The sequence below is a fragment of the Aeromonas sp. R7-5 genome (assembly GCF_040908015.1).
GTDB classification, from domain to species: domain Bacteria; phylum Pseudomonadota; class Gammaproteobacteria; order Enterobacterales; family Aeromonadaceae; genus Aeromonas; species Aeromonas caviae.
The window spans coordinates 219,992-307,869 of sequence record NZ_JBFOCZ010000006.1; the positions used below are offsets into that span (position 1 = coordinate 219,992).

At 59.9% G+C, this 87,878-nt stretch carries 89 protein-coding genes (1 of these 89 cut by a window edge); 67 read left to right on the plus strand and 22 right to left on the minus strand.

Annotated elements, in window-relative coordinates; all coding sequences use genetic code 11:
* From AB5Y53_RS01985 to AB5Y53_RS02015, 7 genes are all read left to right on the plus strand, one after another.
* On the plus strand, positions 1 to 102 hold the 3' end of the coding sequence (locus AB5Y53_RS01985; protein ID WP_368181040.1) for a sugar diacid recognition domain-containing protein. 1,014 nt of this gene lie to the left of the window's left edge; 102 of the gene's 1,116 nt are visible here — the last part of the coding sequence; its start codon lies off the left edge, out of view; its stop codon occupies positions 100 to 102.
* 119 nt (positions 103 to 221) lie between these two features.
* Positions 222 to 1,484, plus strand: a complete 1,263-nt coding sequence (locus tag AB5Y53_RS01990) for a GntP family permease (protein WP_104455231.1) — start codon at positions 222 to 224, stop codon at positions 1,482 to 1,484.
* 9 nt (positions 1,485 to 1,493) lie between these two features.
* Positions 1,494 to 2,627 (plus strand): glycerate kinase, encoded by a 1,134-nt coding sequence (locus tag AB5Y53_RS01995; RefSeq protein ID WP_134997684.1) that lies wholly within the window; start codon positions 1,494 to 1,496, stop codon positions 2,625 to 2,627.
* Between the two features lie 260 nt (positions 2,628 to 2,887).
* Positions 2,888 to 3,451, plus strand: a complete 564-nt coding sequence (locus tag AB5Y53_RS02000) for an NnrU family protein (protein ID WP_319893715.1) — start codon at positions 2,888 to 2,890, stop codon at positions 3,449 to 3,451.
* Positions 3,452 to 3,510: 59 nt separating this feature from the next.
* Entirely contained in the window at positions 3,511 to 4,047 is a 537-nt protein-coding gene (locus tag AB5Y53_RS02005) for a glutathione peroxidase (protein ID WP_010673063.1), read from the plus strand.
* An 82-nt stretch (positions 4,048 to 4,129) separates the two neighbouring features.
* On the plus strand, positions 4,130 to 5,065 hold the full coding sequence (locus AB5Y53_RS02010; RefSeq protein WP_368181063.1) for a LysR family transcriptional regulator: 936 nt from the start codon (positions 4,130 to 4,132) through the stop codon (positions 5,063 to 5,065).
* Between the two features lie 182 nt (positions 5,066 to 5,247).
* Positions 5,248 to 6,444, plus strand: a complete 1,197-nt coding sequence (locus AB5Y53_RS02015; protein ID WP_039039970.1) for a NupC/NupG family nucleoside CNT transporter — start codon at positions 5,248 to 5,250, stop codon at positions 6,442 to 6,444.
* 606 nt (positions 6,445 to 7,050) lie between these two features.
* On the opposite strand, the gene AB5Y53_RS02020 is transcribed toward AB5Y53_RS02015, so the two are convergent.
* Entirely contained in the window at positions 7,051 to 7,545 is a 495-nt protein-coding gene (locus AB5Y53_RS02020; RefSeq protein WP_041215824.1) for a methylated-DNA--[protein]-cysteine S-methyltransferase, read from the minus strand.
* Between the two features lie 26 nt (positions 7,546 to 7,571).
* Positions 7,572 to 7,988, minus strand: coding sequence for an alternative ribosome rescue aminoacyl-tRNA hydrolase ArfB (gene arfB, locus AB5Y53_RS02025; RefSeq protein ID WP_368181041.1), 417 nt, complete (start codon positions 7,986 to 7,988; stop codon positions 7,572 to 7,574).
* A 201-nt stretch (positions 7,989 to 8,189) separates the two neighbouring features.
* On the opposite strand from arfB, the gene glnK reads away from it, so the two are divergent.
* The 5 genes from glnK to AB5Y53_RS02050 all read left to right on the plus strand — a co-directional run bounded on the left by glnK (position 8,190) and on the right by AB5Y53_RS02050 (position 13,499).
* Positions 8,190 to 8,528, plus strand: coding sequence for a P-II family nitrogen regulator (gene glnK / locus AB5Y53_RS02030; protein WP_005332325.1), 339 nt, complete (start codon positions 8,190 to 8,192; stop codon positions 8,526 to 8,528).
* 228 nt (positions 8,529 to 8,756) lie between these two features.
* Positions 8,757 to 9,764 carry a Fe(3+) ABC transporter substrate-binding protein gene (locus AB5Y53_RS02035; protein ID WP_039039971.1) on the plus strand — a complete coding sequence of 336 codons (1,008 nt, stop codon included), beginning with the start codon at positions 8,757 to 8,759 and terminating at the stop codon, positions 9,762 to 9,764.
* Between the two features lie 39 nt (positions 9,765 to 9,803).
* A complete protein-coding gene (locus tag AB5Y53_RS02040; protein ID WP_319892169.1) occupies positions 9,804 to 11,429 on the plus strand; it encodes an iron ABC transporter permease in 1,626 nt (541 codons plus the stop codon).
* Between the two features lie 40 nt (positions 11,430 to 11,469).
* Entirely contained in the window at positions 11,470 to 12,504 is a 1,035-nt protein-coding gene (locus AB5Y53_RS02045; protein WP_104451894.1) for an ABC transporter ATP-binding protein, read from the plus strand.
* 89 nt (positions 12,505 to 12,593) lie between these two features.
* The gene (locus AB5Y53_RS02050) at positions 12,594 to 13,499 is read left to right on the plus strand and encodes a Dyp-type peroxidase (protein WP_042864452.1); all 906 of its coding nucleotides are present in this window, start codon (positions 12,594 to 12,596) and stop codon (positions 13,497 to 13,499) included.
* A 79-nt stretch (positions 13,500 to 13,578) separates the two neighbouring features.
* Here the strand turns inward: AB5Y53_RS02050 and argR are convergent, their stop codons facing one another.
* On the minus strand, positions 13,579 to 14,049 hold the full coding sequence (gene argR / locus AB5Y53_RS02055; RefSeq protein ID WP_005308670.1) for a transcriptional regulator ArgR: 471 nt from the start codon (positions 14,047 to 14,049) through the stop codon (positions 13,579 to 13,581).
* Between the two features lie 200 nt (positions 14,050 to 14,249).
* Between argR and AB5Y53_RS02060 the strand changes: the two genes are divergently transcribed.
* From AB5Y53_RS02060 to AB5Y53_RS02085, 6 genes are all read left to right on the plus strand, one after another.
* On the plus strand, positions 14,250 to 14,990 hold the full coding sequence (locus tag AB5Y53_RS02060) for an ATP-binding cassette domain-containing protein (protein WP_041214472.1): 741 nt from the start codon (positions 14,250 to 14,252) through the stop codon (positions 14,988 to 14,990).
* 24 nt (positions 14,991 to 15,014) lie between these two features.
* Entirely contained in the window at positions 15,015 to 15,752 is a 738-nt protein-coding gene (locus AB5Y53_RS02065; RefSeq protein WP_010673073.1) for an arginine ABC transporter substrate-binding protein, read from the plus strand.
* Between the two features lie 3 nt (positions 15,753 to 15,755).
* A complete protein-coding gene (gene artQ / locus AB5Y53_RS02070; RefSeq protein WP_042014905.1) occupies positions 15,756 to 16,406 on the plus strand; it encodes an arginine ABC transporter permease ArtQ in 651 nt (216 codons plus the stop codon).
* Positions 16,407 to 16,408: 2 nt separating this feature from the next.
* Entirely contained in the window at positions 16,409 to 17,071 is a 663-nt protein-coding gene (artM, locus tag AB5Y53_RS02075; protein ID WP_270821821.1) for an arginine ABC transporter permease ArtM, read from the plus strand.
* A 242-nt stretch (positions 17,072 to 17,313) separates the two neighbouring features.
* Positions 17,314 to 18,249: a malate dehydrogenase gene (gene mdh / locus AB5Y53_RS02080; protein ID WP_010673076.1), complete on the plus strand. Its 936-nt coding sequence runs from the start codon at positions 17,314 to 17,316 to the stop codon at positions 18,247 to 18,249.
* Positions 18,250 to 18,645: 396 nt separating this feature from the next.
* Positions 18,646 to 19,236, plus strand: coding sequence for a tetratricopeptide repeat protein (locus tag AB5Y53_RS02085; RefSeq protein WP_368181064.1), 591 nt, complete (start codon positions 18,646 to 18,648; stop codon positions 19,234 to 19,236).
* Between the two features lie 82 nt (positions 19,237 to 19,318).
* On the opposite strand, the gene hmpA is transcribed toward AB5Y53_RS02085, so the two are convergent.
* Entirely contained in the window at positions 19,319 to 20,512 is a 1,194-nt protein-coding gene (hmpA, locus tag AB5Y53_RS02090; RefSeq protein WP_368181042.1) for an NO-inducible flavohemoprotein, read from the minus strand.
* A 111-nt stretch (positions 20,513 to 20,623) separates the two neighbouring features.
* Here hmpA and AB5Y53_RS02095 point away from each other — a divergent pair, with 111 nt between their 5' ends.
* Positions 20,624 to 21,091 (plus strand): Rrf2 family transcriptional regulator, encoded by a 468-nt coding sequence (locus AB5Y53_RS02095; protein ID WP_039039978.1) that lies wholly within the window; start codon positions 20,624 to 20,626, stop codon positions 21,089 to 21,091.
* A 30-nt stretch (positions 21,092 to 21,121) separates the two neighbouring features.
* Here the strand turns inward: AB5Y53_RS02095 and AB5Y53_RS02100 are convergent, their stop codons facing one another.
* Positions 21,122 to 22,402, minus strand: a complete 1,281-nt coding sequence (locus AB5Y53_RS02100; protein WP_010673081.1) for an HlyC/CorC family transporter — start codon at positions 22,400 to 22,402, stop codon at positions 21,122 to 21,124.
* Between the two features lie 39 nt (positions 22,403 to 22,441).
* Positions 22,442 to 23,233 carry an inner membrane protein YpjD gene (ccsA, locus tag AB5Y53_RS02105; protein WP_039040017.1) on the minus strand — a complete coding sequence of 264 codons (792 nt, stop codon included), beginning with the start codon at positions 23,231 to 23,233 and terminating at the stop codon, positions 22,442 to 22,444.
* Between the two features lie 285 nt (positions 23,234 to 23,518).
* Here ccsA and ffh point away from each other — a divergent pair, with 285 nt between their 5' ends.
* The 5 genes from ffh to rplS all read left to right on the plus strand — a co-directional run bounded on the left by ffh (position 23,519) and on the right by rplS (position 27,036).
* The gene (ffh, locus tag AB5Y53_RS02110) at positions 23,519 to 24,898 is read left to right on the plus strand and encodes a signal recognition particle protein (protein WP_010673083.1); all 1,380 of its coding nucleotides are present in this window, start codon (positions 23,519 to 23,521) and stop codon (positions 24,896 to 24,898) included.
* Between the two features lie 179 nt (positions 24,899 to 25,077).
* Entirely contained in the window at positions 25,078 to 25,326 is a 249-nt protein-coding gene (rpsP, locus tag AB5Y53_RS02115) for a 30S ribosomal protein S16 (RefSeq protein ID WP_010673084.1), read from the plus strand.
* Positions 25,327 to 25,350: 24 nt separating this feature from the next.
* Positions 25,351 to 25,872, plus strand: coding sequence for a ribosome maturation factor RimM (rimM, locus tag AB5Y53_RS02120; RefSeq protein ID WP_039039979.1), 522 nt, complete (start codon positions 25,351 to 25,353; stop codon positions 25,870 to 25,872).
* Between the two features lie 34 nt (positions 25,873 to 25,906).
* Positions 25,907 to 26,656 carry a tRNA (guanosine(37)-N1)-methyltransferase TrmD gene (gene trmD, locus AB5Y53_RS02125; protein ID WP_368181043.1) on the plus strand — a complete coding sequence of 250 codons (750 nt, stop codon included), beginning with the start codon at positions 25,907 to 25,909 and terminating at the stop codon, positions 26,654 to 26,656.
* A gap of 32 nt (positions 26,657 to 26,688) precedes the next feature.
* Positions 26,689 to 27,036 carry a 50S ribosomal protein L19 gene (gene rplS, locus AB5Y53_RS02130; protein WP_005313505.1) on the plus strand — a complete coding sequence of 116 codons (348 nt, stop codon included), beginning with the start codon at positions 26,689 to 26,691 and terminating at the stop codon, positions 27,034 to 27,036.
* Positions 27,037 to 27,138: 102 nt separating this feature from the next.
* Here rplS and AB5Y53_RS02135 read toward each other — a convergent pair whose 3' ends face one another.
* Entirely contained in the window at positions 27,139 to 27,468 is a 330-nt protein-coding gene (locus tag AB5Y53_RS02135; RefSeq protein WP_103260846.1) for an isoamylase early set domain-containing protein, read from the minus strand.
* 83 nt (positions 27,469 to 27,551) lie between these two features.
* Positions 27,552 to 28,226 (minus strand): DNA mismatch repair endonuclease MutH, encoded by a 675-nt coding sequence (gene mutH, locus AB5Y53_RS02140; protein WP_042014896.1) that lies wholly within the window; start codon positions 28,224 to 28,226, stop codon positions 27,552 to 27,554.
* A gap of 731 nt (positions 28,227 to 28,957) precedes the next feature.
* On the opposite strand from mutH, the gene rppH reads away from it, so the two are divergent.
* The 8 genes from rppH to AB5Y53_RS02180 all read left to right on the plus strand — a co-directional run bounded on the left by rppH (position 28,958) and on the right by AB5Y53_RS02180 (position 36,603).
* Complete coding sequence (gene rppH, locus AB5Y53_RS02145) at positions 28,958 to 29,485, plus strand: RNA pyrophosphohydrolase (protein WP_010673089.1); 528 nt, start codon at positions 28,958 to 28,960, stop codon at positions 29,483 to 29,485.
* A gap of 13 nt (positions 29,486 to 29,498) precedes the next feature.
* Positions 29,499 to 31,778, plus strand: coding sequence for a phosphoenolpyruvate--protein phosphotransferase (gene ptsP / locus AB5Y53_RS02150; RefSeq protein WP_041214477.1), 2,280 nt, complete (start codon positions 29,499 to 29,501; stop codon positions 31,776 to 31,778).
* 66 nt (positions 31,779 to 31,844) lie between these two features.
* On the plus strand, positions 31,845 to 32,669 hold the full coding sequence (gene lgt / locus AB5Y53_RS02155; protein WP_368181044.1) for a prolipoprotein diacylglyceryl transferase: 825 nt from the start codon (positions 31,845 to 31,847) through the stop codon (positions 32,667 to 32,669).
* A complete protein-coding gene (gene thyA, locus AB5Y53_RS02160; protein WP_042014892.1) occupies positions 32,669 to 33,463 on the plus strand; it encodes a thymidylate synthase in 795 nt (264 codons plus the stop codon). Before lgt ends, thyA begins: the two co-directional genes overlap by 1 nt.
* Positions 33,464 to 33,741: 278 nt before the next feature.
* Entirely contained in the window at positions 33,742 to 34,932 is a 1,191-nt protein-coding gene (gene nhaA / locus AB5Y53_RS02165; RefSeq protein ID WP_049636461.1) for a Na+/H+ antiporter NhaA, read from the plus strand.
* A 20-nt stretch (positions 34,933 to 34,952) separates the two neighbouring features.
* Positions 34,953 to 35,333, plus strand: coding sequence for a hypothetical protein (locus AB5Y53_RS02170; RefSeq protein ID WP_368181045.1), 381 nt, complete (start codon positions 34,953 to 34,955; stop codon positions 35,331 to 35,333).
* Positions 35,320 to 36,252, plus strand: coding sequence for a transcriptional activator NhaR (nhaR, locus tag AB5Y53_RS02175; RefSeq protein ID WP_010673095.1), 933 nt, complete (start codon positions 35,320 to 35,322; stop codon positions 36,250 to 36,252). Before AB5Y53_RS02170 ends, nhaR begins: the two co-directional genes overlap by 14 nt.
* A 48-nt stretch (positions 36,253 to 36,300) precedes the next feature.
* Entirely contained in the window at positions 36,301 to 36,603 is a 303-nt protein-coding gene (locus AB5Y53_RS02180; protein ID WP_043153141.1) for a metalloregulator ArsR/SmtB family transcription factor, read from the plus strand.
* A 48-nt stretch (positions 36,604 to 36,651) separates the two neighbouring features.
* Here the strand turns inward: AB5Y53_RS02180 and rpsT are convergent, their stop codons facing one another.
* Positions 36,652 to 36,915 carry a 30S ribosomal protein S20 gene (rpsT, locus tag AB5Y53_RS02185; protein WP_005308808.1) on the minus strand — a complete coding sequence of 88 codons (264 nt, stop codon included), beginning with the start codon at positions 36,913 to 36,915 and terminating at the stop codon, positions 36,652 to 36,654.
* 191 nt (positions 36,916 to 37,106) lie between these two features.
* Between rpsT and murJ the strand changes: the two genes are divergently transcribed.
* The 12 genes from murJ (at position 37,107) to AB5Y53_RS02245 (ending at position 50,990) form a co-directional block, all read left to right on the plus strand.
* The gene (murJ, locus tag AB5Y53_RS02190; RefSeq protein ID WP_048209144.1) at positions 37,107 to 38,669 is read left to right on the plus strand and encodes a murein biosynthesis integral membrane protein MurJ; all 1,563 of its coding nucleotides are present in this window, start codon (positions 37,107 to 37,109) and stop codon (positions 38,667 to 38,669) included.
* A gap of 207 nt (positions 38,670 to 38,876) precedes the next feature.
* Complete coding sequence (gene ribF / locus AB5Y53_RS02195; protein WP_042014890.1) at positions 38,877 to 39,851, plus strand: bifunctional riboflavin kinase/FAD synthetase; 975 nt, start codon at positions 38,877 to 38,879, stop codon at positions 39,849 to 39,851.
* Positions 39,851 to 42,712, plus strand: coding sequence for an isoleucine--tRNA ligase (ileS, locus tag AB5Y53_RS02200; RefSeq protein ID WP_368181046.1), 2,862 nt, complete (start codon positions 39,851 to 39,853; stop codon positions 42,710 to 42,712). Before ribF ends, ileS begins: the two co-directional genes overlap by 1 nt.
* Positions 42,712 to 43,215, plus strand: a complete 504-nt coding sequence (lspA, locus tag AB5Y53_RS02205; RefSeq protein ID WP_010673100.1) for a signal peptidase II — start codon at positions 42,712 to 42,714, stop codon at positions 43,213 to 43,215. The genes ileS and lspA overlap by 1 nt, the downstream gene beginning before the upstream one ends.
* Positions 43,212 to 43,664: an FKBP-type peptidyl-prolyl cis-trans isomerase gene (gene fkpB / locus AB5Y53_RS02210; protein WP_041210958.1), complete on the plus strand. Its 453-nt coding sequence runs from the start codon at positions 43,212 to 43,214 to the stop codon at positions 43,662 to 43,664. The genes lspA and fkpB overlap by 4 nt, the downstream gene beginning before the upstream one ends.
* A complete protein-coding gene (gene ispH, locus AB5Y53_RS02215) occupies positions 43,664 to 44,599 on the plus strand; it encodes a 4-hydroxy-3-methylbut-2-enyl diphosphate reductase (protein WP_039039990.1) in 936 nt (311 codons plus the stop codon). Before fkpB ends, ispH begins: the two co-directional genes overlap by 1 nt.
* Before the next feature lie 110 nt (positions 44,600 to 44,709).
* The gene (tppA, locus tag AB5Y53_RS02220) at positions 44,710 to 45,117 is read left to right on the plus strand and encodes a type IVa pilus pseudopilin TppA (protein ID WP_039039991.1); all 408 of its coding nucleotides are present in this window, start codon (positions 44,710 to 44,712) and stop codon (positions 45,115 to 45,117) included.
* Between the two features lie 3 nt (positions 45,118 to 45,120).
* Positions 45,121 to 45,684 carry a type IV pilus modification protein PilV gene (gene pilV / locus AB5Y53_RS02225; RefSeq protein ID WP_323902305.1) on the plus strand — a complete coding sequence of 188 codons (564 nt, stop codon included), beginning with the start codon at positions 45,121 to 45,123 and terminating at the stop codon, positions 45,682 to 45,684.
* A complete protein-coding gene (locus tag AB5Y53_RS02230; RefSeq protein ID WP_368181047.1) occupies positions 45,681 to 46,682 on the plus strand; it encodes a PilW family protein in 1,002 nt (333 codons plus the stop codon). Before pilV ends, AB5Y53_RS02230 begins: the two co-directional genes overlap by 4 nt.
* Positions 46,679 to 47,122, plus strand: a complete 444-nt coding sequence (gene tppD, locus AB5Y53_RS02235; protein WP_069652206.1) for a type IVa pilus pseudopilin TppD — start codon at positions 46,679 to 46,681, stop codon at positions 47,120 to 47,122. The genes AB5Y53_RS02230 and tppD overlap by 4 nt, the downstream gene beginning before the upstream one ends.
* Before the next feature lie 65 nt (positions 47,123 to 47,187).
* Positions 47,188 to 50,709 carry a pilus assembly protein gene (locus tag AB5Y53_RS02240; RefSeq protein WP_233463034.1) on the plus strand — a complete coding sequence of 1,174 codons (3,522 nt, stop codon included), beginning with the start codon at positions 47,188 to 47,190 and terminating at the stop codon, positions 50,707 to 50,709.
* A complete protein-coding gene (locus AB5Y53_RS02245; RefSeq protein WP_368181048.1) occupies positions 50,706 to 50,990 on the plus strand; it encodes a TapY2 family type IVa secretion system protein in 285 nt (94 codons plus the stop codon). Before AB5Y53_RS02240 ends, AB5Y53_RS02245 begins: the two co-directional genes overlap by 4 nt.
* A gap of 13 nt (positions 50,991 to 51,003) precedes the next feature.
* On the opposite strand, the gene AB5Y53_RS02250 is transcribed toward AB5Y53_RS02245, so the two are convergent.
* Entirely contained in the window at positions 51,004 to 51,507 is a 504-nt protein-coding gene (locus AB5Y53_RS02250; RefSeq protein ID WP_010673109.1) for a GspH/FimT family pseudopilin, read from the minus strand.
* A gap of 137 nt (positions 51,508 to 51,644) precedes the next feature.
* Here AB5Y53_RS02250 and AB5Y53_RS02255 point away from each other — a divergent pair, with 137 nt between their 5' ends.
* The 4 genes from AB5Y53_RS02255 to luxS are packed head-to-tail and all read left to right on the plus strand — an operon-like array spanning position 51,645 to position 54,792.
* Entirely contained in the window at positions 51,645 to 53,267 is a 1,623-nt protein-coding gene (locus AB5Y53_RS02255) for an NAD+ synthase (protein ID WP_368181049.1), read from the plus strand.
* Positions 53,268 to 53,276: 9 nt separating this feature from the next.
* Positions 53,277 to 53,615: a nitrogen regulatory protein P-II gene (glnB, locus tag AB5Y53_RS02260; RefSeq protein ID WP_005308848.1), complete on the plus strand. Its 339-nt coding sequence runs from the start codon at positions 53,277 to 53,279 to the stop codon at positions 53,613 to 53,615.
* Positions 53,616 to 53,661: 46 nt separating this feature from the next.
* On the plus strand, positions 53,662 to 54,264 hold the full coding sequence (locus AB5Y53_RS02265; RefSeq protein WP_041214486.1) for a transglycosylase SLT domain-containing protein: 603 nt from the start codon (positions 53,662 to 53,664) through the stop codon (positions 54,262 to 54,264).
* Positions 54,265 to 54,282: 18 nt separating this feature from the next.
* On the plus strand, positions 54,283 to 54,792 hold the full coding sequence (gene luxS / locus AB5Y53_RS02270) for an S-ribosylhomocysteine lyase (protein WP_010673112.1): 510 nt from the start codon (positions 54,283 to 54,285) through the stop codon (positions 54,790 to 54,792).
* 61 nt (positions 54,793 to 54,853) lie between these two features.
* Here the strand turns inward: luxS and AB5Y53_RS02275 are convergent, their stop codons facing one another.
* On the minus strand, positions 54,854 to 55,876 hold the full coding sequence (locus AB5Y53_RS02275; protein WP_045523267.1) for a GGDEF domain-containing protein: 1,023 nt from the start codon (positions 55,874 to 55,876) through the stop codon (positions 54,854 to 54,856).
* 133 nt (positions 55,877 to 56,009) lie between these two features.
* Between AB5Y53_RS02275 and rnr the strand changes: the two genes are divergently transcribed.
* The 4 genes from rnr to AB5Y53_RS02295 all read left to right on the plus strand — a co-directional run bounded on the left by rnr (position 56,010) and on the right by AB5Y53_RS02295 (position 60,333).
* Complete coding sequence (gene rnr / locus AB5Y53_RS02280; protein WP_010673114.1) at positions 56,010 to 58,403, plus strand: ribonuclease R; 2,394 nt, start codon at positions 56,010 to 56,012, stop codon at positions 58,401 to 58,403.
* Positions 58,400 to 59,149 carry a 23S rRNA (guanosine(2251)-2'-O)-methyltransferase RlmB gene (gene rlmB / locus AB5Y53_RS02285; RefSeq protein WP_010673115.1) on the plus strand — a complete coding sequence of 250 codons (750 nt, stop codon included), beginning with the start codon at positions 58,400 to 58,402 and terminating at the stop codon, positions 59,147 to 59,149. The genes rnr and rlmB overlap by 4 nt, the downstream gene beginning before the upstream one ends.
* A 7-nt stretch (positions 59,150 to 59,156) precedes the next feature.
* Positions 59,157 to 59,726 (plus strand): Crp/Fnr family transcriptional regulator, encoded by a 570-nt coding sequence (locus tag AB5Y53_RS02290; protein ID WP_161646835.1) that lies wholly within the window; start codon positions 59,157 to 59,159, stop codon positions 59,724 to 59,726.
* Between the two features lie 151 nt (positions 59,727 to 59,877).
* Entirely contained in the window at positions 59,878 to 60,333 is a 456-nt protein-coding gene (locus AB5Y53_RS02295) for a GNAT family N-acetyltransferase (RefSeq protein ID WP_368181050.1), read from the plus strand.
* Positions 60,334 to 60,521: 188 nt separating this feature from the next.
* On the opposite strand, the gene AB5Y53_RS02300 is transcribed toward AB5Y53_RS02295, so the two are convergent.
* Together AB5Y53_RS02300 and AB5Y53_RS02305 are read right to left on the minus strand one after the other, a co-directional pair.
* A complete protein-coding gene (locus AB5Y53_RS02300; RefSeq protein WP_368181051.1) occupies positions 60,522 to 61,370 on the minus strand; it encodes a hypothetical protein in 849 nt (282 codons plus the stop codon).
* A gap of 100 nt (positions 61,371 to 61,470) precedes the next feature.
* On the minus strand, positions 61,471 to 62,694 hold the full coding sequence (locus AB5Y53_RS02305; RefSeq protein WP_368181052.1) for an Nramp family divalent metal transporter: 1,224 nt from the start codon (positions 62,692 to 62,694) through the stop codon (positions 61,471 to 61,473).
* A 236-nt stretch (positions 62,695 to 62,930) separates the two neighbouring features.
* Between AB5Y53_RS02305 and rpsF the strand changes: the two genes are divergently transcribed.
* The 4 genes from rpsF (at position 62,931) to AB5Y53_RS02325 (ending at position 64,924) form a co-directional block, all read left to right on the plus strand.
* The gene (gene rpsF, locus AB5Y53_RS02310; protein ID WP_005331771.1) at positions 62,931 to 63,317 is read left to right on the plus strand and encodes a 30S ribosomal protein S6; all 387 of its coding nucleotides are present in this window, start codon (positions 62,931 to 62,933) and stop codon (positions 63,315 to 63,317) included.
* Positions 63,318 to 63,349: 32 nt separating this feature from the next.
* On the plus strand, positions 63,350 to 63,580 hold the full coding sequence (gene rpsR, locus AB5Y53_RS02315) for a 30S ribosomal protein S18 (RefSeq protein WP_005313392.1): 231 nt from the start codon (positions 63,350 to 63,352) through the stop codon (positions 63,578 to 63,580).
* A gap of 52 nt (positions 63,581 to 63,632) precedes the next feature.
* The gene (rplI, locus tag AB5Y53_RS02320; RefSeq protein ID WP_010673120.1) at positions 63,633 to 64,079 is read left to right on the plus strand and encodes a 50S ribosomal protein L9; all 447 of its coding nucleotides are present in this window, start codon (positions 63,633 to 63,635) and stop codon (positions 64,077 to 64,079) included.
* Positions 64,080 to 64,180: 101 nt separating this feature from the next.
* Positions 64,181 to 64,924, plus strand: a complete 744-nt coding sequence (locus AB5Y53_RS02325) for a ferredoxin--NADP reductase (RefSeq protein ID WP_041210971.1) — start codon at positions 64,181 to 64,183, stop codon at positions 64,922 to 64,924.
* A 54-nt stretch (positions 64,925 to 64,978) separates the two neighbouring features.
* Here AB5Y53_RS02325 and AB5Y53_RS02330 read toward each other — a convergent pair whose 3' ends face one another.
* Positions 64,979 to 65,323, minus strand: a complete 345-nt coding sequence (locus tag AB5Y53_RS02330; RefSeq protein ID WP_368181053.1) for a hypothetical protein — start codon at positions 65,321 to 65,323, stop codon at positions 64,979 to 64,981.
* 25 nt (positions 65,324 to 65,348) lie between these two features.
* Positions 65,349 to 65,627 (minus strand): hypothetical protein, encoded by a 279-nt coding sequence (locus AB5Y53_RS02335; RefSeq protein ID WP_174217461.1) that lies wholly within the window; start codon positions 65,625 to 65,627, stop codon positions 65,349 to 65,351.
* Positions 65,628 to 65,873: 246 nt separating this feature from the next.
* On the opposite strand from AB5Y53_RS02335, the gene AB5Y53_RS02340 reads away from it, so the two are divergent.
* Complete coding sequence (locus AB5Y53_RS02340) at positions 65,874 to 66,869, plus strand: Preprotein translocase subunit SecY (RefSeq protein ID WP_368181054.1); 996 nt, start codon at positions 65,874 to 65,876, stop codon at positions 66,867 to 66,869.
* A gap of 7 nt (positions 66,870 to 66,876) precedes the next feature.
* Here the strand turns inward: AB5Y53_RS02340 and fos are convergent, their stop codons facing one another.
* The gene (gene fos / locus AB5Y53_RS02345) at positions 66,877 to 67,278 is read right to left on the minus strand and encodes a fosfomycin resistance glutathione transferase (protein ID WP_368181055.1); all 402 of its coding nucleotides are present in this window, start codon (positions 67,276 to 67,278) and stop codon (positions 66,877 to 66,879) included.
* Between the two features lie 29 nt (positions 67,279 to 67,307).
* On the minus strand, positions 67,308 to 67,475 hold the full coding sequence (locus AB5Y53_RS02350) for a hypothetical protein (RefSeq protein ID WP_005308905.1): 168 nt from the start codon (positions 67,473 to 67,475) through the stop codon (positions 67,308 to 67,310).
* A 56-nt stretch (positions 67,476 to 67,531) separates the two neighbouring features.
* Here AB5Y53_RS02350 and AB5Y53_RS02355 point away from each other — a divergent pair, with 56 nt between their 5' ends.
* The 4 genes from AB5Y53_RS02355 to gshA are packed head-to-tail and all read left to right on the plus strand — an operon-like array spanning position 67,532 to position 73,436.
* On the plus strand, positions 67,532 to 68,506 hold the full coding sequence (locus tag AB5Y53_RS02355; protein WP_368181056.1) for an NADP-dependent oxidoreductase: 975 nt from the start codon (positions 67,532 to 67,534) through the stop codon (positions 68,504 to 68,506).
* Positions 68,503 to 68,940 carry a YqaA family protein gene (locus AB5Y53_RS02360; protein WP_029313803.1) on the plus strand — a complete coding sequence of 146 codons (438 nt, stop codon included), beginning with the start codon at positions 68,503 to 68,505 and terminating at the stop codon, positions 68,938 to 68,940. Before AB5Y53_RS02355 ends, AB5Y53_RS02360 begins: the two co-directional genes overlap by 4 nt.
* A 25-nt stretch (positions 68,941 to 68,965) precedes the next feature.
* Positions 68,966 to 71,779: a M16 family metallopeptidase gene (locus tag AB5Y53_RS02365; protein ID WP_368181057.1), complete on the plus strand. Its 2,814-nt coding sequence runs from the start codon at positions 68,966 to 68,968 to the stop codon at positions 71,777 to 71,779.
* Between the two features lie 58 nt (positions 71,780 to 71,837).
* A complete protein-coding gene (gshA, locus tag AB5Y53_RS02370) occupies positions 71,838 to 73,436 on the plus strand; it encodes a glutamate--cysteine ligase (RefSeq protein WP_368181058.1) in 1,599 nt (532 codons plus the stop codon).
* A gap of 118 nt (positions 73,437 to 73,554) precedes the next feature.
* On the opposite strand, the gene AB5Y53_RS02375 is transcribed toward gshA, so the two are convergent.
* Positions 73,555 to 74,874 carry an anaerobic C4-dicarboxylate transporter gene (locus AB5Y53_RS02375; RefSeq protein ID WP_010673132.1) on the minus strand — a complete coding sequence of 440 codons (1,320 nt, stop codon included), beginning with the start codon at positions 74,872 to 74,874 and terminating at the stop codon, positions 73,555 to 73,557.
* 130 nt (positions 74,875 to 75,004) lie between these two features.
* Positions 75,005 to 76,447, minus strand: coding sequence for an aspartate ammonia-lyase (gene aspA, locus AB5Y53_RS02380; protein ID WP_010673133.1), 1,443 nt, complete (start codon positions 76,445 to 76,447; stop codon positions 75,005 to 75,007).
* A gap of 449 nt (positions 76,448 to 76,896) precedes the next feature.
* Between aspA and AB5Y53_RS02385 the strand changes: the two genes are divergently transcribed.
* Positions 76,897 to 77,376: an FxsA family protein gene (locus tag AB5Y53_RS02385; protein WP_039040009.1), complete on the plus strand. Its 480-nt coding sequence runs from the start codon at positions 76,897 to 76,899 to the stop codon at positions 77,374 to 77,376.
* A 22-nt stretch (positions 77,377 to 77,398) separates the two neighbouring features.
* Here the strand turns inward: AB5Y53_RS02385 and AB5Y53_RS02390 are convergent, their stop codons facing one another.
* The gene (locus tag AB5Y53_RS02390; RefSeq protein ID WP_368181065.1) at positions 77,399 to 78,733 is read right to left on the minus strand and encodes an MATE family efflux transporter; all 1,335 of its coding nucleotides are present in this window, start codon (positions 78,731 to 78,733) and stop codon (positions 77,399 to 77,401) included.
* A gap of 242 nt (positions 78,734 to 78,975) precedes the next feature.
* Between AB5Y53_RS02390 and AB5Y53_RS02395 the strand changes: the two genes are divergently transcribed.
* The 5 genes from AB5Y53_RS02395 to AB5Y53_RS02415 all read left to right on the plus strand — a co-directional run bounded on the left by AB5Y53_RS02395 (position 78,976) and on the right by AB5Y53_RS02415 (position 83,743).
* Positions 78,976 to 79,269, plus strand: a complete 294-nt coding sequence (locus AB5Y53_RS02395) for a co-chaperone GroES (RefSeq protein WP_005309514.1) — start codon at positions 78,976 to 78,978, stop codon at positions 79,267 to 79,269.
* 43 nt (positions 79,270 to 79,312) lie between these two features.
* Complete coding sequence (gene groL, locus AB5Y53_RS02400) at positions 79,313 to 80,947, plus strand: chaperonin GroEL (RefSeq protein WP_042864436.1); 1,635 nt, start codon at positions 79,313 to 79,315, stop codon at positions 80,945 to 80,947.
* A gap of 94 nt (positions 80,948 to 81,041) precedes the next feature.
* Positions 81,042 to 81,539, plus strand: a complete 498-nt coding sequence (locus AB5Y53_RS02405; protein WP_162726145.1) for a molybdopterin-binding oxidoreductase — start codon at positions 81,042 to 81,044, stop codon at positions 81,537 to 81,539.
* Positions 81,540 to 81,564: 25 nt separating this feature from the next.
* Positions 81,565 to 83,496 carry a bifunctional diguanylate cyclase/phosphodiesterase gene (locus AB5Y53_RS02410; RefSeq protein WP_039040011.1) on the plus strand — a complete coding sequence of 644 codons (1,932 nt, stop codon included), beginning with the start codon at positions 81,565 to 81,567 and terminating at the stop codon, positions 83,494 to 83,496.
* A gap of 58 nt (positions 83,497 to 83,554) precedes the next feature.
* Positions 83,555 to 83,743 (plus strand): hypothetical protein, encoded by a 189-nt coding sequence (locus tag AB5Y53_RS02415; RefSeq protein WP_010673139.1) that lies wholly within the window; start codon positions 83,555 to 83,557, stop codon positions 83,741 to 83,743.
* A gap of 64 nt (positions 83,744 to 83,807) precedes the next feature.
* Here the strand turns inward: AB5Y53_RS02415 and rluA are convergent, their stop codons facing one another.
* Positions 83,808 to 84,464, minus strand: coding sequence for a bifunctional tRNA pseudouridine(32) synthase/23S rRNA pseudouridine(746) synthase RluA (gene rluA / locus AB5Y53_RS02420; protein WP_042864434.1), 657 nt, complete (start codon positions 84,462 to 84,464; stop codon positions 83,808 to 83,810).
* A gap of 112 nt (positions 84,465 to 84,576) precedes the next feature.
* Positions 84,577 to 87,444, minus strand: a complete 2,868-nt coding sequence (gene rapA, locus AB5Y53_RS02425) for an RNA polymerase-associated protein RapA (protein ID WP_368181059.1) — start codon at positions 87,442 to 87,444, stop codon at positions 84,577 to 84,579.
* Positions 87,445 to 87,878 lie beyond the last annotated feature (434 nt).

The following is an 87,878-nucleotide window of genomic DNA, read 5'->3' on the forward strand; positions in this document are numbered from 1 at the left end:
CTGCGTTATCGACTGACCCGGATAGAGCAGATAACCGGTTTGAATTTCAACAAGTTAGATGACAAGTTTCTGCTCTATCTCGGGCTCAGTCTCGATAGCTGATTTGTCTTTTCCAACAAAAATACAAGGCCGGTAAATGCTTTTTTTGGTTTTATGGCCAAAGCATTCCAGGCGGGGATCCCCATAATGGCGCCACTCATTACAACAACAAGGTGCCCGTCATGATCCCAGTCTCCGCGCTCGGCGCGCTCGCCGCGCTTTCCATCGCCATCTTCCTCATCCTGAAGAAGGTGCCGCCCGCTTACGGCATGATTGTCGGTGCCCTGGCCGGTGGCCTGATCGGTGGCGCCGACCTGACCCAGACCGTCGCCCTGATGATCGGTGGCGCCCAGGGGATCACCACGGCGGTGATGCGGATCCTGGCGGCGGGCGTGCTGGCCGGGGTGCTCATCGAATCGGGCGCCGCCACCACCATCGCCGAAACCATCGTCAAGAAACTCGGCGAAACCCGCGCCCTGCTGGCCCTGGCGCTGGCCACCCTGATCCTGACCGCGGTCGGCGTCTTCGTGGACGTGGCCGTCATCACGGTCGCCCCCATTGCGCTGGCCATCGCCCGCCGTGCCGATCTCTCCAAGGCGGCCATCCTGCTGGCGATGATAGGCGGTGGCAAGGCGGGCAACGTCATGTCTCCCAACCCCAACGCCATCGCGGCAGCCGATGCCTTCCACCTGCCTCTCACCTCGGTGATGGCGGCGGGCATCATTCCCGGCCTGTTCGGTCTGGTGATGGCCTACTGGCTGGCCAAGCGCCTCAACAACAAGGGCAGCAAGGTCGCCGCCGACGAGGTGGTGAGCTTTGACGGTGCCAAGTTGCCCGGCTTTGCCGCCGCCATCAGTGCCCCCCTGGTCGCCATCCTGCTGCTGGCCCTGCGTCCCATCGCCGGCATAGTCGTGGATCCGCTTATCGCACTGCCCCTCGGCGGCCTGGTGGGGGCCCTGATGATGGGCAAGTTCACCAAGGTGAACCAGTTTGCCGTCTCGGGCCTGGCCCGCATGGCGCCGGTGGCCATCATGCTGCTGGGGACGGGTACCCTGGCGGGCATCATCGCCAACTCCGGCCTGAAAGATGTGCTCATCAGCGGCCTGACCGCTTCCGGTCTGCCCTCCTACCTGCTGGCCCCCATCTCCGGTGCCCTGATGTCGCTGGCGACCGCCTCGACCACGGCCGGGACCGTGGTGGCCTCCAACGTGTTCAGCGCCACTCTGATTGAACTGGGGATCAGCAGCCTGGCTGGGGCCGCCATGATCCACGCCGGCGCCACCGTGTTTGACCATATGCCCCACGGCTCCTTCTTCCATGCCACCGGCGGCAGTGTCCACATGGGCGTCGGTGAGCGGCTCAAGCTCATCCCCTACGAAACCGCGGTCGGTCTGACCATCGCCGTTGTCTCCACCCTGATGTTTGGCGTGTTTGGCCTCGCCTAAGGAACTGATATGAAAATTGTGATCGCCCCCGATTCATTCAAGGAGAGCCTGAGCGCCATGGCGGTGGCCGATGCCATCGAGGCCGGTTTCAAGCAGGTGCTGCCGGATGCCACCTACGTCAAGCTGCCCATGGCCGATGGCGGCGAGGGGACGGTGCAGTCTCTGGTGGATGCCACCGGTGGTCGCATCCTGCCGGTCGAGGTGACCGCCCCCCTCGGCAACAGGGTGCAGGGCTTCGTGGGCCTGCTGGGGGATGGCAAGCGCGCCGTCATCGAGATGGCGGCGGCCTCCGGCCTCCATCTGGTGGCGCCCGAGCTGCGCAATCCGCGGCTCACCTCCAGTGTCGGCACCGGGGAGCTGATCCTGGCCGCGCTGGAGATGGGGGTGAACCACCTCATCCTCGGCATCGGCGGCAGCGCCACCAATGACGGCGGTGCTGGCATGATCCAGGCACTCGGCGGCAAGCTCCTGAAAGCAGATGGTACCCCCATCGCGCCGGGCGGTGCCGGTCTGGCCGAGCTGGCCACCATCGACCTGAGCGGGCTGGATCCCCGTCTGACCGGACTCACCATCGAGGTGGCCTGCGACGTGGACAATCCGCTGTGCGGCCCGAAAGGGGCGTCCGCCGTGTTCGGTCCGCAGAAGGGGGCAACTCCCGAGATGGTGGCCGAACTGGATGCCAATCTGGCCCGTTACGCGGACTGCATCGAGCAGGCGCTTGGCAAGCAGGTGAAGGAGATCCCGGGAACGGGAGCCGCAGGCGGCATGGGGGCAGCCCTGGTGGGGCTGCTCGGCGCCGAGCTCAAACCCGGCATCCGGATCGTCATCGAGGCGCTGAACCTGGTTGAGGCGGTGGCCGATGCGGATCTGGTCATCACCGGCGAGGGCCGCATCGACAGCCAGACCATCCATGGCAAGACGCCCATCGGGGTGGCTCGTTGTGCCAAGCAGTTCGGCAAGCCGGTGATCGGCATCGCCGGATGCCTCACCGACGACTGCGGCGTGGTGCACGAGCATGGGCTGGATGCGGTGTTCGCCGTGGTCAATCGGGCCATGTCCCTGCCGGAGGCGCTGGCCACCGCCACCACCAACCTGCAGCTCACGGCCCGCAACGTGGCGGCTCTCTACCTGCTGCGCAAATGACCCTCTCTCCTGGCCGATGCGGTGCATCGGCCTGACCCTGCCCCGTGCAGCAGAGTGAGCGGCCCGGCGTGGCACCTCTGACGCACTTGCCGATCCTTGGGTCGGCTTTTTTATTATCCTGCTGTCTTTCATATGGTTTTTGTATTCTGACAAGGGGCTTTGCGGCATAGTGATCTCCCGACAGTGAGGGAGCCACGAGAAACAAGGCCCGCCTGAGGGAGGGCTTCCCATTCCGGTGGGCAATATGCGAGGAGCGAGCCATGATCCTGCTGACCCTGGGGGTGGTGTTGTTCACCCTGATCCATCTCTACCCCTGTTTCGCGGCACAGCACCGCGCCCGTCTGCGGGATCGACTGGGGGAGAACCGCTACAAGGGGCTCTTCTCGCTGCTGGTGTTCGTCGCCATCGGCTGCATCCTCGCAGGCTGGCGCAGTGCCAGCCCCATGCCCCTCTATTTTCTGCCTGTCTGGGGGCCCACCCTGGTGATGGGGATCATGCCGATCGCCCTTGTCCTGCTGTGTGCGGGGCAGGGGGCGAACCATTTCCGCCGTTGGCTGGTGCATCCCCAGCTGCTCGGGGTGCTGCTCTGGTCGGGGGCCCATCTGGCGGTGAACAGCGAGGCGCGTTCTCTGGTGCTGTTTGGCGGGATCGGTCTCTGGGCTCTCATCAGCATCGTCTGGATTTCGATGCGGGAGTGGGGTCGTCATCCCCGTGCCGCCGCCACCTGGCAGGGGACGGGGATCAGTCTGGGGGCGGGGCTGGCCCTCACGGCTCTGCTTATCTTCTGGGGACACGGCTGGCTGACCGGGATCCCCCTGCACTGATCCCTGAACCAGATTCCGGGGTCTTGCGTATGATGGACAAAACAATGGGAGTCACGTCGATGAAATGGTTCACCCTGCTGCTGATGCTCGGCTCGGGCGCGGTCTCTGCCGCCTGCCCCGATTACTTCAACGTGGAGATGCGGGAGCTCAACAGCACCCAGCGCCACAACCTCTGCCAGTTGACCGAGGGCAAGGTGGTGCTGGTGGTCAACACCGCCTCCTACTGCGGTTACAGCGGTCAGTTCCGGGATCTGGAAGCCCTCTATCAGGGCTACAAGGAGAAGGGACTGATGGTGTTGGGTTTCCCTTCCAACGATTTCTGGCAGGAGGCGGGCAACGAAAACAAAACCGCCGAGGTGTGCCGCCGGGACTACGGGGTGACCTTCCCCATGTTCAACCGGGTGGCGGTGCGGGGTTCGGATGCAGTGCCGCTGTTCAAGGGGCTGGCCGCGGCTGCCGACGGTGATGCGCCCAACTGGAACTTCCACAAGTACCTGGTCGGGCGGGACGGCAAGCTGATTGCGAGCTATGGCGCCAACCAGAATCCGTCGGATGATCCTCTCAAACAGCAGATCATCGATGCCCTGGGGCACTGACCCTACCCCATGGCGGGCCACTCTGGAATAATGCGGCCCCGCCATCCACTCCGGTGACACCGTGCTGCAACGTCTTCCCCAAATGGTGATCTTCGATGCCCTGGTTCGTGAACAGGGCATCTCGGCGGCTGCGCGCCGCCTCGGGGTCTCCAAATCCCACATCAGCAAGCAGCTCGCCCTGCTGGAAACCGCGCTCGGCGCCCAGCTGGTACAGCGCACTACCCGCCGTTTCGGGCTCACCGAACTGGGTCTGGAGTATGCCCGCCACTGCCGCGCTCTGGTGGCGGTGGCGCTGGAGGCGGAATCCATGGTGGCGGAGCGCCGTGGCAAGGTGAGCGGCGTGCTCCATCTGGGGGTTGGCCAATCCTTCGGGCGGTTGCACGTGATCCCGCGCCTCAAGGCGTTTCAGGCACGTTATCCGGATCTGGAGCTGGAGGTGTCCCTGTTCGATCACCGCACCAATCTGGTGGATGAGGGGCTGGATCTCTGGATCACCACCTACGAGGACAAACCCGAGTCCCTGGTAGGGCAGCGACTGGCAGACATCGGTTTCGTGCTGGTGGCCTCGCCGGATTATCTGCTGAGTCACGGCACGCCACTGCACCCCAGGGATCTGGCCCATCACAATTGCATCACCTACCAGAGCCGGGAGCGGCGCTACCACGAGTGGTCATTTCGCCAGGGCAAGGAGCGCCAGACGGTGCAGGTGGCGGGCAACTATCGGGTGGATCTGGCGGAAGCGGTGCGGGACGCCGCCCTGGCCGGGCTCGGCATCGCCTATGTGGCCAACTACCTGCTGGACAAGGAGCTGCAATCTGGTCAGCTCATCCCTCTGCTGCCCCAGTGGCAACCGAACCAGAAGATGGCGGTGCACGCCGTCTATGCCAGGCGAGAGCATCTGGATCCCAAGATCCGCCTCTTCATCGACTTCCTCAAGGAGAGCTTCGGACCCGGGCCCTACTGGGCGCAGCGACTCGCACCCTGGCTCGGGGTGAAATTGTCCGGCACCGAGGAATAATCGTTTCCATACAAGAACACTGGCGTGAGTGCGGTTTCAAAGTTGTGTCAAATCAGTCAGTTGGCGCAACCGATATCGTGCAAACGTTTTTGCTAACAGGGTTGTAACCCAGCGGGGTTGCGGCAGTGAGGGGAGGAGAGCAGAATCCGCGCCCATCTTCAGCCTCACTGGATGGAATCCCCATGATTGCCCTGCTTGGTATCCTGAGCATCCTGGCCCTGGCCGCACTCTGCTCTGATAATCGTCGTCGTATCCCGTTGCGAACAGTGGGCTTTGCCCTCTGCCTGCAAGTGCTCTTCGCCGCCCTGGTGCTCTGGCTGCCCGCCGGTCAACAGGTCTTGAACGGTGTCAGCGAGAGCGTCAGCAGCGTCATCGGCTACGGCCAGGAGGGGATTGCCTTCCTGTTCGGGGATCTGGCCAAGTTCAAACTCGGTTTCATCTTCGCCTTCAACGTGCTGCCGGTGATCATCTTCTTCTCCGCGCTGATCGCCATCCTCTATCACATCGGCCTGATGCCCAAAGTGATCGCCCTGCTCGGCGGCGGCCTGCAGAAATTGCTGGGCACCGGCCGCGCCGAGAGCCTCTCTGCCACCGCCAACATCTTCGTCGGCATGGTGGAAGCGCCGCTGGTGGTCAAACCCTATCTCTCCAGGATGTCCGATTCCCAGTTCTTTGCGGTGATGAGCTGCGGGCTGGCCTCGGTAGCTGGCGGCACCCTGGTGGGCTACGCCAGCATCGGGGTCGAGCTGAAATACCTGATTGCGGCGGCCTTCATGTCCGCCCCTGCCGGGCTTGCCATGGCCAAGATCCTGGTGCCGCCCGCCGCGCAAGAGGAAGATCACCACGAAGACGTGGAGATCCCCCGCGCCACCAACGTCATTGAAGCGGCCGCCGATGGCGCCATGGCGGGTCTCAACATCGCCGTCGCCGTAGGGGCGACCCTGCTGGCCTTCGTCGGCGTGATCGCCCTGCTCAACGGCCTGCTGGGCTGGGCCGGCGACCTGGTGGGGCTGGATCTGAGCTTCCAGATCATCCTGGGCTGGCTGTTCGCCCCCGTCTCTTGGCTGATCGGTGTGCCCTGGGATCAGGCCCAGGCGGCCGGTGCCCTGATCGGCACCAAGATCGTCATCAACGAGTTCGTCGCCTTCATTGCCCTGGTGCAGGATCAGACCTTGAACGAGTCGAGCAAGGCCATCGTCACCTTCGCCCTGTGCGGTTTCGCCAATATCTCTTCCATGGCGATCCTCATCGGCGGCCTGGGGGCCATGGTGCCGGAGCGCAAGTCCTTCATCGCCCGCTACGGCATGCGCGCCATCCTGGCGGGGGTGCTGGCAAACCTGATGAGCGCCTCCCTGGCAGGCTTGTTCCTCGCCCTCTGATAGACCCTGGAAGTCAGCACCTTCCGGTCATTGCCCGCTTCGGCGGGCTTTTTTGCACCCGCTTGCAGGCAAAAAAAGCGCCTCTGGGGAGGCGCGGGGAAAAGACAGATTGGAAGCGTCACATGGGTGCCACCTGAATGAGGGATGAGCCGTCCCATCCAAGTGTGAAGCCATGATGCCTGATGCTCTCTGAAGCGCTTCTGAGGCGATTCTTCATACTGTGTTCATTTTCAAAATGCTGCGGTAATGTGATTTTTAAATGTTTGATGCTGAAACAAAATAAATAATCAGTGATTTATTTCGTTATGCGGCTCAAAGGAAAGATGAATCGGGGCGGTGGGCATGCTCCTGCCATGGGGCGGATCCGACGGAATATTATCCCGGTGCCGGCTCAACGCATCACGCAACCATGCTGCTAGATGGAAAGCAACCAGCATGTGATTGGGGTGTTGCCCGTCATGGGCAGTGCAACGCCGCCTGCGATCTGTTGTTGGGATCAGCAACTCGTATGTGATGGAGATGCCGCTCGTCAGAGGAGCCGCGCGAGTGGCCTGTGGTCTGTGGTGCCAGCACCCGCAACCCGTATTTGACAGGAGGCGCGCCCCTTCATGGGGTCAGCGCGAAGTGGTCTGCGGTCTCCTGCTCCAGTGCCAGCAACCAGCGCTTGATGGGGATGCCTCCCCCGTAGCCGGTCAGTTCACCGCTGCGCCCTATGACCCTGTGGCAGGGCACTATGATGCTGAGGGGATTGCGGCCGTTGGCGGCGCCCACCGCCCGCACGGCCCTGGGGTTGCCGATGGCCTCTGCAATCTGGAGGTAGCTGACGGTCTCGCCGTAGGGGATGTCGCACAGCGCCTGCCACACGGCCTGCTGGAATGGTGTGCCCGTGGCGGCCAGGGGGAGATCGAAGCGCCGCAGGCGGCCGGCAAAGTAGGCGGCAAACTGCTCGACGAAGGGGGCAAGGGCGGCATCATCCCGCTGCCACTCCGGTTGCGGCAGGACGGGGCGCTCCCCTTGCATGAATTCCACGTGGCGCAGCCCGGCCCCATCGATGGCGATGAGCAGGGGCCCCTTGGCGCACTCACAAAAGCTGTACTGCATTCTCTTGTCCTCGGGCTTGTGGCAGGTCACTCCAGCACGGGCTTGCCGCGGGTGGATTTGATCTCTCCCTTGCGTTTCTTGGCATCGACCCGCTTGCGTTGGGAGCTGCGGGTCGGCTTGGTGGCGTGGCGGGCCTTGGGGCGCCAGGCGGCTTTTTTCAGCAGCTCGGCCAGGCGGCTCATGGCCTCCTTGCGATTCATGTCCTGGCTGCGATGGGTCTCGACACGGATCTGGATGAAACCGTCGTGAACCCGGCTGTCGCTGAGCCGCTCCAGTCCCTCCTTGTAGATCGGCGGCAGGCTGGGGGAGTCGCGATAATCGAAGCGCAGCCAGACGGCGGAGTCGGTCTTGTTGACGTGCTGCCCGCCATTGCCCTGGGCCCGCATGGTCTGGAATTGCAGTTCATGCCAGGGGATGATCACGCTGTTGGAGATGACTAACATGGGGTGATGCTCTCATTTGGTGCATCAAGGGAGTCTGGTGCAGCTTGGTGCCTCATTATGGGGCGAGATGCGCTTCCTTGGTGATCCTGAGCCTTTCTGGCTCAGAGTGTCATATCTATCTATATGAAAATAAACGATAAAAATACTTGGCACAAGAATTGATGACCCATTCGTGACATACCATGGATTGGGAGCAACCAGATGAAGCTGATTACTGCGATTATCAAACCTTTCAAGTTGGACGACGTGCGCGAGGCCATCGCCAACCTGGGGGTGGAAGGCCTGACCGTCTCCGAAGTGAAGGGTTTTGGTCGCCAGAAGGGGCACACCGAATTATACCGGGGGGCCGAGTACCAGGTCGACTTTCTGCCGAAGGTGAAGCTGGAGATCGCCACCGCAGACGAGAACGTCGAAGGGGTGATCGAGGCCATCTGCAAGGCTGCCTATACCGGCAAAATCGGTGACGGCAAGATTTTCGTCTATGACCTGCTGCAAGCGGTGCGTATTCGTACTGGTGAGAGCGACGACGAGGCGCTCTGAGTACGCTCCTTTGCCCGGCCGGGTCGGGCAAAGGTCCGGGCAGGTTCTGCCGACAGTGTGAATGGGTGGTCGTCGAAAGACCGGATGGGATTCCATCCGGTCTTTTTGTTTGGCCGCTGATTAAATAGATCGTTCCAACCCAGCAAACCGCCTTGATCCTCTCCTCCCGATTCATGCAGAATGCAAACGAAAATGGTTATCACTCTTTACGCAGACAAGGAACGGATGATGAAAATGAAGATGTTGGCACTGGCTTTCTCCACGCTTGTCGCCCAGTCGGCGTTCGCCGCCCAGGAGGTAAACGTCTATTCGAACCGTCAGGATGAGCTGATCAAGCCCATCATCCAGCAGTTCGAGAAGGAGACCGGGATCAAGGTCAATGTGGTGTTTGCCAAAGAGGGGCTGAACGAGCGTCTGGAACGGGAAGGCAAGCTCTCTCCGGCCGATCTGATGCTGACCGTGGACATCAGCCGTCTGACCGAGCTGGTGGACAAGGACTTGGTGCAGCCGGTGGACAGCAAGACGCTGCAGGAGAACATCCCCTCCATCTATCGCGATCCGGACAACCGCTGGTTCGCCCTGACCACCCGGGTGCGTGCCATCTACTCCAGCAAGGAGCGTCTTGGCAAGCTCGACACCATCCGCTACGAAGATCTGGTCAAGCCTGAATTCAAAGGAAAAATTTGTACTCGTAGCGGCAAGCACGAGTACAATGTGGCGCTGGTTTCGTCCATGATTGCCCATCACGGCATGGCGGACACCAAGACCTGGCTGGAAGGGGTCAAGGCCAACCTGGCGCGCAAGCCCCAGGGCAACGACCGTGATCAGGTCAAGGCGATCAAGGACGGCATCTGTGATGTCTCCCTGGGCAACAGCTACTACCTGGGTGCCATGTTGAAGGACCCGGCGCAGAAGTCCTGGGCTGACGCGGTGGAAATCAACTTCCCGAACCAGGGTGATCGCGGTGCCCACGTCAACGTGAGCGGCGTGGCCATGACCAAGTATGCCAAGAACAAGGACGCAGCACAGAAGCTGATGGAGTTCCTCTCCGGGGATACCGCCCAGCACATGTATGCGGATGTGAATGCCGAGTACCCGGTCAAGGCGGGGGTCGAGCCTTCTGCCATGGTCAAGTCCTGGGGCACGTTCAAGTCTGACCCCATGCCGGTCAGCGATTATGCCAAGCACCGCAAGGACGCCTTGCAACTGCTGGATGAAGTGAAATTCGACTTGTAATCAGATGGGGCCAACGGCCCCATCAACTTCTGTGGACTCATGAAACATTTTGGATGGATTGCCGGCAGCTGGGCCACCGCCCTGCTGCTGGGTTTGCCGGTACTCGCCCTGGTCTTCTCCGCCTTCTCGGCTGATGGGGAACTGTTTGCCCACCTCGCCGATACCGTACTGCCCGACTATCTGCGAAATACGTCCGGCCTGGTGCTGGGGGTGGTCTGCCTCAGCCTGCTGTTCGGAGTGCCCACCGCCTGGCTGGTGGCCATGTGCGAGGTGCCGGGGCGCCGCGCCCTGCAATGGGCGCTGATGCTGCCCATGGCGATGCCCTCCTATATCGTGGCCTACGTCTATACCGACCTGCTCGACTACTCGGGCCCGCTGCAGGCGGGGCTGCGTGCCCTGTTTGGCTGGCAGGGACCGACCGACTACTGGTTCCCGGCCATTCGCTCCCTCGGTGGCGCCGCCTGGGTGCTGGCGCTGGTGCTCTTCCCCTATGTCTATCTGCTGGCACGGGCCTCCTTCCTGGAGCAGTCGGTCAGCCTCATTCACTCCAGCCGTCTGCTTGGCTGCACCCCCTGGCAGAGCTTTCGCCGCCTGAGCCTCCCCCTGGCCCGCCCGGCCATCATGGTGGGGGCATCTCTGGTCGCGATGGAAACGCTGGCGGACTTTGCCACCGTCCACTTCTTTGCCATCAACACCCTGACCACCGCCATCTACGACACCTGGCTCGGCTACGGCAGCCTGGCGACCGCCGCCAAGCTCTCCTGTCTGATGCTGCTGGCGGTGGTGCTGCTCATCGCGCTGGAGCGCCGCTCCCGCCAGCGCCAGCAGGTGTTCCAGAAGTCCATGGGCTTCGAGCAGCCCCTGCGTTACCCCCTCGGGGGCCTGAGGGGGGTGCTGGCCGGGCTCTGGTGCTGGGGCCTGGTGCTGGCGGGGTTCGCCCTGCCGTTCGTCATCCTGCTCGATTACGGGGTGCGTTACTTCGCGCTGTCGTGGACGCCCGAATTCGTGCGCTTTGCGGGCAACAGCCTCGCCATCTCGGCCCTGACCGCCCTGCTGGCCATGGCCATTGCCCTGCTGCTCGGCTTCTTCCGTCGCCTCGATGGGGGGACTCGCAGCCTGCTGCCCCTGCGCCTCGCCGCCATGGGCTATGCCATGCCGGGGACCGTGCTGGCCATCGGCGTGCTGGTGCCGCTCACGGCCCTGGATTTTGGCATCAATGATCTGGCCGAGTGGCTCGGGATGCCGGGCCCCGGTCTGCTCCTGACCGGCACCCTCACCGCCATCGTGTTCGGCTATCTGGTGCGCTTCGTGGCCATCGCCATCGGGTCGGTGGAGAGCAGCATGAGCAAGATCTCCCCCAGCCTCGACATGGCGGCCCGCTCTCTGGGGCAGGGGGCGGGCGGCATGCTGCGTCGCATTCACCTGCCGCTGGTACGGCGCGGCCTCTTTGCCGGCGCCATGCTGGTGTTCATCGAATCCATGAAGGAGCTGCCCGCCGCCCTGCTGCTACGGCCGTTCAACTTCGAAACCCTGGCGACCCACGTCTATCAGTTCGTCTCGGACGAGATGCTGGAGCGGGGGGCGCTCGGTGCCATCGTCATCGTGCTGGTGGGGCTGGTTCCCCTGCTGTGGATCAACCGTACCCTGGATGGTCCAGGCCATTGAGCGGCCCCGTCCGGCATCACTACGCGAGAGGAAAAGAACCTTGTCCTGCCTGAATATCGAGAAGGTCAGCTGTCACTACAATGGCCGCCCCGTGCTGGAGCAGCTCTCCCTGCAGGTGGCCGACAACGAGATCGTCTGTCTGCTGGGGGCCAGCGGCTGTGGCAAGACCACGCTGCTCAAGGCGGTGGCCGGTCTGCTGCCCCTGGCCCAGGGGGAGATCCGGCTGGGAGAGACCCTGCTCGATGCCCCCGGCGTGAGTGTGCCGCCGGAGGCCCGCCATATCGGCATGATCTTCCAGGATTACGCTCTCTTTCCTCACCTGACGGTGGCCGAGAACGTCGGCTTCGGCCTGACCGGGCAGGATCGCGGCAGCCGCCAGCAGCAGGTGGAAGAGGCGCTGGCGCTGGTCAACCTGCAGGGGTTGGGGGAGCGCTATCCCCATCAGCTCTCCGGCGGCCAGCAGCAGCGGGTGGCCATCGCCCGTGCCCTGGTGTGCAAGCCGCGCCTGATGCTGCTGGACGAGCCCTTCTCCAACATCGACACCCAGGTGCGGATGAAACTGATCCTCGAGATCCGCGCCCTGCTCAAACAGCAGGGCATTGGTGCCATCTTCGTCAGCCACAGCAAGGAAGAGGCCTTCGCCTTCGCCGACCGGCTGGCTCTGTTTCGCGCCGGTCGCATCGAACAGGTGGGGGAGCCGGAGCAGCTCTATCGCCGCCCCGGGAACCGCTTCGTGGCGGAGTTTCTCGGCGGGGTCAACTATCTGGCGGCCGAGGTGGTGGACAGCCACTGCGTGCAGACCCTCCTTGGAACCATCTGCGGTCAGGAGCCCCATGGCCGCGCGGTGGGGGAGCGGTTGCAGCTCATGCTCAGACCCCAGCAGTTGGCGCTGACGGCGGCGGATGACGGTGAGATCCGGGTGCGTGAGCAACAGTTCCTGGGCCATCACTGTCGGGTACTGGTGGAGTGTGGCGGCCAGCAACTGGAAGCCAGCATCGGTGAGCCCCTGGAAGGGGAGCGCGCGCGGGTGACCGTGGCTCCTCATGCCCTGGTGTTGTTTGACCCCTTGCCATGAGTGCGTGGTATTGTCGTGAAATCAATGAACTGGAAGCGCGCTGGTTTATAATCGCGCCACGCCCATAGCCAACGCACTTGGAGAGAGACATGAAAGCCCAAGCCGGGATCTGCGCAGAGCCGAATCTGCACGCCCTCTATCTGATGTTCAATCGCACCGGTGACGCCGCTGCCCTGACCTCCCGCCTGGCCAGCCTGCCAGCACTCTGGGAGGCGGTGAGCGCCGACTTCCCCGATGCGGCCTTCAGCGGTCTGGTCGCCGTCGGGGCCGACGCCTGGGATGATCTCTATCCTGCCGCCCGGCCGCCCCAGTTCCGCGGTTTCATGGCGCAATCCGCCAACGGTCAGGAGGCCCCCAATACCCCGTTCGATCTCTTCGTACAATTGCGTGCCGATCGGGTGGACGTGCTGCATCATGCCGGTCATCGCGTCATGGCCCTGCTGGCCGGGCTTGTTGAATTGGCCGAGGAAGTTCGCGGTTTTCGCAACCAGGATTGCCGGGATCTGACCGGTTTCGTCGACGGCACCGAGAACCCGCAGGATGAGCACCGCGCCGAGGTGGCGTTGCTGGACGGTGGCGAGTTCGCCGGTGGCTCCTACATCCACGTGCAGCGCTGGGTCCACGCCATGAGCGACTGGGAGAAGCTGGCCCTGAAGGAGCAGGAAGACATCATAGGCCGCACCAAGGTCGACAACATCGAATACGAGTCCGCCGACAAGCCGCTCACTTCCCACATCAAGCGGGTCAACCTCAAGACCCCGAAGGGGGAGTCCATGGAGATCCTGCGCCAGAGCATGCCCTGGGGCACCATGAGCGAGCAGGGGCTCTACTTCATCTCCTGCTGCCGCACGCCGCTGCACTTCAACGCCATGCTGGCCAGCATGTACAAAGGGGAAGGCAGCCACTTCGACCACCTGCTGCGCTTCACCCGGGCGGTGACCGGCGCGGCCTTCTTCGCCCCTTCCGTCGATTTTCTGGTGGCCGAGGGCAAATAAACCCGGCCTGCCGACCGTTCAAAACAAAAAATCCCGGCCAAGGCCGGGATTTTTGTGCGGATCGCCCAAGGCGACCGGATCAGGGCGTCTGCTCGAACAGCTCGAGGGCGGAGAGGTAGAGCTCCTCGATGTCGGTATCGCTGGTCGGGGTGATGAAGATGGTGTCATCACCGGCGATGGTGCCGAGGATCCCTTCGGCCTTGCCGAGGGAGTCAAGCAGGCGGGCGATCAGCTGGGCTGCGCCGGGGCTGGTGTGGATCACCACCAGAGCGCCGTTGTGGTCGACATCCAGCACCAGGTTCTTGAGGGGGCTGGAGGTGGTGGGCACGCCCAGTTCCACCGGCAGACAGTAGACCATCTCCATCTTGGCATTGCGGGTGCGAACGGCGCCGAAGCGGCTCAGCATGCGCGAGACCTTGGACTGGTTGATGTTCTCGAAGCCCATCTCTTGCAGGGCAGTCACTATCTCTGCCTGGGAGCCGAAACGCTCCTCTTTCAGCAAGGCTTTAAAGGCCTTGGCCAGTTTTTCTTGCTTGTCGTTATGTTTCATCTTGGACTCACGAATGAGGGGAGTGACCGCCTGTCACGCTCAGGCGGCAGATACGAACAGCGCTGCTATTTTGCATTCATATGCCTGTTTTGGCAAGGAAGCGGCGCTTGTTCTGCATATTGATTCAAATATAGCTTGCATCAACTTATGCTGGCGCTAGAATCAGGACGAAATTTTGAAAACTTATTCAATTGGGCTGTATGGGTATCGAATTAATCGGCATCGAAAAATCCTGGCACAAGGTGCCGGTACTGCAGCAGGTGAGCTTTCGGACTGCTCCCGGCGAGACCTTGGTATTGCTGGGCCCGAGCGGGGCAGGCAAGAGCTCTCTGCTGCGCATGATGAACTTGCTGGATACGCCGGATGCCGGTGTGTTGCGCATCGCAGACAGTGAATTTTCTTTCCCGTCCAGCCTCTCTACTGCCGAATTCAACCGTCAGGCACAGGCGCTGCGTCGCAAGGTGGGCATGGTGTTCCAGCAGTACAATCTGTGGCCGCACCTCACCGTGATGGAGAATCTGATTGAAGCGCCCGTCAAGGTGCTCGGCATGAGCCGCGAGGCGGCCATCGAGAAAGGGGCCTATCTGCTGGCCCAGCTGCAACTGGCCGACAAACGGGACGCCTGGCCCGCACGGCTTTCCGGTGGCCAGCAGCAGCGGGTCGCCATTGCCCGGACCCTGATGATGGATCCCCAGGTGCTGCTGTTTGACGAACCGACGGCTGCCCTGGATCCCGAAATTACCAAAGAGGTGGCGGAGATCATCCGCACCCTGAGCCAGACCGGCATCACCCAGGTGGTGGTGACCCACGAAGTGGAGTTCGCCCGCAAGGTGGCCAGTCAGGTGATCTATCTGGAGAAGGGGCGGATCATCGAATCCGGCACCGCCGCCATCTTCCAGTCCCCGCAAACCAGCCGGTTTGCCGAATTCTTGATGCATTGATATTGAGTCGATAAGGAAGCTGTCATGAAAAAGAGTCTGTTGCTGATCGCCGCCATGGGTCTGCTGAGCACTTCTGTGCTGGCCAAAGAGATCAAGTTCGCCACCGAGGCAACCTATGCGCCGTTCGAATACCTGGATGACAAGAACGAGTTCCAGGGGTTTGACATCGATCTGGCCCGCGCGGTCTGCGAGCAGGCCAAGCTGGAGTGCAGCTTCCACAACCAGGCCTTCGACAGCCTGATCCCCAGCCTCAAGTTCCGTCGCTATGACGCCGTCATCGCCGCCATGGACGTGACCCCGGAGCGGGCTGCCCAGGTCGACTTCTCCGACATCTATTACGAGAACTCCGCGGTGTTCGTCGCCAAGAAAGAGACCTTCAAGGGGCCGGACGATCTGGTGGACAAGACAGTCGGCGTGCAGAACGGCACTTCTCACCAGTCCTATCTGGTGGACAACTGGGTGAGCAAGGGTCTGCTGACCGTGCCCTACGCCAGCTACCAGAGCGCCTTCCTCGACATGATGAACGGCCGTACTGACGGCGTGTTTGCCGATACGGCGGTGGCCGCGGACTGGCTCAAGCAGCACAAGGAATACGCCGTGGTCGGTACCCCGGTGACCGACGCCAAGTACTTCGGTACCGGTTTTGGCATCGCGGTGGCCAAGGGCAACCAGGAGCTGCTGACCCAGCTGAACAAGGGGCTGGCCGAGATCAAGGCCAACGGCACCTATCAGAAGATCTATGACAAGTACTTCGCGCAGTAAGCCATGTTGAGCCTGTTGTTGGATGCAGCCTGGATGACCCTCGGGCTGGCCCTGGCATCCCTGGTCGGTGGCATGGTGCTGGCACTGGCATTCAGTGCGGCTGAGTTGAGCAAGCAGCGTGCGTTGGTGTGGCCCGTGGCCACCCTGACCACCTTGATCCGTGGTCTGCCCGAGTTGCTGGTGGTGCTCTTCATCTACTTCGGCTCGACCCAGGTGCTGTTCCTCATCACCGGGGAGTATGTGGAGTTCAGCCCGTTCGCCTGCGGTGTGCTGGCGCTCTCCCTGCTGTTTGCGAGCTACGCCACCCAGACCCTGCGTGCCGCCCTCAATGCGGTGCCCCCTGGGCAGCGGCTGGCGGCGCAGGCGCTCGGCCTGGGCAAGGGGCACACCTTCTTTCGCATCGTGCTGCCCCAGGCCTGGCGTCACGCCCTGCCCGGGCTCGGCAACCAGTGGCTGGTGCTGTTGAAAGACACCGCTCTGGTCTCTCTCATCGGGGTGAACGAGATGATGCGTCAGGCACAGATGGCTTCGGCCAGCACCTATCAACCCTTCACCTGGTACGCCGCTGCCGCCCTCATCTATCTGGCCATCAGTCTGGTGAGTGAATTCGGCTTGAAGCAGGCGTCCCGCTATACCCGCCGTTACGGAGGCTGACCATGCAGGATTACCTGATGACCCTGCTGGGAGGGCTGGCGATCACCCTGCAGCTCACCGCGTTCAGCTTGTTGCTGGGCGTGCTGATGGCGGCCGGCATGACCTGGGTGCTGGAGCGTCGCATTCCGGTGGCGACCCAGCTGGTGCAGCTCTGGGTACTGGTCTTTACCGGTACGCCGCTGCTCATCCAGATCTTTCTCATTTACTACGGGCCTGGCCAGTTTGAATGGCTCAAGGCGGGGCTGCTCTGGCCGCTGCTCAAGCAACCCTGGTTCTGCGCCGTGCTGGCGCTCGGTTTCAATACCGCAGCCTACTCCACCCGGTTGTTCAAGGGGGCGCTCGACGCCATCCCCGCCGGTGAGGTGGAGGCCTGCCGTGCGCTCGGCTTCTCGGCCGGACAGACCCTGTGGATGAAGACCCGCCATGCCGCCCGTCGGCTGGTCCCCGCCTATTCCAACGAGGTGATCCTGGTGCTCAAGGGGAGTTCGCTCGCGAGCACCATTACCATCATGGACATCATGGGGCTGGCCCAGCGTCTCAATGCCCAGACCTATGACACTCTGGCGGTGTTCACCGTGGCCGGAGCGCTCTATCTGACCATGAATGGATTGTTAACAATTGGTTTCCGCTGGTGTGAGCGTCGGGCACTGGCTTTCCAGTCCTGAAGCAGTCACATTTACCTCTTAATGGTGAGGAGGACACAGGAAATCTGTGTCTTTCCTCCCATTTATCGCATATTCCTCTCCGCTTTCATCGCCGCTTGTTCCCTGGCTCACAGAACCCGTGATTACAACTGTTATCAGATTGTTTTTTAGGAGGGGATCCTTTAAGGTGAGGCGCACAATAAGAATCAGCATTAACCCAATTAGAAACAACCTTAAACCTACGCTTAGACATGGAGTTGATCATGAAAGTTGCCGTTCTGGGTGCCGCCGGTGGCATCGGCCAAGCCCTCGCTCTGCTGTTGAAAAACCGCCTGCCTGCCGGTTCCGAACTGAGCCTGTATGACATTGCCCCGGTCACTCCGGGCGTGGCGGCGGACCTGAGCCATATCCCGACTGACGTGAAAGTAAAAGGTTTCTGCGGTGAAGATCCGAGCCCGGCTCTGGTCGGCGCCGATGTCGTGCTGATCTCTGCCGGCGTGGCGCGCAAGCCCGGCATGGACCGTTCCGACCTGTTCAACATCAACGCAGGTATCGTCAAGAATCTGGTGGAAAAGTGTGCTGCTTCCTGCCCGAAAGCACTGATCGGCATCATCACCAACCCGGTCAACACCACGGTCGCCATCGCCGCCGAAGTGCTGAAGAAAGCCGGTGTCTATGACAAGCGTCGCCTGTTCGGCGTGACCACCCTGGATGTGATCCGTGGCGAGACCTTCGTGGCCGAAGCCAAGGGCCTGAACGTTGACAAGGTACGTGTCAACGTCATCGGCGGCCACAGTGGCGTGACCATTCTGCCGCTGCTCTCCCAGGTTGAAGGCGCCAGCTTCACCGCTGAGGAAGTGGCTGCCATGACCAAGCGCATCCAGAATGCCGGTACCGAAGTGGTGGAAGCCAAGGCCGGTGGCGGTTCCGCCACTCTCTCCATGGGTCAGGCAGCCTGCCGTTTCGGTCTGTCGCTCATCAAGGGTCTGCAAGGGGAAGCCAACGTCATCGAGTGTGCCTATGTGGAAGGCAACGGTGAGCACGCCACCTTCTTCGCGCAGCCGGTGCTGCTCGGCAAGAACGGTGTCGAAACCGTGCTGGACTACGGCAAGCTGAGCGCCTTCGAGCAGGAAGCGATGGACAGCATGCTGGCCACCCTGAAGGCCGACATCCAGCTGGGCGTCGACTTCGTCAAGTAAGTTGCTACGTCGACCGCAAGGGGAGCCCAGGCTCCCCTTTGTCATTTTCGGGGCTGGGTGTGGCGGGCTAAGGAGATGGCCCTGGCTGCCGATAACAGAAGGCAGCAGGAGATCCCTATGATAAAACCAAGAACCCTCATCGCCATTATCGGTGTGTGCAGCTTACCCTTGCAGGGGGCGGAGTCCACCTCGGCCGCCGCGTCCACCCAGGCGGTGGCGGCTGCAGCCGCGCCGCCATCCGCGGCGTCTGCACCCTTGTCACCGGCCCCATCATCGGCCCAGCCAGCCCTGACGCCAGCCTCTTCTGTCGCCACGCCATCCCTCCCTGTGTCAGCAGCGCCAGCCCAGGCGCCATCCGCATCCGCACCTGTACCGTCCGCACCGGCAGCTGCGCCGCTGCCCAGGGCGACGACGCAGGCATCTTCTGCTGCGGGAGAGTTGCAGGCCGTGCCGCTCTATCGCCAGGACGAACTGCTCAACTGGATAGAGCAGGGGCGCCATCTGGCCCGGGTGAAGCAGGACAGGTGCCAGCTCACCCAGGATATCGAGGCGCGGGCCTCGGTGATGAAGATCCCTGCCTATCAGTTCCTCTGGGGAGACATGCTGGCCTGGGGAGTTTGCACCAAGCCGGACGCCCAGATCGGGGTGCAGTACATGTGGGAGGCCGCCAACCAGGGGCTTGCGCCGGCGCTGGAGCAGCTTGGCCGCTATTACTGGAAGGGGATCCTGGTCCAGAAGGATCTGGTGCGGGCCGAGACCCTGATGCGGGAAGCCGCGAGCCTCGGCTTCTTGCGGGCACAGATGGAGTGGGTGGAGATGTTGCTGCAGGGCATGGGGAGTCCACTGGATTACGAGGAGGCGTATCACTGGCTGCACGGCGCCGTCATCGGCGACAAGGCCATGCACCAGAAGGCGGCGAGCCTGCTCAGCCGGCTCGGCAACCGGATGCCCGCCAATGCTATCGCTCGTGCCAAGGCGATGCACTGAGTCCTGGTAGCCCGCTTTGATATTACAAGGCCCACGAAGCTGTGCTTGTGGGCCTTGTGCATTCTCCCGGTCAGGGGAGGGATCAGAGAGCCTGATGGGGGCCGAAGACCTCGTAGTGCATCCGCCCGGCAGGCACGCCCACATTCTCCAGCTGAGCTTTGACTGCCTTCATGAACGGGACTGGGCCGCAGAAATAGTAGTGGGCGTCGGCCGGAATGAGGTCGGTGACCTGCTCCAGTGCCAGAGTGCCGCTGAAGTCGTAATCCTCTCCTTTGACATCCTGCTCCCCCGGCTCCCGATACCAGATCCGGCTCTCCAGTTTCCCGTGTTGCCTGCTCTTTGCCCGGATCTCGTCCCTGAACGCGTGGTGGGCGCCATGTTCGCAGGCGTGAAGCCAGCGAATATCCATATCCGGGCCATCGGCCAGCAAGTGGTTGAGCATGCTCAGCATGGGGGTGAGGCCGACCCCGGCGGAGATCAGCACCACAGGCCTGTCTGTCTCCTCTTGCAGGAAGAAGTCGCCGGCCGGCGGCATGATGTCGACCGTGTCACCGATGTGAAGATGATCATGCAACAGGTTGGAGGCCTGACCCCTGGGTTCGCGCTTGACGCTGATGCGGTAGTCGCGGCCATTGGGGGCGTCCGAGAGTGAATACTGGCGGATCTCCTGATGCTCGAGGGCGGGATGAACCAGCTTGATACTGAGATATTGCCCCGGTTTGAAACGCAACACGGGGTTGCCATCGAGGGGGGCCAGGACGAAAGAGGTGATGAGTTCACTCTCTTGACGCTTCTCCTTGATGATGAAAGGACGGGTTCCCTGCCAACCACCGTCCTGGCTTGCCTTCTCCCGATAGAGCTCGCTCTCCCGGCCGATAAAGACGTCGGCCAGCACACCGTACGCCTTGCCCCAGGCGGTAAGTACCTCCTCCGTGACAGCGTTGCCACCCATTTCTTTGAGCGTGGCCAAGAGATGACTACCCACAATGTGATATTGTTCCGGCTGGATCAGGAAACCCGTATGTTTGTGGGCGATGCGTTCAACGGCTCCGGCCAGGGCCCCCAGATTGTCGATGTTTCTGGCATAGGCCGCCACCGCACTGAACAGTGCCAAGGGCTGTCCCCCGCTACGCTGGTGAGCCAGGTTGAAGAGATCCTTCAACTCGGGATTGTGGCTGAACATGCGCTGATAAAAGTGCCGTGTGAGGTCAGGGCCCGCCGATTCGAGCAAAGGAATGGTGCTCTTGATGACGGCGATGGTGGCTTGGTCTAACATAGGAGGTCCTTTCTAATTGAACATCTGGAATGTCACTTATTAAGTTGCATCCTAAATGTTTAATTGATCTGGATCAATCATCAATTCTTCGCGCTAGGCGCTACAGGCACTATGAGACTAACGAGCTATACCGATTTTGGATTGAGAGCCCTGCTCTATCTGGCCACCCTGCCGGAGGGGGAACTGTCGAGCGTGGCCAAGGTATCCGCCTTGTACGACGTATCCCGCAACCACATGGTGAAGGTGGTGAACCAGTTGGTAAAACTGGGCTATCTGCAGTCACAACGCGGCAAGAATGGTGGCATCCGCATGGCGCGCTCCCCCGACGAGATCAATATCGGGCAAGTGATCCGGGCGTTGGAAGGCAATCTGGACGGGATCGACTGCAGCTCCCCGGTCTGCCATATCGTCTCCGTCTGTCTGCTCAAGAGTGCCTTGAAGGAGGCGATGAACGCCTTCCTCGCGGTGATGGATGGTTATACGCTGCAGGATTTGCTGGCAAACCGTGACGAGTTGCAGCAGGTGTTCGGTGAGCTCATCCCCACTCTGGTGCTGGAGCCGGATGACGAGAGCGAGTGAAACAAAAAGGCTGCCATTGGCAGCCTTTTTTCAATCCTCGTACCCTGAATCGTCCCGGTACAGGTGCGGCATGATCCTCGCCATCTTCACCATGTTGTTCTCCACTTCGAGAATCTCGATAGGGTAGCCCGCCAGCCTGACACTGATGTTGGGTTGGGGGATCTCCTCAAGGTACTCCAGGATGGCGCCATTGAGGGTCCGTGGGCCGTCCATGGGCAGGTGCCAGTCCATCTCCTTGTTCAGCTCGCGGATGCTGGCGGAGCCTTCGACCAGGAAGGAGCCGTCCGGCTGGGGATGGATCTCGTCACTCGGGGTCGGTGTCATGGAGGTGGTGAAGTCACCGACAATCTCTTCCAGGATGTCGTCCAGGGTGATCAGCCCCTGAATATCGCCATATTCGTCGACGATAAGGCCAATTCGCTCCTTGTTGCGCTGGAACTTGGCCAACTGCACGTTGAGGGGGGTCCCCTGGGGGATGAAATAGATGGGGTCGACTTCCCGCAGCAGGCTGGACTTGCTGAACTGATCCCGGGCGACCAGTCTCAGGGCATCCCGTGAGTGCAGGAAGCCGACGACGTCATCGATGTTGTCGCGATAGAGCAGGATCTTGGTGTGGGCGCAGTGGGCCAGCTGGCGCAGTATGATCTTCCAATCGTCATTGATATCGATGGCGGAGATCTCGCTGCGCGGGACCATGATGTTCTCCACCGTCATCTTGTCGAGATCCAGGATGCTTATCAGCATCTCCTGGTGGTGCTTGGGAATGAGATTGCCCGCCTCGTTGACGATGGTGCGCAGCTCTTCGGAATTGAGGGAGTCATCCTTGTTGTGCTCGAGACGCAAGAGTTTCAGCAGCAGGTTCGTGATGCTGTTGATGAGCCAGACAAGGGGGGCGAACGGCACCATCAGCCCCTTGAGGATCCAGGAGGCAGGGTAGGCTATCCGCTCGGGGAACATGGCCGCCAGTGTCTTGGGGGTGACTTCCCCGAATACCAGTACCACCAGGGTCAGCCCGAAGGTGGCAATGGCGACGCCGAGATCCCCGAAAAGCCGGATGCAGACGATGGTCGCGATGGCGGAGGCCAGGATGTTGACCAGATTGTTGCCGATGAGAATGAGGCCAAGCAGGCGGTCCGGCCTGGCCAGCAGCTTCTCGACCCGGCGGGCAGCCTTGTGCTTGGTCTGGGCCAGATGCCGCAGCTTGTAGCGGTTGAGCGACATCAGACCGGTTTCGGAACTGGAGAAGAAGGCTGACAAAAGGATCAAGATAACGAGAACAATCAGCAATGTACTCGTTGAGATACTGTCCAAGAAGGGCTCCTGTAAGGATGGTTGGGGAATGTTCGTGCGTCAGCTAAGCAGCACTTCCTTGACGAAGCGGCTGCCAAAATAGGCCAATGTCAGGATGAAGCTGCCGATGAGGCTCAGCATGATGACCTTGCGGCCGCGCCAGCCACGGGTATGGTGACCCCAGAGCAGCAGAGCGTAGACGCACCAGGCCAGGATAGAGAGGATGGCCTTGTGGGACTTGCCCTGGGCAAACATGTCTTCTAGGAAGAACAGGCCGGATGCGATGGAGAGGGTCAGCAGCAGCAGACCTGCGGAAATGAGCTGAAACAGGCGTTTCTCTACCGTCATCAGGGGTGGCATGGCTGGCAGGTGGCTGATCTTTCTGGATTTTAGTTGCCTGTCCAGGCAGGCAAGCTGGAGGGCAAACAAGCAGGCGATCATCAGTACCGAATAGGCCATCAGCGCGAGGCCTATGTGCAGCAGTAACTGGGGGTGCGCTTCCAGATGGGTGATGTAGCGCCCGGGAATGAGCGCGCTGGCTGCCAGCAGCAGGGCTGAAAAACTGTAGACGACGGGCAGCAGGATCCAGCCGTTGAAGCGTCGGGTGACGCAGGTCATGAAGCAACTGATGATAAGGCTGACCAGGGACGCCACGTTCAACATGCTGAGATTCTGGCCGGAATGGGTGGCCAGCACTTCGCTGCCCACCGCCATGCCATGGGCGGTCAGGGCCAGGCCGACACAGGCGAACAGCGATACTTGCCCGACGGGCTTGGCGCTGAGCAGCAGGTGCAGTGAGGCGATGATGGCCAGCAGGTAAAACGCCAGGGCCAGAACAGAGATCACGATCATAACCAGGTCGTTGTCAAACAAGCTTTATGGATAAGAGGGGCAGTATACCTTGCACAAGATATGCTCGCCAGTTGTGCCAGAGGCTAACTGCCCACATATAAGTAGGCGTTGATGGTCACCGTGCGGCGAATAATCGTCCTCCGGCGTTGACTGGGGTATACTGCCCTCCATTTGTTGACCTGCCCGTTCGATGGCAGGCCGCCGCGGCAAGCGGCGAGTAATCGTCCCTAGAGTGCTGACCGGGGTATAATGCCCCCAGTGTCACGCCAAGAACCGGAAAGCGTCATGTTTGAGAATTTGACTGAACGACTCTCGCGCACCCTGCGCAATGTCAGCGGCCGCGGCCGCCTGACCGAAGAGAACATCAAGGATACCCTGCGCGAAGTCCGCATGGCGTTGCTCGAGGCGGACGTCGCCCTGCCGGTGGTGCGCGATTTCGTGGCGCGCGTCAAGGAACGTGCCGTGGGCCAGGAAGTGGCCAAATCCCTTAGCCCGGGCCAGGCCTTCATCAAGATAGTCCATGGCGAACTGGTCACCGTGATGGGGGAGGCCAACGAACAGCTCAACCTGGCTGCCCAGCCGCCGGCCATCATCCTGATGGCAGGTCTTCAGGGGGCCGGTAAGACCACTACGGTCGGCAAACTGGCCAAACTGCTCAAGGAGCGCAGCAAGAAAAAGGTGCTGGTGGTCAGTGCGGACGTCTACCGTCCGGCGGCGATCAAGCAGCTTGAGACCCTTGCGGGCGACATCGGTGTCGACTTCTTCCCGAGTGATGCCAGCCAGAAACCGATCGCTATTGCCACTGCCGCCATCGATCAGGCGCGCAAGAAGTTCTATGACGTGGTGATCGTCGATACTGCCGGTCGTCTGCACGTCGATGGCGAAATGATGGCGGAGATCCAGGATCTGCACGCCACCATCAAGCCGGTCGAAACCCTGTTCGTGGTGGATGCCATGACAGGCCAGGATGCTGCCAATACCGCCAAGGCCTTCAACGAAGCGCTGCCGCTCACCGGTGTGATCCTTACCAAGGCAGACGGTGATGCCCGCGGTGGTGCCGCACTGTCGGTTCGCCATATCACCGGCAAGCCGGTCAAGTTCATCGGTATGGGTGAGAAGACTGACGCGCTGGAGCCGTTCCATCCGGATCGTCTCGCCTCCCGCATCCTCGGTATGGGGGATGTGCTCTCTCTCATCGAAGAGGTGGAGCGCAACGTCGATAAAGAGAAGGCGGCCAAGCTGGCAAGCAAGGTCAAGAGTGGCAAGGGCTTCGATCTGGAAGACTTCCGTGAGCAGCTGGCCCAGATGCGCAACATGGGTGGCATGATGGGGATGCTCGACAAGCTGCCTGGCATGTCCGGCCTGCCGGACAACATCAAGGATCAGATGGATGACAAGCTCACCGTGCGGATGGAGGCCATTATCAGCTCCATGACGCCGAAAGAGCGTGCCCATCCCGATCTCATCAAGGGCTCCCGCAAGCGCCGCATCGCTGCGGGCTCCGGCATGCAGGTCCAGGATGTGAACAAGCTGCTCAAGCAGTTCACCGAGATGCAGCGTATGATGAAGAAAATGTCCGGCAAGGGCGGTATGCGCAAGATGATGGGCCAGATGAAGAACATGCTGCCCCCCGGATTCGGTGGTGGCGGTCGCGGTCCGTTCTGATTTTCCTGCTGGTCAGGTAGAAAGGCTCACCCTGGTGAGCCTTTTTCATGCCAATCCCTGCGCAAAAAATAGCTGGCTTGGTTGCAATTATTACGAATCCAAGTAGAATTACGCGGCTTATTTTAAGCTAGGGTCTGCGTATTTGCAGGCCTTGTTCATTAGATGTTTATGAGGACGATATGGTAACCATTCGTTTACAACGTGGTGGCGCGAAAAAGCGTCCGTTCTACCAGGTAGTAGTTGCTGACAGCCGTAACGCCCGTGACGGTCGTTTCATCGAGCGCGTCGGTTTCTTCAACCCGGTTGCTGCTGGTAACGCTGAAAAGCTGAACCTGGACCTGGCTCGTATCGAGCATTGGGTTGCTACTGGTGCCGCTGTTTCTGACCGCGTTGCCAAGCTGATCAAAGACGCTGCCAAAGCTGCTTAATCAGCCAAACGGTAGGGAGTTAAGGTGGAAAAACCTGTAGTTCTGGGCACCCTGGGGACCGTTTACGGGATCAAGGGCTGGCTTAAAGTGAACTCCTTCACCGATGTTGCCGAAGCGATTTTCGATTACAACCCCTGGCTGATCAATCAGAACGGGGCGTGGCGTGAAATCCGGGTGTCATCCTGGAAGCGTCACAACAAGGGTCTGATCTGCAAACTCGATGGTATCGATGTGCGTGAGGATGCCCTGGCATTGACCAACGTCGAGATTGGCGTCCCCGCCGATCTGTTGCCTGCGTTGCCCGAAGGGGAGTTCTACTGGCGTGACCTCATTGGTTGCACCGTGGTAACCACCAAGGGATACGACCTGGGCAAGGTGACCGAATTGATGGAAACCGGCTCCAACGATGTGTTGGTGGTTGAGGCCAATGTAAAAGATGCCTTTGGTGCAAAGGAGCGGTTGATACCGTTCCTGGAAGAGCAGGTGATCAAGAATATTGATCTGACTGCTCGAACAATCGAAGTTGATTGGGATCCTGGTTTCTAGTTTCCCGCGCTAACACGGGTGCCGGAGGTTTCTTATGTGGATTGGGGTGATTAGCCTCTTCCCGGAAATGTTCCGAGCCATTACCGAGCACGGGGTAACGGGTCGGGCCGTCAAGAGTGGCCTGCTGCAGATTGAGTGCTGGAACCCTCGGGACTTCGCCCACGACAAACACCGTACGGTCGATGATCGTCCTTATGGTGGTGGGCCCGGGATGTTGATGATGGTTCAGCCGCTGCGTGATGCCATTCATGCAGCCAAGCAAGCGGCGGGAGACGGGGCGAAAGTCATCTATCTCTCTCCTCAGGGACGCAAGCTGACTCAAGCGGGCGTGACCGAGTTGGCGACGAATCAGAAACTGATTCTGGTCGCCGGTCGATACGAAGGTATCGATGAGCGCGTGATACAAACCGAAGTCGACGAAGAGTGGTCTATCGGGGATTACGTGTTAAGTGGTGGCGAGTTGCCTGCCATGACCCTGATCGATGCGGTTTCGCGTCTGGTCCCGGGGGTCTTGGGCGATCAGGCCAGTGCCGAGCAGGACTCCTTCACGGATGGGCTGCTGGATCATCCCCACTATACTCGGCCGGAGGTGTTGGATGGGCTGACGGTGCCCGAGGCGCTGACAAGCGGCAATCACGAAGTGATTCGGCGCTGGCGACTCAAGCAATCGCTCGGACGAACCTGGCAGAGAAGGCCGGAACTTATTAACAACCTAGCTCTGACTGACGAGCAAGAATCACTTCTTGCCGAGTATGTCCGCGAAGTGCGTGACAGCGTTAAGTAGAGTTTTCAGTTTATCCTAGGTAAGGAAAGACAATGAGCAAGATTATTCAGCAGCTTGAACAAGAGCAACTGCGTACCGACATCCCGGCTTTTGCCCAGGGCGACACCGTACGTGTTCAAGTTCGTGTTAAAGAAGGTGGTAAAGAGCGTCTGCAGGCTTTCGAAGGCATCGTGATTGCCAAGCGTAACCGCGGTCTGCACTCTGCTTTCACCGTTCGCAAGATCTCCAACGGCGAAGGTGTTGAGCGTGTATTCCAGACTCACTCTCCGCTGATCCACAGTGTAGAACTGAAGCGTCGTGGTGATGTTCGCCGCGCCAAACTGTACTACCTGCGCAACCTGTCCGGCAAAGCTGCTCGTATCAAAGAGAAGCTCAACTAATTCGATTCGAATTGGTGTCGGTATGTCGGCGAAAAGCTCGACAGGTAGTGAAAAGGCTCGCCAATGGCGAGCCTTTTTTGTATCCGTGTGCGGGGTATTGGCTCAACTGGGCTGGCTGACCCGCACCACAGAGTTGTCACGCCCGAAGGGGCCAGGCACGTAGTCGTCCGCCTCCCAGTCGTTGTCATAAAGAGTTTCACCATCGGGTTGCACTAGCTGATAGCAATACTCGAAATGGCTGGGGCCATCGGTCGGCAGGTTGAGTGTCGCCTTAAACTCTCCGTTTTTCATCCTCTTCAGTTCAATGGGCTGCCACTGGCTGAATTCACCCAGCAGCAAGACCTGCTCGGCATCACCGGCGGCCTCCTTTTCGACGGCAAAGGTCACCTTGACCTCGGGACGGGATTTGAGGAATTGCTTGTTGATCGGCATATGGACTCCTTGTCACTGGCTGCGAAGAAAGTAGCGCTGGTTATTTTTATATCACTTTATGACAAGGATGTTGATAAACAGGATCAAAGGGGGAGGGCAAAATGGCGCTGCAGGAGTTGATGGGTGAACTCGATCTTGAGGTAGAAGCCCCGTGGTAGCGTCATGATGGGTTGGCCATTGCGGCCGATGGCGCGGGTCAGCGCCTTGCTGTTGGCCGCCTTGGGGCGTAGCTGCAATACCTGGCCGTGGCGCGCGCTGATCTGCTCCACTTCCCCCAGCACTATCATGTCCATCAGCTCTTCCCAGTCCTGGCGCAGCAGTCCTTCTTCCTCTTCATTCGGGCTCCATAGTAGCGGCATGCCGACGCGACGGTCGCCGACAGGGATGTCGCGGCTGCCTTCCACCGGGATCCAGAGCACCCGCGACAGCTTGTTGCGCACGTTCGACTCCTCCCAGCGCTGGCCGCTGACCCCGATGAGGGGGGCCACGCAGACAAAGGTGGTTTCCAGCGGGCGCCCTTGAGGATCGACGGGGATCGTCTTGAGCTCGATACCGAGATCCGGAAAATCCTGCTCGGGACGGCTACCTGCACTGGCCCCTAGCTGCCACTCGATCAACTGCCCTGTCCAGCCCTTGTCACGCCTGAGATCCCGCGGTACGGGGATGCCAGCCGTTGCGGCAAGCTGGGCCAGAGTGAAGCCCGCCATGGCGTAGGCTCGACTGAGCAGCTCTTGTTCTGACTGGGGATTGGCGGGCATGAGGGCTCCTCTGGAGATAATAGACATCGCAATACGGATCCTTGCATGGTATCGCTGATTTTGTAACCGATCCTCGCCCGACTATACACAGGGAGACATGGGTGACAGAATTCAACATATCTAAATGATTTTAAAGGGTTTTACTTTATTTATCCAGTATGTTGGCCCGCCGGATCCCCGCATAAACGAGTTGTCCAAGGGTTTGTGCGAGCTGTTGCACACAGTTATCCACAGAAATCTTGGATAACTGGCGTAAAGTGGTGAAAGGAAGCGTGGCACCAGAAATAAATGTGAGAGTACGCCGATTTTCAGCGCCATTTCGGTGCAGATAATGCGCCATATCTGTGGATAAATCCGTCTTGGTGGATCTTTGAGCAGTCGAACTTGTTCACAATTGACAGGCTGGATCCTCTTAGGCAAAAGACATGGATCTTGATCCAGCAATCAAACTATAACCTTATGTATTTAAATGTATATTTTGTTTTTAAGTGAATCGTTTATGATATGCTTCCGTGCAATGCCACAGTATAAAACTACTGTATATACCTGCTTGATCACAGGTTTATGCACAGTCTGGGTGGGCAACTTGCCTAGCATGAACCTTCAATTTGTTTATAACTTTGCTTGAAATGCCAAGTTATTCATGAATGGAAGATGACAGTCCCTGTTTGCCGCCACGGGGTGAATGTGGAACAATCTCGTTATAGATTCAGCCTTTATAAGGTGATCACGTGATAGATGGTGACGGATTTCGTCCCAATGTCGGCATCGTGATCTGTAACCGTGACGGACAAGTATTGTGGGCTAAGCGCTATGGGCAGCACTCCTGGCAGTTTCCGCAGGGGGGGGTTGATGATGGTGAATCGCCGGAACAGGCCATGTATCGTGAGCTGTATGAGGAGATAGGCCTCAAGCAGGACGATGTGACCATACTGGCGACCAGTCGCAACTGGCTGAAGTATCGCTTACCCAAACGACTCGTCCGCTGGGACAGTTCACCGGTCTGTATTGGCCAGAAGCAGAAATGGTTTTTGTTGCAGCTCGATCCTGGCAAAGAGTCCAGGATCCAGTTTGGCTGTCATGGTCACCCGGAATTTGATGATTGGCGTTGGGTCAGCTTCTGGTACCCGGTTCGTCAGGTCGTCTCCTTCAAGCGGGAGGTTTACCGCCGGGTGATGAAGGAGTTTGCCCCGCTGGCCATGCCAGTCCCCGTGGTGCAGGCTAACCGAAAAGATGGGCGGCGCAACCGCTCGCGTTAAGGAGCACAACTAGTTGCTGACGGAACTCAGACGCATCGTGGAAAGCATGGCCGAGGCCAACACCCTCGAACAGGCCTTGCAAGCATTGGTGAGCCAGACCCGGCTCGCCATGACGGTGGACTGCTGCTCCGTCTATGTGGCCGAGCCGGACATGCGCCGCTATCGACTGGCTGCGACCGATGGTCTGGCCGAATCGGCCGTGGGCAAGGCCACCCTGCCGTTCGAGCAGGGTATCGTCGGCCTGGTGGGTCAGCGTGAAGAGCTGATCAACCTTGCCGATGCCCCCTCTCACCCCAGTTTCAAGTTCCTGCCCGATGTGGCGGAAGAGGCGTTTCGCTCCTTCCTCGGCGCTCCCATCATGCATCAGCGTCAGGTGGTGGGGATTCTGGTCGTGCAGCAGAAGGAGAGCCGCCTCTTCGATGAGGGGGAGGAGTCCTTCATGGTCACCCTGGCGGCTCAGCTGGCTGCCCGCATCGCCCAGGCCCAGGCCAAGGGGTGGCTGCAGAAGACCGACTGGAGCAAGCCGCTGCGCGGGATTGCCGGGGCGAGTGGCATCGCCATCGCCAAGGCCTGGGTGTGGCGTCCGCGCAAGGCGCTCAATACCATCACGCCGCGCAAGGACGAGGATCATGCCAAGCAGCTTGCCCGTCTCGAGCTGGCGGTGGAGGAAGTGCGCCACGATCTGGAGAGCCTGGCACTGCGTTTTCGCGAGAGCTACAGCCAGGACTCGGTCGCCATCTTCGACATCTATCTGCACCTGTTGAACGATCCCGGCTACATCAAGCCCATCCGCAACAAGGTCAGCAAGGAACACTGGACGGCGATCTCGGCGGTCAAACTCATCAGCGATCGGCTGATAGAGCAGTTCAAGGGGATGAAAGATCCCTATCTGCGGGAGCGCTCCACCGATGTGAAAGACATCGCCCAGCGGCTCATCAGCCGGCTGGTGCAGGACGAACCCGAGCAGCTCACCATCGGCGAACCCGTGGTGCTGGTCGCCGATGAAGTAACGGCCACCATCCTTGCGGAGATCCCGAGGGAATTTCTGAGCGGTGTGGTGTCGCTCAAGGGCGGGACAAACTCCCATGCCGCCATCCTGGCCCGTGCCATGGGGGTGGCGGCCATCATGGGGGTGGATCTGCCCCTCGGTGACATCGGCGGGCGTACTCTGGTCATCGATGGCTACAGCGGCGATCTCTTCATCGAACCCAACCAGGTGATCCTGACCGAGTACCGTCAACTGCTGAGTGAGGAGCGGGCACTCGACACCCTGGTGCGCAGCGTCGACAACCAGCCCTCCGAGACCGCGGACGGCACCAAGGTCTCCCTGCTGCTCAACGCAGGGCTGAGTGCGGATACCGAGATTTCCCTCAATCATCTTGCGGATGGGGTGGGGCTCTATCGCACCGAGATCCCCTTCATGCTGCAGGACAGCTTCCCTTCGGAGTGGGAGCAGACTGCCCGCTATCGCGGGATCCTGGAAACCTATCGGGATCGCCCGGTTTGCATGCGAACTCTGGACGTGGGGGGGGACAAGCAACTGCCCTATTTCCCCATAGTGGAGGAAAATCCCTTCCTTGGTTGGCGGGGGATCCGGCTCACCCTGGATCACCCCGAACTCTTCCTGGTGCAGCTCAAGGCCATGTTGCGGGCCAGCGAAGGGCTGGACAATCTGGCCATCATGCTGCCGATGATCAGCAGCGTCAGTGAAATCAAGGCCTCCCGTCGTCTGCTGGATCAGGCGTGGCGCGAGGTGTCGGAAGAAGCGGCCAGCCGCGATGCGGTGATCCGCTACCCCAGTCTCGGGGTGATGATCGAAGTCCCCTCCGCGCTGTACATCCTGCCGGAGATGGCGCCGCTCATCGACTTCTGGTCGGTGGGCAGCAACGACCTGACCCAGTACCTGCTGGCGGTGGATCGCAACAATGCCCGTGTCGCCAGCATCTACGATGCCTTCCATCCCGCGGTGATCCGCGCTTTGCAACTGCTGGTCGATGCCTCCCGGCGCTATCACAAGCCGGTCTCTGTCTGTGGCGAGCTGGCTGGCGATCCGGTCGGGGTGCTGCTGCTGCTGGCCATGGGCTATCGTCGTTTCAGCATGAATACCCACAACATCTCCCGTATCAAATACGTGCTGCGGCAATCCGACCTTGGCGAGTTGAAGGCGCTGATGGCGGATGGTCTCAAGCATGACAATCCTCACGTGCTGCGGGGCCTGTTTGCCCGCTATCTGGAAGAGCACGGTCTGGGCGGATTGCTGCGGGCTGGGCACAAGGTCAGGCTGCCCGATTGATATTCCACCTTGTTACTGCGTAAGAATGATCGGAGAATGCGGCTTTTCTTATGATTGGGGCCGCCTATGCAGCACGACGGATATTGGGTTTTCTCGCAGATTGATCCTGTAGCATTCAGTTTGGGACCATTATCGGTACGCTGGTATGGTCTCATGTACCTGTTCGGTTTTGCCTTCGCCATGTGGCTGGCAGGTCGCCGTGCCGATGCACCCAACAGCGGCTGGACCCGCAACGAGGTCTCGGATCTGCTGTTCTACGGCTTCCTCGGGGTGATCCTGGGTGGCCGTATCGGCTATGTGCTGTTCTATAACTTCGATCTCTTCCTCGCAGACCCGACCTATCTGTTCAAGATATGGACCGGTGGCATGTCGTTCCACGGTGGCCTCATCGGGGTGATCACCGCCATGATCTGGTTTGCCCACAAAACCCAGCGCCACTTCTTCACCGTGGCGGATTTCGTGGCGCCGCTGATTCCGTTTGGCCTCGGCGTCGGCCGCATCGGCAACTTCATGAACGGCGAGTTGTGGGGTCGGGTGACCGATGTCCCCTGGGCCATCATCTTCCCCGAGGCGGGCCCCGAGCCACGTCACCCGTCCCAGCTCTATCAGTTCGCGCTGGAAGGGGTGGTGCTCTTCATCATCCTGAACCTGTTCTGGCGCAAACACCCGCCCCGTGGCGCCATCTCCGGCATGTTCCTGCTGTTCTACGGTCTGTTCCGCTTCCTGGTGGAGTTTGTTCGTCAGCCTGACAGCCAGCTGGGTCTCTACTTCAACGAGATCAGCATGGGCCAGATCCTCTCTACCCCGATGATAGTGGCGGGTGCGCTCATGGTCTGGGCCGCCTACAAGCAGCCCCGCCTGTTCGGCAATGAACCCAAGGAGGCGAAGTAATGCGTGCCTATCTCGACCTGATGCAGAAAATTCTGGATGAAGGGACCGTCAAATCCGATCGCACCGGGACCGGGACTGTCTCCCTGTTCGGTCATCAGATGCGCTTCAATCTGGCGGAAGGTTTCCCGCTGGTGACCACCAAGAAGTGCCACCTACGCTCCATCATTCATGAGCTGCTCTGGTTCCTCAATGGCGATACCAACACCGCCTATCTGAAAGAGCACGGTGTCAGCATCTGGGACGAGTGGGCCGACGAGCACGGTGATCTGGGGCCTGTCTATGGTGCCCAGTGGCGCTCCTGGCCGGCGGCCGATGGGTCTGTCATCGACCAGATCCAGAAGGCGGTGGACGACATCCAGCACAACCCGGATTCCCGCCGCATCATCGTCTCCGCCTGGAACGTGGGCGAGCTGGACAAAATGGCGTTGGCACCCTGCCACGCCTTCTTCCAGTTCTATGTGGCGGATGGCAAGCTCTCCTGCCAGCTCTACCAGCGCAGTTGTGATGTTTTCCTTGGCCTGCCGTTCAACATTGCCAGCTATGCGCTGCTGACCCACATGATGGCGCAGCAGTGCGATCTGGAAGTGGGTGACTTTGTCTGGACCGGTGGCGATGTGCACCTCTATTCCAACCACATGGAGCAGACGGCACTGCAACTCACCCGCGAGCCGCGCCCCCTGCCGCAACTGGTGATCAAGCGCAAACCTGACTCCATCTTCGATTACAGATTCGAGGATTTCGAGATCCAGGGCTATGATCCCCATCCTGGGATCAAGGCGCCTGTCGCTATTTGAGTAAGTAATGAGCCTGGGGCGAGTCCCGCCTCTCAGGTGACGATGAATTGACACTCAGCTGTTAGAGGCGCCTGCGGGCGCCTTTTGCATTTTATGTGAATTTATATGCGATGTTCCGGGTGGAGAGAAGGCTCTTGAAAGAGGGTAGTAACCGGCTTATAGCAGGCATTATCTGTTTTGCTTTCGGTTTTTTCGTTGTTATCGGCCGTTAGAAACGATTTTTCATTGAGCTACTCGGGCCCTAGACTGAAAAAATGGAATCTTATGGGTAGTTAGATATGAGCGATGTATTCAAGCGTTTTCTCAAACTGGAGTCCGCTTCCGGGATCATTCTGATCCTGGCCGCCCTGCTTGCCATCGGCCTGGCCAATTCGGCACTGGCGCAACACTATCAGAGCTTCCTCAATACCGAGGTGCAGGTTCGCATCGCGGCGCTCGACATCAACAAGCCGCTGCTGCTCTGGATCAACGATGGCTTCATGGCGATCTTCTTCCTTCTGGTGGGTCTCGAGGTGAAGCGAGAGATGCTGGAGGGGGCGCTTTCCTCCCGGGTGCAGGCAACCTTCCCGGCCATTGCCGCCGTGGGTGGGATGTTGGCACCGGCCCTCATCTATAGCTTCTTCAACTACGGAGACGAGGCTACCCGTGCTGGCTGGGCGATTCCGGCCGCAACCGACATCGCCTTCGCTCTCGGGGTCATGGCGCTGCTGGGCAAGCGGGTACCGACCAGCCTCAAGGTCTTCTTGCTGGCGCTGGCCATCATGGACGATCTGGGGGTCATCATCATCATTGCCCTCTTCTACACCCAGCAACTGTCGCTGACTGCGCTGGCGATAGGTGTGGTGGCCACCCTGACCTTGCTCTGGATGAATCGCCGTGGTGAGGACAGGATTGGACTCTATATGCTAGTCGGCCTGGTGCTCTGGGTTGCCGTGCTCAAGTCCGGTGTCCATGCGACCCTGGCGGGGGTCATCGTGGGCTTCATGATCCCCCTCAACGGCAAGCGTTACGCATCGCCACTCAAGCATCTGGAGCATGTGCTGCACCCCTGGAGCGCCTTCCTGATCCTGCCGCTGTTCGCTTTCGCCAACGCCGGGGTATCGCTGGAGGGGGTCTACTTCTCGGCTCTGCTCAATCCGCTCCCCATGGGGATCATCCTGGGGCTCTTCGTCGGCAAGCCGCTCGGGATTTTCACCATCAGCTGGCTGGCAGTGAAATCAGGCATTGCCCAATTGCCGCAAGGAGTGAACTTCAGACAGATCTTTGCCGTCAGCATCCTGTGTGGCATCGGCTTCACCATGTCGATGTTTATCGCATCGCTGGCATTCGAGCATGGCGGACTGGACTACGGCAGCTACTCGCGCCTCGGGATCCTGGCAGGTTCCACACTCGCGGCCGTGATCGGTTACATCGCTCTGCGGATATCGCTGCCCAATCGGGAGGCGAATCAAAGTACGGAGGGGTTATGAGAAAACTAGGATGGTTAGTCATGCTGGCAAGCCCTGCACTCTGGGCAGATAGTCTGGCCGATTGTCAGCAGGATGCCACCTCGGCAAGTTGTTCTGCCTATCTCAACGGGGTGGTCGACAGCGCACTCATGCTGGGGGACTCACAGGTAAAAGCCCGGTTCGGAGAGACCTTCGCCGAACGGGCGCTGAGCAGTCGTGCCGGCGAGCGAGTCAAGCTGTCCAACAAGCGCTACTGCACCGAGCGAATGCCGGATGCCGATCGTCTCAAGGCCCATCTGCAGGCACAGTTCGACGCGAACAAGGTTGACTCGATCAGCGACATGTATGACATTCTGGCGGTTGAACTCAGCTGCTACCGGAGCCCGCCTGGCGCGGGAACCCCATCGGATGTCACACCTTAACTACAACCATCTCTACTATTTTTGGATGACTCAGAAGAAGGGCTCCGTCACGCAGGCGGCGGAAGCCCTCTTTTTGACTCCGCAGACCGTGACCGGTCAGATCAAGCTGCTCGAACAGCGTCTTGGCGGCAAGTTGCTGATCAGAAAGGGACGCTCCCTTGAGGCCACCGAGCTTGGCCAACTGGTGTTTCGCTATGCGGACAAGATGTTCAGCCTCTCCTACGAGATGCTGGATATCGTCAACTACCGCAAGGAGAGCCAGATCCTGTTCGATGTGGGCATCGCCGACGCTCTCTCCAAGCGTCTCGCCAGCCGGGTACTGCTCTCCGTGATCCCCAATGACGGTTCCATTCACCTGCGCTGCTTCGAGTCGACCCATGAACTGCTCCTGGAGCAGTTAAGCGAGCACAAGCTCGACATGATCCTCTCTGATTGCCCGGTGGACTCCAGCCAGCATGCCGGGTTGCTGTCCAAGCGTCTGGGGGGATGTGGCGTCAGTTTCTTCTGCAAGGCGCCTTTGCCCTCCCAGCCTTTCCCTGCTTGCCTGGAAGAGCGCAAGCTGCTCATCCCGGGCCGCCGTACCGCCATGGGTCGTCAACTGACCCAGTGGTTCGAGCAGCAGGGGATTTCCCCCAGTATTCTGGGAGAATTCGATGATGCGGCGCTGATGAAGGCGTTCGGCTTCTTCAACCAGGGCATCTTCATGGCTCCGACCATCTATCGGGAAGAGATCCTGGAGGGGGAGGAGGTGATGCTGCTAGGTGAAACCCAGGATCTGATGGAGGAGTATTACGTCATCTTTGCCGAGCGGATGATCCAACATCCTGCGGTCAAGCGAGTATGCGAGAGTGATTTCTCCTTCCTCTTTGCGGGGCAGGAGGATTTCACGGCCATTCAGCCAGCAAGCCTCTCGTTTTAAATCGACGGTGACGGCGCTATGATGCCTGTCTTGGAAGAGGAGGGTGAGATGCAATTGGAAGAAATGGAAGCGAATGCCGGGCGTGCCGTCACCCTGCTCAAGGCATTGGCCAATGAACGGCGGCTGTTTATCTTGTGCCAGTTGCTTGATAGGGAGCTGTCGGTCGGCGAGCTGAACGAGGTATTGGGATTGAGCCAGTCAGCCATGTCGCAGCATCTGGCGGTGTTGCGCCGGGATGAGCTGGTGGCGACGAGGAAGGAAGCCCAGACGGTCTATTATTCCCTGCGCAGCCATGAGGTGCGTGAGATGATCGGATTGTTGCACAAACTGTACTGTAGCGATCCCAAATAAAAAACCGGCACTAGGCCGGTTTTTTCAGCTTTCATCAGCGGATGCTGATTAAGCCATGGCTTTGATCTGGGCAGACAGGCGGCTCTTGTGACGAGCAGCTTTGTTCTTGTGGATCAGGCCTTTGGTCGCCATACGATCCATGATCGGCTGAGCAACAGCGAAAGCGGCAGTGGCAGCAGCCTTGTCACCAGAGGCGATGGCAGCGATCACTTTCTTCAGGTAGGTACGGGTCATGGAACGACGGCTGGCGTTGTGCTGACGACGTTTCTCTGACTGAAGAGCACGCTTCTTAGCAGATTTGATGTTAGCCAAGGTAAAACTCCTAAAACTGTCTTAGCGAGTGTATTGAAAAGGCCCGGAAATATGCCTTCCCAACCACATATTGTCAAATGATTTGTGCAAATAAACACCGCCCCCCGGTGGTGTGTCAGATGGGAGACGGTTAAACTGTCGGCCGATTCTAACAGCATTCTTTTCTTTCCGACAGTTCCAGAGGCCTCGTCTTGAGTAAGAAATTGATCAAATCCGGCATGATAGTGTCCGGAATGACGCTGGCATCCCGTGTGATGGGCTTGGTGCGCGATGTGGTCATCGCCAATTTGCTCGGTGCCGGGGTGGCCGCAGACGTCTTCTTCTTCGCCAATCGCATTCCCAACTTCTTGCGCCGGCTCTTTGCCGAAGGGGCATTCAACCAGGCCTTCGTGCCCGTGATGACGGAGTACAAGAAAAATGGTGACGAGCAGGCGGTTCGCGAGTTGCTGGCGGCGGTGGCGGGCACCCTGGGTGGCATCGTCACCGTGGTCACCTTGCTCGGGGTGCTGGGTTCCGGTGTCCTGACGGCCCTCTTTGGCTGGGGCTGGTTCTGGGACTGGCTGCATGGCGGACCGGCGGCGGAGAAGTTCGAGCTGGCCAGTCTGATGCTCAAGATCACCTTCCCCTATCTCTGGTTCATTACCTTCACCGCCATGGCGGGGGCCATTCTCAATACCTTTGGCCGTTTTGCCGTGTCCTCCTTCACGCCGGTGTTCCTCAACATCACCATGATTGCGGCGGCCTGGTGGATCGCGCCCTTGATGGAACGCCCCGAAATCTCCCTGGCGATCGGTGTCTTCCTCGGCGGTCTGGTCCAGTTTTTGTTCCAGTATCCTTTTCTGCGCCAGCTCAACATGCTGGTCTGGCCCAAGTGGGGTTGGCACCATCCCGGGGTGGTGAAGATCCGTACCCTGATGATCCCGGCCCTGTTCGGCGTGTCGGTCAGCCAGATCAACCTGCTGATCAACACCATGCTGGCCTCGTTTCTGGCCACCGGTGCCATCAGCTATCTCTACTACTCTGACAGGTTGCTGGAGTTTCCCCTTGGCCTCTTTGCGGTGGCCATCAGCACGGTGATCCTGCCTGCCCTAGCCAGAAAACACGTGGATGCGGATCCGGCGGATTTCTCTCGCACCATGGATTGGGGGGTGCGCATGGTGATGCTGCTCGGCTTGCCAGCCATGGTCGGTATCGCCGTGCTGCGCGAGCCCATACTGCGGGTGCTTTTCATGCGCGGTGAGTTCGGTCTGCACGAGGTGAGCATGTCCAGTGCCAGCCTGCTGGCCTCCACCACGGGGCTGCTCTCCTTGATGCTCATCAAGGTGCTGGCCCCCGGTTATTACGCCCGCCAGGACACTAGGACGCCGGTGCGTATCGGCATCATGGCCATGGTTGCCAACATGGTGTGCAACCTCATCTTCATCTATCCGCTCGGCTACGTGGGGCTGGCTCTCGCCACCGCCTGTTCCGGCACCCTGAACGCCGCACTGCTGTTCAAGGGGCTCTATCAGCAGGATGTTTATCGCCCTTCCCGCAACACCGGGCTGTTCTGCCTCAAGCTCTTGGCGGCAACGGTCTTGATGGGGGGGCTTCTGGCCTATTTGTCACCGGATCTCGCCCAATGGGGGGCCTGGAGCATGGGCAAGGCCAGCCTGGAGTTGACCCTGCTGCTCTGCCTGGGCGGAGCGCTGTATGGCATTGTCCTCTTGGCATTGGGGATCCGGCCACGGCATCTGAGAGCCGGTCAGCAATAAGGAGCCAGCTGCAAGGGAGGGGACAGTACAGGGTCGATGGGGGCGGTCTCAGGGGCTGTCGGGTTGGCCCGCCAACGAGGTGCGATGCTCCTGGCCGAGTCCGAGAAGTGGGCGGGATGGCTAAATCGGCTCAACGGCAGGGCTGACCCTGCCTGCTGCCTGATATATAATCCGCCGATTTCCATGGCAGCAACGCACAAGGCACTGATGGAGCTTATTCGCGGCATTCACAATATCAAGCCCCGTCACCGGGGCTGTGTATTGACCATAGGCAACTTCGATGGGGTTCATCAGGGGCACCACGCGGTGTTGGCCCGCTTGCAGGAGAAGGCAGCCCAACTTGGCCTGCCCGCCTGCGTCATGTTGTTCGAACCCCAGCCGCTGGAGCTGTTTGCGGGCAGTGCCGCGCCCGCCCGCCTCAGCCGCTGGCGGGAGAAGTACGAAGCCCTCAAGGGAATGCAGATCGATCGCATGCTCTGCGTGCGTTTCACCCATCGTTTTGCCGAGCAGGCGGCCTGCACCTTCATCGAGCAACTGCTGGTGGAGAAACTCGGCGTGCACTATCTGGTGGTCGGCGACGATTTTCGCTTCGGCAAGGGGCGGGAAGGGGACTTCCACCTGCTGGAGGAGGCCGGTCGGCGCTTCGGGTTCGAGGTGATCAGCACCCAGAGTTTCCAGCTTTCCCGCCAGCGGGTCAGCAGCACCCTGGTGCGCGAGGCCCTCAAAGCGGGTCGCATGGCGGAGGTGGAATTGATGCTCGGTCGCCCCTATGCCATCAGCGGCCGGGTGGCCCATGGCGACAAGCTGGGGCGCACCATAGGTTTTCCCACCGCGAATCTGGCCCTCAAACGCCAGGTTGTCCCGGTCGGTGGCGTGTTTGCGGTGGAAGTGATATGTTCCGGCAAGACTTTCCCCGGTGTCGCCAATGTGGGTGTACGTCCGACCTTGAGCGGTACACAAGCCAGATTGGAAGTACATCTATTTGATTTTTCTGGTGATCTATATGGTCAGCAGGTCAAGGTGCTGCTTCGCCACAAGCTGCGCGAAGAGCAGAAATTTGACTCTTTCACCGCCTTGAAAGAGCAGATCGAACGAGATGCCCTGGCGGCCCGAGCCTGGTTCGGGCTGCCACAATTTCATTTACCCAGCACTCTTTTAGAAAAGAAGGGAACCCAGGACTGATGAGCGACTATAAACACACCCTGAATCTGCCGGAAACCGAGTTTCCGATGCGTGGCGATCTGGCCAAACGCGAACCCAACATGTTGAAACGTTGGTACGATCAGGATCTTTACGGCGCCATTCGCCGCGCCAAAGCGGGTAAGCCTTCTTTCATTCTGCACGATGGCCCCCCCTATGCGAACGGCAGCATTCACATCGGTCACTCGGTCAACAAGATCCTCAAAGACATCATCATCAAGTCCAAGGGCCTCTCTGGCTTCGATTCCCCCTATGTGCCGGGCTGGGATTGCCACGGTCTGCCCATCGAGCTGAAAGTGGAAGGCATGGTCGGCAAGCCGGGCGAGAAGGTTTCCGCCGCCGAGTTCCGAGCCGAGTGCCGCAAATACGCCAAAACCCAGATCGAAGCGCAGAAGACCGACTTCATCCGTCTGGGCGTGCTGGGTGACTGGGAACACCCCTACCTGACCATGGATTTTGGCACCGAAGCCAACATCATCCGCTCCATGGCCAAGATCGTTGAAAACGGCCACCTGCACAAAGGCTCCAAGCCGGTGCACTGGTGTACCGATTGCGGCTCCGCGCTGGCTGAAGCGGAAGTGGAGTACTACGACAAGAACTCCCCCTCCATCGACGTGCGCTTCAAGGCCGTCGACGAGGCTGCCGTTGCCGCCAAGTTTGATTGCGCCGAAGGCCACACCGGCAAGGGCGCGCTCTCTGCCGTGATCTGGACGACCACCCCGTGGACCCTGCCGGCCAACCGCGCCATCGCCATGCATGCCGATCTGGACTACGCACTGGTGCAGGTAGAGGGCGACAATCCCGAGCGCCTGATCCTGGCTGCCGAGCTGGTGAAGGACGTGATGGATCGCGCCGGCATCGAGCATTTCCACAACCTGGGCTATGCCAAGGGTGCCGCACTCGAGCTGCTGCGCTTCAACCACCCCTTCTACAGCTTCGACGTACCTGTGGTGCTGGGTGACCACGTCACTCTGGACGCCGGTACTGGCGCGGTACACACCGCCCCTGGTCACGGTCAGGAAGACTTCGTGGTCGGTCAGAAGTACGGTCTGGAAGTGGCCAACCCGGTTGGCAGCAACGGCGTCTATCTGCCGGATACCGAACTGTTTGCCGGCCAGCACGTGTTCAAGGCCAATGCGGCCGTGGTCGAGGTGCTGACCGAGCGCGGCGCCCTGCTGCATCACAAGGTATTCAACCACTCCTACCCGCATTGCTGGCGTCACAAGACCCCGATCATCTTCCGTGCCACCCCCCAGTGGTTCATCAGCATGGAGCAGAAGGGTCTGCGCAAGCGTGCTCTGGAAGAGATCGAGCGTATCGAGACTCAGGGCATTGCCGAACACGGCCAGAGCGGCTGGGTCCCGGCCTGGGGTAAGAATCGCATCCAGGCGATGGTCGAGAACCGTCCCGACTGGTGTATCTCCCGTCAGCGTACCTGGGGCGTGCCCATCTCCCTGTTCGTTCACAAGGAGACTCAGGCACTGCATCCGGAATCCGTGCGCCTGATGGAAGAGGTGGCCAAGCGGGTCGAGCAGTCCGGCATCCAGGCCTGGTGGGATCTGGACAAGGCCGAGCTGCTGGGCGCCGATGCCGACAACTACGAGAAAGTGCCTGACACTCTCGACGTCTGGTTTGACTCCGGTTCTACCCATGCCTCCGTGGTCGATGCCCGTCCCGAGTTCAACGGCAAGCCGGCCGACATGTATCTGGAAGGTTCTGACCAGCACCGTGGCTGGTTCATGTCCTCCCTGATGATCGGTGTCGCCATGAAGGACAAGGCCCCCTACAACCAGGTGCTGACTCACGGCTTCACCGTGGATGGTCAGGGCCGCAAGATGTCCAAGTCCATCGGCAACGTGGTAAGCCCGCAGGACGTGATGAACAAGCTGGGTGCCGACATCCTGCGTCTGTGGGTAGCGAGCACTGACTACACCGGCGAGATGACCGTCTCCGACGAGATCCTCAAGCGCTCCGCCGACGCCTATCGTCGTATTCGCAACACCGCCCGTTTCCTGCTGGCCAACCTGAACGGCTTCAATCCGGCGACCGACATGGTGGCGCCTGCCGACATGGTGGTGGTGGATCGCTGGGCCGTGGGCCGTGCCAAAGCGGTACAGGCCGAGATCGTTGCCGCGTTCGATGAGTACAACTTCCACGGCGTGACCCAGAAGCTGATGCAGTTCTGCTCCATCGAGATGGGGTCCTTCTACCTGGACGTCATCAAGGATCGTCAGTACACCGCCAAGGCTGACAGCCTGGCCCGTCGCTCCTGCCAGACCGCCCTCTATCACATCGCCGAGGCCATGGTGCGCTGGATGGCGCCCATCATGAGCTTCACCGCCGACGAGATCTGGGCCCTGCTGCCGGGCGAGCGCGGCGAGTTCGTGTTCACCGAGGAGTGGTACGACGGCCTGTTCGGGCTGGAAGCGGGCGAAGTGCTGAACGACGAGTTCTGGGCCGAGATCCTCACCGTGCGCGGTGAAGTGAACAAGGCGCTGGAAGTGGCCCGTGGCGAGAAGCGCATCGGTGGTTCTCTGCAGGCCGAGCTGACCCTGTTCGCCAAGCCGGAGCTGGCCGCGCGTCTGAACGCCCTGGCCGATGAGCTGCGCTTCGTGCTGCTCACCTCCAAGGCCAAGGTAGTCAGCGTCGATGCTGCACCGGCAGAGGCAGTGGCGACCGAGCGCGATGACCTGTGGCTCTGCGTGGCCCAGTCTGCCGCCGCCAAGTGCGACCGCTGCTGGCACCATGTGGAAGACGTGGGCACCATTGCGGGCCATGAAGAGATCTGTGGCCGCTGCGTCACCAACGTCGAGGGTGACGGCGAAACGCGTCAATTTGCCTGATGAACATGACTCAACATAAAAGCGGCCTGCGTTGGCTGTGGCTGGCGGTGCTGGCCTTCGTACTGGACCAGGCGAGCAAGCTCGCCGTGGTCAAGCTGCTGCCGTTTGGCTACCCGGGGGTGGAGATCACTCCCTTCTTCAACCTGGTCCACGTCTACAACAAGGGGGCGGCTTTCAGCTTCCTGGCAGATCAGGGAGGCTGGCAGCGCTGGTTCTTCGCTGTGCTGGCGTTCGCCATCTGTGGCCTGCTGATCCACTGGCTGCGCAAGCAGTCGGTCACCCAGCGCTGGAGCGGTATCGCCTACAGCCTGATCATCGGCGGTGCGCTCGGCAACGTGTTTGACCGGCTGGTGCTGGGCCATGTGGTCGACTTCCTCGACTTTTACTGGCAGCGCGCCCACTGGCCGGCGTTCAATCTGGCTGACAGCTTCATCTTCATCGGTGCCGCCATGATCGTGCTGGACGGCTTCCGTGGCGAGAAAAAACAGGACGCGACCTCATGAGCCAGCTAATTGCTGCGGACAGCAGCGTGCTGTTCCATTTCTCTATCAAACTGGAAGATGGCTCGGTGGCGGACAGCACGGCGCTGCACGGCAAGCCTGCCCGTCTGCGGATGGGAGACGGCAGCCTGACGCCGAGCTTCGAGCAATGCCTGCTGGGGCTGCGCGAAGGGGAGAGTAAGAGCTTTACCCTGGCGCCGGAAGAGGCGTTCGGCCTCTCCAATCCCGACAATATCTACCATCTCGATCGCGCCAAGTTCGGTAACGAAGTTGAGCCCAAGGTGGGTACCATCATTCTGTTCGACCAGCCCAACGGCAGCGAACTGCCCGGGATCATCCGGGCGGTGGAAGGGATGTCGGTCACGGTCGATTTCAACCACCCCCTGGCCGGTCACACCGTCACCTTCGAGGTGGAGATCCTGGGGGTTGATGACGAGGAGAAGGTGCACTGATGGATATTCTGCTGGCTAACCCCCGTGGCTTCTGTGCCGGTGTCGACCGGGCCATCAGCATCGTCGAGAGCGCGCTGGAGAAGTTCGGTGCCCCCATCTATGTCCGCCATGAGGTGGTGCACAACCGCTACGTGGTGAACAAGCTCAAGGAGGCGGGCGCCGTCTTTGTGGAGGAGCTGGATGAGGTGCCGGATGACAGCATCGTCATCTTCTCTGCCCACGGTGTCGCCAAGGTCGTGCGCGAGATGGCCAAATCCCGCGCCCTCAAGGTGTTCGATGCCACCTGTCCGCTGGTGACCAAGGTGCACATGGAGGTCCATCGCGCCAGTCGCAAGGGCTCCGAAGCCGTGCTCATCGGCCATGCCGGCCACCCCGAGGTGATCGGCACCATGGGACAGTACGAGAACAGTGAGGGGGGCATGTATCTGGTGGAGACGCCGGAAGATGTGGCCAAACTCAAAGTGAAGAACCCGGACGATCTCTGTTTCGTCACCCAGACCACCCTGAGCGTGGACGAGACCTCGGATGTCATCGATGCCTTGCGTGCGCACTTCCCCAAGATCCAGGGGCCGCGCAAGGATGACATCTGCTATGCCACCCAGAACCGCCAGGATGCCGTGCGGGAGATGGCCGGGCTGGTGGACGCCATGCTGGTGGTGGGGTCGCGCAACTCTTCCAACTCCAACCGTCTGCGGGAGCTGGCCGAGAAGGTGGGTGCCAAGGCCTACCTCATCGACGATGCCTCCATGATTGAGCCGCAATGGCTGGACGGGGTTGCCCGTATCGGTGTCACGGCGGGTGCGTCAGCCCCCGATGTGCTTGTTCAGAATGTCATTGCCCGTCTGCGCGAGCTGGGAGGCAAGATAGTGACCGAGCATCCTGGCCGGGAAGAGAATGTGGTGTTTGAAGTGCCGCCCGAGCTTAGAATTATTTGAATGTGGCCAGGATGGCCTGAGAATAAAGAGTTATGTTCCTGATGCCGGATTTGTCGTTGCGACCTATCCGGCATTAGACTATATGAACCGCCAGTCACCAAGGATGGGTTATGATTGGGTTCTATCGAGGCTTTTCTCTCATTGAATTGATGATTGTCGTCGCAATCGTGGCGATTCTTGGCACTATTGCCTATCCCTCCTATCAGCGTTACCTGCTGTCCAGCCACCGAATTGATGCCAAAAAAATGCTGTTGGACGCCGCCAACAGACAAGAAACCTATTTTATGGACTTCAATCGGTATACCTCATCCGCAGCCGATTTGAATATCTCGGAGAACTCCGAATCCGGCTTCTATCACCTGGTCATCTCAGCCGGGGTCAATACATACATCCTGTTTGCCACGGCCTCTGGTGCGCAGGGGTCAGACAGCGACTGCATCATTTTCTCCATCGACCAGGATGGCACCCGGAGTGCCACCCGGCTCGGGGATACCGTCAACAACGCTTGCTGGGACTAGGCGATGAAACCACTGCGCCATCGACACATAAGGGGATTCAGCCTGCTGGAGGTGCTGATTGCGGCCGTGGTGCTCTCCTTCGGCTTGCTGGGATTGGTTGCCATGCAGGTTACCGCCAAGTTTTCCAGCTACGAAGCGCGTCAGCGCACCATCGCCAACTGGCTGGCCAATGATCTGGTGGAACGCGCCAGGATCAACAAAGACAGCTGGGCTGGTCAGGGAACGACAGTGGTATCCGGCAACGCGATCCTGGATATGCCGAGCTGTGCCAACAACAATGGCACCATGTCGGATTGCAGCAGGGCAGAGCGGCAGGCACTGGACCTCTTCTACTGGCAGCAGTCCCTGCTGGGAACCGCAGTATCCGGTGCCGCGTCACCTCTGCAATCTCCGGTCGGCTGCGTGATTCGTGGCGCCAACAACAGTTTGACCATAGGGATCTTCTGGCAGGGGCGGGAGTCTCTGTCCGATGGTGCCGTTGCAGTGGCCGCGGTGCGCAACAGTTGTGGGTTGGGCAATGCGGCAGACAGACAGAGGCGTCAGTTCGTACTGACGACCACACTATGAATGCCCGCGGCTTCACCCTGATTGAATGGTTGATTGCCATGTTGATCGGCGTATTTCTGGTCGGTGGCGGCTTGAGCATCTTCGTGGCTTCCCGCGCCACAACGGAAGATGCTTTCGATCAGAGCGAGTTGCAGGAGAACGGGCGTATTGCGATGCGTCTGGTGACACAGGACCTGAAGTGGGCGGGCTTCTGGGGGGACTACACCGGTTCCCCCATGGCAACGGGGCAAGGCGTGACTCTCAGCAGCGGGTCTGCTGTGCTTTCGGCGAACGATTGTCTGGACAATTTGGGGCGTGGCAGCTTGCCGCCCAGCGTGGGAACAAATCGGGGGGTCTGGGTCGCGCGGGTGGACAACAACAGGGCGATTAACGGGGGGGCTTTTGCCTGTATTCCCGTGACGTCACGTGTTGCCAATACGGATGTCATCAGCATCAAGCGATTGATTGGGCAGCCCCTGGCCGATGCCGCAGCTACTGGCAATCGCTTCTATCTTGCTACTACGACGCAAGCGGCGCTGATGTTCAAAGGGGGAGAAACAGTGCCCACGATGACAGATATGCCGGCTCGTCAGCTCTGGGAATATCAGCACTTTATCTATTATCTCGCTCCCAATGCCGCAGGCAACCCGGAACTGAGAAAGCGTTATCTGACACCCAATGGGGGCTCGGTTCTGATAGGAGGCCCCATGGCGGAAGGGATTGAGCGCATGACGGTGTTGTTTGGTGTTGACGACACTCCTGTTGCCGATGGGGTTATTGATCGCTATGTCGCGTCTACAAACGTGACCGAGCAGGAATGGAGCGAAGGGCGTGTCGTTGCTGCCCGTGTCTTTATTCTGGTGCGATCATCGCAAGCATCCAGCAGCTATGTGAACAACAACATCTATCAGGTAGGCAGTACCAGCGTATCAGGCAATGGGGATGGGTTTCGTCGTTTGCTGCTGGAGAGCAGCGTGTCGCTACGCAACCCGGTGGTCATGACTGGAGGTGGTTCATGAAATCACAGCATGGCGTAGCCCTGATCGTCGCGCTGATCATCCTGGTACCTCTGACGCTGATCGCCGTGGTGGTGATGCAGTCCTCCGGGCAGGATCTCAAGATGGCAGGCTCTGCGGCCAATTTCAGGCAGGCAGAACACAGGCTGGAAGGCATCATCGAAGCGGCTGTTCAGAGCAATAACATATCGACGGTGATTGCAGGCATGGGTTCTGCGCTGGGGGCGAGTGCAGCCATCAGTGTCAATAGCAGCAACAATTCAGCCAATGTGGCCCTCACCAATCGCACAGAAACCGTCTGCAAACGCAAGGTGGATGCCAGCAGCAACAATGTGATTCCTGTATGCAAATACGTCGAGCTACAGGCCGGTGTCAATTATGGAAAATATTCTCGCCCGCTGACCTGGACTGCGGGTGTGGAACAGCCACTGCTCACAAAATAGGAGCGAAGGATATGTGGTTACAACGATTCGGTTCAATTTTATGCTGGTGCAGTCTTGTTTTTGGCATGACGTCAACACGAGCCGATGACACCGAGCTTTTTATATACGACTTTAATAAGGCTGGTGATTTCAGACCTAAAGTGCTTTTGATATTTGATAACTCCGGCAGTATGGCTGATACCATGGAACAGATAAAGGAAGCTTATAATCCAGCGACTGTCTATCCAGCCTTGAGCAATGATCCCGACACTAGCAATACTAAACGATATATCTATTTTTCAACCGATGGGAGCATTCCCGCCATTAACAGCAACAAGCGTTTCTCCGACAAACTGAACGCTTGTGCCACTTCCAAGGGACCTCTTGCAAGTATCGGTTATTTTCAGTCGCAAGTCTGGACTTATGAAGTGACAAGTGGCAACCCTCCGGGGAGAGGGAGGGGAAGCTGGTATTCGATTAGTGGTTATCAGGAAAACAACATCGACTTGGTCGATTGCAAGCAGGATGTGACCGCAAATAACCCTGCCAACCCATACACAGGTACCTGGAGTGTTGGCACCGGGTATCCGGTCAATAAAACCAGCAATAATCAAGGCTCATGGTTTTATACAGCGGCAACAAGAGACTCTGTTAATGCCAGTAATACGGCCGTGGTGCTTTATTCTGCCAACTATATCAGGTGGTATTACGGGCCTACGGGTTACTCTATAGAATCCCGGCTGCGTATTGCCAAAGATGCAGTCAAAGGATTGATATCATCTGCCCCCGGGGTTGATTTTGGTCTGGCTATTTTCAACAGGAATGACAGTAGCAGTACCAATGGCGGCAGAGTTGTCCGGGATATTCTGGGTAGCGAGATCACGTTGTCGAATGGCAAGACCGGAGAACAAGACCTGCTCGACAGGGTCGAAGGACTGACTGCCAGTACCAACACACCATTATGCGAGACGTTGAGTGAGGCGTATCGCTTCTTCGGGGGACGAAGCGTTGTTTATGGCTTGCAAGGAGGCACGAGAGATACGACCGCCGAAAGCCCGACAGGTACCTATCAAGCCCCCTATGACAACTGCTCAAACAACGGTTACGTCATATACATCACCGATGGAGAGCCGACTCAGGATGGGGATGCCAATACCTTTGTCCAGGGATTGATAAATACATTGTCCAGCGATGAAAAAGCGGCTTATGGCACTACCGTTACTTATGGGTCAGGGAACAGGTCCAGCAGCTATCTGGCCGCATTGGCGGGTTATATGAAACACAAGGATGTGAATGCCGTTTCCCCTGGTACCCAGACAGTCACGACCTTTACCGTCGGGTTTGGTGACGAGGCGATAAGCGGGGCCGGTAATTTGCTTGCTGAAACTGCCCGTCGTGGTGGTGGCGTTTATTATCCGGCAACCAACGCCTCTGCCTTGAGTGATGCGTTGAAGGCATCGCTGCTGGCGATCCTGCGGATCAATACCTCGCTGGTGTCCCCCGCCATTGCCAGCAACAACTTTGACCGGACACGCAGTCTCAACAACATCTATTACGCCATGTTTGAGCCGGATGATGGTCCCAGATGGCGGGGCAATCTGAAAAAACTGATCTTTTCTCCTGACGGTTATGTGGCTGACAGCCGGGGACTGCCTGCTATCAAGTTTGATGGCACCATCATCGACAGTGCCCAGACTTTCTGGTCATCCGGCCGTGACGGGAACGTTGTGGCCGAAGGTGGGGCGCAAGAGATGTTGGCGGGGAAAAGCAACCGCAGCCTCTATGTCATCAACAATGCCCAGAACCGTCTCGATCAGCTGACCAAGGCAAATCTGGTAACGCAGGCTGGCAGTGAAGCCGCGCTCATGACCTTCATGCAGGCAGTTACGACGACTGAACTCGATTCCCTGATCAACTGGACCAAGGGGTTGGATGTCGACGATGAGGACTTTGATACATCAACCCTGATCCGCGCCCATATCATGGGTGACCCCCTGCACTCACGTCCCCTGGTGCTGAACTATGGCCCGCAATCCGGTAACCCGACGGATGCACCGGACTTGCGTATTCTGTTTGGGACCAATGCCGGTTTCCTGCATATGTTCAAGGACATGGGGAGCACCATAGACGAAAGCTGGGCGGCGATACCTTATGAGTTCATGGCCAATCAGAAGGCGCTGCGTCTCAATGCGGAATCAGCCGAACATATCTACGGTGTTGACTCTTCTCCGGTGGCCCTTATCAAAGATGCCAATCGCAACGGGGTGCTGAAATCCTCGGAGAGCGATTTTGTATGGGTATTCACCGGCTTGAGGAGCGGCGGCAAAGCCTATTATGCATTCAACGTTTCCAGCCCGGATACGCCGACACTGAAATGGCGTCTGAACAGTCTGACGACTGGTTTTGGTGAGCTGGGGCTGACCTGGTCGGTGCCGGAAGTCGCGTTTGTGCCGGGAGTCAGTGATCCCGTGCTTATCTTTGCTGGCGGTTATGACGTGAACAAGAGCGTGCTGGGATTGGGAACCAGTGACAGCATGGGGAGAGGTATCTACATCGTCAATGCCGATACTGGGGCGCTGATATTCAGTGCGACCCCTGCTGCGACTTCAACCAGCAACCTCAGGGTCACGGGGATGACCGACAGTATGCCCGGGTCGGTAGCTACGCTGGACAGCGATGGTGATGGCAAAGTCGATCGCATCTATGTGGGTGATACGGGGGGCAATATCTGGCGCATGGATCTCCCAGGCACCAACAAATCTGACTGGAGCGTCTTCAAATTTGCCAGCCTGGGGTCGGATGTCACTCAAGCCGATGATCGCCGTTTCTTCACCCAGCCTATCGTGGTGCGTACCATCAACAAGCAGGTCACCCGCACCGTTGTGGGAGGGAATGTGGTCTACTCCTATCAGGATCGTCCCTTTGATGCAGTGCTGATTGGGAGTGGAGACCGCAATCGCCCCTCATCGGAAGCGACCGTCCGCAATGGCTATTTCATGTTGCGTGATTATGATGTCGTGCCGCGTGCCGCCAATGCGCAGGCAAGAAGCCCCATCTTGATTACTGACCTTTATGATGTGACCTCTGATCCTTTGTCTGCCCAGACAAACACGGATGGAATATTGGCGACCAAGGCGGGAATTACCACTGCCAAAGGGTGGGTCAATTGGTTGAACGAACCGGGTGAGAAATCCATGGGGGCCGGGGTCGTACTTCAGGGCAAGCTTTACTTCACCTCGTTCCTGCCGCAAGTGCAGTCGTTCCAGCAATGCACCATTCAATCCATCGGGGCTGCACGCCAATACATGGTAGACATGCATTATGGCAGTTCCTTCCGTTATGTGGTTGATCTTGAAGGCAACCAGACACCTGAGCGTTATGTCGAAGTACAGAACAAGGTTGCCGACGATTTGGTGGTGCATGCAGGAGACGATGCCAAGATCCGCATTATTGGAGGCGGTGTCGGGGAAGAGGTCATCCTGAAAGATGAAGGGGATGGTGAGCCTGAGCGTTGTACCGGAGCGGGAGAGTGCAACCAGGGGGCAGAGGAGGCTGAGATGGATATGTCGCCCAAGAAAATTTACCTCTACGAAGGAGAGGCACAATGAAAACACGCAGCGGGGTGTTGGGTTTGTGCCTCTTGTTATCCGGGTCCGTCTTGGCAGATGACATAAAATGTTATGTCGAGCTGGTTAACGGCCAGAAGGTTGTCCTGCACGGTACTGTGGCAGACAACACGCCAAAGGCGGTGCAGGATAAATTCAAAAAAAGAGGATACGAGGTGGATGGTGCGGTACAGCCTGTGAAGAAAATCCTGGAATGCCGAACTGTGGAGGAAAATTTCCAGTCAAAAGAGGGTCAGCAACAGGATGCCCGTCAACTGCGATAGCGAAGAACTTCATTCAGAGGCAGATATTTGCCTGGGTAGATTGGGTGGTGCGGCCGGAGGGAGAGATGACCAGATTTATCTGGGCATTTCCCGAACGACACAGCGTGATGGTGGCATTGGTACCCAGGCTGGTGCCATCAGGGCTGAAGGTAGTGGAAGTTCGATTGTTTGCAGCAGTCAGCGAGTCAGATAGCTGAGGGCTTCTTGCCAGGATCTGCTCACCGTTATTGAAAATGTCATTGCCATTACCGTCGACGAACACGAGGAATTGGGTCGGATTGGCGGTGACACAATTGTCACTGGCATTGGCAAGGCACACAGTGACAGATTGCTGGTTGTCGATGGCTTGGCTACGAGCAAAACGCAGATATTTCAAGAGTGTACGAGATTCAAATTTCAAGGCATTCTCATTGAGCAGGCTCGACATGGCCGGTGCACCAATACCAAGCAAGATGACCCCCAGACTGACGGCGATCATCAGTTCCAGCAGGGTGAATCCTTTCTCGTCCTTGATCATGGCAATATCTCCCTCGATTAGTTACATCTTATCTCCAGACAGCCAGAACACCAGCGCAAAGCCCAAGTGTTGAGCTGGCACAGCCAGCGCCTTTTCTTTATCATTCCCCATCATTTTCGAATTCAAGATGCATCGCCATGGCAAAAGCCCTCTCTCTGATGCTTGCCCAGTTAAATCTGACGGTAGGCGCCATCGAAGATAACTGTGACAAGGTACTGGCGGCAGCAGCTCTGGCCGATCAGCAAGGGGCCGATCTGCTGGTTTGCTCCGAGCTGGCCTTGACAGGATACCCGCCTGAGGATCTGCTGTTGCGCGCCGACCTGATGATCCGGGTCGAGGCCGCTCTGTCCCGCATCGCGGCATGGCAGGGCCAATGTGCCATTCTGGTGGGCCATCCCTGGCGCGAAGAGGGGGCGCTTTTCAATACGGCCTCTCTCTATGAGCGCGGTCAACTGCGGGCACGTTATTTCAAACAGGACTTGCCCAACTACGGGGTGTTCGACGAGAAGCGCTACTTCACTGCGGCGACCGATACCTGTGTGGTGCCGTTCCGTGGCCATCAGCTGGGTTTGCTCATCTGCGAAGATCTCTGGCAGCCGGGTCCGGCGCTGGCCGCCAAGGCGGCGGGGGCCGAGCTGCTGCTCACCATCAATGCCTCTCCTTATGATCAGGAAAAACCCTGGATCCGCCGCGAGCTGATGGCGGAACGCTGCGATCAGACCGGCCTGCCGCTCATCTACCTCAACCAGGTATGCGGCCAGGACGAGCTGATCTTCGACGGCTGCTCCAAAGTGTTCAACAGCCAGGGCGAGCTGACCCACAAGCTGGCTCCGTTTGCCGAAGAGCTGGCGCTGGTGCGCTTTGCCGATGGTCAGCCGGTGAAGGAGCGGGAACCCGCCGCGCCGCTGGAGCCGTTGGCCGAGACCTATCAGGCCCTGGTGCTGGCGGTGCGCGACTATGTCACCAAGAACGGTTTTCAGGGCGCTGTGCTGGGCCTCTCCGGCGGCATCGACTCGGCGCTGACCCTGGCCATTGCGGCCGACGCCATCGGGGCGGACAAGGTGCAGGCGGTGATGATGCCGTTCCGCTACACCGCCCAGATGAGCGTGGAGGATGCCAAGGAGCAGGCCGAGCGGATGGGGGTGGAGTTCAACATCATCTCCATCGAACCCATGTTCGAAGGCTTCATGACCCAGCTGGCACCTCTGTTTGAAGGCACCGCCCGCGACACCACCGAAGAGAACCTGCAGGCCCGCTGTCGCGGTGTGCTCTTGATGGCGCTGTCCAACAAGCGCCGCCGTATCGTGCTGACCACTGGCAACAAGAGCGAGATGGCCGTGGGATACGCCACGCTGTATGGCGACATGGCGGGTGGCTTTGATGTGCTCAAGGACGTCCCCAAGACCCTGGTTTTCAAGCTGTGCGAATATCGCAACAGCGTGGAGTACGTGATCCCGCAGCGGGTCATCGATCGTCCCCCGTCGGCCGAACTGGCACCGGATCAGGTGGACCAGGACAGCCTGCCCCCCTATGACATTCTGGATGCCATCCTCAAGCGCTACGTGGAAGAGGATGCGTCTGTCGCCGACATGGTGGCGGAAGGTTTCGAAGAGGCGGTGGTACGCAAGGTGATCCGCCTGGTGGATCTCAACGAATACAAGCGCCGTCAGGCCGCCGTCGGCCCCCGCATCACGGCTCGCAACTTTGGTAAGGACCGCCGCTATCCCATCACGTCCGGGTTCGGCAAACAGAACTGGTAAGGAGTCACCATGAAGAAGATTGAAGCCATCATCAAACCATTCAAGCTGGACGATGTGCGCGAGGCCCTGGCCGAGATCGGCATCAACGGCATGACAGTGTCCGAGGTCAAGGGATTCGGCCGTCAGAAGGGCCATACCGAGCTCTATCGTGGTGCCGAGTACATGGTCGACTTCCTGCCCAAGGTCAAGGTGGAGCTGGTGGTGCAGGACGAGGATCTCGATGCCTGCCTGGAAGCCATCCAGAACACAGCGCGTACCGGCAAGATCGGTGATGGCAAGATCTTCGTCTGCGAGGTGGAGCGCGTCATTCGTATTCGTACTGGTGAAGAGAACGAAGACGCGATCTGATGTGGTGGATGTGCCCTGTGATGAACAGCAAGAGTCTGTCGTTCTGATGTCGTTGTACCGTATCGGGGTCGTGGCGGCGTGCCTGATGGCACTCACCGCATGCAGTACCCGGCCGCCGGCACAGCCGGAAAACCTGTGCCAGATCTTTCGGGAGAAACCCGAATGGCACGAGGCGGCGCTCAAGATGAACGAGAAGTGGGGGACACCTGTCCAGGTAGTGATGGCCATGATGTACCAGGAGTCCTCCTTCGTGCATGATGCCCAGCCTCCGATGCAGTATTTCCTCTTCATCCCCACCGGGCGGGCCAGTTCAGCCTACGGCTATGCCCAGGTGAAAGACGAAACCTGGGCCGACTATCAGCGGGAAACCGGCAACGGCTGGAGCGATCGCGACGACTTTGCCGACGCCATCGATTTCATGGGCTGGTACACTCACAAGGCACAGCGGCTCAACGGCACGTCCAAGTGGGATGCCTATGGCCAGTATCTCAATTATCACGAAGGCTGGGGGGGCTACCGACGTGGCAGCTACCGCAGCAAGGGATGGCTGATGAAGGTCTCCCGCAAGGTGGAGGCCCGTGCCCAGCGCTACGGTGCCCAGTATCGACAATGCAAGGATCAGCTCTCCAGCGGGGGCTGGTTCTGGTAACCAAATCAGGAGTCAGAAATGCCGTTATTGGACAGTTTTACCGTCGACCATACCCGCATGGCCGCCCCGGCAGTGCGGGTGGCGAAGACCATGCAGACCCCGAACAAGGACACCATCACCGTGTTCGACCTGCGTTTCTGCGTGCCGAACGAGGAGATCCTCTCCGAGCGCGGCATCCATACCCTGGAGCATCTGTTTGCCGGCTTCATGCGTGATCATCTCAATGGGAATGGGGTGGAGATCATCGACATCTCTCCCATGGGTTGCCGCACCGGCTTCTACATGAGCCTGATCGGTGCGCCGGATGAAGCCCGTGTTGGCGCTGCCTGGCAGGCAGCCATGAGCGACGTGCTGACCGTGCAGGATCAGGGCAAGATCCCCGAGCTGAACGAATACCAGTGCGGTACTTACAGCATGCACTCGCTGGAAGAGGCCCATGCCATCGCCCGCCATGTGCTGGAGCGCGGTATCGGTGTCAACCACAATGACGAGCTGGCCCTGCCGGAAGAGAAGCTGAAAAGCCTCTGATCCCGAGAAGGGAAGCATGAAAAAGGCCGGTCAATGACCGGCCTTTTTGCATCTGGTGGGATCAGGAGGGCAGTGGCATCACCCGATTGCGTCCCAGCTCCTTGGCCTTGTAGAGCAGCTTGTCGGTACGCTCGATCAGGGTGTCTGCCGTCTCCTGAGGGGTATATTCCCCCACGCCGAACGAGGCGGTGATGTGATCGATGCGTCGCCCGGATTTGCGATCCAGAATCGACATCCGCTCGATGACGCGACGCAGGCTCTCGGCCATCTGGCGGGTCAGCGCCAGAGCGCGGTTTGGCACCAAGAGGGCAAACTCCTCACCCCCCAGGCGATAGGCGGTTATGCCCTCCTTGCTGGCCTCTCGCAGCCGCTTGCCGACGATGCGCAGCACCTGGTCCCCCAGCAGATGTCCGTATTCGTCGTTGAAGTTCTTGAAGCGATCGATATCGGTCAGGATCAGGGAGAAGGGCTGCTTGCTGCGAATGAGGCTGTCCATCTCGAGATCGAAGGCGCGTCGATTGAGCAGAGACGTGAGCGGGTCCTCGGTGGCCAGCTTCCTCGTCTCGTTCAGGGCCTGTTTCAGCTCCTTTATCTCTTTCTCGGCGCTGCTGAGCTGGTTGCGAAAGTGGAGGGTGGACATGCGTACGTCACGCGACTCGCGCACGAGATCCCGCAGGATCCCCATGGTGTCTTCCAGGCTGAGCCCCTCGTCGTCTATCTTGCTCAGCTTGTCGAAACTCTTGTCGAGCATCTCCTGAAACAGCCCGGTATCGGAGATGGCATCCTGCATCGAGTGACTCAGCTCGCTGGCCATGGCCGCCAGGTTGAGTTTCATCGCCTCGATCTGCTGCTCGTCCTGGGCTGCAAGGTGCTGGTGGTAGAGACGCTCACAGGTGGTCAGGGAGAAGGTCCCCTGTTGTTTTATCGCCTGATCGACGGCATGGTTGAGTTCGGGCATGTCGCCGGAGACATAGCTGTACCAAAGGTGATAGTTGTTCGGTGTGGTGGGAATTTGATACTTGATCATCAGGGGAACCGCCTGTTTCAAATAGGCGGCAGATTGGGCGAACGAGTCCTTGCTCATGAGTTCCGAGTCTCACATACCTGCAAACTGTGTCCAGTATGACAGAGAGAATGGCCAAAAGGCAGTCGATGGATGCCATTAGCTCCCCCCTCCGATATAATGTCTGCGTTATTACCTACCCTAAGGCCTGCTTATGTCTCAAAAAGATCCTTTCCTCCAACGCGAGGCCGAAAAATACGAAAACCCCATCGCCAGTCGCGAGATGCTGCTGGAGCTCATCAAGGGCCATGAGAAACCCATGTCCCGGGAAGAGCTGGCCAAGGTCCTCAAGCTGACCGATGAAGAGCCGTTGGAAGCCTTGCGACGTCGTCTGCGCGCCATGGAGCGCGACGGGCAGCTCGTGTTCACCCGCAACCAATGTTACGCCCTGCCGGATCGCCTGAATCTGGTCAAAGGCTATGTGCTTGGCCACAAAGATGGATTCGGTTTTCTGCGCCCCGAGGGTGGTGGAGCGGATCTCTTCCTGAACAACCGCGAGATGCAGCGCCTGATGCATGGCGACTATGCCCTGGTGCAGCCGACCGAGATCGATCGCAAGGGTCGTCAGGAAGCGCGTCTGGTGCGCCTGCTCAAATCCCGCGAGGCGGACATCGTCGGTCGTTACTTCGTCGAGAACGGCGTCGGTTTTGTGGTACCCGATGACAGCCGCATCGGCCAGGACATCATCATCCCGGAAGGGGAGAACAAGGGGGCTCGCCAGAGCCAGGTCGTGGTCGTGCGCATCAACCAGCGCGCCACTGCCCGCTTCAATGCGGTCGGTACCGTCTTGGAAGTCCTGGGTGAGAACATGGCGCCCGGCATGGAGATCGAGATCGCCCTGCGTACCCACGGCATTCCGCACACCTGGCCGGAAGAGGTGACCAAGGAGGTCGCCGGTCTCGGCGAGCAGGTGCCGGAGAAGGCCAAAGAGGGTCGCATCGACCTGCGCGCCCTGCCGCTGGTGACCATCGACGGGGAAGATGCCCGCGACTTCGATGACGCTGTCTTCTGTGAAGCCAAGCGTGGAGGCGGCTGGCGCCTGTGGGTCGCCATCGCGGACGTTTCTGCCTATGTGAAACCGGGCACGGCCCTCGACACCGAAGCCTATCAGCGCGGCAACTCGGTCTATTTCCCCGAGTTCGTGGTGCCCATGCTGCCGGAGGTGCTCTCCAACGGTCTGTGTTCCCTGAACCCGCAGGTCGACCGGCTCTGCATGGTGTGCGAGATGACCATCTCCGCCGCCGGCCGCATGTCCGGCTACAAGTTCTACGAAGCGGTAATGAACTCCCACGCTCGCCTGACCTACACCAAGGTAGCGGCGATCCTGGACGGGGATCCCAAGCTGCGTCAGCAGTATGATCCGCTGGTGGGCCACATCGAGGAGCTGAGCAACCTCTACAAGGCGCTCAAGCATGCCCGCCATCAACGCGGTGCGGTGGAGTTCGAAAGCGAGGAGACCCGCTTCATCTTCAACGCCCAGCGCAAGATCGACCGTATCGTACCGCTGGTGCGCAATGACGCCCACAAGATCATCGAAGAGTGCATGATCCAGGCGAACGTGGCGGCCGCCCGCTACATCGAGAAGAACGAGGCCGCCGCCCTGTTCCGGGTGCACGACCGCCCGGGCGAGGAGCGTCTCACCGGCTTCCGTGACTTCCTGGCCGAACTGGGTCTGGAGCTCAAGGGGGGCCTGGAGCCCGAGCCGAAGGACTTTGCCGACCTGGCCGCCAAATTCGAAGGGCGCCCGGATGCGGAATTGCTCTCCACCATGCTGCTGCGCTCCATGCGTCAGGCCATCTATCAGGCCGACAACATCGGTCACTTCGGTCTGGCCCTGAAGTCCTATGCGCACTTCACCTCGCCGATCCGTCGCTACCCGGATCTCATCCTGCACCGGGCGATCAAGTACCAGACCGCCAAGGAGCAGCAGGGCAACCTGCGCCACAAGTGGACGCCGAGCGGTGGCTACCACTACCAGCTGGAAGAAGTGGACCCCATGGGCGAGCACTGCTCCATGACGGAGCGCCGTGCCGATGATGCCACCCGCGACGTGGCAGACTGGCTCAAGTGCGAGTACATGCTGGATCACGTGGGTGACGAGTTTGACGGCGTCATCGCCAGCGTCACCGGTTTTGGCTTCTTCGTGCGTCTGGCGGAGATCCACATCGACGGTCTGGTGCACGTCAGCACCCTCACCAACGACTACTACCAGTTCGACCCCCTGCACCAGCAGCTGATCGGCGAGAACTTCCGCCGTCGCTACCGTCTGGGTGACAAGGTGCGGGTCAAGGTGATGGGCGTGAACCTGGACGATCGCAAGATCGACTTTGTGATGGTGGAAGAGCCCCTCAAGGCCACCGGCAAGAACGCCAAGGAGATGGCGCGCAAGCAGGCCGAGATCAAGAAAGAGAAGGCCAAGAGCGCCCAGCGCCACGAGAAACGCAAAGAGGGCAAGGAGAGCGGTAAATCCGACAAGGGTGGCCGTGCCAAGCCCAGCAACAGACGACCGAGCAAAAAGGCTCGCGACAAGGCCAAGAGCACTAAATGAGTACTGAACTGATCTACGGCATTCACGCCGTCTCCGCGCTGCTGGAGCGCACCCCCGAGCGCTTCATCGAGGTGTGGGCTCTCAAGGGCCGCGATGACGAGCGGCTGCATCCCCTGCTGGCCGAGCTGGAGTCCCTCGGTATCAGGGTGCAGAGCGTGAACCGCAAGACGCTGGATGACAAGGCGGAAGGCAACAATCACCAGGGCATCATGGCCAAGGTGATTGAAGCGCCCAAGCTGGCCGAGCACGACCTGGCCAGCCTGCTGGACGATCTGGCGGCGCAAGAGACAGCGCCCTTCCTGCTGGTACTGGACGGGGTGACCGATCCGCACAATCTCGGTGCCTGTCTGCGCAGTGCCGATGCGGCCGGGGTGCATGCGGTGATCGTGCCGCGGGACAAGGCCACAGGCCTCACGTCCGTGGTGCGCAAGGTCGCCTGTGGCGCCGCCGAAGTGGTGCCGCTCATCCAGGTCACCAACCTGGCCCGCAGCCTGCGCGAGCTGCAGGAGCGCGGCGTCTGGATCGTCGGCACCGCCGGCGAGGCGGATCACGATCTCTATCAGGCCAAACTCACCGGCCCCATGGCGCTGGTGATGGGGGCCGAAGGCAAGGGGATGCGCCGCCTGACCCGCGAACATTGCGACGAGCTGGTGAGTATCCCCATGGCGGGGGCTGTCTCCAGCCTCAACGTCTCGGTGGCGAGCGGTGTCTGCCTGTTCGAAGCCGTGCGCCAGCGCCGCGTCTGACAAGACGATGACCGACAGACCCCCCTTTGTCTGGGAACGGGTTGCAGATGAGCAGGAGGCCGAGCGCCTCCTCTCTTTTGCCCGCTCCCTGACCTTGCCCCCTCGCACCTGCCTCTGGCATGCCGGTGACAGTCCGGCGCTGCTGGTCAGGGTGGAGGAAGGGTTGCTGCGGGCCAAGGTGGTGCTGGCGGATGGCCGCGAGTACATCAAGGAGTTCTATTGGGAGGGGGACGAGTTTCTCGACTTCCACCACCTGCTCAGCGGTGAGCCCGCCCGCTACAGCGTGGAGGCGCTGGAGCCTTGCCGGCTGCAGCTTCTTCCGCTGGCGGATCTGCGCCGACTCCCTTGCTGGCCCGCCTGGTATCACCATCTCCTTGAAGTGCAACTGCGCATCAAGGAGGAGAAAGAGCTGTTGCTGCTGACCGGGGGCCCAGAGGCGCGCTATCAGCATTTTCTGCGAAGCTTCCCCGCGCTGGATGCCAGGGTTCCGGATCACCAGATTGCCGCCTATCTGGGGATCACCCCCATCAGCCTGAGCCGCATCCGCAGGCGGCTGAAAACGCGCGATCAGGGTTGAGCCAGAAGGGATTGCCGATGAACCTGGGCAGAGATCGGCTCTTTGCTGGCCATGTCCGCATTGGATGAGAAGGGGGCCAACTTAACCAAGGTTAATGCCCCTCGTCGGGAGCAAGATTATGCTGTCAGACCCCATTAAACAGGAGTCATTCATGAACTGGAGTATGAAATCCTGGTCCGAGCTGACCACGGATGAATTGTATGAGCTGCTTGCCCTGCGCGCCGAGGTGTTCGTGGTGGAGCAGACCTGTCCCTTCCAGGATCTGGACGGGCTGGATCGCCGTGACGGCGTGCTGCATCTGCTCGGTCGTGAGGGGGATCACCTGGCGGCCTATGCCCGCATCATGGCACCCGGCATTGGTGATGACAGCGGCGCTGCCATCGGCCGCGTGGTCACCTCTCCCACGTCGCGGGGGGGCGGACTGGGTCACCGCCTGCTGGCGCAAGCGGTCAGAGAGTGCGAGGCACGCTGGCCTGCACACAGCATCTGGCTCGGTGCACAGGCCCACCTGCAAGGTTTTTACGGCCAGCATGATTTCGTGGCCGAAGGGGAAGGGTATCTGGAAGATGACATCCCTCACATGGGGATGCGAAGGGAGCCTGCCTGACATCGTCAGGCGCCAGGAAAGGGGCAAGTGGCCCCTCATCCGTGGTGCATCTCATGGTTTTTTGCTACCCCGTGGTCATGTGGTCGTCAGCCCGGGATGAGATACCGCCGCGCTGATCTGCCTGCTGGCCTCTCTGTCGGGACACCGCCCCGGTCAGGGCGGTGCAGCATCAGGAAGGCTGGGGTGGTTCAGGGGGTCACCCGGGTGGTGAGGGTAAATCCCTCTTCACTGGGGGCCAGCGTCACCTGAACCTGGCCCAACTCGGTCAGACTGCTCACATGGGTGCCGCCACAGGGAATGGTGATCTCCCGACCCTCCAGCATGCCATGCCAGTAGCGGGAATCGATGATGGCCTCACCGGCCCGGCTGCGGCGGATCTCGCCTCCCTCTTTGAGCCAGCGCATCAGCTGCTCGTTGACCTGGATCGCTATCCTGTCGAGGTCGGCCAGCAGTGCCTCGCTGTTAATTCCCTTTTTTCGAAGGCTCTTGCCGATCCGGTACTGCTCCTTTGATCCTCTGGGCTCGACCCGGGAGAGCTGGATGGCGAGGCGGTCGAAATCCGGCTGCCCGAGAGCGTCAAGCTCGCTCGTCTCCTTTCGCCAATAGGGCGTGAGCGCCCGATTGAGGGCCAGTGCCACCAGGTGGCAGGCGCTGTGGCCCAGGCTCAGGGCATGGCGTGCCTCGGCATCCACTGTCAGTTCCACAGGCGAGCCAATGGCAAGGTGATGGGAACCGGCGAGGGGATGCACCACCACGAAAGCCCACCCATCAGCCCCTCGCTTGACCGGAATCTCCGTATCCACGAACAGCTCGCCCTCGGGACTGATGGCGCCCATGTGGCAGGGGCCCACGGCCGCTTCCCCCCCTTCCCAGCGCACTGTGCCCACGTCACCGGGTTGATCGGGCCAGAGGTGGCTCTGGGGATGAAAGGGGGTGAGGTCGGTGACCAGCAGGGTCGGATCCCCCTGTTTGCAACAGACGACGCTGGCCTGTTCCTGATGGTGGCCCAGTACGAAGCTGGCTCGGGTATGTTCCATGGCAGGGCTCCCGCAACGAGATGATGAGAAGGGAAAGGGGCAGCATACGCGAAAGTGCGAAGAGGCTCATCAACCCGGGTCAATGAGCCTCAAGATGGCGTTAGAGGGTGGTGACCAGCAGATAGGCATTGAGGCCGATCACCAGGGCGACGATGAGGCGCCCCACGGCCTGGGTGACGGGGTGATTGCGATGTGCCCCCATCAGGGCGCGATCACCGGTCAGGATCAGCAGCGGAATGAGAGCGAGGGCGATGCCGAAGCTCAGCACTACCTGGCTCAACACCAGAATTTCCGTGGTGTTGAGGCCCATGGCGATCACCACGAAGGCGGGGGCCATGGTGATGGCTCGGCGCAGCCAGAGCGGGATGGTGAAGCGCACGAAGCCCTGCATCACCACTTGGCCGGCCAGCGTGCCCACCACGGTAGAGCTGATGCCGGAGGCGACCAGGGAGAGGCCGAACAGGGTGGCGGCTGCCGGTCCCAGCAGCGGGGTGAGGGTCTGGTAGGCCGATTCCAGCTCGGCCACCTGCTGGTTGCCGGAGCTGTGGAAGGCGGCCGCCGCCATGGCCATCATGGCCAGGTTGACGAAGCCGGCGATGGTCATGGCGATGGCCACGTCGACCCGGGTGCTGTGCAGTCGCTGGGTCACCGTGCCCTGCTCCTGGGTGTGCTGGGTCAGGGCCGAGTGGAGATAGATGACATGGGGCATCACGGTGGCACCAAGCACGCCGGCGGCAAGATAGACAGCATCACCATTGGGGAGACCGGGGAAGAGTGCCCCTTCCAGCAGACTCGGCATATGGGGGCGCGAGAACACCAGCTCGACGATGTAGGCGGCGGCCACGAACAGCAGCAGGCCCCCCACCACGAACTCCAGCGGCTTCTGGCCGCGGGATTGAAGCATCAGGATCCCCCAGGTGACCACCGCGGTGATGCAGGCACCTTCCAGCAGGGTGATGCCGAGCAGCAGCTTGAAGCCGACCGCAGCGCCGATGAACTCGGCGAGATCGGTGGCCATGGCGATGATCTCGGCCTGCACCCAATAGGCCCAGACTGCGGGCCTGGGCAGGCGATCACGAATGTGTTCCGCCAGGTTCTTGCCAGTGACGATACCGAGCTTGGCCGAGAGGGTCTGCACCAGCATGGCCATCAGATTGGCCCACACCACTACCCACAGCAGTTGATAGCCGAAGGTGGAGCCGGCCTGGATATTGGTCGCAAAATTGCCCGGGTCGATATAACCGATGGCGACGATGAAGGCGGGGCCGAGCAGGGTCAGCTTGAATTTGCGGGCCGGGATGGCCGTGGTGAGCGCAGGTTGCATACTGTCATCCTCCGTGGGGATATGAGGAGAGTATGGATCTAAATGATAATTATTATCAATTAAAGTTTTGTATCGGGCTCATCGAGAAAAACATCTTGCTTCGCCAGTTGCAGTGGGAGAGGTGATTTCGTACAATACGCCGCCCTAGAAAGCAGCGTCTAAACATCACTATGTTCCTTGCCTCCGAGGTCTGGCTGCACCTGGGCGGAGGCTGAATTAATCCGTAAGGAGCTAAAATGCGTCATTACGAAATCGTCTTCATGGTTCATCCGGACCAGAGCGAGCAAGTACCTGGCATGATCGAGCGTTACACCGGCGCTATCACCACCGCTGGTGGTACCATTCATCGCCTGGAAGATTGGGGCCGTCGTCAACTGGCTTACCCGATCGACAAGCTGCACAAGGCTCACTACGTTCTGATGAACGTAGAAGCTGAACAGGCCGTTATCGATGAGCTGGAAACCAACTTCCGCTTCAACGATGCCGTTATCCGCAACATGATCATGCGCACCAAGCACGCCGTGACTGAAGTTTCTCCGATGGCCAAGGCCAAGGAAGAGCGCTTCACCCGTCGTGACGACGAGCGTCGCGAAGATGCTGTTGAAGCGTCTTCCGAAGAGTAATTCTTAGATCACCGCATTAGAGGATAAAGGCCATGGCACGTTATTTCCGTCGTCGTAAGTTCTGCCGCTTCACCGCCGAGAACGTTACCGAGATCGACTACAAAGATATCGTTACTCTGAAAAACTACGTCACTGAATCTGGCAAGATCGTACCGAGCCGTATCACCGGTACCCGCGCCAAGTATCAGCGTCAGCTGGCACGCGCCATCAAGCGTGCTCGTTACCTGGCTCTGCTGCCGTACACCGATCTGCACAACAAGTAAGAATCGGCCCGGCGCTTACGCCTAACTCAACGAAATTTATAGAGGAAAGGTAATGCAAGTTATCCTGCTCGATAAGATCGCCAAACTGGGCGGTCTGGGTGACCAAGTTTCCGTAAAAGCTGGTTATGCCCGTAACTACCTGATCCCGCAAGGCAAAGCTGTTATGGCCACCAAGGCCAACATCGAAGCCTTCGGTGCTCGTCGCGCTGAGCTGGAAGCCAAACTGGCTGCCAACAAGGCTGCTGCCGAAGAGCGCGCTGCCAAGCTGGGTGAGCTGGCTGCCGTTGTCATCGCCTCCAAGTCTGGCGACGAAGGCAAGCTGTTCGGTTCCATCGGTACCCGTGACGTGGCTGAAGCCATCACTGCTGCCGGCGTAGCCGTTGCCAAGAGCGAAGTCCGCATGGGCAACGTTCTGCGTAACACCGGTGAGTACGAAGTTGTTGTTCAGCTGCACGCTGACGTCAAAGCAACCGTACAAATCCAGGTTGTTGCTCTGTAATAGCGTTCCGCTCTTGCAGAAAAACCCGCGCACATGCGCGGGTTTTTTATTTTCAGATCAAGGGGTAAAGTGAAGGTCTGTTCCTCTGGAGGAGAACCTTTATGGCTGCCTGGGTCGAAGGTCGGGTCATCGAGCGCATCGAGTGGACACCCACCCTGCTCTCCCTGCGTGTGGAGGCGGAACTAGCCCCCTACAAGGCGGGTCAATTCACCAAGCTGGCCCTGGAGCAGGGCGAGCGTCGAGTCCAGCGTGCCTACTCCTTCGTCAATCCTCCCGGCACGCCCTATCACGAATTCTATCTGGTGGAGATCCCCGGCGGTGAACTGAGCCCCTCTCTCGGTTCCCTGCAGGTGGGCGACGGCCTGCTGGTGCAGTCCCAGGCCACCGGTTTTCTGACCCTGGATGAGATTCCCCCGGGACGGGATCTCTGGCTGCTCTCAACCGGCACTGCCATCGGCCCCTTCCTCGCCATGCTGGCAGAAGGACAGGTCTTCGACCGCTTCGAGCATCTGGTGCTGGTACATGGGGTGAGAAAAGGGGAAGAGCTCAGCTATCAGCCGCTTATCGCCAGTTTTGCCGAGCAGCATGGCGAGCGTTTTCGCTATGTTCCCTTCGTCAGTCGTGAGACCTGGCCGGGGGCGATGGCAGGGCGCATCCCGGCAGCCATCGTCGATGGCAGCTTGCAGGCAAGGGTGGGGCTGAACTTCTCCCCCGAGTTGAGCCAGGTGATGATCTGCGGCAACCCCGCCATGGTGAAAGAGACTCAGCAGACCCTGCTCGGGCTGGGGCTTGCCAAGAACCTGCGTCGCGCTCCCGGCAATATCAGCATGGAAAACTACTGGTAGGGGAAAAGATTCCAGGGGCCACAGGCCCCTCAACCATGTCCATGGGCATGCTGGTCAGTGTTTTTGGTGGCCGTTGCCGCCGTGCTTGTTCCTGGGCTTGTCATGGCCCTGACCCGGGTTGTTGCCACTGTGAATGCTGCGGTTGTAATGGTCGCGGTATTTTCCATCCATGTTGTCGCAGTTGAGCTGGATGCGGCTGGTCCGGGTACTGACATCCAGGCAGTTGTGCTGCCACCACTCGTACTCCTTGTCGTCCCAATCCTGGCTTACCCGGCCCTGGTCGGTGGAGATCCGGATGTCGTCATCGTGTTTGGAAGGGGGGGCAGCAAAGGCCATTCCCTGAACCAGAAGCAGGGAGAGCAGCAGTGCGCCGCGGGAAGTCATGGTCATGTGGGTCATCGCATCAAGGCTCCTGTCAGGGGGATCATTGATCCGGTTGCGTGCTGATCTGATTGGTGCTGGGGGGCTGGTTGCGCTGCGTCTCGTCCTCCAGATTGAGGTTGGTCCTCTTGCAGTCGGCGGCGGCCGTGTCACCGCTCCCGAGATCGAAGCAGTTGCTCTGGGACCAGTCAAACTGCGTGTCATTCCAGTCCAGATTGAAGGTCAGCGCATCCACGGAGAAGGTCTGGCTCCCTTCGTCCTGTGCCAGGGCGCTACCGGTGATCAGAAAAAGAGAGAGCAACAAAGCCGTCGTTCTGTTCATGATGTCCTCGAGTCGTGTTCGGTGGAAATGAGTGTAATGCGGCGGGCTTAACCCGAGCATAACCGCAGATGTCCTTCAGGTACGGGGTCGATTGTAGTGTTTTTCTGCTGCCGATTTGCACGTTTTGGTCGCACTCTGGGCAGCTGATCGTCCATCGGCGGGAATTCGGGGATTTGCCCTTCTCTCCGGAGGAGTGGCGACTATAATCGGCAGCCAACTTTTCCTGCAGATGTTTCCCGTTTCATCATGACTACTCAGGCTTGCGCCGCATTGCGCTACCCCAAGGGATGGTTCGCCCTCACGACTGTCTACAGTTTTACCGGGCTGGCCATTCTGGCTTCCATCGTCTTCTCCCTGCTGCTGTTTCTCTCCATCGACGAAACCCCCCTGATGAAGTGGCTGTTCGGCGGGCTGGCCATCATCTTCGAGCTGGGCAAGTTCTACGTCTGGTACGAGTACGGCGAGTGCAAGGCGAGGCGGGATCTGGGCGGCGCCTTCTGGTCGCTGCTGTTCTACAGCGTGCTGGCCGCCATCTCCATCGGGGGCAGTATCGGCGGCATCAACAGCGCCACCAACACCATCCTGAGCCAGCAGGCGCGTCACGAGCGGGAGATAGCCCGTTTCGACGAGCAGATAGCCAGCATAGAGCGGCAGATCCAGCTCAACGAAGAGGCGGCCCGCAAATACATCGAGATGGCGCGTATCTCGAGTGGCGTCAGCGGTCTGCAGCAGGCCAACACCAAGCTCAGGCTGCGTCAGGACGAGCTGCGCCAGGAGCGGGACGCCAAGCCGTTGGGGGAGCAGTCCTCCATGCTGGGGCTGATGAGCAGTCTGGCGGACGGGGTGGGCATGAGCATCGGCCAGGTGCAGTTCCTGCTGGTCTGCTTCCTGTCTATCCTGCTCGATGCATTTGGTGCCTTTTTCGTCAGCCTGATCGGTGAGGAGAACCGCTTCCGCCGTCAATGGATGTGGCAACGGGAGAAGGCGCAAGCCGAGGCCCGGGTCGCAGCGCCGACCCCAGAGCCGTCAGCATTCAGCAGACCCGTGCCCGAGCCAGCCGTGGTCGCCCAGGTGCGCGGCGCGCTGGAGAGCGGCGAGCTCAAATGCAGCAAACGCAAGGTGGCAGAGGCATTGTCACTGTCTCTGGAGGAGGTGGACCGGGTGTTCCAGCATCTGCTGGCGCAGGGCGTGCTGGGGCAGGGCAGCAATCGTCACTACCATCTTCGTGCCGAGCAGGGGTGAATCCGGCTCAGTCGAACCAGATAAGACCCTCATAGGGTTGCTGTCTGAGAGAGGCGAGCCGGCTATCCAGGTTGCCTGCATGGATTTCCAGTCGGTGCCCGTCGGGATCTAGCAGATAGAGTGAATCCCCTTCGCTGCTGTTCTTCTTCCACTCCACGACGCCCGCCGCGCGCAGACGGGCGCAGAAGGTTGGAAACTGTTCAGGCGAGATGCCAAACGCGACATGGCTGTAATCTCTGGCCGGTTGGGGAGGATCGCAGGAGAGACAGAGCCAGAGATCGCCGAGGGTGAGATAGGCTCCCCGTGCCCATCTCACCCTGGGGCGACATCCCAGCAAGTCGACATAAAAGGCAACGCTGCTGTCGAGATCGCCGGTTGCCAGCGTGAGATGGTTCAGTCCATGCAGCATCTTTTCTTCTTCCCCCTTGTCCCCGAACCCTAGTGAGTGAGCACCATCATCAGGCTGAGGAAGGCGGCAAGCCCGCCGCCGATGCCGATGATCCAGTAAAAGCCCTTGGCCCCCTGTTTGAGCGGAATGCGGAAGTAGAGCAGAAACGCCCACCACCCCAGGGCCAGCAACAGAGGAATAAGAAACATTCGAGCCATGGTGTCCTCGCTGTTATTCTGTTGACCCTTGATCAATCAACAGGATGGATTGTGCAATGACGCAGCTACAGATTACCGCATTCGGCGACCCCTCGGTACTCAGGCTCAACCCTTCCCTGGACAAGGTACCCGCAGAGGGAGAGGTCCGGGTGCGCATCTGCTTTGCGGGGGTCAACCCCATCGATGCCAAGACCCGGGCCGGTCTCGGCTGGGCGGCGGCCCAGAACAAGGACAAGCTGCCCTGGACGCCGGGTTATGACGTGGCCGGTGTGGTGGAAAAGGTGGGGCCCGGCGTGACCTCCCTGGCTGAGGGGGAACTGGTGTGCGGCATGGTGGGCTTCCCCCTCGCCGCCGGTGCATATGCCGAATCCGTGGTGGCCCGCGAGGAGGAGCTGGTCAAGCTCGATGGGGTGAGCCTCAGGCAGGGAGCGGCCCTACCGCTGGCGGGTCTCACCGCCTGGCAGGGGCTGCTGGAGCACGGTGGCCTGCAGTCGGGGCAACGGGTACTGATCCTGGCCGGTGCCGGTGGCGTCGGCCACCTGGCGGTGCAGTTTGCCGCCGCCTATGGTGCCCACGTGGTTGCCACGGCAAGCGGCGACAATCACAGCTTCCTTCATAGTCTCGGGGCGAGCCGGATGGTGGATTACCACCAGGCCGGGTGGTGCACCGAAGCGATCACCGATGGTCCGTTCGATCTGGTGCTGGATCTGGTGGGGGGCGAGAGCGGCAAGGCGGCGCTGGCCTGCGTCAAGCCGGGCGGCCGTCTGGTGACGGTCCCCACCATCACGGCCCAGCAGATCAAGGACGCGGGAGCCGAGCTCGGTGTCGAGGTTGTCGGCATGCTGGTCCATCCCGATCGAACGCAGCTGACCCAGATGCTGACGCTGCTTCGCCAGGGGGAAGTGAAGATCACCGTCTCCGGTGAATACACGCTGGCAGAAGGGGCACTGGCCCATCAGACCATCGAGCAGGGCCATGTGCGCGGCAAGCTGCTGCTGCGCATGTCCGCCGCAGACGGTCAGCCCGGATGATAGACTTCACCGGGATGGGGCTGGGAGGGCTGTTTCTGAGCGCTTTCACCTCCGCCACCCTGCTGCCCGGCAGCTCGGAAGTGCTGCTGGGGGCCATGGCGGTCAAGGGGGAGTGGAGCATGACCAGCCTGCTTTTCTGGGCGACGCTGGGCAATACCCTGGGTTCCATGACCACCTGGTGGCTCGGCTGGCTCGCCACCCACAAGAAAAAACCGGAAGATTTTCAAGGCCGTGGGGAACAAAAAGCCCTTGGTTGGCTCAAACGTCATGGCCACTGGTGTCTGCTGCTTGCCTGGACGCCTGTGGTCGGCGATGGTCTCTGTCTGCTGGCTGGTTGGCTGCGCCTCTCCTTCTGGCGCTCCCTCATCTTGATCGGGCTCGGCAAATTGCTTCGTTATGCCCTGGTGTTTCTGCTGGCCAGTCAGATCTTCTAGCCCTTTTGTCACTCACGAGGTACCCGTGAACAAACTCATTCCATTAAGCATGCTGCTGGGCTTCTCCCTTCCCGTGCTGGCGGCCCCGACCCTGGTGTCCGAGCAGGTAAAGCAGGAGGGCAAGCTCGGCATTCCCTACCAGATGTACAAGCTGGACAACGGTTTGACCGTGATCCTGGCCCCCGACCACTCCGATCCCCTGGTGCATCTGGACGTCACCTATCACGTCGGCTCCTCCCGGGAAACCGCGGGCAAGTCGGGCTTTGCCCACTTCTTCGAGCACATGATGTTCCAGGGCTCCAAGCACGTTGGTGATCAGGAACACATGCGGATCATCAACGAGGCGGGCGGTGACATGAACGGCACCACCAACAAGGACCGCACCAACTACTACGAAACCGTGCCGGCCAATCAGCTGGAGAAGGTGCTCTGGCTGGAGGCGGACCGCATGGGTTTCCTGCTCGATGCGGTGAGCCAGAAGAAGTTCGAGATCCAGCGCGCCACCGTCAAGAACGAACGGGCCCAGCGTATCGACAACCAGCCTTATGGCCTGGTGGGCGAGCGGGTGGGGGAGGCACTCTATCCGCGTACCCACCCCTACTCCTGGCAACCCATCGGTTATGTGGAGGATCTCGACCGGGTCGACGTCAACGACCTCAAGCAGTTCTTCCTGCGCTGGTACGGTCCCAACAACGCGACTCTGACCCTGGGCGGCGACTTTGATACCAAGCAGGCGCTGGCCTGGATTGAGCAGTACTTCGGTTCCATCCCGCGCGGTCCGGACGTAGCCGAACCGACGCCTCAGCCTGCCACCCTGCCGGCAACCCGCTACGTGACGCTGGAAGACAAGGTGCATCTGCCGCTCCTGTATATCAGCTACCCGACCGTCTCCCTGGGTGACCCGCAGGAGCCGGCGCTGGACATCTTTGCCGATGTGCTGGGGGGCTCTGCCAGCTCCATGCTCTACCAGTCCCTGGTGAAAACCGGCAAGGCCATCGAGGCGGGTGCCTCCCACTCCTGCGAAGAGCTTGCCTGCACCCTGACGGTCTATGCCTACCCCAATCCGGGGGCGGATGGCAGCCTCAAGACCCTCAAGGGCGAGGTGGACAAGGTGATCGGCGAGTTCGCCCAGCGCGGCATCAAGCCCGCGGATCTGGAGAAGGCCATCAGCAGCTATCGCGCGTCCGCCATCTGGGGACTCGACAGTATTGAGGGCAAGGTAAGCCAGCTTGCCATGGGGCAGGTGCTGGCCCGGGATCCCGACTATGTGTTCAAGAATCTGGATGCCATCGCCCGGGTCAAGGGGTCTGACGTCAAGGCTGCCTACGACAAGTTCATCCAGAACAAGCCTGCCGTGGTGCTGAGCGTGGTGCCCAAGGGCAAGAGCGACTGGCAGGCCGCGACCCCGAACTTCACTCCCGCCAAGCGGGAGCTGCCGGATTACAGCAAGCATGACAAGGTGCTGGCGGAGCGGCCGGTGAAAGATGACTTCGATCGCAGCGTGCAGCCCAAGGCGGCCGATGCGGTGAGCGTCAAGGTGCCCGCCATCTGGCGTGGCAAGCTCGAAAAGGGGATCGAGATCATCGGCACCCACAGTGACGAGATCCCGGCCGTCTCCATCATGATCGCCCTGCCGGGTGGCATCCGGGCCGAAGGCAAGGGAGAGCTGGGGCTGGCCAGCCTCACCGCCGCCATGTTGGAGCAGGGGACGACGCGCCTCTCCGAGGCCGAGCTGAGCGACGAGCTGCAAAAACTCGGCGCCAGCATCAGCGTCTCCAGCGCCCAGTACAACAACCTCATCACCATCAGCAGTCTGGCGGACAAGCTGCCCGAAACCCTGGCGCTGGTGCGGGAAGTGCTGCTGCAACCCGGCCTGCGGGAAGCGGACTTCGAGCGGCTCAAGACCCAGATGCTGCAAGGCATGAAACAGAGCGAGCAGCAACCCGAGTGGCTGGCGGGTCAGGCGTTCCGCGAACTGGTCTATGGCAAGCAGAACCGCCTCGGCCAACCCTCTGACGGGGTGCTGGCGGACGTGGAGAAGCTGACCCTGGCGGATGTGAAGCGCTTCTATGAGGCTTATTACAATCCGACCAATGCCAAGGTGGTGGTGACAGGTGATGTGACCGCCCAGCAGGTGGAATCCGGTCTCGCCTTCCTGACCCAGTGGCAGGGGGCCGCCCCGACCCTGGGGGATCTCAAGCCAGGGGGAGAGCAGGCCAAGCCAGGCATCTATCTGGTGGACAAGCCGGGGGCCCCCCAGTCGGTGATCCGCATCGGCCGCCGCGCCATGCCGTTTGACACCACGGGAGACTATTTCATCGCCAACCTGATGAACTTCAACCTGGGTGGCAACTTCAACAGCCGCATCAACCTCAACCTGCGGGAAGATAAGGGCTACACCTATGGTGCCAGCTCGGGCTTCCAGGCCAACCGCGAGGCGGGGGTCTTCGCGACCGGCGCCAATGTGCGCACCGATGCGACCGTGGATGCCATCCGCCAGTTCCTCAAGGAGATGGACGGCTACCGCAAGAACGGGCCGACCCCGGTGGAGCTGGCCTACATGCGCAGCGCCGTCTCCCAGCAGGATGCGCTCTCCTACGAGACCCTGGGGCAGAAGGCTGGCTTCCTGCTGCAGATGATCATGTACGACCTGAAGCCGGACTATGTGCAGGCCCAGAACAACCTGATCAAAACGGTGTCACCCGAGACGCTGAAGGCCAGTGCAGCCCGCTGGCTGGATCCGGCCGAGATGGTGATTGTGGTGGTGGGAGACAAGCAAAAGCTTGAAAAACCCCTGAGCGAGCTTCATCTTCCCATCTATCCACTGCAACTGCCCTGAGGGGCGTCGCAACAATAAGTGCCGCCCCGGGTGGGGCGGCCACACATGAGCCGTGAATATGACTACTACTAGCTTGTCGCTCACCGAGTTGCTGGCTGCGCTGGGCACCCCGGAACGGGTGACCGCCCTCAAGGGGATCCGGCGCGGGATCGAGCGCGAATGTCTGCGCATCACCCCGCAAGGGTCCCTGGCCCAGACCGATCACCCCAGAAGCCTGGGGTCGGCCCTGACCCATGCCAACATCACTACCGATTACTCCGAGAGCCTGCTGGAGTTCATCACGCCGGCCACCGACTCCATCGAGAGCCTGATCGAGCAGCTCGGCGACATTCACCGCCACACCATTCATCATCTGGGAGAGGAGCGGATCTGGCCGCTCTCCATGCCCTGCTTCGTCGGTGACGAGGAGAGCATCCGCCTGGCCCAGTACGGCAGTTCCAACATCGGACGGATGAAGACCCTCTATCGCCAGGGGCTGAAGAACCGCTACGGCAGCCTGATGCAGGTGATCGCCGGGGTGCACTTCAACTTCTCCATGCCGGACAGCTTCTGGTGCGAGTGGCAGGATCTGGTGGGAGAGGGCTGCTGCAGCCAGCGCTTCATCTCCGACAAGTACATGGGGCTTATTCGCAACGTCTACCGCTTCGGCTGGCTGGTGCCCTATCTGTTCGGCGCGTCTCCTGCCATCTGCGACTCCTTCCTCAAGGGGCGCAAGAGCAGCCTGCCGTTCCAGAAAACCGGCAAGGGCACCCTTTACCTGCCCTATGCCACGGCTCTGCGCCTGTCCGATCTCGGTTACACCAACAGCGCCCAGGCGGGGCTCAAGATCAGTCATGACAGCCTGCCCGCCTATGTGAGCAGTCTGCGCCGGGCCATCAATACCCATGATCCCGAGTTTGCGAAGATAGGGGTCAAGGTGAACGGCGAGTACCGCCAGCTCAACGACAACGTGCTGCAGCTAGAGAACGAGCTCTACGCGCCGATCCGCCCCAAGCGTACCCCCCGCAGCGGCGAGAAGCCCTCGGATGCGCTGGAGCAGCGCGGCATCGAATACATCGAGCTGCGCACGGTGGACGTCAATCCCTTTACCCCGTTCGGTATCGAGGTGGATCAGATCCGCTTCTTCGATCTCTTCCTGGTCTGGTGCCTGTTGCGCCCGTCCCCCGTGCTCTCGGATGACGAGGTTGCCCGCAACCGCCGCAACCAGAACAAGGTGGTGCTGGAGGGGCGTCGCCCCGGCCTGACGCTTGAAGATGAGCAGGGCAATGCCATCGGCCTCAAGGAGTACGGCCTCAAGCTGTTCGACGAGCTGGCCGAGGTCGCAGCGCTGCTGGATCGCTGCTGTGGTCGCAACCGCTATCGCGAGACGCTGGCGATGCACCGTGAGAAGCTGCTCGACCCCGAGCAGACCTACTCCGCCCGCCTGCTCAAGCAGTTGCTTTCAAGCGGCCAGGACAACGGCTGCTTCGGCGATGCGCTGGCGAACCGCTACCGGGAAGAGATGCTGGCCGGCGATCTGCAGTACTGGGACGAGGCCTATTTTGCCGGCGAGGCACGGGACTCCCTGGCCAAGCAGCGGGAGCGGGAACGCAGTGACAGCCTGTCGTTCGACGACTTCTTGGCTGACTATTTCGGTACCCGCCAGACCACGGTCTGAGGATGCCGCCAGGATGACGAAAGCCGCTCCCAGGAGCGGCTTTTTCATGGGAGCCCGGCGGTGGCCGGGCATAAAAAAACGGCCCGTTCGGGCCGTTTTGCATGGGATGGTTCATCGGTCAGAGGATGAGACCACCGAAGAAGAAGCCGAGCGCCACTGCCATGGCGATGGTGGCCACACCCGGGATGAAGAAGGGGTGGTTGAACACGGCCTTGCCGATGCGGGTGGAGCCGGTGTCGTCCATCTCGACCGCGGCCAGCAGGGTCGGGTAGGTCGGCAGCACGAACAGGGCGCTCACGGCGGCGAAGGAGGCGATGGCCGCCAGCGGGCTGACACCCAGTGCCAGGGCGGCAGGCATCAGGGCCTTGGTGGTGGCACCTTGCGAGTAGAGCAGCATGGAGGAGAAGAACAGCACCACGGCCAGCAGCCAGCTGTATTGGCTCAGCAGATCGCCGGCGAACGCCTGGATCTCGACCATGTTGCCCTTCACGAAGACGTTGCCCAGCCAGGCTACGCCCAGCACGCAGATACAGGCGGACATACCGGACTTGAAGGTCGGCATGTTGGTGATCTGGGCCGCGTCCAGTTTGCAGAACAGTACCATCAGGGTGGCGGCGGAGAGCATGATGCCCATGATGGCGCCATCGCGGGGGATCGGCGGATTGCTGATGAGGCCGACGTTGCCGGAGATGGCGGTGGCATAGGCCATCACGGCCACGATGGAGGCGACGAAGATGCCGACGGAGAGCTTGGCATAAGGCTTGATTTCAACCTGGCTGGTACCGCGCAGCTTGATGAGTCCCTTGGCTTTGCGCTCCAGATAGACTTCGTCCTGATCCAGCGGCTTGCCCAGCAGGTTGGCGATGAAGGCCCCCAGCAGACAGGCGATGAAGCTGGACGGGATGCAGATGGCCAGCAGGGTCAGGTAGTCGACGCCAAGCGGCTCCAGCATGCCGGAGAAGGCGACCACGGCCGCCGAGATGGGGGAGGCGGTGATGGCAATCTGGGAGGCAACGACCGCGATGGAGAGCGGACGGGAGGGGCGAATGCCCTGCTCCTTGGCCACTTCGGCGATCACCGGCAGGGTGGAGAAGGCGGTGTGACCGGTACCGGCCAGCATGGTCATCAGGTAGGTGACGACCGGCGCGGCGAAGGTGATGTGCTTGGGATTCTTGCGCAGGGCTTTTTCGGCCAGGTGCACCAGATAATCCATCCCGCCGGCCAGCTGCATACAGGCGATGGCGCAGATGACGGACGCGATGATCATGATCACGTCCCACGGGAGATAAGTCACCAGCTGATCGCTCGGGATGGGCATGCCCAGCCCCCAGGTCAGCACCAGTACCCCAAGACCACCGGCAAAGCCGATACCTATGCTGCCTATCCGGGCCCCCAGATAGATAGCGGCGAGCACGACAAGTAACTCGATTCCAATCATAGCGAACACTCCATTTTCCAGTTTTTTTAGGTTTTATTAGGCTGAAAAGCCAATTCCCGATGGGGCTGTGGGGAGACCGCTCGGGAATTGACTTTAAATGGGCCGGGATAACCCCGGCCCATCTGTTCGCTTATACGGTGGCTTCGCGGGTGTAACGCTTGGCTTTGTATTGCGGGTTCATCAGGTTCTCGATGGAGAGGATCTCGTCCAGCTGTTCGGCGGTCAGCAGGCCGCGTTCCAGCACGACTTCGCGGACGTTCTTGCCGGTCTGGGCACAGATCTTGCCGACGATGTCGCCTTCATGGTGACCGATGAAGGGGTTCAGGTAGGTCACGATGCCGATGGAGTTCAGCACATGGTTCATGCAGATGTCCGGGTTGGCGGTGATGCCTTCCACGCACTTCTCGCGCAGGGAGATGCAGGCTTTTTCCATCAGGCTCAGGGATTCGAACATGGCCTGACCAATCACCGGCTCCATGACGTTCAGCTGCAGCTGACCGGCCTCGGCGGCGAAGGTGATGGTGACGTCGTTGCCGAATACCTTGAAGCAGGACTGGTTGACCACTTCCGGAATGACCGGGTTGACCTTGGCCGGCATGATGGAGGAGCCAGCCTGCATTTCCGGCAGGTTGATCTCTTTGAGCGCGGTGCGCGGGCCGGAGGAGAGCAGACGCAAGTCATTACAGATCTTGGAGAGCTTCATGGCCAGACGCTTGACCGCACCGTGCAGCATCACATAGGCGCCGCAGTCGGAGGTCGCTTCGATGAGGTCCTCTGCCGGCACGTAGGCACGACCTGTGATCTCGGCCAGACGCTTGATGGCAAGACCGGAGTACTCGGGCGGAGTGTTCAGACCGGTACCGATGGCGGTGGCGCCCAGGTTCACTTCCAGCAGCAGCTCCTGGCAACGCTTGATGGATTTGATCTCTTCACGCAGGGTGACGGCGAAGGCGTGGAACTCCTGACCCAGGGTCATGGGCACGGCGTCCTGCAACTGGGTACGGCCCATTTTCAGTATATGTTTGAATTCCTTGGCTTTGACATCGAAGGCGGCGATGAGGGCTTCCAGAGCGTGCAGGGTGGTGTCGGTGCTGTTGACCACGGCCACGCGGAAACCGGTGGGGTAGGCATCGTTGGTGGACTGGCACTTGTTGACGTGATCGTTGGGGTTGATGACGTCGTAGCGACCCTTTTCAAGTCCCATCAGCTCGAGGGCGATGTTGGCCAGCACTTCGTTGGTGTTCATGTTGACGGAGGTACCGGCGCCGCCCTGATAGACATCGACCGGGAACTGATCGAAGCACTTGCCGGTGTTCAGCATCAGGTCGCAGGCTTCGACAATCTTGTCTGCGATCTCGGGACGGATGGTGCCCAGCTCACCGTTGGCCAGTGCAGCCGCCTTCTTGGTCAGGACCATGCCACGAACAAACTCGGGAACGTCAGAAATCTTCTGAGTGCTGATCTTGAAGTTTTCAACAGCGCGCAGGGTGTGCACGCCGTAGTAGAGGTCGTTGGAAACTTCTTTGGTGCCCAGCAGGTCTTCTTCAATGCGGACGTTCTTGATGTCGCTCATTGTTATGCCTCAGAAATCAAATAAATGGAAACGATCCTCACCGAGTGGTCGCGATTTCCCTACGCACATTTCATCCTGAAGCACCACACATCGGGTGGGGCAGTTGGGAGCCAGTTGCTCCCTGTGCAATGACTGGTGTTGATGTTACCCCAATTGAGGTATCCGGTATTAGACCTGGATCACTAAATTTGAGGCAACCTCAAATTTCTTGTGGTCATTAAACAGATATTGCAATCGGGCGATTAACTTTGACAGAACAACCACCTCAATCCCAGTTGGGCGGACAAATATTTATCCGTATTCCGGGGCCTGCGGCAGGAGAGGCTTGAAAAATGATCAACCAGCCCCATGTTAATGTCAGAAGACCTGAACCCGGCGCGTCAGCATCAGCGATGTGCGGCTGCCGACCGGACACCCCGGGTCCATTCATTCATCGCTCCGAGGTTGTTATGGGCAAGTTGTTACTGTTGTTGGTCGGGCTGGTATTGCTGGAGCTCACCGTCATGATCAAGGTGGGCTCAGTGATCGGGGCCTTGCCGACCGTTGGCTTGCTGGTGCTGACCGCCGTGCTGGGATCGTCGCTGGTGCGCAGCGAGGGGATCAAGACCCTGCTCACTGCCCAGCAGAAGATGCAGTTGGGGGAGATGCCCGGCCGCGAGGTGATGGGGGGCATGATGCTGGCGCTGGCGGGCTTGCTGCTGATTATCCCGGGATTTGTGAGCGATATTGTCGGCATCCTGCTGCTGCAGCCCTGGCTGCGCAACATGCTGGCCGACAAGCTGATTGGCAGCAATCAGTTCAGGATGCAGATGGGGGGCTTCCAGGCTCGCCAGCAGCCGTTCGAGCCGGGCCCGGGCGATGACAGACCCGGACAATCCCCGCGAGGGGGTGGCAACACCATCGAAGGGGAGTTCGAACGCAAAGAGTAATCGCGAGCCTCGGGCTGTGCTGTCAGGGTTTCCCCTGATGGCACAGCCGCTCGAATCTGTGGCGGGCATACCCCCATGCCAGCAATCCGGCGGCCAGGTTCGCCAGCAGCATCCCCAGATAGATCCCCTGTTCTCCCCCCAGTTTTGCCCCCAGCCAGGCCCCTGGCAGCAAGAAGACAAACAGTCTGATGCCGTTTATCAGCAGTGACACCGCCGATGCCCTGACGCCGTTGAGGGCCGATGCCAGCAGCATCACCATGCCCTGAAAGCCGTAGCCAATGGGGACCAGATGCAGATAGAGCACGATGAGTCGCACCACTTGCGGATGATCGCTGAACAGATCGGCGATGAAGGGTGCGAGAAGCCAGGTCAGCGCGTAGACCCCAAGCTGGAACAGCAGGGCGAAGCGCATGCAGAGCAGCAGGGCGGCCTTGGCTCGGGCCGGATTCCCGGCGCCGCAGTTCTGCGAGATGAAGGGGGCCAGCACGGAAGAGAGCGCCATCATCACGATGAGCAGCAAGGCCTCGACCCGGGATGCCGCGCCGTAGGCGGCGACCACCTCGGTTCCGAGCCCGGCGAAAATGATCATCAACACGGCGTTGGCCAGTGGGTTGAGCATGTTGGTAAACGATGCGGGCACCGCCACATGGAGCAGGGCGCGCCAGTGGGCCAGCAGCTGAGGGCGGGGAGAGAGGCGCCAGGTCAGCAGCGTCTCCCGCTTGCGCAGTAGATGGAGGCTGACCAGCATGGCCATCAACCAGGAGAGGGAAGTGGCGATGGCGGCTCCCCGAATGCCCCACTCGGGGAAGGGGCCCGGCCCGAAGATGAGCAGAGGATCCAGCACGCCATTGACCAGACCGGCGACCCCCATCACCAGACTGGGGGTTTTGGTATCCCCCGTGGTCCGGATGGCCGCATTGCCGACCATGGGCACGACCAGCATGGGGACGGTCAGATACCAGATGAGCATGTAGTCGTGGATGAGGGAGATGAGCTCGGGGCTGGCCCCCAGCAGGGTGAACAGGGGGGTAATGGTCAATGCCCCCAGCCCGGCGAGCAGACTCACCAGGATGACGGCGAGGAACAGGCAGTCTGTGGTGATGCGGGCTGCCTCGTCATGGCGACCCTGCCCCAGGGCATGACCGAGCAGGGCGCACAGGCCCGCCCCCAGCCCCATGGTCAGGGAGGTGACGACAAAGGTGACCGGGAAGGTGAAGCTGATGGCGGCCAGCGCCTGGGTACCCAGCATGCCGATGAAGAAGGTATCGACCAGGTTGAAGGCCAGGATGGCGATGATGCCCAGGATCATGGGGCCCGTCATGCGCAGCAGCATGGGCGTCATGGGAGCGGTCAGCATGGGATTGGGTCGGCTCAAGGCAGAGTCTCTAGGTGCTTTGGGCCTGAATGCTGGCCGTCTCCATCCGCCTTCCTGATTGGGGATGGGTGATCCATCGAAGGTGTTCATAGTACGTGAAAATATTTTTTTTGTATTTGCCCTTGAAGGGCTAGCCCTGTTGCCCCAGATCAGGGGCATGACAAATTTGGCCGATTGCGGCCATTCCTCAAGCAACACAGAGACTCATTTTGGGAGAGTTATCGATGAAAATTCGTCCACTGCACGACCGCGTCATCATCAAGCGCATCGAAGCTGAAGCCAAATCCGCTGGCGGCATCGTCTTGACTGGCACTGCGGCCCAGAAGTCCACCCGTGGTGAAGTTCTTGCCGTGGGGACTGGTCGAATTCTGGACAATGGGGATGTCAAAGCACTGGCCGTCAAGGTGGGTGACAAGGTGATCTTCAACGAAGGCTACGGCGTGAAGACCGAAAAGCTGGATGGCCAGGACGTACTGATCCTGTCCGAAACCGACATCCTGGCGATTGTCGAAGAGTAATCACCCTCCCTCTTTTCCCGAATTGATTTAAGGATTGAAGAACATGGCAGCTAAAGAAGTTAAGTTTGGCAACGAAGCTCGCATCAAAATGCTGGAAGGCGTCAACATCCTGGCCGATGCCGTCAAGGTGACCCTGGGACCGAAAGGCCGCAACGTGGTGCTGGACAAGTCCTTCGGCGCCCCGACCATCACCAAGGATGGCGTCTCCGTTGCCCGTGAAATCGAACTGGAAGACAAGTTCCAGAACATGGGTGCCCAGATGGTCAAGGAAGTCGCTTCCAAGGCCAATGACGCCGCCGGTGACGGTACCACCACTGCCACCGTACTGGCTCAAGCCATCGTCAACGAAGGCCTGAAGGCCGTTGCCGCCGGCATGAACCCCATGGATCTGAAGCGTGGTATCGACAAGGCCGTTGTGGCTGCCGTTGCCGAGCTGCAAGCACTGTCCACTCCCTGTGCCGACAACAATGCCATCGCCCAGGTAGGCACCATCTCCGCCAACTCCGACGAGAAGGTCGGCAAGCTGATTGCCGAAGCCATGGACAAGGTCGGCCGTGACGGCGTCATCACCGTGGAAGACGGTCAGGGCTTGGAAGACGAGCTGGCGGTGGTAGAAGGCATGCAGTTCGACCGCGGCTACCTCTCCCCTTACTTCGTGAACAAGCCGGAAACCGGCTCCGTCGAACTGGATGACCCCTTCATCCTGCTGGTGGACAAGAAAGTCTCCAACATCCGCGAAATGCTGCCGGTGCTGGAAGGTGTGGCCAAGGCGGGCAAACCGCTGATCATCGTGGCCGAAGACGTGGAAGGCGAAGCGCTGGCGACCCTGGTGGTCAACACCATGCGTGGCATCGTGAAAGTGGCCGCCGTCAAGGCGCCGGGCTTCGGTGATCGCCGCAAGGCCATGCTGCAGGATATCGCCATCCTGACCGGTGGTACCGTGATCTCCGAAGAAGTGGGCATGGAGCTGGAAAAAGCGACCCTGGAAGATCTGGGCCGTGCCAAGCGCATCGTCATCACCAAAGAGAACACCACCATCATCGATGGCGTGGGTGATGCTGCCCTGATCGAAAGCCGCGTGGCCCAGATCCGTCAGCAGATCGAAGAGACCTCTTCCGATTACGACCGTGAGAAGCTGCAAGAGCGCGTGGCCAAGCTGGCCGGCGGTGTTGCCGTGATCAAGGTGGGTGCTGCCACTGAAGTTGAAATGAAAGAGAAGAAAGCCCGTGTTGACGATGCCCTGCACGCCACTCGCGCAGCCGTGGAAGAAGGCGTGGTTGCCGGTGGTGGTGTAGCGCTGGTGCGCGTTGCTGCCAAGCTGGCCTCCCTGCGTGGTGACAACGAAGACCAGAACGTCGGTATCAAGGTTGCCCTGCGCGCCATGGAAGCCCCGCTGCGTCAAATCGTCATCAACGCCGGCGAAGAAGCCTCCGTCATCGCCAATGCCGTGAAGAACGGTGAAGGCAACTACGGTTACAACGCCTACACCGAACAGTACGGCGACATGCTGGCCATGGGTATCCTGGATCCGACCAAGGTAACTCGTTCTGCCCTGCAGTTCGCCTCGTCCGTCGCCGGCCTGATGATCACCACAGAGTGCATGATCTCCGAGCTGCCGAAGAAAGATGCACCTGCCATGCCTGATATGGGTGGCATGGGCGGTATGGGTATGATGTAATCCCGTCAAGTCATCAAACGGCTCGCTTTTGCGGGCCGTTTTTTTTAGTGCTACTAAGCTGAAGTTGTTGATAGTGAAATGATCTGAGGTGAGCATGCGATACTTAGGGCTTCTCCCGTTACTCCTTTCCCTGACCTTGCCGGGCATGGCGCAGGCGACACCGCAGGGGCCGGTCATTCTCAAGGTGACGGGGAATCTGGACCCTGCCGACCCGGCAGATGGAGAGGTGCTGTTCGATATGGCCATGATCCAGGCGCTGCCGCAGCATGAGGTGGTGACGAGCAATCCCTGGGTGGACAAACCGCACAAATATGTAGGGCCGAAACTGGCGGACGTGCTGACTGAGGTGAAGGCCAACGGCAAGAGCATCACGCTCACCGCCCTGAACAGTTTCCAGATCCGGATCAACTGGGATAAGGTCAAGCAATACGATCCTATCCTGGCCTGGCAGGATGACGGGATGACCATGCGGGTACGTGACAAGGGGCCGCTCTGGTTTATCCTGCCACTGGATCAGCATCCCGAACTCAGGCGTTCCGAGTTCACCGACATGATGATCTGGCAACTGAGTGCGATCGACATTCAGCAGTAAAAACGGTGGTTTACGGGAGTACTGGGTGAAAGCGAAGACCAGGGCCTGGCCCTTACTCGGCGTTCTTTATCTATCCATTCTGTTGTTCACGGGTAGCACCCTCTATTGCCTGGTGCAGATACAAAATGCGACCCGGGTGATGGAGAAGTACACCTATGACGTCTCATGGGCATTGATGCAGTTGCAGCTCGAGCTGGGCCGCTTTCTCAATGCCGTCGAGATTTACCACTATGGCGGCATAGACCAGGAAGCCCTGCTGCTCCGCTATGACATTCTCTGGAGTCGTACCCCCATTCTCCTGAGCGGCCAATTGAGAAAAAGCCTCGCGGACAATCCGAAGACGCTGCGGCTGGTGAAACTGACTGAAAGCAGTATCCGCAAGCTGGAGCCTGATTTGGTCAAACTCAAACCGGGGACGCCGGATTACCAACAAGTCATGATGACACTGGCGCCCTTGCAGGAACCCCTCTCTTACTCTCTTGCTTCCGTCATGCAGAACAACATCAACGTCTATACGGGCAACGACGCGCGTTTTGGCCAGTTGCGCAATGCCCTGCTGTTCATGGTGTCGGGGCTGGTGGTGTCCGTCATTCTGCTCAGCGGCCTGCTGGTGCGAGAAGCCAGGCGCCATTTCAGGACCGCTAGGATCGATCCCCTCACCGGGCTCGCCAACCGGCTGGCGCTGCTGGAAAAGATGGATGCCTATGTCACCCGTGACACCTCCTTCGGACTGGTGCTGGTCGACATCAACGACTTTCGTGATATCAACAGCAAGTTTGGCTACAACACTGGGGACCTCCTGTTGCAAGAGGTGGCAAAGCGGCTGCGCGCCCTGTGCGAAAACGGGGAGTGGGTGGCGCGTTTGGGGGGAGATCAGCTTGCCATGCTGCAACGGGAGGGGAGCGATCTTCGCCAGGTCAGGGAGCTCGTGGCCAGAGTGCTCCACTCCATCAAGCAAGACATCATCATCGACAACTACCCTTTCCGGCTTGAGGTTGGTATCGGTATCGCCTTCTTCCCGACCGACAGCAACCAGACCCAGGAGTTGCTCAGCCGGGCGGAGCAGGCCCTCTCCCACAGCCGTAAGACCCATGTTCCCTATGTCATCTATGACAGTTCCCTGCTCAACGAGACGGCCAGGCGCAAGCATCTTGCGTCCGACATGGTGATGGCGCTGGAGCACAATGCGCTCGAGCTCTATTACCAGCCCATCGTCAATCTGGAAAGTGGTCGCTGTGAAGCCGTGGAGGCGCTGCTGCGCTGGCGCCATCCCGAGCTTGGCTTTATCCCGCCCAACGAGGTGATCCAGGTGGCGGAAGAGTTTCAGCTGGCCGAGAAACTGGGTGGCTGGGTATTGAATACCGCATGTGAGCAACTTCATCAGTGGCAGCACCTGGGTTTGGTGGACTTGCAGATGTGCGTGAACATCTCCCCGGGCATGTACCAGCGCAACCTCTTGAAGCTGGTGGCCAGAGCGCTGATGGAGCACCATATTCCCGCATCCAGCCTGGTGCTGGAGGTGACGGAAGACACCACCATGCGCGAGGTCAAGAACTCGCTGCAGTTGATGCAGGATCTCAGCCAGCAGGGGGTACATCTGGCCCTTGACGACTTCGGCACCGGCTACTCCTCCCTCAGCTATCTGCAGAAGCTGCCGGTGAGCAAGGTGAAGATAGACAGGTCCTTCATTCAGGGTATCGACACCTCCATCGAGGCGGCCGAACTGGTCGCCAACATCTGCCGTATGGGCTCCATGCTTGGCAAGAAACTGGTATGTGAAGGGATCGAGACCCAGGGGCAGCTCGATGTGCTGCGCTCATTGACCGACATACATCTGTATGGGCAGGGATATCTGTTCAGTCGCCCGGAGCATGCTGAAAAGGCCTATCAGACATTGCTGGAGATGGAAGAGCGTTGGTTGGCCCGGCGCTCGCCGGACAAGGCATATCTGCGTTGAACGATATGGCTCATGTCTCATCGGGCCCGGCCGATAGTCTCTTGGCAGGAGGTACACAATGGATATTTCTAGTTCTGCAAATGCGTCGTTCGGTTCTGCACTGATGGTGGCCAGCCTGGCCAAAAAGCAGCAGACCCAAGAAGGCGAATCCGCACTGAAACTGCTGGAAACAGCAGCGCAATCCGCTCCGGCAGCGCCGACATCGGCCAGTGCTTCCCTCGGAAGCAAGATCGATATCCGCGTCTGAGCGATAAAAAAGCCCCCATCTCTCGATGGGGGCTTTCTTTTTATTGGGCTGTTATCTGCCAGGCTCAGACCGGGAAAGGGGCCGGTGCCTCGAAGGTCATCCGCTCGCCGCTTCTGGGGTGGCTGATGGTCAGGCTGGCCGCATGAAGATAAAGGTGCGGTGCAGCCGCCAGCGCATCCGGGTTGGCGTAGAGGTTATCGCCGAGGATGGGGTGACCCAGCTCCAGCATATGGACCCGCAGCTGATGGGAGCGACCGGTAATCGGGGTCAGCTTGATCAGGCTGTTGCCGTTCTCCACCTTCAGCTTCTGCCACAGGGTCAGGGCATGACGCCCCTCCTCAAAATCCACCTTCTGCTTCGGCCGGTTGGGCCAGTCGACGCAGAGCGGCAGATCCACTTCGCCCGCATCCTGTTCCGGTTCACCCCACACCCAGGCGAGGTAGTGCTTCTCGGTCTCCCGCTCGCGGAATTGCCGGCTCAGCTCCCGGTGGGAGTTGGGGGTGAGCGGGATCACCAGCACGCCGGTAGTCGCCATGTCGAGGCGATGGGCAGCCGCCGCTTTGGGATGCTGCTGCTTGACCCGATGGAGCACGCTGTCTTCATTCTCGGGGCCGCGTCCGGGGACGCTCAGCAGGCCAGTGGGCTTGTTGACCACCATGATGTCCTTGTCCTTGAACAGGATATCGAGCCAGGGTTCCAGGGGCGGTGAGTATACAAACATAGCGTCTCGCATCTTTGGTCAAAGCGGGGGCAAGCCCCCATTAGTTATGGATTACCACGATAAAAGTGCATGGCAGCCAACTCGCGTTGGGTTTGGCCATTTCACCGTTTTATCAGTTATGGGTAACCACAATAAAGCGGATGGCATCCAGCTTGAGCTGGGTCTGGTCGATCAGGTGGTGCAATTCTGCCTGCAGATTGCGCAGATATTCCAGCTCGCTGTCGCGCACATTCGGGTTGACCGCCTTGAGTGCCTCCAGCCTGTCCAGATCCTGTTGCAGGGTCTGCGCCATCTGGGCACGGGCCTTGTCGACAATCCCGGCTTTCAGTTCGTTGGCAATGACCTCGCCCTTGCCAATCAGGCCGTGGATCACCGGCTGGGATGCGGTAACCAGCTTGCTGCCAAGGTGGCGGTTGACCGGTGTCAGCTGGCGGTTGAAGGCATCGAATGCCACCTTCTCTCCCAGATTCTGGCCGTTCTTGTCCATCAGCAGACGGATCGGCGTCGGCGGCATGAAACGGTAGAGCTGGGGATGAGCCGCGGACTCGGCAACGAAGATCAGCTCAAGCAGGATGGAGCCGACCGGCAGCGCCTTGTTCTTGAGCAGTGCCACCGAGGTGGCACCGATCTCGGAACCCAGGATCAGGTCGATACCGCCGCGCATCATGGGGTGATCCCAGGAGAGCAGCGCCATGTCATCCCGCGACAGGGCGGTGTTGCGATCGAAGGTGATGGTCATGCCGTCTTGCGGCAGGCCCGGGAAGCTCGGCACCAGCATGTGATCCCCGGGAGTCAGCACCAGCGCATTTTCACCGCGATCATCCTGGTTGACGCCGATCTCGTCGAACATCTTGAGGGCGAAGGAGATCATGCCGGTGTCGTCATCTTCGGCGGCGAGCTTGTCGACCAACTGCTGGGCGGCCTCGCCACCGCTGGAGTGGATTTCCAGCAGGCGATCGCGACCCTGTTCCAGCCGGGCCTTGAGCGGCTCGTGCAGTTCGCGGGTCTTGGCCAGCAGGGCGTCGAGGGGGCCCTGCTCGCCGGTGTTGGCGGCCAGCAGCTCGAACAGCTCGTCACGTACCGCTTCGAACACCGGGCGGGCCGTCGGGCAGGTCTGCTCGAACGCATCCAGACCATCGTGATACCAGAGCTGCAGGGCGCGCTGGGCAGTCCCTTCCAGATAGGGAACGTGGATCTCGACGGTATTCTGCTGACCGATACGATCCAGTCGGCCGATACGCTGTTCCAGCAGATCCGGGTTGAGAGGAAGATCGAACAGCACCAGATGGCTGGCAAACTGAAAGTTGCGACCTTCTGAGCCGATCTCGGAGCAGAGCAGCACCTGAGCGCCCCCCTCAGCTTGAGCGAAATAGGCGGAGGCCTTGTCCCGCTCGAGGATCGACATCCCTTCGTGGAACACGGCGCCACGGATCCCTTCACGGGTGCGCAGCGCCTCTTCCAGGGCGATGGCGGTGGCTGCTTCGGAGCAGATCACCAGCACCTTCTGCTGACGGGCGGAGAGCAGCAGTTCCAGCAACCATTCGATGCGCGGGTCGAACTGGGTCCAGGTAGCGTTGTCGCCTTCGAACTGCTGGAAGATCTTCTCGGGATAGAGGTAGCGCAAGGCACGGGTCTGCAGATCGCCGCCATTGCCACCCATCATGCCCATCACCTTGATGGCGGTCTTGTACTGCTCCGGCAGCGGCATGGGGTAGACGTTGAGGTGGCGCTCCGGGAAGCCCTGAATATTGGCGCGGCTGTTACGGAACAGCACCCGGCCGGTGCCATGCTGATCCAGCAGCTTGGCGACCGCCTGCTGACGGGCGGCTGCATCGTTTAAGTCCAGCCCTTCCAGCTGGCTGGCGAGGATTTGCTTGGCTTCATTGCTCAGGGTTTCACCATCCAGCAGCTCCTGGGCTGCGCTCGCGACCTGACCGTAGGCCTGCTCCTCGGCGAGGAAGGCGTCGTAGTCGTAGAAACGCTCCGGGTCGAGCAGGCGCAGACGAGCAAAGTGACTCTGGTGGCCCAGCTGATCAGGGGTCGCGGTCAGCAGCAGCACGCCCGGTACTTGTTCGGCCAGCGCTTCCACCATTTCGTAGGCGCGGCTGGGGGCCTCCTCACTCCACTCCAGATGGTGCGCTTCGTCGACAACCAGCAGATCCCACTCGGCTTCCAGCACCTGCTCGAAGCGACGGCGCTTCTTGCGCAGGAAGTCGAGGCTGCAGATCACCAGCTGTTCGGTCTCGAAGGGGTTTTCCGCATCGGCGAACGCCTCGACGCAGCGCTCCTCATCGAACAGGGAGAAATGCAGGTTGAAGCGGCGGAGCATTTCGACCAGCCACTGATGCTGCAGGGTTTCGGGAAGCAGGATGAGCACGCGATGGGCACGGCCGGAGAGCAGTTGTTGGTGGATGATCATGCCCGCTTCTATGGTCTTGCCCAGGCCCACCTCATCGGCCAGCAGCACGCGCGGGGCGTAGCGGTGACCCACTTCGTGAGCGATATAGAGCTGGTGCGGGATCAGGCTGACTTTACCGCCCGCCAGGCCGCGAGTCGGATTGCGACGACGCTGGTGCTGGTTGACCAGCGCCTCGTAACGCAGGGTGAAACGGGACATGCGGTCGATTTGACCGGCGAACAGACGATCCTGTGGCTTGTTGAACTTGATGAAGTTGTTGAGAAACACTTCCTTGAGGACGACAGGCTCATCGGTGTCGGTGCGCGTGCCGACATATATAAGCAGGCCGTCTTTCTCCTGCACTTCTTCGACCGTCATGGTCCAGTCTTCGTGACTGGCTATCTGATCGCCCACATTGAAGCTGACCCGGGTCACCGGCGCCTCTTCTTTGGCATACATGCGGTTTTCACCGGTAGCCGGAAACAACAGGGTAACCATGCGTCCTTCAACAGCAACGACTGTTCCCAAACCCAGATCCGTCTCTGTATCACTGATCCAACGCTGGCCAAGTGCAAAAGGCATTAAACTCTCCAAAGCCCAAGAGTGTGGTAATCGCAAAGGGGCGCTATGTTACCCGAAGGCGGAAGCCCGATCATCATGGTTATGGCGTTCTGAAAAGCCAATTCGATACAACCTTGATCCGTCGACATCACTTATCCCCCTATAAATATAAAACGCGAGCGAATTGCACCCTTATTGGCTGCCAATACAGCGCATTGCTGCATTAGTGAGCGAACGAACCGTGGGTGTCATCTTTTTGCAATAATCCTCTTGCCAGAACGAATTCGCTCCCTATAATGCGCCTCCATCGACAGGGTAAGCGGCAACGCAAACAAGCCGGTCGGTAGCCTCGAAAAGCCTTTGAAAATAAGGCTTGACTCGAGAAGGCGGTTGAGTAGAATGCCACTCCCGCAGCAGCCAAAAGCTGCGTCGCTCTTTAACAATTTGAATCAAGC

Coding starts and splice junctions, on each gene's coding strand:
- AB5Y53_RS01990 (WP_104455231.1), top strand. CDS start 222: ATGATCCCAGTCTCCGCGCTCGGCGCGCTCGCCGCGCTTTCCATCGCC.
- AB5Y53_RS01995 (WP_134997684.1), top strand. CDS start 1,494: ATGAAAATTGTGATCGCCCCCGATTCATTCAAGGAGAGCCTGAGCGCC.
- AB5Y53_RS02000 (WP_319893715.1), top strand. CDS start 2,888: ATGATCCTGCTGACCCTGGGGGTGGTGTTGTTCACCCTGATCCATCTC.
- AB5Y53_RS02005 (WP_010673063.1), top strand. CDS start 3,511: ATGAAATGGTTCACCCTGCTGCTGATGCTCGGCTCGGGCGCGGTCTCT.
- AB5Y53_RS02010 (WP_368181063.1), top strand. CDS start 4,130: ATGGTGATCTTCGATGCCCTGGTTCGTGAACAGGGCATCTCGGCGGCT.
- AB5Y53_RS02015 (WP_039039970.1), top strand. CDS start 5,248: ATGATTGCCCTGCTTGGTATCCTGAGCATCCTGGCCCTGGCCGCACTC.
- AB5Y53_RS02020 (WP_041215824.1), bottom strand. CDS start 7,545: ATGCAGTACAGCTTTTGTGAGTGCGCCAAGGGGCCCCTGCTCATCGCC.
- arfB (WP_368181041.1), bottom strand. CDS start 7,988: ATGTTAGTCATCTCCAACAGCGTGATCATCCCCTGGCATGAACTGCAA.
- glnK (WP_005332325.1), top strand. CDS start 8,190: ATGAAGCTGATTACTGCGATTATCAAACCTTTCAAGTTGGACGACGTG.
- AB5Y53_RS02035 (WP_039039971.1), top strand. CDS start 8,757: ATGAAAATGAAGATGTTGGCACTGGCTTTCTCCACGCTTGTCGCCCAG.
- AB5Y53_RS02040 (WP_319892169.1), top strand. CDS start 9,804: ATGAAACATTTTGGATGGATTGCCGGCAGCTGGGCCACCGCCCTGCTG.
- AB5Y53_RS02050 (WP_042864452.1), top strand. CDS start 12,594: ATGAAAGCCCAAGCCGGGATCTGCGCAGAGCCGAATCTGCACGCCCTC.
- argR (WP_005308670.1), bottom strand. CDS start 14,049: ATGAAACATAACGACAAGCAAGAAAAACTGGCCAAGGCCTTTAAAGCC.
- AB5Y53_RS02060 (WP_041214472.1), top strand. CDS start 14,250: ATGGGTATCGAATTAATCGGCATCGAAAAATCCTGGCACAAGGTGCCG.
- AB5Y53_RS02065 (WP_010673073.1), top strand. CDS start 15,015: ATGAAAAAGAGTCTGTTGCTGATCGCCGCCATGGGTCTGCTGAGCACT.
- artQ (WP_042014905.1), top strand. CDS start 15,756: ATGTTGAGCCTGTTGTTGGATGCAGCCTGGATGACCCTCGGGCTGGCC.
- artM (WP_270821821.1), top strand. CDS start 16,409: ATGCAGGATTACCTGATGACCCTGCTGGGAGGGCTGGCGATCACCCTG.
- mdh (WP_010673076.1), top strand. CDS start 17,314: ATGAAAGTTGCCGTTCTGGGTGCCGCCGGTGGCATCGGCCAAGCCCTC.
- hmpA (WP_368181042.1), bottom strand. CDS start 20,512: ATGTTAGACCAAGCCACCATCGCCGTCATCAAGAGCACCATTCCTTTG.
- AB5Y53_RS02095 (WP_039039978.1), top strand. CDS start 20,624: ATGAGACTAACGAGCTATACCGATTTTGGATTGAGAGCCCTGCTCTAT.
- ccsA (WP_039040017.1), bottom strand. CDS start 23,233: ATGATCGTGATCTCTGTTCTGGCCCTGGCGTTTTACCTGCTGGCCATC.
- ffh (WP_010673083.1), top strand. CDS start 23,519: ATGTTTGAGAATTTGACTGAACGACTCTCGCGCACCCTGCGCAATGTC.
- rpsP (WP_010673084.1), top strand. CDS start 25,078: ATGGTAACCATTCGTTTACAACGTGGTGGCGCGAAAAAGCGTCCGTTC.
- trmD (WP_368181043.1), top strand. CDS start 25,907: ATGTGGATTGGGGTGATTAGCCTCTTCCCGGAAATGTTCCGAGCCATT.
- rplS (WP_005313505.1), top strand. CDS start 26,689: ATGAGCAAGATTATTCAGCAGCTTGAACAAGAGCAACTGCGTACCGAC.
- AB5Y53_RS02135 (WP_103260846.1), bottom strand. CDS start 27,468: ATGCCGATCAACAAGCAATTCCTCAAATCCCGTCCCGAGGTCAAGGTG.
- mutH (WP_042014896.1), bottom strand. CDS start 28,226: ATGCCCGCCAATCCCCAGTCAGAACAAGAGCTGCTCAGTCGAGCCTAC.
- lgt (WP_368181044.1), top strand. CDS start 31,845: ATGCAGCACGACGGATATTGGGTTTTCTCGCAGATTGATCCTGTAGCA.
- thyA (WP_042014892.1), top strand. CDS start 32,669: ATGCGTGCCTATCTCGACCTGATGCAGAAAATTCTGGATGAAGGGACC.
- nhaA (WP_049636461.1), top strand. CDS start 33,742: ATGAGCGATGTATTCAAGCGTTTTCTCAAACTGGAGTCCGCTTCCGGG.
- AB5Y53_RS02170 (WP_368181045.1), top strand. CDS start 34,953: ATGCTGGCAAGCCCTGCACTCTGGGCAGATAGTCTGGCCGATTGTCAG.
- nhaR (WP_010673095.1), top strand. CDS start 35,320: ATGTCACACCTTAACTACAACCATCTCTACTATTTTTGGATGACTCAG.
- AB5Y53_RS02180 (WP_043153141.1), top strand. CDS start 36,301: ATGCAATTGGAAGAAATGGAAGCGAATGCCGGGCGTGCCGTCACCCTG.
- ribF (WP_042014890.1), top strand. CDS start 38,877: ATGGAGCTTATTCGCGGCATTCACAATATCAAGCCCCGTCACCGGGGC.
- ileS (WP_368181046.1), top strand. CDS start 39,851: ATGAGCGACTATAAACACACCCTGAATCTGCCGGAAACCGAGTTTCCG.
- lspA (WP_010673100.1), top strand. CDS start 42,712: ATGAACATGACTCAACATAAAAGCGGCCTGCGTTGGCTGTGGCTGGCG.
- fkpB (WP_041210958.1), top strand. CDS start 43,212: ATGAGCCAGCTAATTGCTGCGGACAGCAGCGTGCTGTTCCATTTCTCT.
- ispH (WP_039039990.1), top strand. CDS start 43,664: ATGGATATTCTGCTGGCTAACCCCCGTGGCTTCTGTGCCGGTGTCGAC.
- tppA (WP_039039991.1), top strand. CDS start 44,710: ATGATTGGGTTCTATCGAGGCTTTTCTCTCATTGAATTGATGATTGTC.
- pilV (WP_323902305.1), top strand. CDS start 45,121: ATGAAACCACTGCGCCATCGACACATAAGGGGATTCAGCCTGCTGGAG.
- AB5Y53_RS02230 (WP_368181047.1), top strand. CDS start 45,681: ATGAATGCCCGCGGCTTCACCCTGATTGAATGGTTGATTGCCATGTTG.
- tppD (WP_069652206.1), top strand. CDS start 46,679: ATGAAATCACAGCATGGCGTAGCCCTGATCGTCGCGCTGATCATCCTG.
- AB5Y53_RS02240 (WP_233463034.1), top strand. CDS start 47,188: ATGACGTCAACACGAGCCGATGACACCGAGCTTTTTATATACGACTTT.
- AB5Y53_RS02245 (WP_368181048.1), top strand. CDS start 50,706: ATGAAAACACGCAGCGGGGTGTTGGGTTTGTGCCTCTTGTTATCCGGG.
- AB5Y53_RS02250 (WP_010673109.1), bottom strand. CDS start 51,507: ATGATCAAGGACGAGAAAGGATTCACCCTGCTGGAACTGATGATCGCC.
- AB5Y53_RS02255 (WP_368181049.1), top strand. CDS start 51,645: ATGGCAAAAGCCCTCTCTCTGATGCTTGCCCAGTTAAATCTGACGGTA.
- glnB (WP_005308848.1), top strand. CDS start 53,277: ATGAAGAAGATTGAAGCCATCATCAAACCATTCAAGCTGGACGATGTG.
- AB5Y53_RS02265 (WP_041214486.1), top strand. CDS start 53,662: ATGTCGTTGTACCGTATCGGGGTCGTGGCGGCGTGCCTGATGGCACTC.
- luxS (WP_010673112.1), top strand. CDS start 54,283: ATGCCGTTATTGGACAGTTTTACCGTCGACCATACCCGCATGGCCGCC.
- AB5Y53_RS02275 (WP_045523267.1), bottom strand. CDS start 55,876: ATGAGCAAGGACTCGTTCGCCCAATCTGCCGCCTATTTGAAACAGGCG.
- rnr (WP_010673114.1), top strand. CDS start 56,010: ATGTCTCAAAAAGATCCTTTCCTCCAACGCGAGGCCGAAAAATACGAA.
- rlmB (WP_010673115.1), top strand. CDS start 58,400: ATGAGTACTGAACTGATCTACGGCATTCACGCCGTCTCCGCGCTGCTG.
- AB5Y53_RS02290 (WP_161646835.1), top strand. CDS start 59,157: ATGACCGACAGACCCCCCTTTGTCTGGGAACGGGTTGCAGATGAGCAG.
- AB5Y53_RS02295 (WP_368181050.1), top strand. CDS start 59,878: ATGAACTGGAGTATGAAATCCTGGTCCGAGCTGACCACGGATGAATTG.
- AB5Y53_RS02300 (WP_368181051.1), bottom strand. CDS start 61,370: ATGGAACATACCCGAGCCAGCTTCGTACTGGGCCACCATCAGGAACAG.
- AB5Y53_RS02305 (WP_368181052.1), bottom strand. CDS start 62,694: ATGCAACCTGCGCTCACCACGGCCATCCCGGCCCGCAAATTCAAGCTG.
- rpsF (WP_005331771.1), top strand. CDS start 62,931: ATGCGTCATTACGAAATCGTCTTCATGGTTCATCCGGACCAGAGCGAG.
- rpsR (WP_005313392.1), top strand. CDS start 63,350: ATGGCACGTTATTTCCGTCGTCGTAAGTTCTGCCGCTTCACCGCCGAG.
- rplI (WP_010673120.1), top strand. CDS start 63,633: ATGCAAGTTATCCTGCTCGATAAGATCGCCAAACTGGGCGGTCTGGGT.
- AB5Y53_RS02325 (WP_041210971.1), top strand. CDS start 64,181: ATGGCTGCCTGGGTCGAAGGTCGGGTCATCGAGCGCATCGAGTGGACA.
- AB5Y53_RS02330 (WP_368181053.1), bottom strand. CDS start 65,323: ATGACCCACATGACCATGACTTCCCGCGGCGCACTGCTGCTCTCCCTG.
- AB5Y53_RS02335 (WP_174217461.1), bottom strand. CDS start 65,627: ATGAACAGAACGACGGCTTTGTTGCTCTCTCTTTTTCTGATCACCGGT.
- AB5Y53_RS02340 (WP_368181054.1), top strand. CDS start 65,874: ATGACTACTCAGGCTTGCGCCGCATTGCGCTACCCCAAGGGATGGTTC.
- fos (WP_368181055.1), bottom strand. CDS start 67,278: ATGCTGCATGGACTGAACCATCTCACGCTGGCAACCGGCGATCTCGAC.
- AB5Y53_RS02350 (WP_005308905.1), bottom strand. CDS start 67,475: ATGGCTCGAATGTTTCTTATTCCTCTGTTGCTGGCCCTGGGGTGGTGG.
- AB5Y53_RS02355 (WP_368181056.1), top strand. CDS start 67,532: ATGACGCAGCTACAGATTACCGCATTCGGCGACCCCTCGGTACTCAGG.
- AB5Y53_RS02360 (WP_029313803.1), top strand. CDS start 68,503: ATGATAGACTTCACCGGGATGGGGCTGGGAGGGCTGTTTCTGAGCGCT.
- gshA (WP_368181058.1), top strand. CDS start 71,838: ATGACTACTACTAGCTTGTCGCTCACCGAGTTGCTGGCTGCGCTGGGC.
- AB5Y53_RS02375 (WP_010673132.1), bottom strand. CDS start 74,874: ATGATTGGAATCGAGTTACTTGTCGTGCTCGCCGCTATCTATCTGGGG.
- aspA (WP_010673133.1), bottom strand. CDS start 76,447: ATGAGCGACATCAAGAACGTCCGCATTGAAGAAGACCTGCTGGGCACC.
- AB5Y53_RS02385 (WP_039040009.1), top strand. CDS start 76,897: ATGGGCAAGTTGTTACTGTTGTTGGTCGGGCTGGTATTGCTGGAGCTC.
- AB5Y53_RS02390 (WP_368181065.1), bottom strand. CDS start 78,733: ATGCTGACCGCTCCCATGACGCCCATGCTGCTGCGCATGACGGGCCCC.
- AB5Y53_RS02395 (WP_005309514.1), top strand. CDS start 78,976: ATGAAAATTCGTCCACTGCACGACCGCGTCATCATCAAGCGCATCGAA.
- groL (WP_042864436.1), top strand. CDS start 79,313: ATGGCAGCTAAAGAAGTTAAGTTTGGCAACGAAGCTCGCATCAAAATG.
- AB5Y53_RS02405 (WP_162726145.1), top strand. CDS start 81,042: ATGCGATACTTAGGGCTTCTCCCGTTACTCCTTTCCCTGACCTTGCCG.
- AB5Y53_RS02415 (WP_010673139.1), top strand. CDS start 83,555: ATGGATATTTCTAGTTCTGCAAATGCGTCGTTCGGTTCTGCACTGATG.
- rluA (WP_042864434.1), bottom strand. CDS start 84,464: ATGTTTGTATACTCACCGCCCCTGGAACCCTGGCTCGATATCCTGTTC.
- rapA (WP_368181059.1), bottom strand. CDS start 87,444: ATGCCTTTTGCACTTGGCCAGCGTTGGATCAGTGATACAGAGACGGAT.